Annotated in this window: 118 protein-coding genes and 3 pseudogenes (2 of these 121 only partly in view); 89 read left to right on the top strand and 32 right to left on the bottom strand. The window is 68.5% G+C overall.

Translation table 11 applies throughout. From position 1 onward, the window contains the following. From ACWFRU_RS17710 to ACWFRU_RS17700, 3 genes are all read right to left on the bottom strand, one after another. Positions 1–507, bottom strand: the beginning of a protein-coding gene (locus ACWFRU_RS17710) for a N,N-dimethylformamidase beta subunit family domain-containing protein (RefSeq protein WP_453687907.1). It extends 810 nt beyond the left edge of the window; only the first 507 of its 1,317 coding nucleotides appear in the window; its start codon is at positions 505–507; the stop codon falls past the left edge of the window. Then, entirely contained in the window at positions 504–1,181 is a 678-nt protein-coding gene (locus tag ACWFRU_RS17705) for a class I SAM-dependent methyltransferase (protein ID WP_453687905.1), read from the bottom strand. Before ACWFRU_RS17705 ends, ACWFRU_RS17710 begins: the two co-directional genes overlap by 4 nt. A gap of 171 nt (positions 1,182–1,352) precedes the next feature. Then, positions 1,353–1,892, bottom strand: coding sequence for a helix-turn-helix domain-containing protein (locus ACWFRU_RS17700; protein WP_453687904.1), 540 nt, complete (start codon positions 1,890–1,892; stop codon positions 1,353–1,355). Positions 1,893–2,106: 214 nt separating this feature from the next. On the opposite strand from ACWFRU_RS17700, the gene ACWFRU_RS17695 reads away from it, so the two are divergent. The 10 genes from ACWFRU_RS17695 to ACWFRU_RS17650 all read left to right on the top strand — a co-directional run bounded on the left by ACWFRU_RS17695 (position 2,107) and on the right by ACWFRU_RS17650 (position 13,612). Then, positions 2,107–3,303: a hypothetical protein gene (locus tag ACWFRU_RS17695; RefSeq protein WP_453687902.1), complete on the top strand. Its 1,197-nt coding sequence runs from the start codon at positions 2,107–2,109 to the stop codon at positions 3,301–3,303. Between the two features lie 17 nt (positions 3,304–3,320). Beyond that, positions 3,321–4,034, top strand: coding sequence for a creatininase family protein (locus ACWFRU_RS17690; RefSeq protein ID WP_453687900.1), 714 nt, complete (start codon positions 3,321–3,323; stop codon positions 4,032–4,034). 1,543 nt (positions 4,035–5,577) lie between these two features. Continuing rightward, positions 5,578–5,772 (top strand): hypothetical protein, encoded by a 195-nt coding sequence (locus tag ACWFRU_RS17685; protein WP_453687898.1) that lies wholly within the window; start codon positions 5,578–5,580, stop codon positions 5,770–5,772. A 339-nt stretch (positions 5,773–6,111) separates the two neighbouring features. Beyond that, positions 6,112–7,056 carry a hypothetical protein gene (locus tag ACWFRU_RS17680; RefSeq protein WP_453687896.1) on the top strand — a complete coding sequence of 315 codons (945 nt, stop codon included), beginning with the start codon at positions 6,112–6,114 and terminating at the stop codon, positions 7,054–7,056. 78 nt (positions 7,057–7,134) lie between these two features. Then, positions 7,135–8,673: an amino acid permease gene (locus ACWFRU_RS17675; RefSeq protein ID WP_453687895.1), complete on the top strand. Its 1,539-nt coding sequence runs from the start codon at positions 7,135–7,137 to the stop codon at positions 8,671–8,673. A 343-nt stretch (positions 8,674–9,016) separates the two neighbouring features. Continuing rightward, positions 9,017–10,057 carry a phosphotransferase enzyme family protein gene (locus ACWFRU_RS17670; protein ID WP_453687893.1) on the top strand — a complete coding sequence of 347 codons (1,041 nt, stop codon included), beginning with the start codon at positions 9,017–9,019 and terminating at the stop codon, positions 10,055–10,057. Between the two features lie 196 nt (positions 10,058–10,253). Then, positions 10,254–11,153 carry a hypothetical protein gene (locus tag ACWFRU_RS17665; protein ID WP_453687891.1) on the top strand — a complete coding sequence of 300 codons (900 nt, stop codon included), beginning with the start codon at positions 10,254–10,256 and terminating at the stop codon, positions 11,151–11,153. A 123-nt stretch (positions 11,154–11,276) separates the two neighbouring features. After that, the gene (locus ACWFRU_RS17660) at positions 11,277–12,113 is read left to right on the top strand and encodes an endonuclease/exonuclease/phosphatase family protein (RefSeq protein WP_453687890.1); all 837 of its coding nucleotides are present in this window, start codon (positions 11,277–11,279) and stop codon (positions 12,111–12,113) included. Between the two features lie 153 nt (positions 12,114–12,266). Further along, a complete protein-coding gene (locus tag ACWFRU_RS17655) occupies positions 12,267–12,950 on the top strand; it encodes a 2'-5' RNA ligase family protein (RefSeq protein WP_453687888.1) in 684 nt (227 codons plus the stop codon). Between the two features lie 83 nt (positions 12,951–13,033). After that, positions 13,034–13,612: a hypothetical protein gene (locus ACWFRU_RS17650; RefSeq protein ID WP_453687886.1), complete on the top strand. Its 579-nt coding sequence runs from the start codon at positions 13,034–13,036 to the stop codon at positions 13,610–13,612. 36 nt (positions 13,613–13,648) lie between these two features. On the opposite strand, the gene ACWFRU_RS17645 is transcribed toward ACWFRU_RS17650, so the two are convergent. Further along, a complete protein-coding gene (locus tag ACWFRU_RS17645) occupies positions 13,649–15,655 on the bottom strand; it encodes a hypothetical protein (RefSeq protein ID WP_453687885.1) in 2,007 nt (668 codons plus the stop codon). A gap of 155 nt (positions 15,656–15,810) precedes the next feature. On the opposite strand from ACWFRU_RS17645, the gene ACWFRU_RS17640 reads away from it, so the two are divergent. The 9 genes and pseudogenes from ACWFRU_RS17640 (at position 15,811) to ACWFRU_RS17600 (ending at position 25,001) form a co-directional block, all read left to right on the top strand. Continuing rightward, positions 15,811–16,737 (top strand): hypothetical protein, encoded by a 927-nt coding sequence (locus ACWFRU_RS17640; protein WP_453687883.1) that lies wholly within the window; start codon positions 15,811–15,813, stop codon positions 16,735–16,737. 243 nt (positions 16,738–16,980) lie between these two features. Next, positions 16,981–17,145, top strand: coding sequence for a hypothetical protein (locus tag ACWFRU_RS17635; RefSeq protein WP_367046169.1), 165 nt, complete (start codon positions 16,981–16,983; stop codon positions 17,143–17,145). Positions 17,146–17,203: 58 nt separating this feature from the next. Then, on the top strand, positions 17,204–17,833 hold the full coding sequence (locus tag ACWFRU_RS17630; RefSeq protein WP_453687881.1) for a DUF6879 family protein: 630 nt from the start codon (positions 17,204–17,206) through the stop codon (positions 17,831–17,833). Continuing rightward, on the top strand, positions 17,830–18,570 hold the full coding sequence (locus tag ACWFRU_RS17625) for a DUF6082 family protein (protein ID WP_453687879.1): 741 nt from the start codon (positions 17,830–17,832) through the stop codon (positions 18,568–18,570). The genes ACWFRU_RS17630 and ACWFRU_RS17625 overlap by 4 nt, the downstream gene beginning before the upstream one ends. Before the next feature lie 39 nt (positions 18,571–18,609). After that, positions 18,610–18,842 (top strand): annotated as a pseudogene (locus ACWFRU_RS17620) (transposase); the annotation flags it as partial. Between the two features lie 56 nt (positions 18,843–18,898). Next, on the top strand, positions 18,899–21,427 hold the full coding sequence (locus tag ACWFRU_RS17615; RefSeq protein ID WP_453687877.1) for an AbiJ-related protein: 2,529 nt from the start codon (positions 18,899–18,901) through the stop codon (positions 21,425–21,427). 42 nt (positions 21,428–21,469) lie between these two features. Continuing rightward, a pseudogene (locus ACWFRU_RS17610) lies at positions 21,470–21,675 on the top strand (IS5/IS1182 family transposase); the annotation flags it as partial. Positions 21,676–22,141: 466 nt separating this feature from the next. Beyond that, positions 22,142–24,307, top strand: a complete 2,166-nt coding sequence (locus ACWFRU_RS17605; RefSeq protein WP_453687875.1) for an RNase A-like domain-containing protein — start codon at positions 22,142–22,144, stop codon at positions 24,305–24,307. Between the two features lie 22 nt (positions 24,308–24,329). Further along, the gene (locus tag ACWFRU_RS17600) at positions 24,330–25,001 is read left to right on the top strand and encodes a contact-dependent growth inhibition system immunity protein (RefSeq protein ID WP_453687873.1); all 672 of its coding nucleotides are present in this window, start codon (positions 24,330–24,332) and stop codon (positions 24,999–25,001) included. 367 nt (positions 25,002–25,368) lie between these two features. Here ACWFRU_RS17600 and ACWFRU_RS17595 read toward each other — a convergent pair whose 3' ends face one another. Next, a complete protein-coding gene (locus ACWFRU_RS17595) occupies positions 25,369–25,623 on the bottom strand; it encodes a hypothetical protein (protein WP_453687872.1) in 255 nt (84 codons plus the stop codon). Positions 25,624–26,127: 504 nt separating this feature from the next. Here ACWFRU_RS17595 and ACWFRU_RS17590 point away from each other — a divergent pair. From ACWFRU_RS17590 to ACWFRU_RS17555, 8 genes are all read left to right on the top strand, one after another. After that, positions 26,128–28,065: an SMI1/KNR4 family protein gene (locus tag ACWFRU_RS17590; RefSeq protein ID WP_453687870.1), complete on the top strand. Its 1,938-nt coding sequence runs from the start codon at positions 26,128–26,130 to the stop codon at positions 28,063–28,065. A gap of 247 nt (positions 28,066–28,312) precedes the next feature. Then, complete coding sequence (locus ACWFRU_RS17585) at positions 28,313–28,711, top strand: hypothetical protein (protein WP_453687868.1); 399 nt, start codon at positions 28,313–28,315, stop codon at positions 28,709–28,711. A 68-nt stretch (positions 28,712–28,779) separates the two neighbouring features. After that, entirely contained in the window at positions 28,780–29,322 is a 543-nt protein-coding gene (locus ACWFRU_RS17580) for a hypothetical protein (protein ID WP_453687866.1), read from the top strand. Between the two features lie 79 nt (positions 29,323–29,401). Then, positions 29,402–29,770, top strand: coding sequence for a hypothetical protein (locus ACWFRU_RS17575; protein ID WP_453687864.1), 369 nt, complete (start codon positions 29,402–29,404; stop codon positions 29,768–29,770). Then, positions 29,763–30,185 (top strand): DUF6093 family protein, encoded by a 423-nt coding sequence (locus ACWFRU_RS17570; RefSeq protein ID WP_453687863.1) that lies wholly within the window; start codon positions 29,763–29,765, stop codon positions 30,183–30,185. The genes ACWFRU_RS17575 and ACWFRU_RS17570 overlap by 8 nt, the downstream gene beginning before the upstream one ends. Then, positions 30,146–30,583 (top strand): HK97 gp10 family phage protein, encoded by a 438-nt coding sequence (locus ACWFRU_RS17565; RefSeq protein WP_453687861.1) that lies wholly within the window; start codon positions 30,146–30,148, stop codon positions 30,581–30,583. Before ACWFRU_RS17570 ends, ACWFRU_RS17565 begins: the two co-directional genes overlap by 40 nt. Positions 30,584–30,588: 5 nt before the next feature. Further along, entirely contained in the window at positions 30,589–30,819 is a 231-nt protein-coding gene (locus ACWFRU_RS17560) for a hypothetical protein (protein WP_453687859.1), read from the top strand. After that, on the top strand, positions 30,816–31,247 hold the full coding sequence (locus tag ACWFRU_RS17555; protein ID WP_453687857.1) for a hypothetical protein: 432 nt from the start codon (positions 30,816–30,818) through the stop codon (positions 31,245–31,247). Before ACWFRU_RS17560 ends, ACWFRU_RS17555 begins: the two co-directional genes overlap by 4 nt. Here the strand turns inward: ACWFRU_RS17555 and ACWFRU_RS17550 are convergent. Then, positions 31,241–31,870, bottom strand: a complete 630-nt coding sequence (locus ACWFRU_RS17550; RefSeq protein ID WP_453687856.1) for a HEPN domain-containing protein — start codon at positions 31,868–31,870, stop codon at positions 31,241–31,243. The two genes, ACWFRU_RS17555 and ACWFRU_RS17550, sit on opposite strands and share 7 nt — an antisense overlap. 310 nt (positions 31,871–32,180) lie before the next feature. Here ACWFRU_RS17550 and ACWFRU_RS17545 point away from each other — a divergent pair, with 310 nt between their 5' ends. From ACWFRU_RS17545 to ACWFRU_RS17515, 7 genes are all read left to right on the top strand, one after another. Next, positions 32,181–32,678 carry a phage tail tube protein gene (locus ACWFRU_RS17545; protein WP_453687854.1) on the top strand — a complete coding sequence of 166 codons (498 nt, stop codon included), beginning with the start codon at positions 32,181–32,183 and terminating at the stop codon, positions 32,676–32,678. Between the two features lie 5 nt (positions 32,679–32,683). Next, positions 32,684–33,271, top strand: a complete 588-nt coding sequence (locus tag ACWFRU_RS17540) for a hypothetical protein (protein ID WP_453687852.1) — start codon at positions 32,684–32,686, stop codon at positions 33,269–33,271. A 388-nt stretch (positions 33,272–33,659) separates the two neighbouring features. Next, a complete protein-coding gene (locus ACWFRU_RS17535; RefSeq protein ID WP_453687851.1) occupies positions 33,660–38,624 on the top strand; it encodes a phage tail tape measure protein in 4,965 nt (1,654 codons plus the stop codon). After that, complete coding sequence (locus tag ACWFRU_RS17530) at positions 38,621–39,532, top strand: hypothetical protein (RefSeq protein WP_453687849.1); 912 nt, start codon at positions 38,621–38,623, stop codon at positions 39,530–39,532. The genes ACWFRU_RS17535 and ACWFRU_RS17530 overlap by 4 nt, the downstream gene beginning before the upstream one ends. 62 nt (positions 39,533–39,594) lie before the next feature. After that, positions 39,595–40,461 carry a hypothetical protein gene (locus ACWFRU_RS17525; protein ID WP_453687847.1) on the top strand — a complete coding sequence of 289 codons (867 nt, stop codon included), beginning with the start codon at positions 39,595–39,597 and terminating at the stop codon, positions 40,459–40,461. A gap of 21 nt (positions 40,462–40,482) precedes the next feature. Then, positions 40,483–41,559, top strand: a complete 1,077-nt coding sequence (locus ACWFRU_RS17520; protein WP_453687845.1) for a hypothetical protein — start codon at positions 40,483–40,485, stop codon at positions 41,557–41,559. Between the two features lie 16 nt (positions 41,560–41,575). Then, the gene (locus tag ACWFRU_RS17515) at positions 41,576–42,886 is read left to right on the top strand and encodes a hypothetical protein (RefSeq protein ID WP_453687844.1); all 1,311 of its coding nucleotides are present in this window, start codon (positions 41,576–41,578) and stop codon (positions 42,884–42,886) included. Between the two features lie 211 nt (positions 42,887–43,097). Here ACWFRU_RS17515 and ACWFRU_RS17510 read toward each other — a convergent pair whose 3' ends face one another. Continuing rightward, positions 43,098–43,958, bottom strand: coding sequence for a hypothetical protein (locus ACWFRU_RS17510; protein WP_453687842.1), 861 nt, complete (start codon positions 43,956–43,958; stop codon positions 43,098–43,100). A gap of 270 nt (positions 43,959–44,228) precedes the next feature. Here ACWFRU_RS17510 and ACWFRU_RS17505 point away from each other — a divergent pair, with 270 nt between their 5' ends. The 5 genes from ACWFRU_RS17505 to ACWFRU_RS17485 all read left to right on the top strand — a co-directional run bounded on the left by ACWFRU_RS17505 (position 44,229) and on the right by ACWFRU_RS17485 (position 46,982). Then, on the top strand, positions 44,229–44,354 hold the full coding sequence (locus ACWFRU_RS17505) for a hypothetical protein (RefSeq protein WP_453687840.1): 126 nt from the start codon (positions 44,229–44,231) through the stop codon (positions 44,352–44,354). A gap of 488 nt (positions 44,355–44,842) precedes the next feature. Then, on the top strand, positions 44,843–45,202 hold the full coding sequence (locus tag ACWFRU_RS17500) for a hypothetical protein (RefSeq protein ID WP_453687839.1): 360 nt from the start codon (positions 44,843–44,845) through the stop codon (positions 45,200–45,202). A gap of 57 nt (positions 45,203–45,259) precedes the next feature. Further along, positions 45,260–46,312: an N-acetylmuramoyl-L-alanine amidase gene (locus tag ACWFRU_RS17495; protein WP_453687838.1), complete on the top strand. Its 1,053-nt coding sequence runs from the start codon at positions 45,260–45,262 to the stop codon at positions 46,310–46,312. A gap of 5 nt (positions 46,313–46,317) precedes the next feature. After that, positions 46,318–46,533, top strand: coding sequence for a hypothetical protein (locus ACWFRU_RS17490; protein ID WP_365834439.1), 216 nt, complete (start codon positions 46,318–46,320; stop codon positions 46,531–46,533). A gap of 107 nt (positions 46,534–46,640) precedes the next feature. After that, entirely contained in the window at positions 46,641–46,982 is a 342-nt protein-coding gene (locus ACWFRU_RS17485; RefSeq protein ID WP_453687836.1) for a histone-like nucleoid-structuring protein Lsr2, read from the top strand. 91 nt (positions 46,983–47,073) lie between these two features. On the opposite strand, the gene ACWFRU_RS17480 is transcribed toward ACWFRU_RS17485, so the two are convergent. After that, complete coding sequence (locus ACWFRU_RS17480) at positions 47,074–47,544, bottom strand: NUDIX hydrolase (protein WP_453687834.1); 471 nt, start codon at positions 47,542–47,544, stop codon at positions 47,074–47,076. Between the two features lie 51 nt (positions 47,545–47,595). Between ACWFRU_RS17480 and ACWFRU_RS17475 the strand changes: the two genes are divergently transcribed. The 33 genes and pseudogenes from ACWFRU_RS17475 (at position 47,596) to ACWFRU_RS17315 (ending at position 69,462) form a co-directional block, all read left to right on the top strand. Further along, positions 47,596–48,018, top strand: coding sequence for a flavoprotein (locus ACWFRU_RS17475; protein WP_453687832.1), 423 nt, complete (start codon positions 47,596–47,598; stop codon positions 48,016–48,018). Between the two features lie 65 nt (positions 48,019–48,083). Beyond that, positions 48,084–48,269: pseudogene (locus tag ACWFRU_RS17470) on the top strand (non-canonical purine NTP pyrophosphatase); the annotation flags it as partial. Positions 48,270–48,406: 137 nt separating this feature from the next. Next, entirely contained in the window at positions 48,407–48,658 is a 252-nt protein-coding gene (locus ACWFRU_RS17465; protein WP_453687830.1) for a hypothetical protein, read from the top strand. Between the two features lie 182 nt (positions 48,659–48,840). After that, on the top strand, positions 48,841–49,326 hold the full coding sequence (locus ACWFRU_RS17460) for an ATP-binding protein (protein ID WP_453687828.1): 486 nt from the start codon (positions 48,841–48,843) through the stop codon (positions 49,324–49,326). 180 nt (positions 49,327–49,506) lie between these two features. Continuing rightward, on the top strand, positions 49,507–50,073 hold the full coding sequence (locus tag ACWFRU_RS17455; RefSeq protein ID WP_453687826.1) for a hypothetical protein: 567 nt from the start codon (positions 49,507–49,509) through the stop codon (positions 50,071–50,073). A gap of 159 nt (positions 50,074–50,232) precedes the next feature. Continuing rightward, positions 50,233–50,571, top strand: a complete 339-nt coding sequence (locus ACWFRU_RS17450; protein WP_453687824.1) for a hypothetical protein — start codon at positions 50,233–50,235, stop codon at positions 50,569–50,571. A gap of 55 nt (positions 50,572–50,626) precedes the next feature. After that, positions 50,627–51,730, top strand: a complete 1,104-nt coding sequence (locus tag ACWFRU_RS17445; RefSeq protein ID WP_453687822.1) for an AAA family ATPase — start codon at positions 50,627–50,629, stop codon at positions 51,728–51,730. A 70-nt stretch (positions 51,731–51,800) separates the two neighbouring features. Beyond that, positions 51,801–52,946, top strand: a complete 1,146-nt coding sequence (locus ACWFRU_RS17440; RefSeq protein WP_453687820.1) for a PD-(D/E)XK nuclease family protein — start codon at positions 51,801–51,803, stop codon at positions 52,944–52,946. A gap of 90 nt (positions 52,947–53,036) precedes the next feature. Next, on the top strand, positions 53,037–53,912 hold the full coding sequence (locus tag ACWFRU_RS17435; RefSeq protein ID WP_453687819.1) for a hypothetical protein: 876 nt from the start codon (positions 53,037–53,039) through the stop codon (positions 53,910–53,912). A gap of 137 nt (positions 53,913–54,049) precedes the next feature. Next, positions 54,050–54,358: a hypothetical protein gene (locus ACWFRU_RS17430; protein WP_453687817.1), complete on the top strand. Its 309-nt coding sequence runs from the start codon at positions 54,050–54,052 to the stop codon at positions 54,356–54,358. A 66-nt stretch (positions 54,359–54,424) separates the two neighbouring features. Beyond that, complete coding sequence (locus tag ACWFRU_RS17425) at positions 54,425–54,853, top strand: hypothetical protein (RefSeq protein ID WP_453687815.1); 429 nt, start codon at positions 54,425–54,427, stop codon at positions 54,851–54,853. Beyond that, on the top strand, positions 54,850–55,374 hold the full coding sequence (locus ACWFRU_RS17420) for a hypothetical protein (RefSeq protein WP_453687813.1): 525 nt from the start codon (positions 54,850–54,852) through the stop codon (positions 55,372–55,374). Before ACWFRU_RS17425 ends, ACWFRU_RS17420 begins: the two co-directional genes overlap by 4 nt. A 114-nt stretch (positions 55,375–55,488) precedes the next feature. Next, positions 55,489–55,869: a hypothetical protein gene (locus tag ACWFRU_RS17415; RefSeq protein WP_453687811.1), complete on the top strand. Its 381-nt coding sequence runs from the start codon at positions 55,489–55,491 to the stop codon at positions 55,867–55,869. 148 nt (positions 55,870–56,017) lie between these two features. Further along, positions 56,018–56,365 (top strand): hypothetical protein, encoded by a 348-nt coding sequence (locus ACWFRU_RS17410; RefSeq protein WP_453687809.1) that lies wholly within the window; start codon positions 56,018–56,020, stop codon positions 56,363–56,365. 78 nt (positions 56,366–56,443) lie between these two features. Beyond that, complete coding sequence (locus ACWFRU_RS17405) at positions 56,444–56,755, top strand: hypothetical protein (RefSeq protein WP_453687807.1); 312 nt, start codon at positions 56,444–56,446, stop codon at positions 56,753–56,755. A 69-nt stretch (positions 56,756–56,824) separates the two neighbouring features. Continuing rightward, positions 56,825–57,142: a hypothetical protein gene (locus tag ACWFRU_RS17400; protein WP_453687805.1), complete on the top strand. Its 318-nt coding sequence runs from the start codon at positions 56,825–56,827 to the stop codon at positions 57,140–57,142. Beyond that, positions 57,139–57,321, top strand: a complete 183-nt coding sequence (locus ACWFRU_RS17395; protein WP_453687803.1) for a hypothetical protein — start codon at positions 57,139–57,141, stop codon at positions 57,319–57,321. Before ACWFRU_RS17400 ends, ACWFRU_RS17395 begins: the two co-directional genes overlap by 4 nt. Before the next feature lie 11 nt (positions 57,322–57,332). Continuing rightward, a complete protein-coding gene (locus tag ACWFRU_RS17390) occupies positions 57,333–58,010 on the top strand; it encodes a hypothetical protein (RefSeq protein ID WP_453687801.1) in 678 nt (225 codons plus the stop codon). A 229-nt stretch (positions 58,011–58,239) separates the two neighbouring features. Further along, positions 58,240–59,244: a DUF3560 domain-containing protein gene (locus ACWFRU_RS17385; protein WP_453687799.1), complete on the top strand. Its 1,005-nt coding sequence runs from the start codon at positions 58,240–58,242 to the stop codon at positions 59,242–59,244. A gap of 172 nt (positions 59,245–59,416) precedes the next feature. Then, positions 59,417–60,208, top strand: coding sequence for a hypothetical protein (locus ACWFRU_RS17380; protein WP_453687797.1), 792 nt, complete (start codon positions 59,417–59,419; stop codon positions 60,206–60,208). Between the two features lie 14 nt (positions 60,209–60,222). Continuing rightward, positions 60,223–60,720 carry a hypothetical protein gene (locus ACWFRU_RS17375; protein WP_453687795.1) on the top strand — a complete coding sequence of 166 codons (498 nt, stop codon included), beginning with the start codon at positions 60,223–60,225 and terminating at the stop codon, positions 60,718–60,720. A 25-nt stretch (positions 60,721–60,745) separates the two neighbouring features. Then, positions 60,746–61,216, top strand: coding sequence for a hypothetical protein (locus ACWFRU_RS17370; RefSeq protein ID WP_453687793.1), 471 nt, complete (start codon positions 60,746–60,748; stop codon positions 61,214–61,216). 62 nt (positions 61,217–61,278) lie between these two features. Then, positions 61,279–61,848: a hypothetical protein gene (locus tag ACWFRU_RS17365; RefSeq protein WP_453687791.1), complete on the top strand. Its 570-nt coding sequence runs from the start codon at positions 61,279–61,281 to the stop codon at positions 61,846–61,848. A 178-nt stretch (positions 61,849–62,026) separates the two neighbouring features. After that, positions 62,027–63,085, top strand: coding sequence for an N-6 DNA methylase (locus tag ACWFRU_RS17360; RefSeq protein WP_453687789.1), 1,059 nt, complete (start codon positions 62,027–62,029; stop codon positions 63,083–63,085). Positions 63,086–63,191: 106 nt separating this feature from the next. Then, complete coding sequence (locus tag ACWFRU_RS17355; protein WP_453687787.1) at positions 63,192–63,563, top strand: hypothetical protein; 372 nt, start codon at positions 63,192–63,194, stop codon at positions 63,561–63,563. A gap of 63 nt (positions 63,564–63,626) precedes the next feature. After that, positions 63,627–63,791, top strand: a complete 165-nt coding sequence (locus ACWFRU_RS17350) for a hypothetical protein (protein ID WP_453687785.1) — start codon at positions 63,627–63,629, stop codon at positions 63,789–63,791. 97 nt (positions 63,792–63,888) lie between these two features. Beyond that, on the top strand, positions 63,889–64,257 hold the full coding sequence (locus tag ACWFRU_RS17345) for a hypothetical protein (protein WP_453687784.1): 369 nt from the start codon (positions 63,889–63,891) through the stop codon (positions 64,255–64,257). A 72-nt stretch (positions 64,258–64,329) separates the two neighbouring features. Further along, positions 64,330–65,934 (top strand): ParB/RepB/Spo0J family partition protein, encoded by a 1,605-nt coding sequence (locus ACWFRU_RS17340; protein WP_453687782.1) that lies wholly within the window; start codon positions 64,330–64,332, stop codon positions 65,932–65,934. Positions 65,935–66,010: 76 nt separating this feature from the next. Beyond that, the gene (locus tag ACWFRU_RS17335) at positions 66,011–66,613 is read left to right on the top strand and encodes a hypothetical protein (RefSeq protein WP_453687780.1); all 603 of its coding nucleotides are present in this window, start codon (positions 66,011–66,013) and stop codon (positions 66,611–66,613) included. A gap of 16 nt (positions 66,614–66,629) precedes the next feature. Then, the gene (locus tag ACWFRU_RS17330) at positions 66,630–67,445 is read left to right on the top strand and encodes a hypothetical protein (RefSeq protein WP_453687778.1); all 816 of its coding nucleotides are present in this window, start codon (positions 66,630–66,632) and stop codon (positions 67,443–67,445) included. A gap of 101 nt (positions 67,446–67,546) precedes the next feature. Next, on the top strand, positions 67,547–67,882 hold the full coding sequence (locus ACWFRU_RS17325; protein WP_453687776.1) for a hypothetical protein: 336 nt from the start codon (positions 67,547–67,549) through the stop codon (positions 67,880–67,882). Between the two features lie 32 nt (positions 67,883–67,914). After that, the gene (locus ACWFRU_RS17320) at positions 67,915–68,958 is read left to right on the top strand and encodes a YgjP-like metallopeptidase domain-containing protein (RefSeq protein ID WP_453687774.1); all 1,044 of its coding nucleotides are present in this window, start codon (positions 67,915–67,917) and stop codon (positions 68,956–68,958) included. 33 nt (positions 68,959–68,991) lie between these two features. Further along, positions 68,992–69,462, top strand: a complete 471-nt coding sequence (locus ACWFRU_RS17315; RefSeq protein WP_453687772.1) for a hypothetical protein — start codon at positions 68,992–68,994, stop codon at positions 69,460–69,462. Positions 69,463–69,584: 122 nt separating this feature from the next. On the opposite strand, the gene ACWFRU_RS17310 is transcribed toward ACWFRU_RS17315, so the two are convergent. Next, positions 69,585–70,157 (bottom strand): hypothetical protein, encoded by a 573-nt coding sequence (locus tag ACWFRU_RS17310; RefSeq protein WP_453687771.1) that lies wholly within the window; start codon positions 70,155–70,157, stop codon positions 69,585–69,587. A gap of 147 nt (positions 70,158–70,304) precedes the next feature. Here ACWFRU_RS17310 and ACWFRU_RS17305 point away from each other — a divergent pair, with 147 nt between their 5' ends. Further along, entirely contained in the window at positions 70,305–70,880 is a 576-nt protein-coding gene (locus ACWFRU_RS17305; protein ID WP_453687769.1) for a hypothetical protein, read from the top strand. Positions 70,881–71,352: 472 nt separating this feature from the next. On the opposite strand, the gene ACWFRU_RS17300 is transcribed toward ACWFRU_RS17305, so the two are convergent. The 3 genes from ACWFRU_RS17300 to ACWFRU_RS17290 form a co-directional block, all read right to left on the bottom strand. Further along, the gene (locus ACWFRU_RS17300) at positions 71,353–74,442 is read right to left on the bottom strand and encodes an AAA family ATPase (protein ID WP_453687767.1); all 3,090 of its coding nucleotides are present in this window, start codon (positions 74,440–74,442) and stop codon (positions 71,353–71,355) included. Then, on the bottom strand, positions 74,439–75,602 hold the full coding sequence (locus tag ACWFRU_RS17295; RefSeq protein ID WP_453687766.1) for an exonuclease SbcCD subunit D: 1,164 nt from the start codon (positions 75,600–75,602) through the stop codon (positions 74,439–74,441). Before ACWFRU_RS17295 ends, ACWFRU_RS17300 begins: the two co-directional genes overlap by 4 nt. 134 nt (positions 75,603–75,736) lie before the next feature. After that, positions 75,737–76,864 (bottom strand): DUF6777 domain-containing protein, encoded by a 1,128-nt coding sequence (locus ACWFRU_RS17290; protein WP_453687764.1) that lies wholly within the window; start codon positions 76,862–76,864, stop codon positions 75,737–75,739. A 227-nt stretch (positions 76,865–77,091) separates the two neighbouring features. Between ACWFRU_RS17290 and ACWFRU_RS17285 the strand changes: the two genes are divergently transcribed. Next, positions 77,092–78,381, top strand: a complete 1,290-nt coding sequence (locus ACWFRU_RS17285; protein WP_453687762.1) for a streptophobe family protein — start codon at positions 77,092–77,094, stop codon at positions 78,379–78,381. A 7-nt stretch (positions 78,382–78,388) separates the two neighbouring features. Here the strand turns inward: ACWFRU_RS17285 and ACWFRU_RS17280 are convergent, their stop codons facing one another. The 4 genes from ACWFRU_RS17280 to ACWFRU_RS17265 all read right to left on the bottom strand — a co-directional run bounded on the left by ACWFRU_RS17280 (position 78,389) and on the right by ACWFRU_RS17265 (position 83,520). Continuing rightward, a complete protein-coding gene (locus tag ACWFRU_RS17280; protein WP_453687760.1) occupies positions 78,389–79,402 on the bottom strand; it encodes a serine/threonine-protein kinase in 1,014 nt (337 codons plus the stop codon). A gap of 8 nt (positions 79,403–79,410) precedes the next feature. Next, positions 79,411–80,409 carry a hypothetical protein gene (locus ACWFRU_RS17275; protein WP_453687758.1) on the bottom strand — a complete coding sequence of 333 codons (999 nt, stop codon included), beginning with the start codon at positions 80,407–80,409 and terminating at the stop codon, positions 79,411–79,413. Positions 80,410–80,478: 69 nt separating this feature from the next. Then, positions 80,479–82,836 carry an FHA domain-containing protein gene (locus ACWFRU_RS17270; RefSeq protein WP_453687756.1) on the bottom strand — a complete coding sequence of 786 codons (2,358 nt, stop codon included), beginning with the start codon at positions 82,834–82,836 and terminating at the stop codon, positions 80,479–80,481. Positions 82,837–82,893: 57 nt separating this feature from the next. Beyond that, on the bottom strand, positions 82,894–83,520 hold the full coding sequence (locus ACWFRU_RS17265; RefSeq protein WP_453687754.1) for a YigZ family protein: 627 nt from the start codon (positions 83,518–83,520) through the stop codon (positions 82,894–82,896). A 113-nt stretch (positions 83,521–83,633) separates the two neighbouring features. Here ACWFRU_RS17265 and ACWFRU_RS17260 point away from each other — a divergent pair, with 113 nt between their 5' ends. Continuing rightward, entirely contained in the window at positions 83,634–84,314 is a 681-nt protein-coding gene (locus ACWFRU_RS17260) for a 4'-phosphopantetheinyl transferase family protein (protein WP_453688300.1), read from the top strand. On the opposite strand, the gene ACWFRU_RS17255 is transcribed toward ACWFRU_RS17260, so the two are convergent. Together ACWFRU_RS17255 and ACWFRU_RS17250 are read right to left on the bottom strand one after the other, a co-directional pair. Continuing rightward, positions 84,289–85,917, bottom strand: coding sequence for an amidohydrolase (locus ACWFRU_RS17255; RefSeq protein ID WP_453687752.1), 1,629 nt, complete (start codon positions 85,915–85,917; stop codon positions 84,289–84,291). The two genes, ACWFRU_RS17260 and ACWFRU_RS17255, sit on opposite strands and share 26 nt — an antisense overlap. A gap of 17 nt (positions 85,918–85,934) precedes the next feature. After that, positions 85,935–87,383 (bottom strand): APC family permease, encoded by a 1,449-nt coding sequence (locus ACWFRU_RS17250; protein WP_453687750.1) that lies wholly within the window; start codon positions 87,381–87,383, stop codon positions 85,935–85,937. Between the two features lie 173 nt (positions 87,384–87,556). Here ACWFRU_RS17250 and ACWFRU_RS17245 point away from each other — a divergent pair, with 173 nt between their 5' ends. Next, complete coding sequence (locus ACWFRU_RS17245) at positions 87,557–88,201, top strand: TetR/AcrR family transcriptional regulator C-terminal domain-containing protein (protein WP_453687748.1); 645 nt, start codon at positions 87,557–87,559, stop codon at positions 88,199–88,201. 14 nt (positions 88,202–88,215) lie between these two features. On the opposite strand, the gene ACWFRU_RS17240 is transcribed toward ACWFRU_RS17245, so the two are convergent. Next, a complete protein-coding gene (locus ACWFRU_RS17240; protein ID WP_453687747.1) occupies positions 88,216–88,893 on the bottom strand; it encodes a thiaminase II/PqqC family protein in 678 nt (225 codons plus the stop codon). A gap of 185 nt (positions 88,894–89,078) precedes the next feature. Between ACWFRU_RS17240 and ACWFRU_RS17235 the strand changes: the two genes are divergently transcribed. Then, positions 89,079–89,654 (top strand): TerD family protein, encoded by a 576-nt coding sequence (locus tag ACWFRU_RS17235; RefSeq protein WP_363206712.1) that lies wholly within the window; start codon positions 89,079–89,081, stop codon positions 89,652–89,654. A gap of 38 nt (positions 89,655–89,692) precedes the next feature. Continuing rightward, positions 89,693–90,097, top strand: a complete 405-nt coding sequence (locus tag ACWFRU_RS17230; protein WP_453687745.1) for a CoA-binding protein — start codon at positions 89,693–89,695, stop codon at positions 90,095–90,097. 45 nt (positions 90,098–90,142) lie between these two features. On the opposite strand, the gene ACWFRU_RS17225 is transcribed toward ACWFRU_RS17230, so the two are convergent. After that, a complete protein-coding gene (locus ACWFRU_RS17225; protein WP_453687744.1) occupies positions 90,143–91,009 on the bottom strand; it encodes an ABC transporter permease in 867 nt (288 codons plus the stop codon). Next, a complete protein-coding gene (locus tag ACWFRU_RS17220) occupies positions 91,006–91,869 on the bottom strand; it encodes an ABC transporter ATP-binding protein (RefSeq protein WP_453688298.1) in 864 nt (287 codons plus the stop codon). Before ACWFRU_RS17220 ends, ACWFRU_RS17225 begins: the two co-directional genes overlap by 4 nt. A 235-nt stretch (positions 91,870–92,104) precedes the next feature. Between ACWFRU_RS17220 and ACWFRU_RS17215 the strand changes: the two genes are divergently transcribed. Beyond that, positions 92,105–92,974, top strand: coding sequence for a helix-turn-helix domain-containing protein (locus tag ACWFRU_RS17215; protein ID WP_453687742.1), 870 nt, complete (start codon positions 92,105–92,107; stop codon positions 92,972–92,974). A gap of 39 nt (positions 92,975–93,013) precedes the next feature. Here ACWFRU_RS17215 and ACWFRU_RS17210 read toward each other — a convergent pair whose 3' ends face one another. The 3 genes from ACWFRU_RS17210 to ACWFRU_RS17200 all read right to left on the bottom strand — a co-directional run bounded on the left by ACWFRU_RS17210 (position 93,014) and on the right by ACWFRU_RS17200 (position 94,879). Then, positions 93,014–93,607 carry a sigma-70 family RNA polymerase sigma factor gene (locus tag ACWFRU_RS17210; RefSeq protein WP_361843367.1) on the bottom strand — a complete coding sequence of 198 codons (594 nt, stop codon included), beginning with the start codon at positions 93,605–93,607 and terminating at the stop codon, positions 93,014–93,016. 185 nt (positions 93,608–93,792) lie between these two features. Then, positions 93,793–94,560 carry a hypothetical protein gene (locus tag ACWFRU_RS17205; protein WP_453687740.1) on the bottom strand — a complete coding sequence of 256 codons (768 nt, stop codon included), beginning with the start codon at positions 94,558–94,560 and terminating at the stop codon, positions 93,793–93,795. 67 nt (positions 94,561–94,627) lie between these two features. Beyond that, a complete protein-coding gene (locus ACWFRU_RS17200; protein ID WP_453687738.1) occupies positions 94,628–94,879 on the bottom strand; it encodes a hypothetical protein in 252 nt (83 codons plus the stop codon). Positions 94,880–95,046: 167 nt separating this feature from the next. Between ACWFRU_RS17200 and ACWFRU_RS17195 the strand changes: the two genes are divergently transcribed. Further along, on the top strand, positions 95,047–96,045 hold the full coding sequence (locus ACWFRU_RS17195; RefSeq protein ID WP_453687737.1) for an erythromycin esterase family protein: 999 nt from the start codon (positions 95,047–95,049) through the stop codon (positions 96,043–96,045). On the opposite strand, the gene ACWFRU_RS17190 is transcribed toward ACWFRU_RS17195, so the two are convergent. Then, positions 96,011–96,802: a lysophospholipid acyltransferase family protein gene (locus ACWFRU_RS17190; protein WP_453687735.1), complete on the bottom strand. Its 792-nt coding sequence runs from the start codon at positions 96,800–96,802 to the stop codon at positions 96,011–96,013. The genes ACWFRU_RS17195 and ACWFRU_RS17190 overlap by 35 nt on opposite strands. Beyond that, complete coding sequence (locus ACWFRU_RS17185; RefSeq protein WP_453687733.1) at positions 96,799–97,566, bottom strand: GNAT family N-acetyltransferase; 768 nt, start codon at positions 97,564–97,566, stop codon at positions 96,799–96,801. The genes ACWFRU_RS17190 and ACWFRU_RS17185 overlap by 4 nt, the downstream gene beginning before the upstream one ends. 200 nt (positions 97,567–97,766) lie before the next feature. Here ACWFRU_RS17185 and ACWFRU_RS17180 point away from each other — a divergent pair, with 200 nt between their 5' ends. From ACWFRU_RS17180 to ACWFRU_RS17170, 3 genes are all read left to right on the top strand, one after another. Then, positions 97,767–98,423 (top strand): response regulator, encoded by a 657-nt coding sequence (locus tag ACWFRU_RS17180; protein WP_453687731.1) that lies wholly within the window; start codon positions 97,767–97,769, stop codon positions 98,421–98,423. 38 nt (positions 98,424–98,461) lie between these two features. After that, on the top strand, positions 98,462–100,075 hold the full coding sequence (locus ACWFRU_RS17175; protein WP_453687730.1) for a sensor histidine kinase: 1,614 nt from the start codon (positions 98,462–98,464) through the stop codon (positions 100,073–100,075). Between the two features lie 71 nt (positions 100,076–100,146). Beyond that, positions 100,147–101,364 (top strand): CaiB/BaiF CoA transferase family protein, encoded by a 1,218-nt coding sequence (locus tag ACWFRU_RS17170; protein ID WP_453687728.1) that lies wholly within the window; start codon positions 100,147–100,149, stop codon positions 101,362–101,364. 50 nt (positions 101,365–101,414) lie between these two features. Here the strand turns inward: ACWFRU_RS17170 and ACWFRU_RS17165 are convergent, their stop codons facing one another. Continuing rightward, the gene (locus ACWFRU_RS17165; RefSeq protein WP_453687726.1) at positions 101,415–101,972 is read right to left on the bottom strand and encodes a YbaK/EbsC family protein; all 558 of its coding nucleotides are present in this window, start codon (positions 101,970–101,972) and stop codon (positions 101,415–101,417) included. 43 nt (positions 101,973–102,015) lie between these two features. Continuing rightward, complete coding sequence (locus ACWFRU_RS17160) at positions 102,016–102,600, bottom strand: XRE family transcriptional regulator (protein WP_453687725.1); 585 nt, start codon at positions 102,598–102,600, stop codon at positions 102,016–102,018. Between the two features lie 94 nt (positions 102,601–102,694). On the opposite strand from ACWFRU_RS17160, the gene ACWFRU_RS17155 reads away from it, so the two are divergent. Then, positions 102,695–103,558 (top strand): EamA family transporter, encoded by an 864-nt coding sequence (locus ACWFRU_RS17155; RefSeq protein ID WP_453687723.1) that lies wholly within the window; start codon positions 102,695–102,697, stop codon positions 103,556–103,558. Positions 103,559–103,629: 71 nt separating this feature from the next. Here the strand turns inward: ACWFRU_RS17155 and ACWFRU_RS17150 are convergent, their stop codons facing one another. Next, the gene (locus ACWFRU_RS17150) at positions 103,630–104,367 is read right to left on the bottom strand and encodes an acyltransferase (protein WP_453687721.1); all 738 of its coding nucleotides are present in this window, start codon (positions 104,365–104,367) and stop codon (positions 103,630–103,632) included. A gap of 133 nt (positions 104,368–104,500) precedes the next feature. Here ACWFRU_RS17150 and ACWFRU_RS17145 point away from each other — a divergent pair, with 133 nt between their 5' ends. Then, positions 104,501–105,031 carry a gamma carbonic anhydrase family protein gene (locus ACWFRU_RS17145; protein ID WP_453687719.1) on the top strand — a complete coding sequence of 177 codons (531 nt, stop codon included), beginning with the start codon at positions 104,501–104,503 and terminating at the stop codon, positions 105,029–105,031. Positions 105,032–105,034: 3 nt separating this feature from the next. Here the strand turns inward: ACWFRU_RS17145 and ACWFRU_RS17140 are convergent, their stop codons facing one another. The 3 genes from ACWFRU_RS17140 to ACWFRU_RS17130 all read right to left on the bottom strand — a co-directional run bounded on the left by ACWFRU_RS17140 (position 105,035) and on the right by ACWFRU_RS17130 (position 108,100). Then, entirely contained in the window at positions 105,035–105,715 is a 681-nt protein-coding gene (locus ACWFRU_RS17140) for a DedA family protein (protein WP_453687718.1), read from the bottom strand. Positions 105,716–105,797: 82 nt separating this feature from the next. Then, positions 105,798–107,456: a carboxylesterase/lipase family protein gene (locus ACWFRU_RS17135; RefSeq protein ID WP_453687717.1), complete on the bottom strand. Its 1,659-nt coding sequence runs from the start codon at positions 107,454–107,456 to the stop codon at positions 105,798–105,800. Between the two features lie 206 nt (positions 107,457–107,662). After that, on the bottom strand, positions 107,663–108,100 hold the full coding sequence (locus ACWFRU_RS17130; protein WP_453688296.1) for a DUF4442 domain-containing protein: 438 nt from the start codon (positions 108,098–108,100) through the stop codon (positions 107,663–107,665). Positions 108,101–108,197: 97 nt separating this feature from the next. On the opposite strand from ACWFRU_RS17130, the gene ACWFRU_RS17125 reads away from it, so the two are divergent. The 4 genes from ACWFRU_RS17125 to ACWFRU_RS17110 form a co-directional block, all read left to right on the top strand. After that, positions 108,198–109,187: a hypothetical protein gene (locus ACWFRU_RS17125; protein WP_453687715.1), complete on the top strand. Its 990-nt coding sequence runs from the start codon at positions 108,198–108,200 to the stop codon at positions 109,185–109,187. A gap of 79 nt (positions 109,188–109,266) precedes the next feature. Further along, complete coding sequence (locus ACWFRU_RS17120) at positions 109,267–110,313, top strand: hypothetical protein (protein ID WP_453687713.1); 1,047 nt, start codon at positions 109,267–109,269, stop codon at positions 110,311–110,313. 99 nt (positions 110,314–110,412) lie between these two features. Then, the gene (locus tag ACWFRU_RS17115) at positions 110,413–111,453 is read left to right on the top strand and encodes a hypothetical protein (RefSeq protein ID WP_453687711.1); all 1,041 of its coding nucleotides are present in this window, start codon (positions 110,413–110,415) and stop codon (positions 111,451–111,453) included. A gap of 77 nt (positions 111,454–111,530) precedes the next feature. Further along, positions 111,531–112,803, top strand: the 5' portion of a protein-coding gene (locus ACWFRU_RS17110; RefSeq protein ID WP_453688294.1) for an MFS transporter. The gene runs 59 nt beyond the window's last position; 1,273 of the gene's 1,332 nt are visible here — the first part of the coding sequence; the start codon lies at positions 111,531–111,533; its stop codon lies beyond the right edge, outside the window.

The raw sequence follows: 112,803 nt of genomic DNA, 5'->3' as shown, positions 1-112,803 counted from the left end.
GCGAGGGGAGGAGGTGTCGTACGGGTCGGGCAGGCCCTTGACGGGGCCTCCTACACCGCCTCCGGGGCGGCGTAACGTCACTCTGGAGGCGGTGTACAGGCTGCCTCCGCCCGAAGTGTTGTACGCGTGGTAGGTGAAGGTCGGGATCTTGTAGAGGATCCTTCGGGCCGAGGGAGCGGCCGGTGTGACGACTAGCAGCATCCTGGCGTCCCGCGAGTCCATGGACGGTGTGCCGGATGTCGGCTCCGCGCTCAGAACCGCGATGTAGACCCCGGACTTCCAGTCGTGCGGTACACGGAACTCGTATGCGGGCCATTGCCAGTCCTCGTCGAACCGGCCCTGGGCGGCGGCTCGTCCCGGCCACTCGACGTGCCCCGTGTGCCGTGGAGTAGTCCCCCAGCGGTAGAAGTCGACGTGGAACCGGGGAGCTTCTGTGGCGACATGCAGTCGGACTACGTCGCCGGCGCGCACGCTTGGACGCGCGGGATAGCCGTTGACGCTGATCACTTGTGGCTCCGGGGCCGGGCGATGCCGCCGACGTGGTACGGGTCGAACTGCTCGACGTGGGCCTCCCACCCGAGGTCGTTCAGCTGCCGGGTGAGTCCCGCCGAGTCGTGCAACACCTTGACGGCGAGGTGCTGGGTGCCGTCGGCGAGGGTGCGGAGCACGGTCGGTACCTGCTCCTCGGGCACCTGCTCTTCGATCTCCGCCTTCGCCCGCGAGTCGTCGAGGAAGACCACGCGGCCACCGGGCTTCAGGGCCAGCCGCAGCATGTCCCAGAAGCTGGCCATCTCCGCGGGCGGTACGTGGCTGAGCCAGAAGGCGAAGAAGACGGTGTCGTATTGGCGGTCGGGCTCCCATCGGAAGATGTCCGCCTCGATGAAGCGTGTGGCCGTGTTCTGCATCTGGCCTCGGGCGACATCCAGCATCTCGGGGGCGGCGTCAAGCGCCGTCAGGTTGTTCGTGCGACGTGAGAGCAGCTGGGTCCACTGGCCCGTACCGCACGCCAGTTCCAGAACGTCGCCGCCTATCGGCCACGTGTCGAGGGCCTTCTTGAGCTGGGGCATGCGCATCCGTTCGGCGTACGAGGCGTCGTATTCGGAGGCTCGTGCGCGGTAGTAGGCGATCTGGCGCTGCGACCACTCGCCGAACGGGTGCTTTTCGTGTGTGGTGGTGTGCATGGTGATCCCTCTCTGTACGCATGGCGGTGCTGCCGCGCTGGCTGCGCAAGCGGCTGGGGAGATGGGGGAATCGGTGAGCTGCTGCTCGATGAGCCACCGGGTCGTGCCGACGCATAACGTTCTTCGGGAATCGGGCTAGCCGAGCTGCGGGCCTCGGCATCGCGACAGTCCTCAACGGTGCTGGATGCTATGCGGAGACGCACATCTCGGCGGTGATATCACAGGCGTCATGTAGCAGCGGTTGGTGTCGAGTAGTCGTATCGACGCCGACTCGGTGGGAAGAGAGGCATCACGGTGCCCGCGCGACCGCAGCATGGGTCCGGTGAGCTCCTGCGGAGCTTGCAAGCCCTCGAGGAGTTGGACGATCTTGTCGATGTTGGTCAGCTTGCGGTTTCCGGATTCGAGCATCGACAGGAACGCCTGACTCAGGCCCGTAAACGCGGCTACATCTTCTTGCCGGAGCTGGCCGAGCTTGCGAATGAGACGGCAGAGTTCACCGAACTCTCGATTGAACAAGGCCTGTTGGATGACCGGTAAGCACCAGAGGCGTGCGGGTACGGCGGGGTGTACGGGCTGCCGAGTGAACACGCTACGAACGCAGGCGGTGCAGTGGTCCTCTCGGTTGTACCTGCTCAGGCGGAACCCGCACCCCTGGCAGCGTCGAGACCCCTTTCCGGTCGTGGATGCCTGGGTGGCGTTCAGCGCCGACATGACGATCGTCTCCTTCGCGGGGCAGCCAGAACCTCAAGGGATGGGCACCGGCTCGCGCCGCCAGCCTCATCGACGCCAAGTAAGCCTGATTCCAAGCCAACTCGTCAGTGGACAGGGTTAACAGACCCCCCGGTTAACTGTTAACTTCCCACGTCAGGCGAGGCTTTGACCGCATGATGGTGGGTGCCGGCGGCGACTTCTCTGGGGGTGAGCGATGAAGGCGAAGAACAAACTGCAGGGGGTGCGGCAGAACCTCGGGTGGGCGCAGGCTGATCTGATCGACGCCCTGCTGGATACCGCGGAACGGCTCGGCGTCGAGTCGCCCAGTCGTACCAGTTGGAAAACCCTCATCTCGATGTACGAGAACAGTCGACGCCCGGTGAGCGCCGACCATCGGCTGCTGTTTCGCGAGGTGTATCAGACGACGGACGAGGAGCTCGGCTTCCCCGCGAGTGAGGGGATACCAGAGCGGTCGACACCACCCGACTTGCCTGGCCTTCGCAGCAAACTGCCTGTTCCGGTGAACCCGGAGATGCTGAAGTACTTGACCTCCGTCCTGGAGCAGCATGCCCAGGCTGAGCCACTCGTGGGCCCACGGTTCCTCGTAGCACCCGTGCAGAGCCAGATGCCGCTCATCGAGCAGATGTGCCTCGAAGCCTACGGACCGTTACGGGAGAGAGTGCTGCGGCTGGGAGCGCGGTACGCCGAGTTCCTGGGCTGGTTGTATCAGGACACGGGCGACTCATCCGCGGCCATGCGGTGGACAAGCCAAGCCATGGACTACGCGCAGGAGCTGGGGGACGCGTCACTCATCGCGTACATCTTTCAGCGGCGCAGCAACATCGCCACCGAAGCCGGACACGCCGGGCATGGCGCTGGGCTCGCCAGTGCGGCCCTTCGATATGCCTCAGAACTGTCACCGCGAGTGCACGCCGTTGTACTGCGCCAACTCGCCAACAGCAAAGCCAGTCTGGGGGAACAGGCCGAAACCGCGCGCGCCATCGATGAGGCCCTTTCGGCTGCGGGCAGTGGCGACGACTCTGATCCGATGGCCGGGTACTGCTCGGTGGCGTACGTCGAGATGGAGAGCGCGAACTGCGCTGTCCGGCTGGAGCAGCCGGACAGCGCAGTGGAAATCTTCCGGGCGAGTCTGACGCACTGGCCGGCGGTGCAAGAACGTGACCGCGGCCTGTGCCTTGCCCGCCTCGCAACGGCGGACGCCATTCTGGGCGATGTGGCGGGCGCCCATACGGCCGCCGAGCAGGCACTCGGTATCATGGAGCGAACGGGGTCGGCCCGCATCCGGAGCGAGTTGCACAGGCTGCAGCCTCGCCTTGCGCCGTGGCGCAAGCTCGTGGAAGTTTCAGAGCTGAACCAGGCGCTGGATAGGACAAAGGGCGCCGATACCTAACCGCTCAGGGGAGTGCTGTGAACCTGCTGCCGATCGCTACGAGCACGGATGTCGAAGAGAAGCAGCCGCGCGTGGCCGTACTCCCGGTGGGCTCCTTTGAACAGCACGGGCGCTACCTGCCGCTCATCACCGATACGGCGATTGCCTGCATCATCGCTCGGGAGATCGCCGACGCGTACCCTGTTCATCTCCTTCCGCCCATCACGATGTCGTGCAGCCACGAGCACGGCTCGTGGCCGGGCACCGTGAGCATCAGCGCCAAGACCCTGTTCGCGGTCATTGATGACATCCGGGAGTCGCTGGCGCGGTCCGGCATTGAGAAGCTGGTGATCGTTAACGGCCATGGCGGGAACTATGTCCTCTCGAACGTCGTCCAGGAGGCCAACGTCGATCGGCCCCAGGCGTCTCTCTTTCCTCTCGGCGGAGACTGGGATCAGGCCAGGGAACATGGTGGCCTGGTGTCGGACCGGCACGGCGACATGCACGCGGGGGAAATCGAGACTTCCATCCTCTTGGATGCCGCTCCGGACCTGGTGCGGCCTGGCTATGCAGACGCCGATCACGATGGCGGGGCTCGCCGTTTCCTTCTCACTCTCGGTATGGGTGCGTACAGCGAGTCAGGCGTCATCGGCTACCCGTCTTACGCCACGGCCGCCAAGGGGAAAGCAGTCCTCTTGAGCCTTGTCGACAGCTTTGCTGCCCATCTCGAAGCCCTCGGTGAGCGCCCATGAGGAGTTCGGGCGATTCAGGGACGGCACCGATAGCAACTTGGCACTCCCTGCGCGATGAGGGCCATCGGAGGTGCTGCCGAGGCCATCCGCCCCGTGCTCGATCGCTCACCCGCACAACGTAGTCACGGCGTTATCGTCGTTGTCGAGGAAGAGTGGCGCGCAGCGTTGTGATGCGGCATGCGCCGAAGCGCGGAGACTGGCCGCAGGGCCCCGTGCCGGCGTTCAGTCTTCCCGGTAGTGCCACTCTTCCCAGAGGATGCGCCGCCACTCTCGCTGTTCATGTTCGAGGCGCACAGCTCGCCGACTCTGTACCGCGGCTCCCCCGGCTGCCGCACCGGCTAGGACAGCGATGATGCTGAACGCAATCCAGACTCCGAACAGCAAGTTGAGAAGCAGTGCCCCGCCACCGACAAGCAGGAGGCCGATAGCGATCGCCGCAGGATCGTTAGCCCGCTGCGGCGTCATCCGTCGTGACGGTGCGGCCTGTGGTGCACGTTAGGTGTCGAACTGCGGCGTATGGGGCCTGACATGGCCTTCTCCCTCCGGGGTGGAGTCAACTGTGCGGGGACGTGACGGGAGCGATTGCGTCCATCATCGGCTGCACGTCTTTTTCCAGACTGTCGAGAACAACATCAGCCCCTGCTTCCTTGAGCGCCACGCCACTCACCGTGAGGGATTGACGGCGGTCCATCGCGCTACCTCCAACCGCAGCGCCTAGGACACCATACGAGTCGCGGTCCAAGGCAGAAGCGGATCGAGGCCGCCAGCCAGCAGGTCCGTGGAAAGCTGGGACCGCACGGGCGTAGGGCGGGAAAGCGGGGGCCGGACGAGATCGACAGGTACGCCGAGGCCATTGAGGAACTCGACAATCTTGTCGATGTTGATGAGGCTTCGGCTTCCCGAATCGGGCATGGACAAGAACGCCTAGCTGAGCTCGGTGAGTTGCGCAACGTCCTCTTGCCGTAGGGAGCCACGTTGGCGGATCAGGCGGCTGGCCGGGCCAAAGTCTCATGCAGCGAGGGCCTGTCGAACATCCGGGTCACGCCACACCCGCTCCGGCACGGTAGGGATGCGGCACTTCAGAGCCTGTGAGCGGAGGCAGGCGGAGCACAGCGCGCCGGAGTTGTATTGGCTCAGCTGACAGCCACACCGATCGCAGCGTCTCGACGACTGCTGGAGCACCCCTTGCCTCCCCGTTGAGCGAGAGCGTGCGGACTCAACTACCGCTAGCGAAACTGAAATCACTCCAGTGATATCACCCAGGGAATGTGTGCACTGGAGGTTTGACCATCAGTCTGGAAGTCCCGCAGCAAGCAGCTCGGACGAACTATCTGGGAGCGTGATCATTCGGTCGCGCCTGAGCACACCTAGCCGTGGGGTACGCGTACTAGTCGCTGATCTCTTCCACCGGAGTCAAAGGTGTCCTCGGCCTTACACACAGGTTTGGCAGGCAATCCGCTGCCGTCACTGATCAGTCCACTCGCCACGGCCTCACCGCGGGCGCCTCAGACGGTCGGAGTACACGTCACTGGACAGGTGTGCCGTGGCCGTTAGCGTCTCCGCCGTCGTCTTGCTGTCCGTCCTCGTCTTTCTCTTCATCAAGAAGGGCGGGCTAAAGGCAGGACACGCAATTGTCGCGGTTCTTCTGGGCTTCTACTTGGCCAGTTCCTCGATCGCGCCAACGATCAGCAAGGCGACGAAGAACGCCGCTGACATGCTCTCCCAGCTCAAGTTCTAGGTCGACCGCCGGCACAGCTGAGGCTGATGCTCCCCTTCTCTGCCTCATGTCCGGCGGTCTCCCTCGCTCTGCCCCATTCGTAACCCTCCAAGGACTGTTGATGATGCCGATACCGACTCTGTCACCGAGCCTGACTGTGGGTACGGCTACCGCTGCTGGTGCGCCGCAGCACATGCGTCTCGAACTGGCCGCGATGCGTGGCGGACCCACCGTGTCAGAGCGGTTAGCGGCTCGCTGCCCGCGACCTCTGCGAGATCGGAAGAAGCGGGTTTACCCACCATCTGGGCTGGGCGTGACGATCGCCGGGTCCTCTCCGGCGCCCTGGCGGGTGAGGCGGCCGTGAGCAGCCGTAAGCCAGCTCTCGACAGACATCCCGCGCACGACGACGCGCAGTTACGGGTCGTGGTCGAGGATGCGGCCATGGGCCGCTGGGAGGGCGCCCGTGAGCTGCTTACTTCGACGGGTACGAACTGGGACAGGCGCATCTTCCGCCTGCAAGTTCTTGCTCGTATGGGAGTGCGGCTGACGTTCGCGGACACCTGGGCGCAGGCCGAGCCGCGCTCCCCGCACGCTCTGGCCCTCCTGGCCCACGTGCAGGCCCTGCGGTCGATGGCTACTGGTCGGGGGCAGGGCCGCAACCAGGAGATGGAACGGGCCTGGGAAGCCTGTGATGCCGCCTGCGAGGCACTGCCGAACGACCCAGCACCGTATGTTGTCATGCTCGCATTAATTCGGTTTCACTCTCCTGCCCGCGACCGCCGGTGGCGCGCGACAGTTCGGGAGGTGTGGAAGCAGGTGGAGCAGCGCGACCCGTGGAACCGGGAGGCGCACCACGAGCTCCTCACCTACCTGTTCCCCTCTTGGCACGGCATGGGAGGCGAGGTGTTCCACTGGTGCCAGGAACGCTGTTCCCAGGCCCCGCGCGGTCTGCCCGTACACGTCCTTCCCCTCGTTGCCCTTGCCGAGTCTCACCGCCAACGCATGGAAGTCGACGGGCACCGCTACGGGCTGACGGTTCACCCCTGGACGGACAATCCGTCGACCTGGCAGACCTGGGACAACTGGTGGGCCTATCGCGCCCCGAACACCCCGCATGCCGCGTTCTGTGAGGACGCCAATTACCTCGCCCATGCCTTGTCGTTCGCGAACCGGCACCGCGAGGCCGCGGAGATCTTCGACGCCATCGGCCCGTACGCCACCGACGTGCCATGGAGCTACTGCGGAGACGCCCCGGCGCTGTTCAACCGGCACCGCACGTGGGCGGTCAAAGCCTCCGCCCCGTAGGCCCATCACACCTGCAGAGCCTCAATTCCTGCTGCTGTCCGAGCAGTTATCCATGACCAAGCCAAAGGAAGCCCGCACATGCCCTTGGACATACCGAGTGTCACGCCTTCCGAGGAAGAACGTCTCGCCGAACTCGGCATCACTCAGACCCTGGACCGCTCCATGTCCGGGCGCCAGAACTTCGCCGTCAGCTTCACGATCATCAGTATCCTGTCCGGCTGCCTGACGATGTACGCGTACGGGATGAACACCGGCGGCCCGGCGCTGATCATGTGGGGCTGGGTGGCCGTCGGGCTCATGACGCTCTTCGTGGGTCTGGCCATGGCGGAGGTGTGCTCCTCCTACCCCACGAGCGCAGGCCTGTACTTCTGGGCCCACCAGCTAGCACCTCGCAAGTCCGCGCCGGCTTGGGCCTGGTTCACAGGCTGGTTCAACACGCTCGGCCAGGTCGCTGTCACCGCCGGCATCGACTTCGGCGCCGCATCCTTCCTGAACGCGTACCTGAGCCTGCAGTTCGGCTTCTCCGCCACCCCCGGCCACACCATCATCCTGTTCGGCGTCATCCTGCTGGCGCACGCCTTGGTGAACACCTTCCGTGTGCGGATCGTGGGTGCTCTCAACACCGTCTCGGTGTGGTGGCACCTGATCGGCGTCGTGGTGATCGTCGGCGCACTCCTGGCCATCCCGGATAGACACCAGTCCCCCGGGTTCGTGTTCGGGGAGTTCGTCAACAACACCGGCTGGGGCTCGGCCGTCTACGTCGCGCTCATCGGCCTATTGATGGCCCAGTACACCTTCACCGGCTATGACGCCTCCGCCCACATGACTGAGGAGACGAAGAACGCCTCCGTCGAAGGCCCCAAAGGCATCGTCCGTTCCATCCTCGTCTCCTGGGCCGCGGGCTTCGTGCTCCTCTTCGGACTGACCACTGCAATCCAGTCCTACAGCGGCTCCCTCAACTCGGAGACCGGGGTGCCGCCCGCGCAGATCTTCCTCGACGCTCTGGGCGAGAGCACCGGCAAGATGATGCTCCTCATCGTCATCGGCGCCCAGTTGTTCTGCGGCATGGCCTCCGTGACCGCTAACTCCCGCATGATCTATGCCTTTTCCCGTGACGGCGCCCTGCCCTTCTCCAAGGTGTGGCACAAGCTGCACCCGGGAACCCGCACCCCCACGAACGCCGTCTGGCTCGCCGCCGGGAGTGCCTTCATCCTCGGCCTGCCCTACCTGTTCAACACCACCGCGTACGCGGCCGTCACGTCGATTGCGACGATCGGCCTCTACATCGCCTACGTCATCCCGACGCTCCTGCGTCTGCGTCAGGGCGACGGTTTCCAGCGTGGCCCGTGGCACCTGGGCCGCTGGTCCAAGCCCGTCGGCATCATCGCCGTGATGTGGGTCGGTCTGATCACCGTGCTGTTCATGATGCCCCAGGCCGCCCCGGTGACCATCGAGACCTTCAACTACGCCCCCATCGCGGTCGGTGTGGTGCTGGCCTTCTCCGGAACCTGGTGGCTCGTCTCCGCGAGGAAGTGGTTCCTGAACTCAACCCATCCGAAGAACAGCACTCCGGCGCTTCCCGCCTCGGAGGGAGTGCCTCGGCAGCCGACGCGCTGATCCCGCCTCTTCGGCGGCCAGCCGGGGCGGCGGGAGTGCGGCGCCGCTGCCCCGGCGACGATCCTGGTCCGACCCGTTCCCGGAAGCAGTCGCCTGCGACTGCTGGCTGCGGCCAGCTGTCGGGCACCTGCAATCCTTCCCACCCAGATGACCCTGAGTTCTGAATCGATCACGCAGAGTCCAAGTGTGAGTAGAAAGGTGCGTCATCGTGAAGACCCTCCCCCACCGCGTATCGCAGCCTGCTGTCCACGGTGACCGACGCCTACGGCCTCATCGACGAAGCGCACACGCTGTTCGCAGACTTGCGGGCCGCGCACACCCTTCAGATGGTCGGGGATAAGCCATGAAACAGGAGACCGCGCGCGGCGACGAGGTCCTTCCCAAGGTGCTCTCCGACCGTTACGGCGTCGACCTGGTCGCCGCCGAACTGGTACCGATCGGCACCGAGACGATCAACCGGCGCGTCACCCTGGCGGACTCGCGACGCATCTTCGTCAAGCAGTACCGGACGACCGCTGATCTGGAACGGGCCCAGGCCGCGGGAGCCATGGCAGAGTTCTGCCGCACGGCCCGCGTGCCCACCCCGCGGGTGTGGCGCAACAGGGACCGGGAGACCCTCACCTGCGTTGACGGCACGGGCTGGGTGGTGACCGACGAGGCTCCCGGCAGGGTTGCCACCGAGCCACTGACCGTGCCGCGCGCCCAGCACATTGGTCTACTCCTCGGCCGCACGCATCTGGCCCTGGCCTCATACCCAGCGCCGGCGCGCGTCCGCCAGACCAGGTGGCGCACAGCACGCATCGACCGAGTGCTCACCGAAACGGACGCGGTCCTGGAGCGTGCCGTCGCGCAAGGCGATCCGTGGCTCGACCAGCTCCGTGGTCAACTCGAGCAGCGCCGAGTCGACCTACAAACGCACACTCCGCGTCTCCGCGCCGGATTGCCGAAGCGCCTTGTCATCCAAGCAGGGCACGCTGACTTCACCCGCACGAATCTCCTGGCCCAAGGTGATCTGATCACCACGGTTCTGGGATTTCAGGCCGAGACCTGCCTGCCGGCCTGGGAGTTGGGACGCGCCGCGTTCGACCCGCGCACCATCGCGCATAGCCCGTCATGGCGACAACGCGCCCTGCGCATGATCGAGTCCTACCGTGTGGAGAACCCGCACCTGCCGCCCACCGACATCCGTGCCAGCGCGCGCATCGCCCTGCTGTACATGCTGTTCAGCCTGCACGGCGCCACCGCTGCCGAGTACGGGCTTCCCGCCGATGCAGAGGCCGATCTGCGCAGGCACTGGGCCGAGCGTCAGGTCGCCATCCGTCGTCTTCTTGATGAACTCGACGATCTCGAAGCCGCTCTCGCGGACCTCGGGCAGCGGAAGTGAGGAGGGGCGTGGCCAGCGCACCAGCGCGTCCCGCACGGCTTACGCCTCGTCGGCATCACCCCCGGGCTGCCCACCCCATACAGCTCGAACTCCCGCACACACCAACGACCTTGAGGACTGCTATGCCCGACACCCCTTCCTCTCCTACTCCCTCATGAGCCCCTACTCCCCTTCTCGCACCCGCCGACCTCCGCCCGTGCCCTCACTCCCCCTCCCAACCCAGGTCTCCGAATGGGCCAAGGCCCACCTCGGGGCCATCACGCCCTGGCCCCTCCCTGCGGGTCTCAGCGGGGCACGGGCCTGGCGCGTCTCGGCACCCCAGGGACTCATCGACATACGCATCACCCGCAACCATCTGGACTTCCGCAGCGAAGTCCACGCCCACCGGACGGCAATCCACCACCTCGGCCCCACTCAGGGGCCGCGGCTGACCGCCTTCGAACCGCGGATACGCACCCTGCTGGTCACGCATCCGCGCGGCAGACCGGTCGACAACGAGACTGCCCTGCACCTGCTCCCGCGCATCCACCAAGACGCCGGCCACCTGCTCGCCGTCCTCCACGACAGCGTCGAACAAGTTCCCGATGCCCGCGCGCAGAGCGCCCGGCACCTGGCCCAGTACACCCAACGCATCCTGTACCTCCTTGACCGGATCGGTGCGTGGCTCAGCGTGGAGGAAGCCGAGAGCGTTCGCCGCAGTGCCGCCCGGCTTCAACAGGGGGGCAATGAACTACCGGTCGCGTTCTGCCACGGCACATTCGGAACCGGCTCCTGGCGGTGGAACATCCAAAGCCAGACCCTGTCACTGAGCAACGTGGAGCGCGCTCAAGTCCTCCCTGCTATCTGCGACTTCGCGCGTAGCGCCTCTCTGTGGGCCGCACACAAGCACCTGGCCGAATCCTTCCTCACGGCGTACGGACGCCAACTCGATGACACCGAGCAGCTTCTCCTCTCCGATGCTGCTCTCCTCGCCTCGGTCGAGGACGTCCACCACGCGCTCGTCTTACGCGATGGCGATGCTCTCTCTGCTGCTGGAGCGGCCCTCCGCGACACGGTTCGCCGGCGGTCATCCACTGACCGCCGGGAGTGGAGCTGATGCGAAGTAGCAGCGCGTGGGCCTCGGAGCAGACCGAGGATTCGTGGGGCAGCAGGCTTCTACCAGAACGAACTCCAGCCTCCGAACTATCTCGTACCTATCACTTCGCAAGGAGGCACCATCGTGTTGACCGTGGTGAGCCAGAACGTCCAGTACGGAGCCGACAAGGACGGTAGATGGGACGGCATCATCGCGAAGCTCCGCGCCAACAAGCCGCAGATCGCTCTTCTTCAGGAAGTCGACTTCCTCGCCGACCCCGAGAAGGCCAAGGCCGCAGCGGATGCCCTCGGCCTACAAGTGCAGGTCGCCCCCAGTCGAAATCGAAATACAGCGGTCGCCTGGGACCCGGCACATCTGGAACTGCTCGGCGTCGAGACCAAGCTCAGCGTGACCGAGATGCACCACGGCTACTGCGCGGCACGGTTCCGTCCGCTGGGCCTGGAGCGCGAACTGCCTGTGCCGTTGGTCGCCGTCAGCACACATCTCACCCCGTACTCAGCGGAGGTCGCCGCTCAGGAAGCACAGCTGCTGTGCGCGAGGGCTCGCCGTTACGGCGGGATCGCGCTGGTGGGCGGGGACATCAATCACGTGCCGATTGGCGACGAGGAGATCGACTGGACGCTCGTTAAGCCCTACAACCGCACCTCGCGCTGCCACCGCCGGAAGAGTCCCGATGAGCCGTGGATCGGGAATCGGGTCGTCGGCGAGACCTTCCGTGATGGGGAGTTCACCGATGTCGCCGCGCATCTCGCCGACAAGCTCGAAGATTCCTCCCTGCGGGAGTGCACCGGCAAGGGCGGTCTGCTGCGTGTCGACCAGGTCCATGTCACAGACTCGCTCGTGCCTGCAATCGGGGACTACTGGCGGGTGGATCCCGGCGAAGACTCCGACCACTACGGAGTCGGAGTCACGCTCGACCTGGACCGCACCGATCGCTCCCAGGCCCACGACTGGACGTGAAGATCGTGCGCGGATCGTTGCCGCCTGCGCATGGTCGGCACGGAACACGCCTCGACGAAGGTCGTAGCCCCCGGAGCCACAAGCTTCGACGACCGCTTACATCCGACTACGACGGGCCGGCGCAGACGACGCCGACATCGAAGGGACCCATCGGTGAAGAAGTGGACCCCCTCCTTCCAGTCCCAGCCGTGGCAGCACGCAATGCGGGCCAGGCACGTGTACGCCCTTCCGGAGTCGACCGACCATGAACTGTTGGCGCTGGCAGCGGCCTGTCGTTCCGCGATGTCCTCGTACCCGATCGACCCACAGCCCGACGATCTGCTGCACATCACGATCGCGATGGACACCTCGATGCCGTCGGACCAGATGAGCCCGCAGGACACCGAAGACTTCGTGTCCGCGCTCGAACAGCGCCTGGTCGACACTCCGGCCTTCACTGTCATGTGCGGCCCACCCATCGCCAACGGAGCCGGGGCTCTGCTGGACGCGTTCCCTAACGAGGAGTTCGACGAGCTCCAAACCCGCGTGCACAAGACCCTGCTGGACGCCCGCGGCCCCTCATCTGCGCAGTACGAACCGGGGCGGCCGCATGCGTCGCTCGGCTACTCATTTGACTCCGCCGACAGTGATCCACTTCAAAGCGCGCTGCGGAAGATCACGCCGCGCCATGCCCCATGGACCGTCTCGCGTGTGCACGTTCTCGACGTCGCGTACCACCACGTAGAGGCCGGAAGCAGCCAGATGGCCTGGCGCATGTCTTGGGAACCCGTCGCCGAGATCCCACTGCTCCCCGTACAGAGTAGGGACGTTGCGCCTGTTTCCGCAGAGGCCACATGACACGCGGCTGAAGGGTGCAACTGCACCCACCGACATCACACCTGCTTTGGCACTGTGCAGCTCAGCAACGAAGGAGACAGAAGATGGAACACGTCGAAATCATTCCTGGCCTCATCGTGGATGAGGAGATGTACGAGCACGCGGTTCGTGGCCTGGAGCACCATGCGCCGGACGAGAAGCTCACCTGGGAAGCCTTCATCGATGAGCACAGCTGGCTCCTGATACCGGATCCGGATGGCGCCGGGTACAAGGGAGAGCTCGTTGTTCACCGCGGAGAAGACCGCACCATCAAGATCAACCTGTGGATGGCGCCGGACCTGAGGGCCGGCGCGAGCCCCGCCCCCCATAACCATCCGTGGGCGTTCCGCGCGCATGTGCTCATGGGCGGCTACACCGAGCAGCGGTACCAGGTTCTTGACGGCAGGGTTCATACGGAGACGCGGTCGCATATGGCTGGTGGAGAGAACGACGTGCCGCTGGACGTCTTCCACGAGGTCACTCACATTCATGCCCCTGCCCGAACTCTGACACTGATGGTCTGCGGTGAGGGCAGGACGGGGCACTGGGGCTACCTGGACGTAGCCACCGGCACCTTCGAGGAGAACGCACCCGATCCGACGTTCAAGGCCCGACTGCTGGCTCTCAATCCGCGGCTTCGGTGACAGGTCCGCTGCGGGCAGTACGAGTGCCGTTGATCTTCAGAGCCGGAGGTCGGTGATATCTCCGCTGGCGGGAGGCTGTGTAGGCACGACGGCCCGGGTGATCACGCCGAGGGTGGCCCAGTCGCACAGGACTGGCACCCTTGTGGACAGGAGGTCAGCCACCCTGTGGATCTCTATCGCCTTGAGCAGAGCCGTATCACCGGGCGCTCCCTGTCGGGTCTTGAGGCCGTCGAGTTCTTCCTCTGACAGGTCCAGGTAGACGGCGCTGCGCTGTGTGGCGAGCAAGTTCGACTCCGGACGGGAGCCCATGCCGCGGAGCTGGTCCTCGTGAATGGTGAGGCCAAGGTCTGAAGTCAGCTTCTGTAGCGCCTGCGTACGCTTGCCTTCGTCTCGGAAGAAGGCAATGTCCCAGTCTGCGGTCGGCAGTTGCAGTGGAAACAGCGTAGGCGCGGTGGTTTTGGGTTGAGCGTCGTGGCTGTTGGGACTGCGGAGGAGGACGACTTCACTGTCGGACCAGACTTGGCGTCGCCGGCAGATGATGAGGCTGAGCGTGTTGGTCCGGCCGACGACCAGCTCGTCGGTGACGTGTTGGTCGGGGTGGCGGATGTGAGCATTCAGTGCCCACCACTGGGCGTGCTCGTCGTCGGGGTCGCGGGGAGCCCACTGAGTCGCCGCAGCATCGAGGGTTCGGTCGGCGTCACGCAAGGCGTCCCTCCAGTACAGGAAGCCGGTATTGCGCGCGACCGGGAGTGGCACTTGGCGCTGGCCGCCTCCACGGTTCATGCCGCGGTCGAGGCGCTTCAATACGGCAGCGGCAGCCTCCGTGGGTGTGCGGACGAGCGGGACCGCGTTCTGGGCAGCCCAGGTACGCGTGGGCTCATCAGGTGTGATCGTCTGCAGGATGAGACGGGCACATGCGTCCTCGACGTCTACGGCTCCTCCCGACTTCAGTGACGACGGAACGCCAGTGCTCGAGGTGGAGTTGAGAACGATCTCGTCGGCCCACTCATACGCGTCGTTCAGCCATGCAGACTTCTCATCGGACGCGGGAGTGCCGTCTGGCTGGTGCGGGATGAGGACGACGAGCCGCCCGGTCGCGCTCTTCCATCCGTCCTTGAGTGCTGCGATGGCGTCCTGCTGCCAAGTCCCACCAGGTTCCGCGCCAGCAAGCAGCACGGAGGCGCTCCAGGAGAGGGGCATCGGCTGGCCTGCGTAGACGACGGCGAAGAACTGGTCCCACTCTGGCTGCGGCTCCAGATCCTCGGGAGCAAGGTCCGCAGCGTCGCGGCGATCATCGAAGCTGACCTTGAACGATGCGGGTGGTTCGGCGCACAGGTGCTGGCTGTCGTGGACGGTCCAGGTGACGGAGCTCAGCCGTCCGCTGCGTCCTCGGTGTCCGGTGCCGGTGACGAGGACTTTGGTGCCCAAGAGCGGGGCTCCGCTGGCGGGTAGAAGTAGCCTGTCGAGGGTTTGTGTGAGGTCCTGCACGCTGTGTTCGAAGACGGTCTTGCCTGACGCGACGTGGGCGCGGTCGCCGCCTGATGCGTCGTAGGCCGCAAGCTCGTCCGAGGTCAGGGTGTCATCGAAGGGGATGCCGTGCGGTGCTTGGAGAGCGGCCCACCGCCGCCAGATCCGCCCTTCCAGTGGAGCTCGGCCTGGGAATCCGTGGCGTTCGCTGACGACGGCATCGAGGCCGCTCTTGAGGAGTTCCTCCAGGCCGGGTGTTCCTGTGTAATGGCCGCTGTCATCTACGAGTTCATCAAGTCGGCTTCTGTACAGCTCGGCGATCCCGCCCTCGATGGTGGTCGCGCCTTGGTCGAGAGGTCCGGGCAGCAGGGCCGACAGGTCTTGGTGTAGCTGTTGGGTATCGAGCAGCCGGTAGCGCACCGCCCAGTGGGAAATGGCGTCGATCGCGGTGCCGTCATCAGCTGCGATGAGTGCATAGATCAACGCGAGTACGTCGCGCTGTGCTCCGTCCAGACCGCGGAGTTGCCCGGAGCGGGCGCGGGCGGCTTCCCAGTGCGGTACGACGCTGTTCGGCATGTCGGGATCCTAGCCAGCGGGCTGCCTGGGCAAGCGTGCTGCAACGGAACGGGCAGAGAGGGTTATGGGCAATGCCCGTGTCTTGATGGACTGTCGCTTCGCAGTGTGCCGAAGGTGGTCCCTCGCGCGGACGTGCCGTGGCATCCTCACAGTTCATGACCATCACGGAGCCCATAGGTCGGTGGCGGCGCAACCGGGTACGGCGTGTGGCCGACAAGCAGATAGCCGATTTGCGAACTTCTCTGGACCGCCTTCATTTTGACTGGTGGCCGCTCCCCCTCGCTGTTCGTGCCACCCTTCGCCAACGTGTAGGTACTGCCCTCTGGGCGTCCCTTCATGTAATCGCGGTGGCCTTCCTGATAGATACGGTCCTGGTGTATCTGGCGGGGGCGGTCCTCAGCGGCAATGCCAGCCCTAGGCCCTTTGCCGTAGCCGCTTTCATCGTCTGGGCCGCCTTCCTGTCATTCATCGCAGGTGCCACTCGTGAGGCGTATGTCAGGACGCGGAGATGCATCGTGGTGATGCACTGTGCAGAGGCAATCAAGGCATGCGCCAGGGCGCACCGGGCGGGAGGTTCACGGCGCACGGAGGAGTTGCGGACGGTGTCGGCTTCGCTGCGGATCGTGGAGGAGTGCGTCCAGCGTGCCTACCTCTTACGCGGGACTGTTGCTCGCAAGTCCCCGCGACGCGGCGAACTGCGTCGGCATGCCGGCCAGGTTGTGGCGAAACTTCGCGCTGCGGAGTCTCAACTCGACACGGGCGCGCCGGGCGATGCACTCGAGGAGCTGGCGGGCCACATGGCCACCATTGCCGAGCAGTATGCGGCGGGGCATGTTGGCGCGCTACTTCCCGCTGCTTCGTTGGCTGGGCTCTCTCCGGTTCGGGATCGTGAGCTGCTGCGTGTCGGGGTAACCGTAGTGGTCATCGCTGGCGTCGCCGTCTCGGTATCACTCCTGCATTTGCCCGAGTTGGCAGCGGCGACGGTGGTTTCTGCTGCCGGGATACTTACTCTCCTGGTGGTGTTCAGGCAGCGATGGCACCACTATCTGCTTGTGGCCGAATTCTTCAAGCCCGGCCCATGACCAGCAGCGTGCTCGATTGGAGCTGTGGTCTCGCGTGGTGGCTGGGCTGGCGGCCCATTGCGAGTGGGCGGGGTGATTGTTAGCCTCGCTTCGATCTTCACTTGCTGTAGGCGTACCGTTACAAGTTCGGGGTGGGTTATGGGGCGGCCGTGGGAAGCGGATCCGGATGCTGGTTTTACTCGCCGACTGGGGCGTTCGCCCGCCGAGTTGGGGTTGACGAGTTCCACGGAGACGTGTCCGGATATGTGGGAACTGTCGAATGGTGATGTGGCGGTGATCGGCCGCGAGGCTCCATCGGAGCTTGTTGCGCGCCTTCCTGAGGATGCGTCAATCGGGCCGGATGAGCGGCTGGTGATTCTTCCGCGGAGTCTGGTAGTTGCGGCCAAGCCGGATATTCCCGATGCGTGATGCGGGTGACGTGGGCCAGCCCTGCGATGCCGAGGCTGGTCCAGACGGGATCCGTCGCGTGGTGGAGCTGTCCGAGGCTGAGCGTGGCACGCTCCTTCCCGTCTCGGACTATCTGGCGGCGTTCCGGGAGGACTATGCGCACGAGAGTGTGTCGGTGGTCGACAAGGTGGAGTGCGGTCAGCATTTTCAGGAGCCGGGGTTCGCTTCATGGGACGCTTTCGATCGTGGCGAGTGGCGCGAGTCGATGGCTCTCCTGATGGACGAACGGCCAAAGATGGCGGAGCAGTTCACTGCTGCTGAGCAGCGTGGGCTCCGCTTGCGTCGTGTCCGGTATGTCGAGCTTCCCGTATCGGACTATGTGGTGTGGGAGATGGCTGTGCTGCGGCAGCGTGTTGATCTTGGGGAGCAGGTTCGTATCGTTGTCGGCCAGGGCCGACCCGGCTTTCAAGCACCCCCCCCCCGCTGGTTTTCCGAACTTGTCATTCTCGGGACGTACTCGCTCTTTGAGCTGAGGTACAAGCCAGATGGTGCTGTGGCTGGCGCCTATCGGCACACTGATCCACAACTGATCGAGGCGTGCCGCAAGGACTTTGAGGGCTTGTACGCCGCAGGCGAGGACTTGGCGTCCTTCCATGCTCGGGAGATAGAGCATGTGCTGCTGGCTCGATGCTCGGGGGATGCGCGATGACGGCTGCACCGCGCCCGCCGGTGTTGAACCAACGTCCGGGTGTGAATCGGCCCTGGTATCGGTCCCGAGCTGCCGTTCTGGCGATGTCGGTCGTGGCGATTGTCGGTGCTCTGAGTCTCGTGGTGTTGTCGCCGTTCGCGTTGCGGGCTTTCGATCCCGGCAAGGACGAGGAGTGGCAGGACGTCAGCGAGATCGCCCAAGCGTATGGGGCGGTGTCGGCGCTGTTGTCCGCGCTGGCGGTTGTTGGTGTGACGGTGTCCTTGGTGCTTCAGGCCCGGGAGGCGAAGGCGACACGGCTGCAGGGCTCCAGGATGATGCACATCGACTTGACCAAGATGGCCATGGAGAATCCCGAGTACCTGGACTGCTGGGGCGGCCCCGATTCCACCCGTACTGTGCTGCTGCGCCGTCAGCACATGTATGTGAATCTCGCGATCTCGCACTGGTCCATGGAGTACGAGGTCGGGGACCTTACCGATGAGTGGGTTGCCGCTGCAGCCGACGAGATCTTCGCCGGCGAGATCGGCCGTTCCTTTTGGGCCCGCGCCCGCGCGAGCCGCATAGCGACGGCCAAGACCCGGCGCTCACGCCGCCTGCATCAGATCATGGACGCACACTACGAGCACGCGCTCCTCACCCCGCCACGCACGGCTCCGGCCCTGCCCGATCTAGGGGTTCCGGGAGTGACTCCACCGCGTGTGAGCGATCCGGAAGGCTCTTCTCGCAGGGACTCCTAAGGCCGTGTCCTACGAGGTGAGGCGGTCATAGACTCCGTTATGGGGCCGGGCACTTGGAGTTGGATCTTTCCGGACGAGCTGTGGGAGATCGCGAAGCCGCTGTCCCACCATCGAAAGTGCGCCCGCAGGGCGGCGGAACGCAGGACACGCCTGACGAGACGCTGCTCGCGGCGATCGGCTACGTGCCTCGTCAGCGACGCGCCCGGCGGGCGCTGCCGACGCGCTTCGGCATCTCGAAGTCGACCGCGCACTCACCCGCTAGGACATGGTCAAGTCCCCTGATCTCGGCGGATAGTGAGCGGTGCGCCTGGTCGTCTAATGTGCCTTCATGGCTGCTGATCGCCCCATTATTTCCCGTGCTACGCGCAACGCTGTGCGCCGACTGGTGACCAATCTCTACGTCGCGGCGATTGCGGAGTACTGGGAGAGCGAGAACTTCGCGCGGAGCGAGATAGCTGCACCTCGCCAAGGAGGAGCCCGCCAGCAGACTTTCGACGCGTATGAGGCTTCAGTCGACTGGGACAACGAGGAGCACACGCACAGGGCCTTGCGCGTGTTCGAGACGTTGCTGCGTCGTCTCGATCGCGAGAGCCGGAAGCTCGGTGCCAACGGTATCGACCCCTCTGAGCTGGAGGAGCTTCGCGAGGTACTGAACCGTGACGGCTATCTGTTGGACGAGGACCTTCGTGTGCAGCCCGCACCCACCGCCGCCGATCCAGGTCGGCGGGCAACGTCCATCCCTGCCGACGCACAGCACATCTCCCAGGTCACGCGCAAGCGGCTCTTCAAGTACCTGAAGAACAGGGAAGTGCAGTGGTTCGGCGATCTCGACGAGATTGCCTTCCTCAGCCGGCTCTATGCCCTTGAGGAGCTCCCCAGCTCAGACGTCAGGTTTGATGACGCAGAAGACGACATCACGCAGCACCGGTACAACAACTACGACTGGGAAAACGATTGGATCTTCATCGATGACCGGTTCGGGCTGCGCAACGGTCCGGATGTTGTACTCCTGCGGTTCCTGTCGGAGATGGTTCATCCCGAAGTGCGCTCTGATGATGCTGAGGCTGCCCTTCTGGCCGAACTCGTGGACAGCATGGTGCGCCGTGACGGCTATGCCTTTGTGCCCGTGGCCGACATCAGCGGCTACCCCGTCTACGGGGCGCGCCGCCTAACCGAGGCAGCAGCTGACGTCGCGCCTAGTGGCGGGCCTTCGCGGTATACGCCCCGCCCAGGGGCCTCCGAGTTCGAGCGGATGGCCACTGCGATCTGGGGCAGGCCGGGCGCGGACAGCGAGCCTGATCAATCAGATCCCGATCACCAAGAGACCGAAGTCGACGCCGCGCCTTCGCGGTATACGCCCCGGCCAGGGGCCTCCGAGCTTGAGAGAATGCTCACCGCCGCCTGGGGCAGGCCGGGCGCGAACAGCGAGCCTGATCAATCAAGCCCGGATGACCAAGAGACCGAGGCTGCTGTGCCTGGCCAGGACACTCGAGCGGGTGACCTACCGGGTCCGTTGGGGGTCTACGCGGCGGTGCAAGGCGTCGCCCGTGGGCAGCGTAAAGACTATGCCCTGGAGAGGCTTCCGATGAAGGTAGGCGGCCAGGCAGAGGTCTTCGAGGCCACCCACAAGGCCACAGGTGTCCGTGTCGCCTTCAAGCGCCGCCTCTCCTGGCGGGAGACGCCTGCAGCACGTATGCGGCGTGAGATCGAAGTCGCCCGGGACCTCAACTCGCACCCGAACTACGTGCCGATCCTTGACGCCAACCCTGTGGAGGGCTGGCTGGTCATGCCGCTGGCTGAATGTACTGCCGAGGACCGTCGCGAGCAGCTCAAGGACCCCCCAAAGCTGAGGGAGTTGGTGGACGCGCTCCTCAACGTGCTTGAGGTCGCGCACGACGCCCAGACGGATGGCTGGATGCACCGCGACGTGAAGCCCTCCAACATTCTCTTGCTCGACGGACGGTGGAGACTAGGCGACTGGGGTGTCGTGCGGCGGCCTCGCGGACAGACAACTTCCGACCGCACCCGCGCGGAGGTCGGCACCGACGGCTTTGCCGCGCCGGAGTTGTTCATCAACGCTCACGATGCCACCCCAGCTGCGGATATTTATGGCGTCGGTCGTGTCATTGCTTGGGCGCTGACGGGGGTCGTCCCTGTGATGACCCAGCGGCTGCTGCCCGCGGCAGGGCCGTGGAGGGAGATCGTCCGGGCGGCGACCGTGCGCGACCCCCACAGCCGCCCCCAGACGACTGCTGCCCTCCGCCGACTGATTCAGGAGAAGCTCGCCGGCCCGGTGCTGACTCCAGCAGAACGAGGCGAGTCCTTGCTATCCAATGCCCACAGCGGCGACCCAGAGCTCTTGGATTCTTTCCTCTCCTTCACCGCCGACCATCCAGAGGACCAGGACCTGTACATCGGAGTGCTGACTCAGCTCAAGCCCGAGACGGCGGCTGAGGGACTGATGCGTCTGCCAGCTGAGGCGGAGCTGCTCGTCGAGGCGCTGAGCTCTCATGCTTCGGCCCAACAGCGTCGTATCCAGTTCACGGAGGCCCACCGTGCCATCCTCTGGCTTCAGCGTGTCTCCGCCTTTGCCGCTTCCGCCGGCTCCTGGGACCTGATGGACGAGACGGCGCGCGCGATGTGCGTATGGGACAGCACCTGGGACCAGTACCGGCCTCGGGACGTGATCGCCGCATGGCTGCTCACCCTGCGGGGCGAGGCCGCGGTCCTCATGGCGTCAGCCCTCGAAGACCACCCCATTAGCGCGTTCCACTTCCGGACCCTACTCGACCAGCAAGCATTGGCGCCTCAGATCCGTGCAGCCATCGGCAAGGGAGCCCGCACACAGAGAACGTGAGAAAACCCGGGCGCAAAACGAGACAGGAACCGGAGGCTGTGGGGCAACTTCATCGGAGTCCGGATCGCCCGCAGGGACACCGAGTCCAGCGAACGATCGGGTCGCCGAAGATGAGTGATCGAGAGGACGATGTCGTGGCTGTCAGGCTGTGCCCTCGATACGAGCACAATGCTCGCAGCTGCCGGGCACTTCTCGGTCTCGCCGCAGCTCTGTGCTGCTGCAAGAGACTCGTCCACCTGACCACGTAGGACACGGTCTAAGCGGGTGCACGTCTGGTCCGCAGGGGGTGAGCATGCTCTGCCCCGGTCTCACGAAGTCGGGGCGGAGCATGCTCCGAGAAGCAGCCAGCAGCTCGGATAGGACACGTTTCACGGTAGTGCAGTGAAGCTCCGGCAAATGAATGGCGGGTTCAACTCCCCCGGACCCTGCGCCATCTGCGGCGTGCGTTTTTTCACCCACTCTTCACGGCGCCATCTCATCTGCTACTGAGGCGAGTGATCGTATCCAATATCTCTTCAGATGTGAGGCATGGGCGGAATTTCCCTGCATGCTCTGCAACAGCGCGCCTTGTAGTGCGAGTTAGGCCCCAGAAGGAATACGCCCTGCGCCATCCAGCGTCTTCTCGGCGGTCCAGGGGCCAGCCATTCGCGGCTGCAAGGCGTGCTGTTAGCCTCCTGGGGCTTGTGCTGGTTGTTGGCTATCGGGGGTTTGTGCGTGACGCTCATTATGGCGGCCGCGGCGATATACGGTGTTCTGCAATTGGCTTTGCTGGCCTCGCCGGTGCGGTCCTTGAAGCTCACCACTGTGCTGGTGACGGTTGCGGTCGGCGTGTACGGCAGTGGTGTGATGGCGGTGCTCATCGAGTACTTCTACGCGCGCGCCGCCGTCTCCCATCCGGGCCAGTCGCTGACCGAGGCGATGGGGAACGGCACCTACACCCTCGTCCCAGTCGTCGAGGAACTCGCGCAGATCGCGCCACTGGTGCTGGCCGGAGTGAACCTGAAGATCCGCTCGCAGCTGGGCTTCGCCGACTTCGTCGTTCTGGGTGCGGCGACCGGTGCTGGGCTCGGCCTGCTGGAGGTCCTGCTCTCGCACATGCTGGACGCCCAGCGGGCCTTCCCACTGCCGGGCGGCGGGGGCTGGATGCTGTCGGGCGGGATCGGCAGCATCGGCAAGGGCTCCCCCTACATTCCCGACTGGTCGACCGTGCTGAGCACTTGGCTGCCGAACTCATTGGGCACCCTGGACTTCAGCTTCACGGAGACGAGCCTGGGCATCAACCTGCACCTGGTCTGGGGAGCCATCGACGGGCTGGGCGTGGCGCTGTTGCTGCGAGCCCCTGGGTGGCGTCGACTGCTGGGCCTGCTGCCGCTGGTGTACGCGATCGGGCACCACGCGCTGTTCAACTACACCGGCGGCGGGTCGGCCGGAGCCGGGTGGGCCAAGACTCTGTTCAAGTTCCCCGACGCCGTCCTGGAGTGGGCGCCCTTGGCCTGTCTGGTGCTCGCCATGGCACTGGACTACACGGCGATACGCCGGGGTCGACAAGCCATGCCCGCCATCCTGCTGGACGCCGAGCGCGAGGGCCGCACCGGACTGGCCGCGTTGGGCGGGTTCGCGGCTTGGCGCGTGCCGTGGAGTCTGCTGATCGCGCTGCGCTTCGCCCGCATGCGCAGGTCCCTTTGCTATGCCGCCGGGCGCGTCCCGCCTGACCGCTTGCAGAGCCTGCACTCCGCGGTGGCTGACACCGCGGCGCGGATGAACGCCTCCAACCACCAGGGTGCCTGGGAGACGGCCCGGGTGCGCAGCCTGCTCAAGTCGGCACACCACCTGCGGCCCTGGCGGCGCCGCTGGCCAATGCTGGTCATCCCGCTCATCCTGATGACGCCGTCGCTGCTCTTCCTCGGCGTGGGCTCATTTACGTCCACGAAGGATCTTCAGAAGTGGTTCACCACCGGTAACGGCCCACGGATCCTGCTGTGGTTCGGCATTGCGGCCCTGGCCTGGACGCTGCTGCAGCTGATTCTCCTACTGCGCGCCTGGCGGAAGACGAGGCAGCAGCCACTCGCTGAGATCGTCGCGCTGATACGGCTGCGTTTGTGGGCGGCAGCCGGATCACTTCTCACTGGGGGCCTGCTGCTGTTCGTCCACTACCGCCAGGGCGAGCCGCTGGACGGAGATGCAACCGGACCGGCGGCGATGCTTCTGTCGTTCTTGGAGGACCTCGAACTGTATGCGGGCATCGCTCTGACGATCCTCTCGCTCATCGCGCTGATCATGCTGTTCCCGCCCGGAGGGCTGGCTCTCGCGGGCGGTGGAGTCCTCGCCGGTGCAGCCGCTACTGAAGCTGCGGTTCATGCGGGGGCCCTCGGCGTAGCAGGCATCGCCCTCATGGGTCACGGTGCATCCGGGGGCTCAGGGGGCGGTTCGAATGCCTGGCCCAGGAGTAAGCGCAAGGGACGGACCAAGCCAGAGCACCGTGCGGACGTTCGTGGCGATGAGGGAAAGAATGGCTCCCATACCATCGATCGGCACGTCGACAAGACCATCAGCGGCATGCGCAGGCGCCTACGCGAAAATCCAGGACTGAAGGCGGACTCACGCTTCACCGGAGAAGCCAAGGCCCAGCACTTCACCGAAGAAACATTGGCACGCCCCAAGAATCAGCGAAAGATATCAAACTGGCTCGGCAAAGGGCCGAAGGGAAAGCTGGAACTGGATGCCGATTTCCCTGGGCAACAAACCGGTCTCCATCTGACCCGCTACAACTTCACACATGGGGAGCCAACGAGCTGGGTGAGCAGAGTACGCGTCGTCCTCAAGGCAGACCCGTCAACTCCGTCCGGGTACCGTGTTCTCACCTCGTATCCACAGCCGTAACCCCCGTCCCGATGGAGCCGCTATGACCAGTCACTTTAAGCCCGGAGAACGCTTCTACGAATTGGACAGTCTCCTCGAAGCCTATGCCCAGAACGGTTTCGCCTTCTCCGACACACCGGATACCCCTGGCCCCGGCCTGGCCTCATACCTCAGAATTGCCGCACGAAATCCTGAGCGAGCCGCGACTGCAGTCCGGCAGATCGACGACCTCCTGGCCACAGGGCTCTTCTCCGAGGAAATCGCAGATGAAGTGGAGTACCTTCCGCGGGTTCAACCCCCCATCGGCATGAGCGTGGAGGACTGCTTGCGGATCGCGCGGGACCACATCCAGGCTGTTGCGCAGCATCCAGGGCAAGACCTCTGGAGCAAGCCTGAGACCAGGTGGGAATGGAGGGAAAGGTTCCCAGGGATCTCTGAACTGCTGGGCGCCTACTTCAACCAGGATCATCCGGACGAGTACGCCTCACACGATGAGGCTCTCAACGACTACCTCTCCGCCACCCCCGGCGACGACCTCGATCGTGTCATGCGTGAGGTACCTGAACTGCTCTCGCTTGTGCAATCCGAGAGCGAACTGGACCAGGTCACTGAGACGTTGGGGCTCGAAATTCTGCCGCCAAACGGTGCCACACTCCGACAGTGGTTCGACTATCTCGGGTCCGCGATCGCCACCTATCGTCAGAGTCATCCATAAACCAGGGCTGCTCCAAAGTCCTTTGATCTTGGTGTCGTTGCTGGTCGCGGCGTCAGGCCGAGGAGATCGAGTGGACAGGTGAAGGGCCGTAGGGCATCTCCCGGAGGCTGACGGCGATGCTGGTGCGAAGCATGCCGTCGATGCCGTTGAGGGTGTCCGAAATGCTGATGATGTCGATCCAGCAGTGTCCGACGTGGCCGTCCTGGCAGATGCTGTCGGGGTGTTCGACGGTGACGGCGAAGATGAAGACGCGAGTGACTTGGCCCCGGTCATCCAGGCGGCCGTTGTGGCCGAGGCAGCGGCCGACAGCGCCCCCACCACGCCAAACTTCGGTGCGGGGGCGCCGCGTGTTCGACTTGGGATTCGCCTACAGCCCGTCGGTGTTCAGCTCAGCCAGGTGCTCCCGCAGGAACCGGTGCGTCTGCTCGTCGGTGGCAAGGTCTTCGTTGTCGAAGCGGCTGTCTGCCCATGACGTCTTGCCGCTGGAGCGGATGCGCAACTCCCCTCCCGTGATCCGGTACCGCCGGTACTCGCGGAAGTTCTTTCCCTCGTAGCTGGTCTCCAGCTCGAAGCCCTCGTTCTGGGCCAGCAGTTGCTGCCGCACTTCCCTCGTCAAGCGCATGATCCCCCACGATTCATAACGGTGGGGGGGATCATGCCACGTCTAAGCCACAACCTGCCCCCTGCTCGGCGGGAAGCAGTGCGAACCTTCTGGCCATCCACGGCTCAGGCGGCCGCGCCGTTCTCGCTCCACACCCGTCCGCACCCCCGGCAGTGCGCGAGCGGCATCCGGCCCTCCCCGCCATGCCATCTATCTGCCCGCCGCACGCGCACCGCTGCTCCAGCGTGCGGCGCTGCGATGTCCAGCGCACGCTCGACCCGGTCGGCGGCCCCTCCCGAGTGGCATCCGACCGCAGGCCAGCGCGGCCGTGGGTGGGGAGACGAGGTGAGCAGGTCTGGGGATACCTTGAGCGCCGGGTGGGGAAATTCAAGGGTCTGGGCGACATCTCATGACGGTCACGATCGCAACAGCACGCGGGTGCGGAGAAGTTGGAATGATCCGTCACACTCTGGGCCCGCGCCTCGTGGGTGGGTGTTGTCAGTGCCGGGTGCGACGATCGCACGCATGACTGAGACGGCTGGCGCGAGTTACGACTGGCGGGGTTTCCTCACGCGGTGGAGCGAGGAGTGGGCGGACGCATGTGATCCCGATGAAGTGCGGGACTCGGGCGATGAGGAGGCCCGTCGCACCCGCTGGCTCGGCTTCGAACCCGCGACGCCCGCGCGTGTCACGGCCCTCGAAGAGCGGCTCGGGCACCGGCTGCCGCCGTCGTACCGGACGTTCCTGGCGGTCACCGACGGCTGGCGGCACGCGGGCGGGTTCGTGTGGCTGCTCGCGGGCACGGAAGAGGCCCGCTGGCACGAGGACGACGCGGGACTCGCCGAGATCTTCCAGGAGGACCTGGGCGAGGATGCGACGCGGGAGGAGGTCCTGGAGGCCACGATCTGGACCCGGGGGCTCGATCTGGCCGTGGAATCCGACGCCATGACCGTCATGCTGGACCCGGAAGACGTGGACGCGCACGGCGAATGGGCGGTGTACACGTGGGCGCCATGGCGGGCCAGCCCTCCGGAACGGCACGCGTCCTTCTGGGAGTTCATGCAGGATGCCTACCGAGAATTCCACAGCCTGCGGGCCCGGGCAGACGACGCGCCGGAATTCGTGAACGCCACGACCGAGTCGCTGGACGCCATGGTGGAGGAGGCGCGGCGTGACGCGCTGCGCGGCGCCTACGAACGGGCCGAAGCGGTCTTCGCGCAGGCGCAGAAGTTCGGCAGGCCCCGCGCCGGGGCGCTGCGGGACCAGATCGTGTGGCTGCTCGGCGACCGCCACGCCAAGCACTTCGACGGGCTCGCTGCCGACCCGGTGTACGCACCGGAGCTGCTGCCCGCCCTGATCGCCGACCGAGGGGAGCGGTCCTGGCGTGACGAAGGGGCATATGAGGGCCACGTGCGTGGCAGGTCCGACGAGGTGCGCGCGCTGGAGCGGGTGGTGCTGCGGCAACTGCGGGAGGGCACCTACGCGTACACCGCGCCAGGCCCGTTTGGCGACGCCGTCGAGACAGCCCGGGAACAGGCACGGTGGGGCGAGACGGACGCGGCCTGGCAGACTCTGCTGACCGCACTGCCCCAGTGGCAGCCGCTGGGCGTTGACCACCTCGCGCCAGTGGGCCTCGTCGCCGACCCGCTGCTTGGGCCGCTGCTCACGCAGGAGCGGGGCCGGGCGCTACTGGCCACTTCCAGAGGTGAGGAGGCGACCGGCAGTTGGGGCGTTCCAGTCGACGAGGACCCCCAGGGCACGGCGTGGCTCGCGGAACGGCCTTCGAACGGCCAGCGCCAAGGTTACCGATTCCTCCTCGTCGAGGGCGTAGAGCCCGACGCGCTGCCCGCCCTCATCGGCGCCGAGGACGGCGCGGAGCTGCTCGAGCCGATGACTCTGTGGGATGCGCGCTCGAAACTGCGGTCGAGTGGGACGTCCTCCTCGTACGACGACAAGGCACTGGTCGCCGTCGGTCGTGCCGGGCACGGCTGGAGCTTCGCATTCGACGGTAAGCCACACCCGTTCAACGAGGCGCGGTTCACCTCCCCGGCCGTCGCCGCCTCACGACATGGCCGTGCCGTGGTGGTCTGGGCCTCGTCCGACCAGTTCGACAGGGGCACCCCCCTGTTCCACCTCTCCGTGGCCGAGCGCGGCACAGAACGTTACGCGTTCACGGTCCTGGGCGATCGGTGCGACCGTTCCGGCGAGATTCCGCAGGCTCTGGACCCGGACCGCCTCTTCCCCGAGGTTCGAAGCGGCGGCGAGAACCGGGAACTGCCGGGCGAGGCCGCCGCCCTGACTGCGATCGCCACGACGTTCGGAGCCACACTGCCCCGATTCGCCCTCGACCACGGCCGACTGCACACCTTTGTCACCCGCTCCTGGACGCGCCCGCCGGGACCCGGCGAGACGTACACAGTCATCACCTTTGGCCCACCTCGGCCAAATACCTCAGACGCGTGAACTCCCTTCTACTGCCCGGCAATTCCCTGGTTCCCGCCCAGCATCGCGATCGCTATAGGCAGTCGATCGTGACCGTCCCGAGATGTCGGCCAGACCCAAACTCAAAGAACGAATGGCTGCGCGACCTCGATGCCGCTAACCGCTGCCACGCCTGCTCGGAACCTATATCCGCGTTTCAAAGTCGGGGCTACCGTTGCGTGGAGCCTCTGCGGTCTGCGGTGGCGGGCAGAGGGGGGCGACCGAGTCCATGAGGAACTGGCTGTACATCCTGGACCCGAAGAAGAATCGGATGGACGGTGGGCCGTCGACGCCAGGCCACGTGCTGGCGCTCGCCCAAGCTGAGCCCCGGCGGGACTGGTGGCTGTCCAGGCGCCGCTACATGCAGCGCGGAGACCGCATCTGGATCTACTTCGCCACCCCAGAGAAGAAGGTCGCGGCGATGGGCTGCGTCGAGGGCGAGCCCTATGGGGTGACCTGGGACGCCGAGTACCCGTGGAGATTTCCCGCGACGCTGCACGAGCGGGCAACGCGCGCACTGAACAACTCCCCTGTGGACCTCATAGAGCTGACCAACCAGCACCCGCAGGGCGTCACCCTCGTCAAGAGCCAGGATCTTCCACTGTTGTTGAAGCGTGCGGGACTGTAACGACGACACCTCCCTAGCGTTCGCGAGATGTGTACCCTACGTCTAGCGAACGCTAGGGAAGGGGCATCATGCCAACGCGTATCAAGTTCAACTTCGGCGACGACGCCACGGAATTCGCCACGAAGCACAGGTCCGACGACGTGGCCCGCGCCCTGTACGACGCCCTCTGTGAGGATCGGACCGCCTCGGCGCCCAAAGCGACAGAGTTCATGGATCTGCTGCGAGATATCGCGCACATCAGCCATCTCATCCAGCACCTGGAAGGCTGGCGTGAGTTGGCGATGGTCAAGGCGGATGAGACCAGCGAGGACGCCGACCGATCCGCGCTGGGCATCGCAGCGAGCATGCCCCCCTCTCGGGTCTACCGAATCTTGGAGCGGAACGGCCGCCCGAGAAAGCGGCAGAAGGGCACTCAGTCCGGCTGTCTGGAGAACGCCGTGCTGGACGAGGGTGGCATCTGGACCCCCTCACGTGCCGTTGAGGTACTGGAGACACTGGGGCACAGCCTCGACGAGAAGCAAGCGCGCAAGCTGCTTCGCGACCTCGCCCACGAGGAAGTACTAGTGAAGGAAGAAGGCCGTCGCGCCCGCTACCGCAAAGCTGGCGAGTGACTACGAGTTCGGACCCAACGGGCAGCAACTCCGTCGCCGACCCGTAACCGCTGAGCTTCGCGCACCTAGGGTCGGCTTCATGAGCACGTACCTGGAGCCCCGCCGCGTTCGGATCGCTGCCCGCCCGGAGGAGTCCGCGGTCATCGAGATCGACGGGCACGATGTCGCATCGGCTGTTGAGGCGTATCGGATCACGCAGACCGTCGACGAGGGCCCCGAGGTCACCTTGTACGTTCAGCAGGGATGGCGTGGCGTGGAGTACGACGGCCTGGCCGAGGTGGTTGTGGAGCCCGCGGACGTGCGGCATGTCGTGATCGGCTTCCTTGAGGCGGTGGACTGGCAGAAGCTCGATGAGGCTGTTCTCGACCGGGATGACCTGGATGGGCGGCCGGGTGAGCTGACCCGCGGGATGCTGGCGCAGCTGAGGGAGTGGGCTGCGGGTGCTTGATCAGTCCGGGCTCGTCCGGTTTGCGGAGCGCCATCTGATGCCGGACAAGGTGCAGGTCAGTCGGGGCAGTGGTGTCGACATGCTCGACCCGGCGACGGGTGACCTTGTGGCGCCACCGCCAGTGACTGTGTACGAGGGCAAGGCGGGGCTTTACGCGCACCAGGAGCGGATCCGCAGCAAGGGTTCGGGGCAGGACGGTGCGTATGTCCAGGAGGTGCGTGCCGGTTACCGGCTGTTGTTGCCGCTTGAGGCTCCGGAGGTCTGGGAGAACGACACTGTCCTCATCGTTGAGGCCCGCGACGAGCAGGCCGTTGGCCGTACGTACCGGGTATCGACGTTGGGTGAAGTGTCGTCATTCCCGGTGCTGCGCACCGTGTGGTTGGAAGAACACAACCAAACGCTGACGGCGCAGTGAGCGGCGGCACATTTCAGAATCCATCCCAGCTGGCGGCAGCGTTGAACCGTGGTGGGAAGGCGGCGGTGTCCGAGGCTGAGACCGCGATGCGGCACGGCGCGAAGGCAATGGTGGTGCAGGTGCAGCGCAATGCCTCCAGCCGCCCGGGCCCAAGGGTGGTCACCGGCAAGTACCGAGCGTCGTGGCAGTCCGGCGTGCACCGGGCCGGGCCCGTGATCGTGGGCGAGGCCGGCACGAATGCTCCGCAGGGCAGGCGGCTGGAGTTCGGGTTCGTCGGCGTTGATTCCTTGGGCCGTCACTACAACCAGCCCCCGTTCCCGCACCTGGGGCCGGCAGTCAATGCCTTCGGACCGCTCCTCGTACGGGAGCTTCGCAACGCGGTCTCGGGAGCGTTGTGAGCGACATGAGCAACAACCTCGAGGACGCCCTGGCTGGTGTGCTCGCCGAGCAGGAGCGGGGACTGCTGGCCCGGGCCGTCGTGGTCGCCGAAGCCTTCGATGAGGACGGTGAGCGGAGTCTGTCGATCCTCACCACGCCCGGGGTAATGGAGTGGGACGCGCTCGGCCTATGCCGGTACGGCGTGCTCAGCATCGAAGGTCCCGCGGCCGCGTACTTCGCCGGAGGCGACCTGTGATCGACCGAGCCCGGGTGACCGAAGGTCTCCAAGAAGTGCTTGGCGTGGCGACGGGTAGGCCGTGCGGCCGTGGTCGGCTGCCGCTCCTCGACGGGCGTCCGGCGCCGTTGCCGTACACGGTTCTGTACCCGCAGGGCGGCTTGGTCGGCGGAGCACCGCTCGCGGACAGGGCTGAGGATGCTGGTCTCGTCTACCAGGTGACGATCGTGGCTGCCCGTACTGATCAGGCCGAGTGGCTCGCGGATCGGGTACGGCAGGCGCTGCTCGGCCGGACGGCGACAGGCGAGTGGTCGAGCCCGATCCCGGCTGCGGGTGTGGATGTGTGGGCGCGGGAGCTGCTGGTCGATGATGGCGTGGAGCCGTCCGGGGCAGACGATGGTGTTGTGACAGCTGCGCAGCGATACGAACTCTCGGCTACGGCCTACTGAGGAGCCTCGGCTCCCAGCGTGAGCTGATAGCGGTCTTGCAGGTGCATGTTGATCAGGGTGTCGAGCCTGTCAGCGAGTCGCGTAAACCACTGCTGCCAGCTGAGTGCACCCGTGATGTTCAAGTCTCCTGGTGTTGTGCCGCGGTGGACGGCCTCGCCTCGGATGCACACAAAATCGTCCAAGTTCGCGATCAACCGATCCGAAGACACGCCTTGCCACGCGCACTGCTCTATGGCCTTCGAAAGATCGAGGGTCTGCTCCAGCAGCTTGTTCACGTTGTCGGTCTTGGGAGTGTTCAGTGCGTCGACCAGGCCGTCCACGCATTGCAGCGTGTAGGTCTTCCAGCCGTCACCAGCCAGGACCCACGGGTTCTTGTTCTTGGCCTGGGTGGTGACGCGGTGGCGAAGCGCGTCCGGAAGGCTGTCGGGCGTAACGTCCGGCGTTTCGATGATGGCGTGCACCGCTTCACGGATTACATCCTCGACGTAGGTCTCCCACGCGGTACACAGCAGGATCAACGATGCCCGTACGGCAGGTCCGTTGGGAATTCCCCGGCCGGCGTTGGCGAGAGTCTCAACGTCGGTCAGGGCCGTTGTCATGTTCTGGCGTGCTATGGATGCCATTGTGTCTCCCTGTGTTGATCTCCCGTCCGGCACACAGTCATAGCGGGACCAGGCCAGTCGTGTGGCACTTCTTCCGATCTTTGGCCGGATGCCGGAACTGACGGCGGTAGCGTTGGCGGCAGTATGGTGATCTACATGCAGATCATGCAGCCTGCCGTTCCTGGTTGAGCTGTGGCCTGAATCCTTACCGCGGAGGCCCCGCGCGGACGCCCACCCGATACCGGGATGGGCCGGTTCCCCGACACGTCGTCGAGGGACGGGGCCCCCAACTCGCGTGACTGGCTGCCGTCCCGGAATCGGACAGCAGACCTTGCAGGTTAAGAAGTTCTCCCGGCGCGGAGTGACGCGCGTCCTGTGGCTTAAGAGCGTCACCGACGCAGGCCACGTCCCGACCCGCGCCGAGCTCACGGCCGGCACTGACCTGACCGACACGATCGCGGCGATCGACGGTTGGACGCTCCAGAACCAAGCCATCGAAACCCCCGACCTCGGCAGCACCTTTGAGTCGAAGATCCCCGGTACCGATCAGGCCGACGACTCCTCCCTCGGGTTCTACGAGGACAAGGTGTCGGACGAGATCGAGCAGCTGCTGAAGAAGGACGACACCGGCTGGGTCGTCTTCCTCCGCAAGGGCGACGTGGCGGGCTCCCGGTCCATGGATGTGTTCCCGGTGCGGATCGGTTCGCGCTCGCCGAACTATTCGACGGACAACGAGGCCGCGAAGTTCACGGTGAACTTCTCGATCACGGAGAAGCCGACTCAGGACGCGGCCGTACCGGCTGCCGTGCCGCCGAAGGTCGAGAAGTGATGCCGGTGTCCACGGAGACCAAGACCACTCCTGCCCCGTCGGCCAAGGCTGCTCCCCGGGATGCGCATTGGGCGAGCAAGCTGGCCCGGCTGCGTGCCCGCCAGCTGCCTGAGTACACGCTGGTGATCTGTGACGACCAGGACGCCAAGCAGCACCTGGACGAGATGCTGCGGGACCTTGCCCGCTGTCGCATGGCGGATGCGGAGAACGGCCGCGCGCACAGCGACGCGACTGCGAAGGCGGAGGAGGAGGTCGAGGTTGCGCAGGAGTTCTTCGACAATCTCTCGATCGAGCTGACCTTCAAGGCGCTGCCGCGGCCCATCCTGGATGGGCTGATCAAGAGGTTCCCTCCGACCGAGGCGCAGGCCGAGGACGGGGACGCGTGGAACCCGGAGACGTTCCCCGCGGCCCTGGTCGCCGCCGCGCATATCGAGCGGGACGACGAACGCAACGCCGTTGAGGGCATGAGCGAGGACGATGCTCAGGACCTGCTCGACTCGTGGCCAGTTGCCGAGTCCAACGCGCTGTTCGCAGCGGCGTGGCAGGCGCAGCAGATCGTCCGTACGTCGACGGTGGAGCTGGGAAAAGGCTGATCACGGATGTACAGCTCCGCACTGAGTTGGAGCTGTGTGACCGTTGGGGTATCCCGCACTCGCGGTTTCTTGGTGCAGGCGATGGCCGTTGGACTGAGCTGGACAGGGCGAAGGCCCTGTCGTTCGTGGCGTTTCAGCGGACGGTGTGTGATCAGTGCGGGATCCGGTCGGCTGAGTGGGATGAGCAGCAAGGTGGTGACCGGTTCGCGTATGTCACCACGAGTGTGCGCTGCACCGGCTGTGAGCTGATCGCGCACGAGCAGGACCAGGTGCCTGACGGCCCAGACGGGTACGGGGTGCGCATCGGCCTGGTGCCACGCGCCGTACGGTAGCGGGTGGTTGAGGGTTGGGGGCTAGGAGAGGCGCGGGGAGGTAGGGGCACCGGTAGGTGTCGTCGTACACGCTCAGCGTTCAGGCGCGAGCGGACTTCTCCCATCTCCTGTCGGAGATCCGGCAGGCCTCCCGCGCCATGCGCGGCCTGGGCCGAGACACCGCCACCCTCAACCGGCACCTCAACCAGATCGGGACCGGTGCTCGCGGATCTTCTGCCGGGTTGCGGGGCCTTACGCGTGACTCCGATCGTGCCCGTGCTGGGCTGCGCCGTGTCGGTGCGGACGGGCACGCGTCGATGCGGGAGCTCCGCCACGGGCTGCTCGGCGCCCGGCAAGAGGCCCACCACCTGCGTGGTCTCCTGGTCGGTGGCGGCATCGTCGCCGGCATCGCGGAGATCGCGAAGGAAGGCAACGAGTACCAGCGGGCCATCAACAAGTGGGGCGCGGTCACCAACGCGTCCGGCCTGGAGATGGTGCAGGCCGCAGCGAAGGCCCGTGAGCTCGGCGCCGACCTCAAGATCCCCGGCACATCCGCGGCGAAGGCCGCGGACTCGATGCTGGAGCTGGCCAAGGCCGGCCAGACCAGTACGTCGTCCATCGCGAACGCGCGGGCTGCGATGCAGCTCGCCGCTGCGGACAATCTCTCGGCCGCGGACGCCGCCCGGTATTTGGGCGACGTCATGGACCAGTTCGGGCTCAGCTCGAACAACGCAGGCCAGGCTGCCGACGTACTCGCAGCGTCGGCGAACGCCGCCTCGGGTGGGCTCAAGGACATCTACTACGCGATGTCCTACACGGGCCCGGTCGCCGCCCAGCTCGGCATCTCGATCGAGGACACGTCGGCGGCGGTAGCGATGCTGGCTCGCTCCGGCATCCTCGGGTCCAAAGCAGGAACGTCCCTGCGCGGGATGCTCACCAACCTGTCCCGTCCGACCGCGCGGATGAAGCAGGGCCTGGCCGAGCTCGGTATCGAGGCATGGGATACGCAGGGCAACTTCAAGGGCCTGCGCACGGTAATCGAGGGCTTCGAGAAGGCCCAGAACCGCATGTCCCAGAAGGACTTCCTGGGTTCCCTCGCCGATGTTGTCGGCAAACCGGCGCTGGCGGGTGCGTCCGCTCTGGCGCATCAGGGTGTCGAGTCTTTCGACCAGATGCACACGGCCATCGCCCGCACCGGAGCCGCCGGGGAGATCGCCGCCTCGCAGACCAAGGGCCTGGCCGGCGCAGTCGCACAGCTCAAGACCCAAGCCTCGAACACGGGACAAGTTCTCTACACGGAGGCGGCACCGGGACTGGAGAAGGTCACTCGGCTGCTGACCTCAGGCATGGCTGCGGCCACCCCCGGAATGGCTGCGGCCATCGATTACATGCACGACCTGTACACGTTGGCCGGGCCGTCCGTTTCCAAGGCCATCTCGGCAGGTTGGGACGAGGTCGGTGAATCGCTCGGGGGTCTGGGCGGGCCGCTGAAGGACCTCGCCTTCGACACCGCGGCTGCGGGGGTGAACATCCTTGTCAATGGCGGCCGGGCCCTCATCGACATCCTGCGCAACGTTGGTTCGGCCGCCTCCCCTGTCGCCGACGCCATCGGGGATGTGGCGGAGGAAGCGGATGCGGGCGGGACGGCGCTCGACATCATCGTCACCGCCCTGAACCTGGTGTCCTCGACCGCTGGCACCGTGTCGGGCGCGCTGCTCCCTATCGGGCACGTCGTGGCTGGGCTGGTGCGCGGCTTCGGGGCTCTTCCGGGCCCGGTGCAGACTGCGATCGTCGCGATGCTCCTCGCCCGCCGCGTCACGCCGGTGTTCCAGCGGTTGGGCAGCACCATCGCGGGTCCGGTCACGGGCGCGTACCGATCCCTCGGGGACCAGATGCGGGTCCAGCAGCGACTCGCGGCGGCGGAGGGGCAGTCCATTGGCCGGATCGGTCAGGCCCTCGCAGTGGTGCAGACCCGCATCCCGGTGGTGGGGCAGATGTCCAGCGCGTTCCGTAACGCCTCCGGCCCGATCACGGGGGTGGCTCGTGCGATCGGCACTGGAGTTGGTGGTGCGGCCCGCGGTCTGATGGGGGCGCTGGGCGGTCCGTGGGGTGTGGCGATCGCTGCTGCCGGTGTCGGGCTGTCGATGCTCGCCTCCCACCAGCAGAAGGCCGCCCAGGCGGCGGCCGAGCATCAGTCGCGGATCAGCAGCCTCACCCAAGCTCTGCGCGAGTCGAACGGTGCCGTAACGGACAGCGTCCGTACTGCGGCTGCTCAGTCGCTGATGGACACCAAGGTCCTCGACGGCAAGGAGCGCCTGGTCGACGTCATGTCGAAGGCTGGGGCGCCGGTCAAGGGCCTGACTGACGCCTATCTCAGCCAGGACGACGGGCTAGGAAGGCTCCAGAAGCGCATGGAGGATGTTGCCGCGATCAACCTGGAGCCGGTGCGTGGCGGCGGTGTCGCGTACACCGACGTGGGCGAACGTGCACACAAGGCGGCTGAAGCACTCGGTTCGGTCAAGGGCGAGATGTCCCAGGCAGTCAAGGACGCCAGGGACCTCGCCGACGTGAATGGCACCGCGGGCCGTTCCGCGGCGGATGCGGTAGGGCCGTTTGGGAAGTTCTCTGACGCGATGCGCCGCCTGTCGGATACGACGGCAGACGCCGACTCCCGTGCGCGTGGCCTGCATGACGCTCTGGACATCCTCGCGGGCGGTTCAGTGAACCTCTCCGCTGCCGAGGCCCGGCTGAATCGGTCGGTGTCGGATGCAGCCGAGTCGCTGAAAGGGGGTACCGACCACGCGCAGGGGTACGGCAAGTCCCTGCTCAACATGGACGGTTCGCTGTCGACGGTCACCCGCAACGGGCAGAAGTTGTACGACCTGCTGCAGGGCCTGTCGGCGAACTCCGCGGATGCTGCGCTGGCCGCCTACCAGTACGCGGAGGCCAACGGGAAGACGGTTCCGGAGGCGTTGAAGGCCGCGCAGGCGCAGATGGCTACCGCCCGCGACTCGGCGATCTCTACTGCCGAGGGCTTCGGTCTGTCCGCGGAGGCGGCGGCGAAGCTCGCGGACAACGCAGGCCTGGTGCCGGAGCAGGTGTCGATCCTCCTGCAGACGGCTGGCATGGATGAGTCGATGGCTGAACTGCTCGCTGTGCAACAGGCGTTGAAGGCGACACCTGGTCAGAAGACGGTCACCATCTCCACGCTGTCGAACGAGGCCCGCGAGGAGCTGGAGAAGCTCGGCTTCAAGATCAAGGATCTCAAGGACCGAAGGGTCGAGGTCACGGCCCCGACCGATCTGGCGCGCACGGATCTGGACGCGCTGATTTCGAAGATCGCGCAGACTCCCGGCGGCAAACACGTCAGCGTCACCGCGGCGACGGCGGCGACGATCAGCAGCCTGGAGGCTGTCAAGCAGAAGATCTCTGGTGTGCCTGGCGGCAAGACGGTCACCATGCGCGCGCCCACCGGGGAAGCTCGCAAGGAGCTGGAGGATCTCGGTTTCAAGATCAGTGCGGTTCCGGGCAGCAAGAACGTCACGATCGCTGTGCCCACTGGGACCGCTACGAGCAACGTGGCAACGATCCAGGGCGCCATCAACGGGCTGCGCGGCAAGACCATCGGCATCGGTGTCTACAAGACCGAGTACCTCAACACTGTCCGGCAGGGCGGTAATTACGGGCCCTACAAGGACGGGTACCGGCTGGGGAAGGCGGACGGCGGCATCGTCACCTTCGCGGACGGTGGTGTCCGTAAGGAGAACCATGTCGCGCAGATCGCGCGCGGCGGCACGTGGCGGGTGTGGGCGGAGGACGAGACTCAGGGCGAGGCGTATCTCCCTTTGGCCCCCAGTAAGCGGGCGCGGTCGAAGAGCATCCTGAACGAGGTGGCACGGCGCTTCGGCGGGCAGGTCGTCTACAACGCCTCGGGCGGACTGTCCGACTGGTCCTATCAACCTTTGGGCTCGTCCAGCCTGACGATCTCCGATGCCATCTCCAAGTCGCAGCGCAAGGGCAAGGGCGGCAACGAGCACTTCGACCTGCACCTTTTCGAGAAGAATCTGCGCCGCTCGGTGCGCACCGCCCAGGGATGGCGCAACGACCTGTCGACAGTGGTCCGCAGGGCGGGCACGGATGTCGCCAAGGCACTGGAGGAGATGGGCGAAGACGGTATCGCGCTGACGCGGAAGATGGCTCGCGGCTCGAACCGGTACGTGCGCGACATGGCCGCCCAGCTCACCAAGCTCGCCGGTACTGCCCGGGCGACGCTGAATGACTACACCGGCCAGTTGAACAACGCCGTCAAGAACAACAGCGCGTTCCAGAAGAACCTGGCGACGCTCGCCTCGCGCGGGCACACGCCGCTCGCGCAGCGTCTTGCCGAGCAGGGCGATGAGAACGCGGAGGCGCTGGCCGCTCAGGCGGTCAAGGATCGCAAGAAGGCGCAGAAAGCCAACACGGCCGCGAAGAAGGCCGCGACGACCCTCGATGGCGACCAGCTCCCGGACCTGGTGAAGCTCATCGGAGCGTTGTCGAAGAACAAGGGCATCCACTCTGTCGCTGAGGCGACGGGGCTGGCCGAGGACCGGATCATCGAGGTCGGAAACCTCGCAAAGAGTCACATCAGGAAAACGGGCAAGGCGGACCGGTTTCTGTCCGACCTGGTGAAGGCGAACGCGGGGAAGGCGTACGCGAACGGTGGCATCTGGGAGCCGGGCGTGTACTCCTCGTCGCGCGGGCTGATCAAGTTCGCTGAGCCGGAGACTGGCTCCGAGTCCTACATCCCGCATGCCGGTGCCAAGCGTGGCCGGGCGACGGCTGTGCTGGCTGAGACTGCGGACCGGTTCGGGTACGGGCTTGCTCCGCGTCGCCTGGTGGACGCTCATGCGGGGCGCGGCCGGGTGACGGTGGTGCACCAGGCCCCGGCGATCGGACAGCAGACGATCCACGTTTCCGGTTCTGCCGCGACGGCCGATGACATTGCAGCGACGGTCTCGTACCAGATGCGGCGTGCCCGCCGAGGCGGTGTCCTGCGATGAGCGACCTCACGGATTTCCAGCTGGAGATCGCCGGAGTCCGGCTCGGTCACGGTACGAGCGTGCCGGTCGCGCAGGTCGAGGGCTTGGCCCGTCCGGCTGTGCGTGGCGAGCTGGTGGAGCAGCCGAACGCGGACGGTGCCTGGCTTGGCGCGGATTGGTATGAGGCGCGCACGCTGCGCATCGACTGCGCGGTGAAGACTCCGGGCGATCCCGCTGCAGCGGCCCGTATCGTCGCCCAGCTTGAGGAAGCCGCCGACGATCCGCGGGTCCGCACGGTGAGCGGCGCGGTGACCGCCCTGCGGATCAAGTGGCCCGGTGCGCCGGTCCGTGTCCTGTTCGGGCGGCTGCGCAAGGTGGAGGCGTCATGGGAGCGGGCAGCGTTGGGCTGGGTGCCTCTCGACCTTGAGTTCACCGCTCCCGACTCGCGGTATTACGCCGACGTCGAGCAGTCGGTGGGGCTGCGGCTGGGCTGGCTGTCCGGTGGCGGCTTCACCGCGCCCGTGCAGGCTCCGATCCGGGTGAGCGATGGGGACCGGTCAGGGCAGAACCGGCCGGGCTGGGTGACCAACAACGGCACCATCGACGCCTACCCGGTGCTGACGGTGCACGGTCCGTGTGCGAACCCGGTGATCACTCATGTGGTGACGGGCCGGCGCATCGACTTGGGGATCACCGTGCCGGTGGGCGAGTACGTGAGCGTCGATACCCGGCCCGGGCGTCGCACGGTGACGCGGCAGGGCGGCGGCACCGTCGCGAGCACCTCGCCGCTGGGCAGCTTCAGGCTGCCGAAGGGCCGTTCCGAAGTGCGCTGGACCGCTTCCGATCCCACTGCGTCCGCCCGCCTGACGGTGGCGTGGCGTGACGCGTTCAAGACTCTCGTGAACCCGAAGGAGAACCTCGTTCGATGACGCTCGCCCAGGCCCCGCTGCTGGTTAACGGCGCCACTCACAGTGCTCAAACGTTCCGGCAGATGATCAAGGATCTGTCGCACGGCTCGGAGGGTGTGACCGAGGCCGCCGACCTCAAGGTGACGCCGCTGCCGGTGCCTGGCGGTGGCGTGCAGATCGCGGACGGGTCTGCGGTGATCCGCGGGAAGGCGTCGGCGTGGCAGGGCTCGTACACGGCGTACAACATCGGCGCGGCCACGGTGGATATCGCGCCGACGGGGGCTGCGCCGCGTTCGGATCTGATCGTTTTGCGGGTGCAGGACCCGGAGTTCGAGGGCGGGCTCGATCCGTCGAAGGACGCGATCAACTTCTTCGACGTCATCCCCAACGTGTCGTCCACTGCGGCTGCGGTGCCGAAGGGGGTGACGGGGGTTCCGCTGGCCCGTGTCGATCTGCCCGCGAGCACCGGGACCGTCACCGCGGGGATGATCCGCGATCTGCGGCGGGTGGCGAATCCTCGCAGGGAACGCACCCTGTACACGGCGTATCCGACGAAGTTGACCAAGGCGTGGAAGGACGACGACACGTGGCATGACTGGCCGCCCGAGGCGCGCTGGCAGGTGCCGGTGCCGGAGTGGGCGACGAAGCTGATCGTGACCATCACGGTCGCGGGTCTGCGGATGGACTTCGACTCGCTGTACGGGAAGTTGCAGCTGGTGTTCGGCACGGTTCACGGTCAGGACACGGTCGTGGACGACAACCAGGGCAAGGTCGTGCGCCGGCAGACGACGGTGGTCGCCGACACTCTCACGCTGCCCGCCTCTTACCGGGGCACTACGCGGGTGCTGTCCATGCAGGCGAAGATGGCGAAGGACTGGAAGGGCGACCTGAGTGTCGACGGCGGTACGTCGATCATCGCCGATGTCGAGTTCACCGAGGGCCCGGTGTAGCTGGCGGTGGCGTACAGGTATTTGACGCAGCACGCTCTGACCGGGGAGTGGCTGTCGCACGATCTCCCCCTTCGGGGAGTTGAGTTCGGCCCTGATTTGAACGGACCCGGCCATCTGCGGGGCGCTCTGTCTCCTCGCCTTGCGTGGTCGCATCCGGGGCTGACGGACCCGGGCAACACGCTGCTGTACGCCGAGGCGGGCGGGCGGATCCGGTGGGGCGGCATCATCTGGCAGACCGAGCCCGACGGCGGCACGATGCAGGTCGAGGCCGCGGGGTGGTCCTCCTACCTTCAGTACCGGCATGACCTGGACGGTGAGCTCGGCGGCCGTGGGCCGTACGTGAATTCGGACCCATGCCGGGTGATGCGCGACATCGTCACCTACGCGCAGTCCATCCCGGACGGCAGCCTCGGCATCACCGTGGACAACACAACGTCGACGGCCAAGGTGGGCAGCCCAGCAGAGCCGTGGCATTCACGCTGGTGGGAGACACCGGTGCTCGGCGACCTCTTCGACGATCTGATCAAGGCCCCCGATTCGCCGGACTACACGTGCGCCACCTGGTGGGGGAAGGACCGGCGTCCGGTGCGGCGAATCCAGATCGGCTACCCGCGTCTGGGGGCGCGCCGCAGCGACATCGCGTTCAGCTCGGACACCAACATCGTCGGCCATACGCCGGTCACCTACAGCGCGGACGAGTACGCGCAGGTCGTGATCGCCACCGGGTCGGGCGAGGGGCGCTCGCAGCAGCGGGCCGTCGACGCGGTGCGCAACAAGCGGCTACGCCTGGAGCACGTACTGGAACTGCCGGAGGTGCGCGGCCGTGACGCGCTCGCGCAGCGGGCCAGGCGGGAGCGGGCCTGGCGGCAGAGCCTCGGACACGTGGAGGAGATCACCGTCCGCAACCACCCTGCGGCGCCGATCGGATCGTGGCAGGTCGGTGACGACGTGCAGGTGTCGGTGCGCGACGAGTGGGCGAACTGGTCGGGCTGGTGCCGGATCACCGGCTTCACGGTCCGCCCCGACACCGACTCCGGGGAGACCGCCCAGCTTCAGCTCGAACCGGCTGGCGCCCACCAGTACGCCACCGCCGCCTGACTCTCGAAGGAACCTTGTGCGTAACGACATCGGTGCCCGCCTGGCCCGCCTGGAAAAGCTCGTGCAGACCATGATCCGCTCGCCCAAGTTGGTCAACGCCAGCCTGGAGGACGGCGCGGTCGACGTGTACGACGAGAACGGCTCGCTGCGCGCGGTCATCGGCCAGCAGCCGGATGGCACCAGCGGCGTCACTGCCATCAACGGCCCCCGACCTGCCATGCCGTCGCCAGCCGTTGTGGAGCCGGTCCTCGGAGGTATGCGCATCACCTGGGACGGGGCTTTCACCGACGGGCAGCCAGCGCCGTTGGATCTCTCCCGTGTGCAAGTGCACGTGCTGTCATCACCAACCGGGCAGCCAGATTTGCGGTGGCCGACCACGACGATCGAGGCCGCGTCGGGGGCCTCGGTGACGGTCGCGGTGAATCACTACGGGCCCGTGTGGGTGCGCTTGATCGCGGTGAACACGTCCGGCATATCCAGCCCGCCGTCTGCGCCGGTGGAGGTCTCGGCACGCCGGGCCGCTTCCGAGGACCTGGGGCAAGGGGTCGTGCGGCGTGATCACGTTGCCGCTGGGGCGATCACCGCGGACCTGCTGGACGCGGACGCGATCAACGGCAAGATCATCACCGGCGCCACTATTCAGACCGCCGCCGAGGGGCCGCGCGTCGTCCTCAACGCGGCCCGGCTGCGGGCCATCGGCGCGAACGGCTCGGCAATCGGCATGGAACCCAACGATGTCTACCCGTACATCTATTGGTCGTCCGTCGACGGTTCGAACCAGGCGTACATCAACGTCAGCGGTACCAGCTCTTCGGACGCCAACATCGGCATCAACTCCGGAACGTTCACCGACACGGACGACAGCGGAACCTACCGGTGGCGAACGTTCTTCGGCAACGACTTCTTCGCCGCGGAACGCATCACCGCCAAGGGAGCCAAGCCCGTTGGCGGACGCCTCTTCCTCAGCAAGAACTCCGCCCATCTGGGGTCCGGAGAGGACGGCGGCAGCCTGTCGCTGAGGCAGGGCGCCGCAACCCTGTCCGCAGCCTCGATCCGGGCGGCCGGCGTGCTGCGATCGGACAACGTCTCCCTCGGCACGGCCGCCATCAACCCAGTTGCCAACAAGCCCACTTCCATCACTTTGAGCGGAGGAAGCATCAAGGGGAAGACCTTCCGCGCGTTCGTCACCCCCGTCACCGCGGTGCCCGGCAAAACCGTTGTGGGCGTCGGGGTCACGGCTGTTTCATCGAGCGGTCTGACCATCTGGGTGCACCGCACCAACACCACACAGACCCTCGTGCACTGGATGATCATTGGAGAGGACTGAACCACCCATGGACGACCCGATCCCGGTCACCATGACCGCCACCTGCCGCACGCCGGGGTGCCCTGTGGCGGGGCAGCCGTTCACGGCGATCTTCTACGCGAACCCGGAGCCGCCCACGTACCGCGGGGCTTGCATGCGGTGCGGCCAGGCTCTCACCGATCTCGTACCCGTTCACGCTTCCACGGCGTAGAGCCCGCCAGTAAGCATCGGTTCATCGTCGTGCTGTTCTGGTGGCGGGCTGGCGTCGTGGGAGCAGGCGCATCCTTCGCAGCCAGCGCCATCGGGTCCCGCCCCGGAGGTCCGCATAGCGGGTGGTCGCCTCCGGGTGCAGGGTTCGTACCCATAGCGGTCTGCCCACGATGATCCGTTCGGTACCAGCAAGTGGGTCCCCTTGCTGGAAGTGCCACCGGTCGGGCTCCAGGACGATGTCGGTGTAGACCTTCGCGAGTACGGTGCAGTCGCCGTTGTGGCCGACGCTGTAGCCGCGGGTCTCGGGGCGGCCAGCGTGCTCCTCATCGGTACCGGTGCTTCCTTGGTGTAGGGCGATCTTCAGTGCCTCGACGGAGAGGGCCTCCGTATCGTCTTCGATCGGGGGCCTGTCTCCGTCGCCGGCGCGGAGGAGCTTGTCGATCGCGGGTGCCTCGGAGGAGACCCAGCCGCCCTCGAAGTCATCCCAGGGCCCGAAGCCGCTCACGTTGTCCTGGCTCCCGAACAGGCAGATATCGACCCGTTGGCCTGCGGGGCTATGAGTCTGGAGGTAGAGCAGTGCCCCCGGATTCTTGGCGTAGATGCCTTCGAACTGAGCGAACGCGACCCGCCCAGCGGCCTGGACGAACATGGCGGGTGGCGGCGTGGTGAAGTCCTCGACCACCGCTTTGGCCAGCGCCCGCCGCACGCGCCGGGCCTCCTGCACCCGGCTTCGGGTAAGGCGCTCCCGGCCTGCGAGGCCTGCTTGAAAGCCCCCGGCGCCGACGCCTACCGTCCAGCGCGCCCGTCCCGTCAGTTCGATGCCGTTGTCCTCCGCGAGCCTTTGGATGGCGCGGTCCGACCAATACAAGAAGCTCCCGACCACGGGTGCCCTTCCGCCGTTGGGTCGACTGAGACACCACTCTGACGGATTGGGCGACGTCCGGGGTCGAACGGCGAAAGGCTTGCCGTCGTTCTGCGGCGGCGTCCGGCCCGCCACGTTCTCAGACGCCAGCTGTAGCAGCCCGGTTTTCACCAAATGCCGTCGCGCGACACGGTGTTCGGCATACCCTCAACTCGTGCGCACGCACTGCCCCTCCTGCTCCATCTCATGTCCCGGGCTACCGGGCTCGGGACAGCGCACAGGAGGTTCTGCATGCGTAGGTACAGGGAGTGGCTTCGGCGGCTCGGTCGCCGTGAGCTGGCGCTGATCGTCATCGGTGCGGTCGTGTCCGCGGTCGCGTCCGCGGCGGCTACCAAGGTCGTTGAGGCCATGCCGTAGAAGCCGACCCCGATGTTTACGCCATCGGGGTCGGCGGCTCTGCGGCCGCTCCCACAGGACCCCTGTCCTGCACCAGCCATGGTGCGGGCAGGGGCTCTCTGCTGTGTGCAGGACGAGTCCAGGCTTGTTGGCGGTCAAGCCCGATACGACATCTCATCTGTTTCACAGAAGGTGATGTCTGAGTTCTCATCACTTGGCGGGTGCTCCCGAGCCTAGTTGATTGCAGTAACCCGCGTCCTGAACTCTGAGAAGCAACCACCACTGACATTCCAATAGGTGTCACATCCCAACTACTTTGTCACTTAAGTTCAGCTAATGAGTCAATTATTTGACCGTTAAGACTTAATACGGCGTCTTCGGCAGTCCACGGAGGGGTCGCCAGTCGCACTTTGCGCCGTAATCACGCGGGAAGAGCAGGTCAGAGCTACCTGTGCCCTTCACCCCCGTACGATCAAGGTAGGGCTCGGGGCTGCTCAGGAGTGATCGCGGTGTCCATGCCTCCCAGCGCCGAGCCGACGCTCTGGGAGCTGCACCGTGCCGTCTCGCAGCTACGCGAGGACCTTCGAGGCGACCTCGCGCGCCTGGCAGCCCGTCTTGATCAGGTCGTGACCGAGGACGTGTATCGGGCGGATCAGCGCGGGGTGGAGCAGCGGATCACGCATCTCGAGTCGGGCCTTGGTGCCTTGCGGATCGAGGTAGATCAGAGCCTGGAGCGTACGGAGCAGCAGCGCCGTGAGGATCAGGCGCAGGCGATGGCGACGCGTCGGCTGGTGTTCAGCTCGTTCGTCTCGCCGGTGCTGCTGATGGCCCTCCAGCTGTGGCTCGCCTCGCGAGGTACCGCCCCGTAGCAGGCGCGGGCAGCAGGGATTTCAGTTGGGGCGCGGGGAGAACAGTGAGCGCCGATCGTGGCGACACCTATCAGTGCCGACCGACTCGTTGCCGCGCTGCGCGCCGAAGGCGTGCACGTGGTGGAGCGACCGGGGTGGAGAACCCACAACAGGAACCACAAGGGACCATTCGGGCCGGTGAACGGTGTGGTGATCCACCACACCGTGACCTCCGGTACCAGCAATACCGTCAGCATCGTCGAGCGCGGCTACGCGGGCCTGCCAGGCCCGCTGTGCCACGGCATGATCGGTAAGAACGGGACCGTGTACCTCGTCGGACACGGCCGCACCAACCACGCCGGCCGCGGCGATGGTGATGTGCTGCGGGCTGTCATCGCCGAGCACGGGCTCCCCGCTGCCAACGAGGCGAACACAGACGGCAACACGCACTTCTACGGTTTCGAGTGCGAGAACCGCGGCGATGGCACGGATCCGTGGCCGAAGGCGCAGCTTGAGGCGATCGAGCGAGCGGCGGCGGCACTGTGTCGCGCGCACGGCTGGAGCGCGGCGAGCGTGATCGGCCACAAGGAGTGGCAGCCCGGCAAGGTTGACCCCAAGGGCTTCACCATGGGGTGGCTGCGCGAGCGTGTTTCTGCCCGTCTGAAGTCCAAGCCCTCCGGCAGAGGTTCGGGCGGTGGTTCAGCGGGCGGCTCGTCGACCTACGTGGTCAAGAGCGGCGACACGCTGTCCGGGATCGGCAAGAAGCTCGGCATCCGTTGGGAGCTCCTCGCCCAGGCCAACAAGATCAAAAAGCCGTTCGTGATCACACCGGGGCAGAAGCTCACCGCCCCAAGGAAGACGGGCAGCGGCACGTATACGCCGCCTCCGTTTCCGAACGGTCTTGCTCCGGGTCACTCGTCACCGTCAGCGAAGGGTCTTCAGCAGGCGCTGAAGGACACCGGCTGGCTGGACCGCCCCGTGCCGCTCTCCGACAACTACGGCCCGCAGACTCAGAAGGCCACGGCCGGCTTCAACCGCAAGCACAACCTCTTCACCACCGGCCACTCCAACGATCCTTCGATCGGACGCCGCGGCTGGAACCTCCTGCACCGACTCGCCTACGGGAACTGATCTCCTTGATCGACTTCATTCACGCCCACAGCACCCGCCTGTACGCCATCGCCGCCGCGGCGCTGTCTCTGATCGCCTACTACGTTCAGGACCTGCCGACGGGACTGATCCTCGCCCTAGTCGCCGCGGTCCTTGGCACCGGGGAAGCCATTCAGCGAGTGGAGGATCGCAAGACCCGCCAAGCTCTGCTGCTCGATCCTCCCTATGCCGACAAGGGCTGAAGGCTGAGCGCCTCGATGCATTCGTGACGGGACGGAGAGTTTGCAGTGCCGGATCCCGGCGGCTTGCGATTGCCCGATGTGCCTGAACGTGTTCTACGATCCCTCTCATGGCCCAGAAGGTAGTCACAACATATGTGGATGACTTGACCGGCGAGGAATCGTCGGAAATCGCCACACACAGCATCCTCATCGACGGAGCTGGGGTCGAGATCGACCTCACGGATGAGAACTACGAGAAGCTCCTTGCGATCTTGAACCCCTATCTCCATGCTGACGGTGCCCGCAGGATTCGCGGTGCAGCGAAGGCAAAGGGGAAGTCCAAGGCACAGGCTGGCGGCGAGGCCGATTCGTCGGCAATCCGGGCTTGGGCGAAGGACAACGGCTTCGAGGTAAACGATCGCGGTCGTGTGCCGGCCGCGGTCCGTGAGGCTTACGAAAAGGCTCGCTGATACTTTCCGAATAGCTGGTGACCCCCGCGTTTGCGGGGGTCACTGCGCATTCCACGGTCGTTGACTGCACCTGGACTGTCCGGCCATACGCTTAGTCCACGTGCGGGTAGCCACCATCGAGGTAGTGGCCGATCTGGCGGCGCATGGAGGGGTGGATGTCGAAGGTGTCGAGCTTGTCGGGCAGCACCCATTCGACTCCATCTGCTTCGTCGTTGATCGTTGGTTCGCCGCCAACTGGTCTGCCGATGACGGTGACTTCGTAGGCCTGCCTGATCTCTCCGTCGTCGTAGGCAACAACATGTTGAGGCGGCGAATAGACACCCAGCAGACCGGTTACCTCGGCGGTGATACCTGTCTCCTCGAAACACTCCCTGACGGCACACTCGGCTGGGGACTCGCCAATGTCCTGTGCCCCTCCGGGTAGAGCCCACTGACCGGTATCCCGTCGCCGTTGAAGAAGGACCGCACCGTCTTCTTCACGGACGACCAGCATGTTGGACGCCGGGATGAGCGTGTTGGGTGTCGGGGCGTTGCGGTCGTTCCAGTACTCGGTGCGCGGCACTTCGAGGTCCAATGCGGTCGGGGCTCGGGTCCCGATGATGCTATGGCCCTTATGGGCAAGCAGCCCCCGGCCGCCCGGTTCCTTGATCCTGCCCGTGCCGCAGAACAGTCGGGGCATGCGGTGCACTGGGATTTCGAACCCGACGCTTCTGTGGAACTACCGCAAGCCCACGGCGTGGTGGTAGCACCGGCGACGTTCAACACCGTCACCAAGCTCGCTGTCGGAGCGGCGGACACCCTGGCCCTGGCCGTCGCTGCCGAAGCGATCGGTGCTGGGCGCCCGGTGGTTGTCGCGCCATGGGCCAACGCTAGCCTGAAAAGCCATCCGGTGTATGCGGGCGCAGTGCGGTCTTTGGAGCAGTGGGGTGTCCACGTGCTGCCCGCGGATCAGGCTGAGCCGTTCCCCTGGGTGGCCGTGCGCGAGCGTCTCACGCTGATCCGAGCGAGCATCGGCGCAAGCGCCGGCTCTGCCTGAGTCCGTTCGTCAGTGCCGTTTCGACAAAGAGGACTATTGCTCTGGTGTCTGGCACCACGGTTGTGATGTGCACCGGGAACTCGGGGAAGTTCCATACGGCGCAGGAGCACCTCGCCCCCTGGGGCATCGAGGTCACACAGATGCCGCTGGATCTCGACGAGATCCAGTCGACTTCCGCTGCCGAGATCGCGCAGCACAAGGCCCGCCAAGCCTTCGAGATCCTTCGGCGTCCGCTTTTCGTGGAGGACTCAGGGTTCGCCATCGACGAGTTCAACGGGTGGCCAGGGCCCATGGTGAAGCACGCGCTTGAAGCGTTCGGGCCCCCGAGGGCATCGTTCATCTCGCTGACCTCACGAAGCACCGGGTCTGCCGCTTCGCCAGCGCCGCCGTGTACGCAGATGGGGATGGCGAGCTGCACACCTTCGCCGACGACACCCGAAGCCCCGGAACTATTGCCTCAGCGCCTGACCGTGGGGACGGTCCTCGTTCGTGGTCGGACCTGTGGTCGATCTTTGTTCCGGAAGGCTCCACCACCACGCTTGCGGCCATGCCGATCCCCGATCAGGAGAAGGTGTTCGCCCAGTGGCGCGGTAAGTCCGTGGTGGCTGCGCTAGGGGCGTGGCTCTCTACAGGCGAGTGATCACAGCTGGTCCTGACTGTCCCGGTCCCGCGTGGATCACGGCAGTGATATCACCGACGAAATGGTGCACCGTCGCTCAGGCTGCCAGGTTGAGGTCCCGCCATCGGCTGTCCACGCTCGGCCGGTCACGGAGCCCGTGCGGCCTGCCTCCAGGAAGGTTGCGGCCACTCCGAGGAGGTCTCATGACGCTGTGCCTCACCCTTCGTAAGTTGCCCTACGGGTTCAAGGTCGCTGCCGATGCCGAGGCTGTGGGATCGGCACGTCGCCTCATACGCGAGGTTGTGGAGAGCCTGGACCTGGGTCAGTTGGCCCCGTCATCGGACGACCTGCAGTTGCTCGCTGCGGAGCTGATCACCAACGCTGTGGTTCACACGGAGGCAGCATGCGTCGTGTGCATCCGCTGGACAGGCCGACGCATCCGTATCGAGGTGACCGACACGGACACGAGGGACGTGGAGGCAAAGGACCCGCATTCGAGCGACGAGCACGGCCGCGGTCTCCTCCTGGTTGGCGCACTGGCGGCAGCCTGGGGCAACTACCGGGGGTCGGCGGGGAAGACGACGTGGTTCGAGTTGGATCCGGTCAGCCCGGGGGCGACGACAGCACCCGGTACGGCGTTGTCCGGCCTCCAGGGACCGGAGGCCAGCCCGAGGTCACAAGTGGCATGAGCAACTCGGGCTCGACCGCGTGATCAGCCTGCTCGAAGCGCCGCGATGACCAGTCCCGTGACGCGGTGTGCGGGCAGCACGGGCCTGCAGTGGAGGCGGTACGCCTCTCGGGTGCGGAGTTCGCACCTGCTGGAAGTATTCTGCTATGCCCAGGCTGTGGACAGAGGAAAGGAGGCCGTCGTGGCGAAGCCGCTGATCGTGGGCCGCAAGGAGTTCGCGAAGATCTATAACGTTGCGCCGACGGCGGTCAGCGACCGGTGGATCCCGGCCGGGATCGTCTCCTACGAGGATGCCGTGATCGTCTCGGGTAAGCCGTATTGGCCGGGCGGTCTGGCGGTGGATTTCGCGCTGCCGCCGGGTAGTCGTGGCCGGCAGCTGGATGAGGCGCTCCTTGCCCAGTTGGAGGAGGAGCAACAGGCGACGGTCCGTCCGATGAAGAAGGGTGAACTGCCGCCGCTGGTGGGGCTGCAGGAGTACGCGGCGCTGTTCGGTGTCAGTCAGCACGTGGCGTCGAACACCCGCAATCGCGGTGGCGGGATGCTGCCGGCCGAGGACTACGTGCTGGGCGGCTCCCCCGTGTGGTTGTTGTCGACTGTCCTCGAGGGCGCGGAGCACACGATGACGCAGAGCCGTGGTGGCGTGTGGCAGCTGCAGGAGGATGTTGCTGCGGCTTTGCGGGAGGGCCGCTACGACGGACCCGGGTCGGCGATCTCCGCGCGAGGCAAGGCCGCCGCAGGCGGATCCTGACGTCGTCGCGTCCGCCGGATTCACTGCCTTGGGGTGGTTCGGCGGAGTTGCCTCCCCTCCATTTCATAGTAGAATTAACCTCATCCACTAAGGGTGCATGCACAGGTCACGGCGATCGCATGCAAAATAGGCTGCGACACATTGAGCAAGGAGGGGCAAGTGACCGTGCAGCTAGAGCTGCCCATCGCAGCCATACAGCAGCCCGAGAATCCAGGCGGCAAGCTGACGATCCAGGAACGGTTCGACGCATTCGACCAGCTCAACCCCTGGATTCTCAAGCACCTGGAGAACCTCACCACCGACTGTGTCGAGCGCGGACTCAGGCGCATCGGCATTGGAATGCTGTTCGAGGTCCTGCGCTGGCAGTACGGCATCGCCACCCGCGGGGAACCGTGGAAGCTCAACAATGACTTCCGAAGCCGCTACGCGAGGCGCCTTATCGACCTGCACCCCGAGTGGTCACCCCTGTTCGAGATCAGGAAGATCCACACGGCTTAAAAATAGGTCAGTGTCCATCTTTCTGTGAGTCTCTTGGAGATGTTCTGTGTCCAGCATGACCGCGCCAAGCCTGCGTACCCGCAAGCCCACCGGCGTCACCCCTTGGCCGATCGTCCTGATCGAGGGCGAGGAGAAGAGCGGGAAGAGCCATCAGGCTGCGGCGTTCACCGGCTCGGAGCAGACCGGCCAGGCGTACTGGCTGGAGCTCGGCGAAGACACGGCCGATGAGTACGCGAACGTGCCGGGTGCGGACTACCTGCTGATCGAGCACAACGGCAGCTACCGCGACATCCTCGGCCAGATCGAGGCCGTGCACGCCGAGGCCAGGCGCGCGGCCGCCGCGAAGGAGAAGCCGGTCGTCCTGGTCATCGACTCGGTGTCGATGCTGTGGCGGATGCTCGTGAACTGGACCAATGAGCGCGCCCGCCGCACGGACAAGAACCAGGACAAGCTGCGTCACGACCCGGATGCCGAGATCAAGCCCTCCATGAACCTGTGGAACGACGCATCCGAACGGTGGCAGCGGGTCATGTACCTGGTGCGCACCATGCCGGGCATCGTGATCCTGCTCGCACGCGGCAAGGAAGTGGCCGCCGTGGACGGCAACGGCGATCCGATCCCGAAGACGAAGGACTGGCGGGTGGAGGGCCACAAGTCCCTCGCCTACGACGCGACGGTGTGGGTGCGCCTGCAGCGTGACAGCAACCCGAAGGTCATCGGTGCCCGGTCGCTGAAGTTCGAGGTGCCGCGCAGCGGCAAGCCCAAGACACTGCCGGGCTTCACCATCGAGAAGCTGGTATTCGGCCTGATGGGCTGCTCGATCCACAACCAGCCCAAGGTCACCCCCGAGCTGACCGGGGATCTGGCGCAGCAGTGGATGCCGAAGGTCCACAAGGCGGCCGAGCAGGGCGTCGACGGCTTGAAGAAGCTGTGGCGCCAGATCGAAGCGGACGAAGACCTCAGCCGCAACGAGGTGCTCGTGGTGCGCGCTGCCATCGAGCGCAAGGCCGCCGAAGTCAAGAACCCGAAGAAGTTCAGCGACCCCACGAGCGACGACGTATCGCGGCTGCGGGCAGCTGCGGCTGAACAGCAGGACCAAGCCGCCGAGGGCCCGGGCGACTTCGAGGAGTTGCCGTCCGACGAGTTCACCGCCGCCTGACCTTCGCACCCGTCACTGCCGGGGCCCGCTGTGACGGGCCGGGCCCCGGCGTGCCTTCTTGGAGACTGCTGTGACCGCCACAACCTTTAGTGCTCCCGCTTCCCTGTCGATCTGGGATGCCGCGCACGCTGCTGACGCCCGCCGCCCCCGTTCTGTGCAGACCCAGTTGGGTGCGTCGGACACGATCTGCTCACGCCGGGCCGGGTACATCCTGGCCGGCACGGAGCGTACGAATGCCGGAGCCAAGCGCGCCGCAATCCTCGGCACGTACATCCACCAGGGGCTACTTGAAGATGCCCGCCGTGAGTACGGGTGGCTCATCGAGCGCACCGTCGCAGACGGGACCTTGCGCGGGCACATCGACGTCGTACAGCTCGATGCTGCCACCGCGGCGCGGCTGCCCAAGCGGCACCGTCCGGCCGAGCCTGCCGCGCATCTGACGGTGGAGGACGTGAAGACGAAGTCGAGCCGGGTCTGGGACCGGGTCGTGAGGTTCGGGCCGACAGCAGCAGAGATGCGGCAAGTCCTGCTGTACGCCGATCTGTTGCGCACTGTCGGGTTCGCGGATGCTCCCGGCCAGCGGTACCTGCACAGGCTCGGTCCGATCGACGTGCAGCGCATCCGGTTCCGCTTCGTGTGCCGGGATACGGGTGAGGAGCACATCGAGGAGTTCGTCTTCGACGAGTGGCTGGCCGCGGAGGCTCGTTGGTGGGTGGACCGTGTCGTAGAGGCGGACTGTCCGGAGGAACTGCGGCGCGACCATGACGGGCCGGGCTTGTCGGTGATCTGCGACAACTGCCCGTTCGTCTCGGCCTGCTGGCCGGGGGTGGCTCCGGGGCAGCCTGCTCAGACGATTCTCGTTCACGACGACGAGGACCGCGCAAAGGCGCTCGCCGACTACGTCCGCGCTCATGAGCGGCACCGGGAGGCGAAGCGGGTCAAGGAGATGGCGCGGGCGATGCTCGACAACTCCCCGGAGGGCAACTACGGGGACAACCACCTGGGGTGGGGCGGCGGCAACGACAAGGAAGAGACGGATGTCGCTGCGATGGTCGAGCAGTTCGAGGACGCGGACCTGGTCGTGCCGATGGTCCCGGACGAGAAGGCCATGATCCAGATTCTGCGTCGGGCCGGCATGGTCGTGCCCCGCCGTAAGGCGGCCGGCCAGAAGACTGCCCGCACCATCAAGGTCAGCCGGGCCCGCAAAGCCCCCTGATGACCTCTGTGGCGGCCCCGCGCGGACGGTGCGGGGTTCGCCTCCCTTTTTGATCTTTCGAAGTCCTGTTACGCCTTGGAGGCATGCTCCGTGTCGATTCTGCGCCGCCATCTCAGCACCGGGTTCACCGTGCTGCCGACGGCCACTCTCGAGGATTCCCGCCTGTCGTTTCGGGCTCGGGGCGTGCTGGCGTTCCTGATCTCGAAACCGGACGCGTGGAGGGTGCGGGCCGAGTCGATCGCGAGCGCGGGCAAGGAGGGAAAGGAGGCGATCAAGACGGCGCTACGCGAGCTGAAGGACTTTGGGTACTACCGGGTGGTGACCGAGCGGCTGGCGGACGGGACGTTGAGCCGGATCACCGAGGTGTACGACACGGCTCAGGAGTGGGCGGCCGAGGAGTACCGCAAGTTGGAGGCTCGACGGGTGGCGCGCAGGCTCAAGAAGCAACTGGATCAGGGGGATTCTGCCGCCGAAGTGGACCGGGGCGACGATGGCGACGGAGAGGCAGGCGACGGGACCGAAGACGGGTTTTCGGGTGGCGGTTTTCCGGACGCCGGTTCACCGGACGCCGGGTCTTCGGGCGTTCTAGTTAGTAACCAGAGCCAATATCCAGAGAAGAACCCCCCTACCCCCACAGCTGACGCTGCAGGGCAGCCAGTTGACGCTCTGCCCGACGAGGCAGGGACGGGTGCATGCCCGGCGCATCCGGATGAGCCGGGCCGTTCGTGCCGGGGCTGCGGTACGAGTCCGAGGCAGCAGCGGGTGTCGCAGCAACGGGCAGAGAAGGAGCGGTTCAAGGCCCGTGAGCGGGAGGCGAACGAACGGGTGTTGGCGCAGGTGCGGCGTAAGCCGGGGGTTGAGGGGTTGTCGGAGGTGGCGCGGCAGCAGCTTGCTGCCATGCGGGGTGGGAGGGGGGAGACTGCGGCTGGTGGCGGGGAGGTAAAGTCACCCCCAGAAATAGGCTGATGTATAACTGTGCAGCAGTTCACGCTCGGGCGATTTGCCACCCTCACCACAGATAGTAGAATTAACCATACGAGAGGGGCCCGCTCACTTGGGAGGCGCACATGACGTACGGCTCAATCTGCCGCGGGATCACTTACATGCCCGACGATGAACTCATTGACGCATTCACCAGGGCGAAGATGTTCCAGGTGGCCTCCCGTGGTGATGAAGTGCGGGTGATCGCTTATCACGGCGAGAGCTTCGTTGAGGCCCGGCACCAACCGGGCGGCGAGGGGTGGGAGGCGCTGGCACTGACACAGCAACCCAAGGGCGACCCGCCGTTGACAGGGGTGCTGTTCACAGACATTCCGCGGAGCGCATGGGGCACGCTGGACCTGGCAGTCAGTGTGCCGCGGAGCCGATTTGGCGACCACTTCACCAAGCGCGTGGCACTGAAGGTCAAGTAACTGCAGCTGGTTGCGCACTGGCCAAAACTAGGCCAGTGCACAACTTGTCACGGAGGTTGGATAGACATGCTTGATGTGACTGCCGAGGTGGCCGGGATCCGCGCCACCTACGGGCCGGACGAGCACCGCGCTCTCGCCGTGTACAGCGACGTGCACGTTGCCCTCGAAGAGGCCGGACTGCACCCGTACGTCGAGACCCGCGGCGGCCTGGCAATCTGCGCCTATGCCGACGACGGCACCCTGTTCGTGGTCGCCAGCGAAGACGCCCTGCCGTTCAACCGCTGGGCCCCCGGGGTGCTCGCGGGCTGGCACCTGAGCCATGTACCCGAGGACGGGCCGGCGCCTGCCTGGCGGTGCGTGGTCTACGACAGCCTGCCGCCGCACCCGTGCCCTCATGAAGTGGGCGACTTGCGCCTGGAGCCCCTCGTCGAGGCCGCGACAGCACACTCAGATATCTGCTCGCACCACGTCGCAGGCACCGGGAGCAGGGCGTGAACCTCACCGACGACGACCTCCAGATGGCCGTGCGGGACTTCTTCACCCCGGCGCTACTCCTGGAGTTCATCGACCTGCCGGACTTCCACGCCCGCATCCGGTGGGGCGAGAAGCAATTCGACGAGGGTGAGCGCGAACGCAGCGTCCGTCGCCTCGACGGAGAACCGGACGCCGGATGCCTGACGCGCTGGTCGGCCACGGCGGGCGGCGGCGGGTTTCGCTACGAAGTCGACGCCCGCGGGGGCACGCGGTCCGGACTCGTGTACTGGCATGAGGCACACCGGACAGTGGACTCCCGCCTGACCCCTGTCCGTTACGGGTCTCTGCGCGCGGCCGTGGAGGCTGCGGCAGCGCACGACGCCGCGTACATCCCGGGCCCGATCCCGCACCGCACACCCGAGTTGTGGTCGACGTTCTTCTACCCGCCGTGGGCCCGCCGCGCCAGCGACCTGGAGCTGAAGGCCTCGGCCACCCTGGACGCGATCTGTCCGGCCGCCAAGGCGCAGCCCGCCCTTTTCTGATTCCACGTGACAACGAGAAAGCCCTGCCCCGTGATCACCTCCACTTCGTCCGCAGCCTGGACCACCGCCGCACCGTGCGCTGGCCTGGATGGGTACATACCAAGCGAGCACCTGATGCGCAGCACGCCAAGCGCCGTCATGAAGGCGTGCAGTCCGCTCATGGCGGACTGCGCGGAACTGTGCCCGTTCGTGCTGCAGTGCTACGAGCTGGTGAGACCGAAGGAGAACCGGTTCGACGGGGTGTGCGCGGCGCGCACATGGGTCAACGGCCGGGAGGTCGCGGTCGCTGCGGGTGCGCCTGCACTGCGGAAGCTCCCCTCGCGGGCGGGTACCTGCGGGACGAGCAGCGGGGTGAAAGCGCACAACCGGCTCGGGGAGCCGCTGTGCGGGCTGTGCCGGGTGACGTCACAGCGGGCCGAGGTGCGGCGTGCTGGCGCGGCGAGCATCCGCAAGCGCGCCTCCCGCACCGGCCGCGATGCGCGGACGGCAGCTTAGCGGCGCGCGAGACCAGGCAGCTCCGCATGCCTCTGACCTGGGCAAACGCAGTTGACACCCCCTCTAGCCGTAGTAGAATTAACCTCAGTTGGAAGGGGGAAAATACGCCCAACTCCCCCATGAAATACGAGAAAGGGAAGCACCGCCCATGCGCACGATGACGCCGGATCCGCTCACCGTTCTGCAGGTCGCCACCATGCACAACATCAGCGAGGAGCAGGCCGCGACCGCGATCAACTGGGCCGCGCACATGGCCGTGCACGCCTGGGAGGCCTACGCGGACACACTCGGCCTGATGAAGAAGGACGGCGACGCAATGGCTGCGTGGTACAGCACGCTCGGCCCGGACCTGCGCAGCTCGGTCCTCGAGGACGCGGTCACCGCGGTGGTCGGCGCGGACAACGTGCTCGCCGAGATCTACCGCAAGCAGGACGGCCAGGACCTTGCCCGTGCCCGGGTCATGCGCACCAACCGGCCCCGCGTACGCATCCACTGACACACCGCGACTTCGGCCCGCCCTGCATCCGGGGCGGGCCGCGCCATGCCGTCACCTCAACTCACGGGAAGGACACGCATGATGGGCGCCCTCGACTTCTACAACGCCGCCACCGGAACTGACATGCAGTCGGCCTTCCATACCGCCCGCGATCACGCCGAGTGGGAGTACGGGACCTCCGGCTTCACCGGCACCATCGCCGAGAAGGACGAGGTGACGCTGCTCGACGAGCCGAAGCGCAGCGAACAGGAAGCCATGGCGCGCGCAAAGGAACTGCTCGACGGCGAGGACCCGCGGGTCAGCACCAAGTACGGGCCCGCCGGCGCGCTGCCGATCACCACCGACGACGGCGCGGACGGCTGGCTGTTCTTCGGCGTGGCCGCCCACTGATGCCCGCTGAAGGGGTGCGCTGCGGCGCGGCTCCGGCACTGCCGTCCACCTCCGGATACCCGAAAGACGATGACCACCGTGCTCGACAAGCACCTACCGCTTGAGGCGGCCGCCGAGATCATCAGCAGCCTCGGTCTCCACAGCTCCCAGACCCGCCGGGCCAATCGCACGATGCAGTGCATCGTCTACCGCGCCTGGACCCGGCGCGGCCGGGCCAAACAAGCCGTGACGTTCGAGGAGTTCGCCGATGCGGTGCCCGAGTGTCACTGGTCGCTGATGTTCGAAGTGCGCGGGCTGGTTCTGCTCGACCGCGACACGGAGGCCTGCACGCTGATCACCGCAGCCCGGCATCTGGAAGCCGCGCGCACCGCAGGGGGCGCGGTGTGATCCTCACTCCGCGAGAGATCGCCCGCATCGGACTCGGTCATCACTACGCCGACGAGTTCTACAACGCCGCCGCGACCCGGCTGGCCCGTCGCGCCTTCCGGCAGCGCGACAAGCGCCGCACCCGCCAAGAGATCAACGCATATCTCGCCTCCCGCATCGGCGAATCGCAGCGCCCGTGACCACGCATCCGTTGCCAGTCGGCACCCGGGTGAGCCACATCAACCAGCAGTGGGCCCGCAGTCTGCCGGACGGTACCGCAACGGTCATCGACTGCAAGGGCCCTTGGCCGGACGGCTCGTGGGAGTACCAGGTGCTTGTGGCCCGCGACTTCTCCCGCCGGCCCGGCCCTGACAATCCCGAGTCCCGCACCACGTGGTGGCCGTCCTGGGCCGCCACACCATCACCGACGAAAGAGATATCCGTGAACGACAACAGCTCTGACAGCGAGACCGCGGACACCGAGCAGGAGGTGCTCTCGCTCCATCGACTCTTCGCCCGGGCCATAGCCGCTGTGGACAACAACATGGAGGAGGCCTTCGTCGTCTTCGGCCTGCCCAGCCTCTGGTCCCTCACCCGCCCGGAAGCACGACGGCAAGTACTGCTTCTTGCCGCGTGGGAAGCGCGCTCCGCCACGGCGGCCGAGCTCGAATCTCCGACGTCCGCAGGCCAGTACGCGTGGGCGTTCGTCCAGTACGCGTCCTCGTGGGCCGAGCAGCAACCGGAAGGGGACGCGGAAGGGTTCTGTGCCGGACCGCACTCGGCACGCCATGCCGCGTCGTCTCTCGCTTTCGACCACGACGACTTCTTGGTGTCGCTGGAGACGGCGCTGCTCCTGTGCTCGCGTGCGGCGGCCCCGGAGGAGTCGTGAGGCCCAGCGGTTACGTGTGGCTGCGTGGGCGCGGCGACCAGCCGTTGCGCGACACGAACGGTGAGGCGATCACGTTCCGTATCGCTGCCTCCAAAACCCTGACTGATCACGGCACTTGGTATCAGCTGCGCACCGCTCACCGAGCGGCGCAGGACATCTTCGGGGGCTGGCATACCGGTCTGGCCCTCATCCCCATCACCCTGTCTGAACTCACAGAAGGACCCCGACAGTGACCATCGAGATCATCCATACGCGCAGCGAAGGAACCCTCATCGAGGGCAGCGCGAAGGGGGATGGCGTCTACGAGATCGTCCGCCGTCACGGCTTCCGCTACTTCCCCTCCATCGGTCAGCTCGGCATCCGGCAGTCCCGCGACCGTGCCGCCAAGACCTGGTACATCAACGCGGCCGCGTCCGCCCTGCGCGAGGCCGGCTTCGAGGTCGACGTGCAGATCAACGAGAGTGACCGGCGTAGCTTCGCTGACGCCGAGGCGGACCGTGTCGAGCGGGCCGAGGGGCGGGCCGAGCGGTTCAGCGGCTACGCCGACAATGCTGCCTCCCGCTCCGAGTCCGCGCACCAGCATGGCCACCAGATCTCCGACAACATCCCCCTGGGCCAGCCAATTTTGGTCGGACATCACTCCGAGCGCCGCGCCCGCCGTGACTCCGAACGCATCGACAACGCGATTCGAACCAGCGTCAGCGAGAGCAAGAAGGCGTCCTACTGGTCCGGGCGCCAGAAGGCGGCTGAGGGGTACGAGCAGTTCCGCAAGGCGCCCCGGCGGACCCTGCGCCGCATCGAGAAGTTGCAGGCCGACTTGCGGCGCGTTCAGAAGTGGCAGCGAGGCGAGTCGGCCGGGGGCTTCCACCGGGATATCACCAACCCGGACACCGTGCAGGAGCTCACGATCCGGCACGAGGAGCTCACCGAGGAAATCACCTACTGGGAGGAGGTCATCGCCGAGGCCGAGAAGAACGGCTTCAAGGTGTGGTCCAAGGCCGACTTCAAGAAGGGGGACTTCGCCCGCCGAGGCAATACCTGGTTCGAAGTCCTTCGCGTGAACGCCAAGTCGGTGACGATCCCGCACATCCACAACGGCGTCGGCGAGGCAGTCGTGCGCGCCTCGGACAACAAGCTCGTCGACTGGACGTGGCTGCTCACCTACGACGAGGTGTTCGGGCGCCGTAGCGCCGAGGAGATGGAAGCCGCACTCGCGGCTGCTGCCGACCAGTAACCCCATTCTGACCTGGGGTTTCGCGTTTGACCCCACCCTCAACCATAGTAGAATTACTCATACAGAGGGGGTGCTGGACAGCTTGTCACCGGCACCCCCTCACCACACCCAAGCCCGCCGCGTCGCACAGCTCAACACCCGGATGCGGCACCACACTTCCAGAAAGCACCCCATGCCCTACGACACTCAACTCATCGCCCCGGATCTTCTCGCGCTCGCCGAGGAAACCACCACTGCACTCGGGCCCGAATGGACCGTGACCGGACTGCTCGGCACGGCAATCCTGACCCACCCTCTCGGCCTGCGCTGCAGCCTCCAGACCCGCAACGGTCTGCTCAGCGTGAGCGCCTTCGTCGCGGGTGGCGATCCGAGCCGGTCCGCCAAGCCGTTCACCGAGACGATCGCGGTGAAGACCGCGACCGGCGGGACGGTCGCAGAGCTGATCCACGGCCGCGTCCTGCCGCGCTTCGGGCGCCGAGACGCGATCGCGGCCCTGCGGCTGCTGAGTCTGCCGCTACGTGACGCTCGCCTGCCTGCCATGGCACAGGGGACGCCGGAACGCTCCGAGTTGGTGCTGCACGCCGATGGCAGCACAACCCCTGTCCTCACTGTTCGGATGCGCTCGCCGCGGCTTGGTGCCGTGAGCGTCTTTGTTCGCCTGACCCAGCTCACAGCCGATCGCGTCATCCGGTGCGAGCGCGCCTCGCGGCTGCCTGCACCCCGTTCCGCAGAGGACAGGTCGCGTTTCGCGCCGGACGTGCTGGCGGTCATGGATGCGATCCCCGAGCTGGGCGGCGCCGCTCTGCCCCTGGCCGGGTTCACCACCCTCTACCGGTCCGAAAGCGGCGCCGTGATCACCCACGACGAGAACGCCATCAATGCGGGCGCGCGCTTCAGTGTCGAAGTCGGCGGCTCCTCGCCCGCCAAGGCGTACGCCGTCCTGCGCGCCTACGCTGCCGAGTGATCGGCGCCGAGATCGTGAACAGTGAAGCCTCTCGGGCAGAGGATCTCGGCACCTATCTGTCCGGGTTGAAGCCGACCCTGCGCAACGTCACCTCCGCGGCGCTGGCCGTCGCCCGGATCGACGAACTCGGCTGGGCTCCCTTGGCCGGGTACCCGGGCAGCGACGTGCTGTGGCCCGTCGCTTGCCTGATGTGCGGCAAGTCCGTTCTCCGCTTCTACAGCCATCTGCGCAGAGCGCGACCAGCGATGCGTCACCGCGGCTGCGTGCCGCAGTCCCAGCATCCACATCTGCTCAAGGCGCTGTCCGCGTACATGGCAGACACCTGCCCGTGCCGGCGGGCGCACCCCACCTCCGTGAACGGCGTACTGCAGGTCATCGAGAACTTGCAGTACGCCGTCCGCAAGGACAACCACGGCCAAGTCGTCGCGTCCGTGCGGGCGCTCACCGGCCCCTGCCCTGCCACGGCCGCCCGAGCCGAGGCTGTCCGCACTCTCCAGGCCGCATCAAAGTGACCGCTACAGAACGGGAGTTGCCCACGTGACTGAGTACGAGCGCGGTGATCGCGTCGCCGTCCTCTACCTGTCGAAGACGAACGGAACGTGCCTGGCCTACAACCGCACCGTCATCGACGTCGAACCGCACGCCGAGCACGGTCAGCGTGTGTGGGTGAACATGCCGCCCGACGCAGCGGCGGGAAGTCCGCACGACTTCTTCGCCGACGACGGCGAGGGCATGTGGCCCATGGAGGACGCACCGGTCGAAGAGCAGCTGCCCGTGCGGCTGGCCGCGAACCTCGACTGGTACATCGAGGCTGCCGCACCCGACTCCAGCCGCCTGACGTGGCCGTCCAGCCGGGGGCACCTGCCAGTGCGAACTCCGTTCACCGACAAGGCCCGCGCTCTGCACGCCCGCATAGCCGGGCTCTACGTCCAGCAGCTGCGCGCCGTCGACCCGCGCGCCTTCGAGGACTGGGTGGTCCAGCACAGGGCCACGCCGGTGCCCCAGTAGACGTGCCACCCGAACACCGGCACCAGCCAGAACAGCACGACCAGCAAGGAGAAGGAACGCACATGCGGGGCCTATGGGAAGTGACGTACACGCACCCGGAGCACACCCGAACGACGTGGAACTATCTGATTCCCGTGTGGGACGCTCGGACGGAAGTCGCAGCTCGGGAGCGCGCCCAGGCGAAGCACGATGCGAATGCGGCCCAGTTCGGAGCGCGGATACGGGCGGACGACACCTCTGAACTTGAGGTGCTGAACGTGATGTTCAAGCCCGCGGTACTTTCGCGCGAGCGGGCGGCGGCCTGGATCGCACTGCAGCAGAACGGGGCGATCACGGAGCGGGGATGGCCGCTGTCGTACGAGCGCCAGGAGCGCCGTCGTGACGAGTTCTGGCGTACCGAGGTTGCCGAGCTGCACGTGAGTCTGCGTGAACGTGTCCATGGTTTCGGTGAGTCGGTCGCCGAGATCCTGCAGGCGCCGGAGGCGGCAGCGTCGGCCGCCTGGGCCATCGAGGCGCACACCGACCGCTTCGGGCGGGTGTGGTGGGACAGGGCCCGGGCGGAGATCCACAAGGCGGGCTTGTCCTGGCTGTGGCAGACCCCATACGGCATGGCCTGGGTCGATCAGGCCTAACCCCCCTCCCGAGCTGAGCGTTCGCAGTTGACTCCACCCCTAACCATAGTAGAATTAACTACCGAAGGGTGAGGGGGAGGCCGCCCCCCCCGCTCGAAACACCCCCAGCACCGCGACCCGCCCCATCCGGGGCGGGTCGCCTTTTGCCCAACTCCACTCACGGAAGGCGGATTCCGCCGTGACCCAGCAACTCGATCTGTTCGCAGAGATCGCCGCCGACCCCGAGCCGATACCCGCCACGTTCACCGCGCCACCAAAGCCCGCACACTCCGCACCCTCGACACCGCCGAAGCTGGCACAGCCGGCCGTACCTTCTGTTTCGCGCGCCCGGCATCCACACCCTGTGCGCGATCCGCATCGGCGCGCCATGGAGATCGGAGAGGCAGTTGCCGAGCGGTGGCACAACCGGCATGGTGGCACGGCCATCGAGGTGCCGGTCGGTGTCGTCGCCGCCCTCACGCTGATCCGAGAGAAGGACCGGAACGGGCCGGACCTCAAGGCGCAGATCCTCGCCCAGGACGGCCCACAGATGATCGAGATGCTGCGCGAGATCTGGTCGACACACTGGATGCACCGACCCGACCTGATCGACCGGGCACGGATTCTCCATGAGTGGCTGAACGACGACGTCGACGAGTACCGCGTGCAGGCGGTGCGCGCCATCGCTGAAACGGCCCTGAATCGCGGCTTGTTCGGCCTGACCGCGCACGAGGACCCGTTCCTGCGCTCGGCAACGGACGTCCTGTCGCCCGTGATGACGTTCCTGCGCTCCCACGGGGCCCGGCAGGGGCTCGGCGAGTACCACACCCCCGATCCTGTGGCTGAGGCGCTGGCTCACGGCACCATCATCGACATCACCGATGAGAACTTGCGCACCCTCAAGGGTGGGGAACACATCCACGACCCTGCGGCCGGCAGCGGGGGCCTCCTGCGTGCGGCCGCGCAACGGATGCGCGAGTTCGGCATGGACCCGGCCGATCACCGGTGGTCCATGGTCGACATTGACGAGATCGCCGCAGCCTGCGCTGCTGTCAACGCGATCGTGTTTGGGCTCGGCCAGCGGGTGACCGTGGCGTGCGCGAACTCCCTGGCCAATCCGAACGCCGTCGAGGATGCCATGAAGGAGGCGCGCGCCGTCTTCGAGCACCGCGACGAGGTGCTGGGCAAGGCGCGGATCATCGCCGCCCTGCGCCAGGCCGAGCACCTGATGGGGCAGGCTCTCTCGCCTGCGGCGTAGCCCCCCCTCTGACCTACATGGGCGCAGTTGACCCACCCTCTGACCATAGTAGAATTAACTTAGAAGTTGGGGGGTCACCTCACCGACTACAGACAGAAAGGCCGACATGCCCGACACCGTTCACGCCCTGCTCGTCGCCACCGACGGCACGATCACCGACCTGCGCCTGAGCACCAACGACACCGCCCAGCACACACAGATCCATCAGGCACTCGGCGACTACGCCGAGGCCCTGCGCTACATACGCCAACCGGACGGCTCGCACACCGTCGCCCTCGCCGCCGAAACCCGCGACGGCCAGCCCCCGAACCTGTACGCGGCCATCGCCCTGCACTTCCTCCTGGACGAGAGCCTGATCACCGACATTCAGGGTCCCGTGATCTTCGCGGGCTTCAACCGGCAAGACGCGCTCACCAGCCTGACCGAGGACGCCGTGCGCACCATCCGCACCGCCTCCGTCATCTCCGCCGTCCGCTGAGTCCCCACCTGCCAGTCCTCAACCCTCCGTTATCCGCACGCCTCTTGGAACGGGAGCACTCTCTTGAGCAGCACGACCACCGCCGAGCCCGACGCCGCTGACCTCACCGACCCCGAGGCGGGGGGCACCGAAGCACCGGAGCCCGCCATCCTCAGCGAGGTCGACCTCTACCTGCTGGGCAAGCCCATCGCCGAGGCCCTCGCCGAACGGATGGAGCGAGGACCTTGAGGACAGCCCGGCAGGCTTCGCGGATGACAGGTCGATCCGCCTCATCCACCCCGACGGCCGGTCCATCGGCATCCGGCATCTGTGGCAGGGCAGGGCCGTGCAGACCTTCGCCGTCGGCGGCCCCGCCCCCGAGCAGGCGGCAGGCTCCGACGGTGCGGCCGGTGAGAGCACCCGGCTGCCCAAGGGGGTGCGGTACAGCACCGGGGTTCGCTTCACCACGGCCTCACCGCTTCAGGAGATCCTCACCGCGATCCGCACCGTACTGCTGCCCGCCTTCGACGGGACTCGGCTGCGCCTGCGCGCCAACGGCACGCCGATCCCTCCCTCTATCCAGCCTCCGGCCGAGGACAGCACCGACACCCCGGGCGCCCCCGCCACGAAGGCGAAGGCCAAGCCGACGACCGCAGCGCGCCGCGCCACCACGGCCAAACGCACGACCAGGCGCCTCACCGCAGCAGCCGCCTGAGCCCGGACCTGCACGACACCGGCGGGCGCGCTCCGTCTCGCGCCCGCCCCTCTCACTCGAAGGACAACCACGATGAGCACCACCACCGACGCACGCCCGGATGCCGTCGAAGGATTCGCCGGCCGCTTCGTCTGGGTCGATCCTCACGACCTTGTTGTCGACCCGTACAACCACCGCAAAGACCGCGCCGAGTCGGACGGCGAGGACACCACCCAGCCCGACCCTGAACTCCAGGCCAGTGTCGACGAACTCGGCATTCTCACACCGCTCGTACTGCGCCCGCAGGAAGGCGAGATGGAGGGGAAGCTCGGGATCATCTTCGGGCAGCGCCGCAACAACGCGGCCCTGGTCTCCGCGAAGAAGGCCAAGGCGAAGAAGAAGCCCTTCCGGCTCGTTCCGGCGATCGTCCGAGACGACCTCGCCGGAGTCGACGACGCGGCCTTGACGGTGTCGTTCATCGAGAACAAGCACCGCCGACAGGCCACCATCCGCGACGACATCGACGCCGCGAAGCAGCTGGCCCTCATGGACATCCCCAAGACCCGCAAGAACCGGCATGCCCGCGCGATGGGCTTCAAGCCCGCCGAGCTGGCCGCCGCGACGAACGCGTCCAAGCTGTCCGACGACAACCTTGCCGAAGCGGTCGACGAGGGCTTCAACCTCGTGGAGTTGGCCGAGTTCCAGGAAGTCGAAGGCGTCGATGACGCCCTGTGGACCCTGCGACGTGCCAAAGCCCGTGACATACGGGAGGGCAACACCAAGCGTGGCCACTGGAACCACGCCCTCGCCGATCTGCGCGCCGAGAAGGAACTCACCGACAAGTGCGCCCAGCAGGCCGCCGAGTTGACCGCCGCGGAGGTTACGGTCGCCGACTGGCGCTGGAACTGGTCCGACACCAGCACGAGGCCGCTCACCGACCTCCTCACCGACGACGGCGCCCCACAGACCTCGCAGACCCACCACGCCTGCCCCGGTCACGCGGCGTGCGTCTCCCCGAACGACGCCGAGGTCATCTGGCTGTGCACCGCCTGGCACCGCCACGGCCACCCACTCACCACCGAAGCAGCCAAGAAGGACACCGCCCAGGCAGGCCCGGACAAGGAGGCAGCCAAAGCGGAGCGGCGCCTGGTCATCGCGAACAACAAGGCATGGAGGCAGGCCCGCGAGGTCCGCGCGGACTTCATCAAGGACCTGTGCCAACAGCCCGAGCCCAGCACCCGCGTATGGCCGCTGATCCTCTCGATGATCACCGGCACCAGCTACGCGTACGAGAACTACATCAGCCGCAAGAGGACCGACCTGACCGCACACTTCCTCGGCATCGAGGACCCCAACGAAGGCAACAGCCAGTGGACTCGGGTGGCCAACCCGTTCGGCACGGTCATCTCACGCACCAGCCCGGCGCGCTCTTGGAGGGTCCTACTCGCCCATGTCGCCGCCGCCTACGAGAGCGAGCACATGGACGACGCCGCCTGGCGCAACCACATCAATGGGCAGACCGTCGCGTGGCTGACGTTCCTGCAGGCCGAGGGCTACGCGCTGAGCACCGTCGAAGCGGAGACCGCCGCCAAGGGCCGCGCCCAGCAGGACGAGGGTGCTGGCGCGGACGACGAGCCGGAGCAGAACGAGGACTCCGAGGACGGCCAGGAGGACGCCCCGCTGGCGGCCGCAGCCTGACCTCGCTCAGCGGGAGGCCCACCCCTCTTCGGGCCTCCCGCTGCCCTTCTCACCACTGCACCGAAGGAGCCCCTCCGTGCGCACTGCTCGCTCCGCCCTCGACTACGCCCGCATCCTTGCCGCCCTGCTGGGACCCGACTGGACAGCAGACAGCTGCGGGCACAGCGACCTCGCCCTGCTCATCGGCCCTGCCCTGTCGCTGGAAGTTGCCACCCCGATGCCGGTCTGCGCGTCCGGCACGGTCAAGGTGTCCCTGTCGCTGACGCACGCCTTCGTCTGGCCTCGCCGCGGCGACCACCGTCATGAAGTGATCGGCACGATCGGGAATCCGCAGGCCGTCGCCGACGCCATCCTCACCACGGGCCTGCCCGCGTGGACCGGGCTCCTCGCCGACCTCAGCGTGCGCACTGACCGAATGCTCAGCGCACTCAAGGCATTCATGACCAGGGCCGAGCAACTGGCCGGCCCCGAAGCACAGGTGGCCTACGGATCCGTGCCCGGCGTCGCAGATCTGCGCTGGCCCGGCGGCAGGGCCACCATCCGCGCCGACGACGAAGGCGGCATCCGCATCACCCATCTCGACCTGTCCGGCCTGAGCGCCAAGACCTTCGTGAACGTGCTCCACACCGTGACCGCCGCCGAAGTCCCCGCCCCCTCTGCCAGCACCACCGCTTCCTGAACGGCACACGACACCCATGAAGATCAACCGCCGCAAGGCCACCTGGTACGCGAAAGTCTCCAAGCATGTCTCGCAGGCCGTCACGACCAGCGGGGCCTGGACCGAACGCACCGAGGAGGGCGACCTGGTTCCCACCGAATTCGCCCAGCGCAACCCGCACATCGTCGACCCCCTGCCCGACGAGCAGGAGTATGTGCGCTACCTCCGTCTGCACACCGTCCACGACGGCCGTGAACTGATCACCGAAATGACTCCCGGCTATGCCGAGGACCTGGGGTACGCGCTCATCGACAAGGGTGCACGGACCCGGGTCACCAACTACGCGCAGCAGGACGGCTTCACCACCGACCGAGAGCCGTGGGAGGCGGCGGTCGCCTCGCACAAGAGGGCACAGGCAGCTGCCGTCGACCGGTCGGTGGAACTGATCCAGATGGTGTGGCCCGCGCTGCAATCCCGCTACGGGAACATCCTCAGCTTCGACAGCGAGGTACTCGGCCACTGGTACATCGTGGTCGGCAACGAGGGGGCGACCGCGAGGGTCGAAGCCGCACACGTGCCTGCTCGGGCGTGGGGCACGTTCGTCGAGGCGGCCATGGATCGCGCCTGGTTCCACAAGGGACGCTTTCGCGGCGCGGAGGACTGGGCGCGGGCGAGGCCGGGCCACTACGAGGCGCAGTCCCACCGAGCCCAGCACCGCGACCGGCTCCACGTCGGCGCTGGCGGTGAAGCCGTTGAGCTGGTTCTCTACAGCTCCGAAATACGCAAAGTCGCGCGTGGCCTTGCTCTGATGCTCGCCACTATCGAGCGCCACTCCGGTAGCGCAAGGCCCTGAGTAGAGACCTCCATACTCTCCCTGAGCTGGGCTAACGGCTTTGACGCCCCCTCTATTGATAGTAGAATTAACTCAACAAGCAAGAGGAGAAAACGACCCACATGAGCACCACCACACCCAACGGCTTCATCGTCACCGTCGGACAGATCCCGACCATCCCCGCCACCGCCCTGAAAGAAGGCGACACGTTCACCCTCGTCGGCGACGACGGCCCGCTGACCGTTCTCGCGAAACGGCGTCACCTTCAGCTGCTATGGCTCCTCGACCTCGAAGGCCACAACTCGCCGATCACGCTTCGCGACGACGAGCCGGTACGGCCACTGCGCATGCTGCGCGCCTTCGACCTCACCTGCCAGCTCTGCACTCGTACCCACCGACGCGTGCTCGACCTCCCCGTCCACGGCATCCCGCACGTCTGGGTCTGCGAGCAGCACTAGCCACACGACCCCCACCCCAAGGACCCACAGACATGCCCAGCAGCGACCGCACCATACGCGTCGGCACCATAGACATCACCGTTCGCACCAGCAACAGAACCACGCTCGCAACCGCCGCCACCCGGACCGGCACCATCGTCGTCCACGGCCCGCACACCACTACCGACGAAGACGCCACCGCCCTCGTCGAACGACGACGGACCTGGATCTACAGTCAGCTCGCACGCGTCTCCCAGACCGCGCCCGAAAACCCGCTCAAGGAACTCATCCCCTGGGCAGGGTTCGACGTTCTCGGCCGCCCGCACCGTCTGCGAATCGTCCCCGACGACGAACAGGACGAGCCGCTCACCCGGGAGCGCAGCACCCCAACTGGCGGCTGGCTCCACCTACGACGCAGCACAATGCTGAAAGTGGATGAAACACGACAAACCTTCATCAAGTTCTATGTGGAGACCGGTCGCGAATGGCTGAAAATCAACCAGCCCCAGATCGCCAGATACGCACCAAACAGCGACGTACGGCTCACCTTTTCCGCCCGCATGCGCACCACCTGGGCGCACCGCCACCCCAAGCGCGGAGTCATCCTCCACTGGGCCACCGCCCAACTCCCGCCCACACTCCTGCGCGAACTCATCCACCGCACCCTGGGTCTCCACACCGTCGCCAGCAGTCGCGACCTCAGCAACGCCCTCCGCACACTCTGGCTTGGCCGACTCGCCACCCCCACCAGCACCATCGACCCGCGAATCCACCTCAACCCGGCACCCGCAGAACGCTGCCCAGACTGCTCCGCCCCACCAGGCACCCTGCACGCCGACCGATGCGACATCGCCCGCTGCGCCATCACCGGCTTCCAACGTGCCCACTGCCACCCGGACAACACCTGCAACACCGTCTGGACCGGCCACATACCCGGCGAACCCGAATGCACGGAGTACGGCTTCTACTGCCGCCCCACCCCTGACGGCTACGAACCGTGCAACGCCGACGACCCAGGCGCCATGCACGACTTCAACCGCCTCTACCGCGAATGCCACTGGGACCCCTCAGCCCAGCGCATGACGCTGCTGGCCTGACCACCCACTCCAAGACAAGGACAAACTCCCACAGTGACAACAACAACCCCGCGCACGACGGCGATGCGACCGGGCCTCTCCAACGACATGCGGGCGGTGTGGCAGATCACCTACTACGAGGCGGCCGAGGACGGCATCAGCCGAAAGCCGAACGGCCGCTACTGGACCACTGAGATCGACGCACACCCCCACACCTCCAACCGCACGATCGGCCATCAGGTCTGGCTCTACATCAACCAACAACGCCCGGACATACCCGAGGTGGACGTGACCAGCGGACAAGCCCAGCTCCAGGGCTACGCCGCCGGCGAGCCCGGCGAGGACGGGAAGCTCCCCCTCATACACGGGGTGCGCTGCACCGCGTGCGGCTCAGACCATGTGGCGTTCGCCACGAGAGCGTGGGCGACCTGCCGAACCTGCGGTGAAGGCCAGACGCAGGGCGAAGCGATGTTGTGCTCCGAGCACTGCGAGGACTGCTACGGCGCTGGCCTCACAACGGACTGACGCGATCGGCAGAGCCGTGGCAGTGGGGGATCCCGCCATCCGGTGTCCCCGCGACAGATCGCATGGGATCCGGCGACAGGGCCTTTTCCCCTCAATGCCGGAACCTCTTGGGAGGGCAAACCTCACTCCGCCATAGCGGTGGCCTCGCCAGTCAGCACTTGTCGAGCCACGTTGATGAAATTCGCGCGTGCCGTGTAAACCTCGTTCATCTTGTCCGAGGCCAGGTCCAGCTCAACCCGCTCCACCGGACGCTGCATCAGTTGCTGGCTGACCCGCTGCACGGCCAAGCAGAAGCTGGAGATCGCGTCATCAGTCGCTACAGCACATGCAATCACCGCACCCGGCGACAGCATCAAGATCCGGTTCAAGGGTTGCCGGACGGCATCGTACAAACGCCATGCCTCATCCATCGAAACAGGGTCGCCTTGCCCAATCTCGATCTCTTGGCGCACGAGACGAGCATGGAGATCATCCGCTTGCTCTCGGCACTGATGAACGGCCTCCGTCGCCCGCTCGCATGCGCCAAGGAAGTCAACGTATGCCTGCTCACGCTGACCGCGGACCCACTGCTCATGCTCCACGGCAGCCTGATCACGTACCTGCCGCCGGCCAGCCTTGTAGGCGATGGCAGCGCCCAGCAGCGTCACGCTCGCAGCAAGGCCTGCGGCGTAGATCGTTGCCTGCCCCCCGTCCATCCCTCAATGATCGCGAAAACCCGGCCTCGGGGAGGGGCTTCTCTCGAAGTGACAGCAGGGCGCAGTCTGTCTGCGGATTCACCAGTCGTCGGTGCTCAGAGTCCGGCATCGTTGGATCGGGTAGGTCACTCACGGAGCGGAGAAGCCATGGAGTGGATGACCGAGGAGTTCGGGGCGTCTCATGAGGGCTGGGTGGGCGCAGTCTTGGACGACGGCAGCGAGCCAAAGGAGGCCGTGCTCGATGCCGGTAGTGGCACCAACTTCCATAGGACGCGTGAGTGGTGGGCGTACAGCGGGAAACTGAACCGGCCGCGTGCCACCGCGGCGCGAGGAGCGTGCTCATGTGGCTGGCGTGGTGAAGAGCAGTACCCAATCGACTGGGACGAAGTCGACGCCTTCACCGACGAGTTCCCCATGAAGGAGCCGTACGACGAGTGGCGGCAGCATATTCGGGGCGTCGAGGCGCAGACGATTCCGCTGCCGCCGGAGCTTGAGGAGCTGCTGGGGCGGGTGGAAGAGCAGTTGTACGCCCTTGTCGAAGACGCGCCGCTAGCCGCGCTGAAGGCTGTTGCGGCCTTGGAGCGTACTGCCAAGAGCATCAGCCATCGTGCCGCTCAGTACGCCGCGGCAGACGACCTCTCGATGGAATCGATCAGCCAGGCTCTCGGCCTGTCGCAGGAGGATGCCCGGTCGCGTCTTCTGCACTACAGCCTCATGCGCTGACTGGTTCTTGAGGTACGGCTGGTGTTCTGGCACGGCGATGCTCCCGAGGGCAGTGGCCACCTCCAGCACTCGTGGCGTGACTTGCTCTGCCCAAGCTCGGGAGAAGTTCAGTCCCGTTTGGATGGAGGTAGCAGACTCGGCGTCGTGGTTAAGCGAGTTGAGCGCGTGTGGACATAGCGGCGGTAGTTGATGCCCAGACAGGACTCAACAAGGAACAGGGGCGCATCCGCCGGGAGGCCGACGAGCGTGACGCCCAGGTACTGGATGCCGCGAACTTGGAGCGGTAGTCACTCAAACCAATCGGGGCCCGCTACCTGCAACGACGGACGGGCCATTGATTCGACCGCGGCGGCAGGTAGGCCCTGAGGACGGTTCGGGGGACGGCCGGGGGACATAAGGACGAAGACGATCCAGGCCAGCGAGGGTAAAACAGGGAAAGAACCCATCCTGATAGGTGCCCCTCACCGGCAAATCAGTCGGTGGTCCCCCGCTGCCGTACAACCGATCCCGACCGCCCCTTCACCACTTCCAGCTGCGCGTGGATGCGTCGTCGCAGGTCAGCGACATGCGAGACGATGCCGACGCTGCGGTCCCGCTCGCGCAGGGAGTCCAGGACGTCGAGCACCTCGTCGAGCGTCTGGTCGTCGAGGCTGCCGAAGCCCTCGTCGATGAAGAGCGTGTCGAGCCGTACGCCACCGGCCTCGTCGGTGACGACGTCCGCGAGGCCGAGCGCGAGGGCGAGCGAGGCGAAGAAGGTCTCACCGCCCGAGAGCGTGGACGTGTCGCGTTCACGGCCCGTCCACGCGTCGACCACGTGCAGCCCGAGGCCCGAACGGCCGCGCCCCGTACGGTCGTCGGAGTGCACGAGGGTGTAGCGGCCCGACGACATGCGCCGCAGCCGCGCGGTCGCCGCGGCGGCGACCTGTTCGAGCCGCGCCGCGAGGACGTAGGACTCCAGGCGCATCTTGCGTTCGTTGTCCGCCGACGTGCCCGCGGCGAGGCCCGCGAGGCGCGCCACGCGGTCGTGATCGGCGCGCAGGGGCGCGAGCCGCCGGGCTCCGGCGGCCGACCGCTCGGAGAGCCGGTCGAGTTCGGCGCACCGCCGGGTGGCCGCGTCGAGCGCTGAGGCCGCCGCCCGGGCCCGCTGGTCGGCGTGCTCGGCGGCTTCCTGTGCGGCCCGGAGGTCGGCCGGCGGCTTCTCGGCGGCGGCGGCCGCGTCCGGTTCGGCGAGCAGGGAACGTACGGCCGCCTCTTCGTTCTGCCACGCGTCGATGCGGCGCTGCAGCTCGCGGTGGCCCTCGTCGTCGAGCAGGGCTTCGGCCGCGTCCCCCGGCGTGTCGAACCCGGCGCGGAAGGCCGCGTCGGCGAGTCGCGCGTCGGCGTCCTTGAGGCGCTGGGCGGTGTCGTCGGCGATGCGTGCGGCCTCGGAGGCCTCGGTCAGGAGCGCGGCCTGCCGCTCCAGCTGGGCGGCCCGCGCGGCGACGCTGCCGCTGGCTCCCCGCGCGCGGGTCAACTCGGCGTCGAGCCCGGCCTGTTCGCGCTCCAGGGAGTCGCGCAGGGTGGCGCGGGACGCGGCCCGCACGACGGCATCCTGCCGCGCGGCGACCCTGCGGTCGTGCTCGCGCTCGGCCTGGGCGAGGGCTTCCCTCGCGGCGTGCAGTCCGGAGGCGCGGTCGCGCGCTTCGGCGTGTTCCCTCCGCAACTCCTCGACTGCTGCGGCGAGTTCGTCGACGGACGGCCCTTGGGGGGCTGCCTCCGGATCGTCGGTGCCGGACTCCGCGCCGGTCTCCCTGCCGGACGACCCGAGGGCCGCGGCAGCGGCCGCCGCCAACGACTCGCGCACCTCGCCGAGTTGCCGCTCCTCCTGCGTGCGCGCCTCCTCCGCCTGCCGGTAGGCGGCGAGCGCCGACTCCTCCGTGGCGCGGTCGACGTGCCCCGCGCTCCGCGGTGCGGGCGCCGGGTGTTCGGTGGCTCCGCAGACCGCGCAGGGGGCACCATCGGTCAGACCGGCGGCCAGTTCCGCCGCGATGCCGGTGAGGCGCTGTTCCTTGAGGGCGAGCCAGTGCTCGTGGGCCCCGGTGGCGCGCTCACGGGCCGCGAGGGTCCGTTCGTGCGCGGCGGTCGCTTCCCCGGTGAGCCGGTCGCGGCGGCGCGCCGCGTCCAACCTGGCTTGGGTGGGATCCAGTTGACCCGCGAGATGCTCCGCGCGCGTCGCCGCCTCCTGGGCGGATTCGATGCGCTCCTGGAGGGCGGTCCTGGTCGCCTCCCAGCCGTCGAGCCAGCCCGCGGCCTCACGCAGAAGCTCGTCGTCGGCACGCTCCTCGCGCTCCAGGGACGTGCGCTCCGCGCCGAGTTCGGAAAGGCGCCGCTCGGCGCGCCGGGCGGATTCGAGGCCGCCGAGTTCTTCGGCGGCCTTGCGTGCGGCGGCGGCGAGTCCCGCCGCGCCGGACTCCGCGAACGTGGCGGGCAGTTGCGCCCGCGCCCGCGTCTCGTCGGCGCTCGCGCGGCGGTGTTCCTCCTCGGTCGCGCGGCGCAGGCCGAGCGCGGGGGCGACCCGCTCGGCCTTGCGGGCGCGCTCCATCCGGTCCAGTCGCTCCCGGTGTTCCCCGGCCCGCTCCTGAAGCAGCTCGGAGCGCTCCCGCGCCTGGGCGAACCGCGTCTGCAGCCGGTCGAGTTCGCGTACGTCGTCCAGCCGGCGCCCCGCGGCGGCCTGCGCGGACTCGGCGGCCACGAGCGCGCACTCGGCGACCGTACGCCGCTCGCGGGCGCTGGTGCGGGCGACGGCGGCCCAGGTCAGCACGGCCTCGGCGAGCCCCGGGTCGCCGGGTGAGAACTCGGGCAGCGGCGACTCGGCGTCATCAAGGCCGCCCCCGGCGGCCTGCTGCATCCGGTGCGCGTCGGCGAGGAGTTCCCTGTCGCCTTCGCGGACCGCGCCCTCGGCCTCGCGCCGCTGCTCGGCGAGGCGCTGCTCGACCGCGGCGAACCTGCGCGTGTCGAAGAGCCGCCCGAGGAGTTTGCCGCGGGCCTCGGCGTCGGCGCGCAGGAAGCGCGCGAAGTCGCCCTGCGGCAGCAGCACCACCTGGCAGAACTGTTCCTTGCTCATGCCGAGAAGCTGCGTGATCTCCTCGCCGATCTCCTGGTGGGAGCGGCTGAGGTCCTTCCACGCGCCACCGCTTTCGGCTTCCCCGGCTGCGTACTCCCGGAGCCAGCTCTGCGCCTTCTCCATGGTGGTGCCGGTGCCGCGCTTCTTCGGGCGCTCCCACGGCGGCTGCCGGGTGATCTCCAACCGGCGTCCGGCGACGGTGAGTTCGAGGCACACCTCCGTCCGTACGCCGGGCTGCGCGTGGTCGCTGCGCAGCGTCACGCCCTGGCCGCTGCCCTGCCGGGGCCCCGGCACCGAGCCGTACAGGCCGTAGCAGACGGCGTCCAGGACGGACGTCTTGCCCGCGCCGGTCGGTCCGTGCAGCAGGAAGAGCCCGGCGGCGGACAGGTCGTCGAAGTCGATGTCCTGGGTGGTGCCGAAGGGGCCGAACGCGGTGATCCTCAGCCGGTGCAGCCTCATCGGGCCACCTCGCGCAGCGTGTCGTCGCCGCGGACGGTGTCGAACGCCGCCCGCAGCACCGCCTGTTCGGGTACGTCGGGTCCCGCGCCCCGCACATGGGTCACGAAGTCCTCCGCGATCTGCTGGTCGCTGCGGCCCTTCAGGCGCTGGGCGTACGAGACGTCCGGGTCCTCGGGGGCGCGTTCGGGGTCGAAGACGAGACTGAGGGTGTGCGGGAAACGCTCGCTGACACGGGCCATGGGGTCGTCGGGGCGCACCGGGTCGGTGAGTGTCGCCTCGACCCAGGCGTCCTCGTGGCGGGCGAGCCCCGGGTCGGCGAGCAGCGTCTCGATGTCGCCGCGGATGCGGGCGAGCGGGCGCGGCACCGGGCAGTCGATGCGCTCGGCCGCGATCTCCCCCGCGGGTCCGAGGTCGACGAGCCACATGCTCTTGCGGTGCGTGGACTCGGAGAACGAGTACGGCAGCGGGGAGCCGGAGTAGCGCACGCGCTCGCTGATGGCCTGGCTGCCGTGCAGGTGGCCGAGCGCCACGTAGTCGACGCCGTCGAAGACGCCGGACGGCACGGCGGCGACTCCGCCGATGGTGATGTCCCGCTCGCTGTCGCTGGCCTCTCCGCCGGTCACGAAGGCGTGGGCGAGGACGACGGAACGGGTGCCGGGCGTCCGGGCGGCCAGGTCGGCGCGGACGCGGTCCATGGCGGCGCCGAGCACCGCCTCGTGCCCGGCCCGCGGTACCGCGAACTCGTCCTTGACCAGGGCCGGTTCGAGGTAGGGAAGGCCGTAGAACGCCACGTCCCCGTGCTCGTCGGCAAGGACCACCGGGTCCGCGCAGGCGGCGGGCGCGGTGCGCAGGTGTATGCCGGCGCGGCCGATGAGCCCGGCACCGACACCCAGGCGGCGCGCCGAGTCGTGGTTGCCGGAGATCATCACCGTCGGGACGCCCAGGTCCGCGAGCCGGTGCAGCGCGTCGTCGAAGAGCTCGACGGCCGCGAGCGGCGGTACGGCCCTGTCGTAGACGTCGCCGGACACGACGACGGCGTCCACCTCGCGCTCACGCGCCGTGGTGATGAGGTGGCCGATGAAGTCGGCCTGGGCGCCGAGCATGTTCACGCGGTGGAACGACCGGCCCAGATGCCAGTCGGACGTGTGCAGAATTCTCAAGACGCCGCTCCGGCCCGCATGCTCGCTTTCCCCTCCTACGCCCCGGAACCAGCACCGCCCCAGCACGGGCCTCGCCGACAGCACCCACCACGCTAGCGCCTGTCGGCACCTGCTCCATCACGAACGTCGATCTGTCACGGAGAGGACGGCGGCTGCGCGGGCTGCGACGCGGGCGGCTGCTCCTGCTCCGAGGAGGGCGTCAGCGGGGCGGACGGCGAGGAGGATTCACCGGAGGAAGGGGGAACAGAAGAGGGCGAAGAGGATGAAGGAGACGAAGAGGGCGAGTTCGACGGGGAAGACGAGGACTCGGACGGCGACGGGGACGGCTGGTTCACCGGCGGCTCCGTCTTCGTGTCACCCGCACCCGTGTCGCCCTTGTCACGTTCGAACCAGTCCCCGCTCTGCGGGTCGTACATGACGAAGGCGTTCACGACCTGGGTGGCCGGTGCCACGACCACGACGTTCGACGACCGGTAGCCGGGCCACGCATCACCTGTCGGCTTCGGGGTGCTCTTCTGCGCGACGGGGGGCAGCAGGGGGTTTCCGCAGGCGCAGCGCACGCGGGGCACGCCCCGGTCGTCGACGAGCACGGCGGTCCCGGCCTGGAGAACCGCCTGATAGGCGGTCGGGGCGCCGTCGCGGTAACCGTGATTGGTCACGCGGGTGTCCATGCGCAGCTGCACGGGTGTCAGGGCCCGCAAGTACGCGGGGACGGCCGACGCGTCGATGTCGAGGACCGAGGCGAACGCCTTGTTCTTCGCCGGGTCCTTCCCCAGGGCGTCCACCTGTTTCTCCACGTCGCAGGCGCCGACCTTCCGCGTCCCTCCGTAGAGACCGGGAGCGGCGCCGTCGACGCCGCGCGTCACGTTGGCCGACGCCGAGGAGCTCGGCAGGGCGCTCGGGGACGGCGGCGTGTCGTCGTCCCGGGCCGTGGACTCGGTGAAGGGATCAGGGCCTTGCTTCCCCGCGGGCTGAAGGGCGACCTCGCCGCCGGACTCCGAGGTGCCGTCCGGCCGCGTGAGGACGACGGTCAGCACCACGGCGGCCACGAGGACCAGGGAGATCGCCGCCACGCGCGGCGCCGACTTCCACCAGGGGCGGTCCGGCGCCGGGCCCCCGCCGGGTCCCGGTTCGGGGCTCGCGCCACCCGGCGGCGGGCCCGGAAGCTCAGGGGGTCCGCTCGGCGGGCCGCTTGAAGGGCCCGAGAGAGGGCCGGACGGGGGTCCTGTGGGGCGTCCTGACGACGGCGGTTCGGCGCTCACGAGCACTTCTTCCCTGCGTAGGGGATGCACGGCGCTCAGACCCGTTAAGACTTGCTTTCGCTCGATCCGTACGCCTTATTCCGTTACGCTCCTATTGTGTGTCCCGCTTCCCGGGGGGCCGCAAGCCGACGCGGTGGGCGCGCGGTGGGCGCGCGGTGGGCGCGCGGTGGGCGCGCGGTCGGCCCTCCCGAGGGGCGGACCGCGTCGGTGCTGCTTAGCGTGACAACGTGAGCGACCAGACACCGCCCGGGCAGGCAGGCGCGCAGCGCACGTCCGAGAACCGGCGGGCCCCCCACGGCTGGATCCACGCCCTCCTCGCGGTGCTCGCCGCGCTGGTGGCCATGGCCGTCGTCGCCACGCTCGGCCTGTGGGCCGCCGGGGCCGCGGATCTGCCCGACGGCGCGTTCCCCCGGGTCGTCGCGGCCGTCGTCGTGATGGCGGTCGGCGGTTCCGTCGGGCTCTCCGGTGACGCGGGGGCGATCGCCGAGACGAACGCGGGGCTCTCCGTGCTGCCCCTCTCGGTCACTCTCGCCGGGGCTCTGGTGATCGCCGCCGGGTTCCTCAGGCCGCTGCGGCACCGGGCCGTCGCCCACACCGCGGAACTGGCCGGCTGGGCGGCGCGGTTCGCCGTGCTGTGGGTGCTGCTCCTCGTCGGACTCGCCCTGCTGGCGCGCCACCGGTTCACGATCACGCTCGGGGAGGGACCCGCGGCCGACATCGGCGATCTGCTGGACGCCTCGCCGAAGGTCGGCTTCGAGACGGATGTGCCGCTGACCATCCTCTTCGGGCTGCTGTGGCTCGCGGGTGTCCTCCTGGTGGCGCTGCTGGTCTCGCGCGGGGCGCCGCTCCCGGCCCGCCTGGTGCGCTTCCAGGAGTCGGTGCGTCCGGCGGCGTACGCCATGGTGGTCCTGCTGCTCGCGTACGTCGCCCTGGGGCTCGTGGCCGGCCTGGTCGTGGCCGTGACCAAGGGGCACACGACAGAGACGTTCGCGGTGCTGCTGCTCGGCCTTCCCAACCTCGTCTGGCTCGCCTTCACCATCGGGCTCGGCGCGTCCTGGGAGGGGCGCGTGGAGGGTCCGTTCGGGTTGCCGATGCCGAAGGCCCTGGACGACGTACTACGCACTCCGGCCGACTCGACGCTCAGCCTGCGGACGCTCGCCGAGCACGACGGGCGGGTGTGGTGGCTGCTGGTGGTCGCGGCGGTGTCGGTGCTCGGCGCCGCGTTCCTCATGGCGGCGCGTTCACCGGCCCGGATGCGGGCCTGGCAGCACGCCGTGCACATGGCGGTGGCGCTGACCCTGACGGTGCTCGCCGTCTGTCTCCTCGCCCGCGTGTCCGCCCACTACGGCCTGTCGCTCCTGGGCATCGGCGATCTGGGCGGCGGCCTGTCGGGCCTGGTGAAGCTGGACCCGAATCTGGGGACCGCGCTGATCCTTGCCGTGGCGTGGGGTCTGGTGTCCGGTTTCATCGGCGGCCTGCTGGCGCGCGGGGTGCACCGGCGCGGTGAGGTGAAGTGAGTACGCGCTAGTCGGGCAGCCGCCGGAAGATTGGGCGCGCCCAGCTGGGCGGTTCCGGGGGCGCTCCTGGATCGACCGGGGCTCCGACGACTTCAAGAGCCACCTGTGTGGGGGCATGGCCCTGCGCGCTTCCGGTGGCCGCGGCGCGCAGTGCGGCCGCGAATTCCAGGCAGGAGCCGTACCTGTCCTCCGGGCGCTTGGCCAGCGCCTTCGCGAGGACGCCGTCGAGTGCGGCGGGAATCGCGGGGCGCTGCTCCGTCAGGCGGGGCGGCTGGTCGTACTGGTGGGCCCAGAGCAGCGCCATGTCGTCATCCCGCTGGAAGGGCGGCCCGCCGGCCATGGTCTCGTGGACGACGCAGGCGAGGCTGTAGACGTCGCACCTGCCGTCCACGGGGCGGCCGGAGATCTGCTCCGGCGCCACGTAGTCGAGGGTTCCCACGAACTGGCCGACGGTCGTGAAGCCGGTCAGCGACAGCGATTTCTTCGTCAGGCCGAAGTCCGTGAGGTAGACGTGCTCCGGGTGGTCGCTGTCCGTGCCCTTGGCCACGAGGATGTTGCCGGGTTTGACGTCGCGGTGGACCAGGCCGTGGTCGTGGGCCGCGTCGAGCGCGGAGGCGACCTGCGCGGCGATGCGGAGGGCCGCGCCGACGGGGAGGGGGCCGGAACCGTCGAGCAGATGCCGCAGGTCGAGGCCGGGGACGTACCGCATGGCGATGTACAGCACGCCGTCCGTCTCCCCCGCCTCGAAGACCGGCACGATGTGCGGATGCTCGATCGCGGCGGCCACGCGTGACTCGTGCGTGAAGCGCTGCCGGAAGGTGTCGTTGCGCGCGAGCTCGGGCGCGAGCAGCTTCAGGGCGACGGTCCGGTCAAGGCGCAGATCCTTGGCCCGGTAGACAACAGCCATCCCGCCACGCCCGATCTCACCCTCGACCCGATACCCGGCGATCTGCCGCCCGACCAGCTCGGAGGGCCGCCCGGAGTGAGAACTCGACCCCGCCGCCAGGCCACCACGCGACACGCCCTCCATCACCCATCACCGACCCGACCCGCCCCACCGGGGCCGGCCACGACGGGAGGGATACGACGGGTGGGTCCCTCGGCGGAGGGGCCTGGGGCGGAGGCAGGGCCGGGGGACGCCCCGGGGGCGACCGCGGGTTCTTCGCGGTACGTCTCGGGGGTACGCCGGGCATCTTCACCGTGCGAGGCAGATGCGAGCCCTTCGCTGCCCTCACCGCCACGGGCCGTCCCCGCGCTGGGCACCGCCTCGACCACCTGCGTCGGCTCCGGAGAGCCGGCGCCACCGCCACTCGCGACCCCATCAGGATCACCGGTCTCGCCATACCTCCCGGAAACCCGGTCCGCGTCACCAGCACCTTCGACCACCAGCGTCGGCTCCGGACCCACCGGCCCACCCGCGTCTTGGGACCCCCCGACCACCTGCGTCGGCTCCGGACGCACCGTCCCGCCGCCCCCACCCGCGTCCCGTTCACGCGCGAGCGCCCCGTCGCTGCCGTCCGGCTCCCCAGGGGTTCCGTGGGCGCTCGGAGGCTCCTCCACCGCGTAGGTGCTGAGCCGGGTTCCGTCGCAGTACACCCAGCGCTCGTGTTCGGCGTCGTAGAGCCACATCGCGTCGCCGTCCACGACCACGCCCACCCGCAGTCCACGGGTCCGCTGCCGGAAGGTGTCGGCGTCGGTTTCGCCGGCCGCCAGGTCCCGCGTCGCGCGGCGGAAGTCGGCCAGTGCCGCCTCGGTGCGTGCGAGGAGCGGGGCCGGGTCCGCCGTGCGGGTCAGGGGGTGGCCTGCGGCGGGCGGGTCCGCCGGTACGGCGACGAGGAGGCGGCCGTCGACCCACGCCGACCAGTCGTTCGCGCAGACGATCCGGGCCCAGTCACCGAGCCGGTCGACCAGTTGGACGGGCAGGAGCGCGTCGAGCGGCGTCGTCGGGCGGTTCACGTCCGGCGCCTCCCAGGCGGGAAGGCCGTCCTGGGGGACGACGTGAGTGGGGCGGAAGTCCGCTGTGGTCATGTCGTCCACTCCTGCTCCCTCGCCCGAATCCGCTCCCGCTCCCGCTCGCAGCTCACCGCGCACCCCTCGCTACTTCCGCATCACCGCGGGTTCGTGCCGTCTCAGCAGCCTCGCCACCAGGTAGCCGAACACCACCGAGAGGGCGACCAACATGCCCATGTTGAGCAGCCAGGTGCCCGCCGAGTGCCGGAAGAGGGGATCGGCGGTCAGCTCCCCCGGCACGATCCTGCCGAGCCCGATCGTGCCCGCCATCGCGCCCAGCGCCCACCGCGACGGCACGAGCCAGGCAAGCTGCTCCACGCCGGGCACCCCGTGGAGTTTCAGGAGGGCGCCGCAGAACACCACCTGCACGATGGCGAGCAGCACCAGCAGCGGCATCGTCACTTCTTCCTTGCGCACGAGCGCCGAGACCAGGAGCCCCAGCATCATCGCCGTGAACGCCAGCATCGCCACCGCCACGGTGATCTCGACCAGGGGCGGCAGCAGCACGCCCTCGCCGCCGGGTGCGTTGAGGTCGACGCCGAGCAGCGCCACCAGGGTCAGCACGACCGCCTGGAGGACGGTGATCGTCCCCAGTACGACGACCTTGGACATCAGGTACGCCGATCTGGAGAGCCCGACGGCCCGTTCGCGCCGGTAGATGACACGCTCCTTGACCAGTTCCCGCACGGCGTTGGCCGCGCCGGTCAGGACTCCGCCCACGCAGAGGATGAGCAGCGCGTTCATCGCCGTCTCCTGCGTCAGCCTGCTCCCGGCAAGAGCGCGGGCCATGGCGCCCATCACGAACGGCAGCGCGATCATGATCGCGAGGAAGGTCCGGTCGGCGCCGAGCGCGGCCGCGTACCGCCGCACCAGTGTCCGGAGTTGGGAGCCCCAGCTCTGCGCCTTGGGCGGCGGCGCGAACGCGGCGACCGGCCCCGCGCCGCCCTGCGGCATCGGCGGCTGCGCCGAGGAGTTGACGATGTACCGCTGGTGGAAGGGCGAACGCCGGTACTCCCCCGCCCAGTCCCGGTCGCGGTCCCCCTCGAAGGCCTCGAACGCCTCGGGCCACTCCTCGAAGCCGAAGAACGGGAGTGCGTCCTTCGGAGGCCCGTAGTAGGCGATCCTGCCGCCCGCGGCGAGCACCAGGAGCCGGTCGCAGCCGTCGAGGCTGAGCACGCTGTGCGTGACGACGATGACCGTCCGGCCGTCGTCGGCGAGGCCGCGCAGCATGTGCATCACCGAGCGGTCCATGCCCGGGTCGAGCCCGGACGTCGGCTCGTCGAGGAAGAGCAGGGACGGTTTCGTCAGGAGTTCGAGGGCGACGCTCACGCGCTTGCGCTGTCCGCCGGAGAGGCTGTGGATGGGCTGGTCGACGCGCTGTTCGAGGCCGAGTTCGCGGATGACCTCGTCGACCCTGGCCCGGCGTTCCGCCTTCTCGGTGTCCTGGGGGAAGCGCAGTTCGGCGGCGTATCCGAGGGCCCGGCGCACGGTGAGCTGCGCGTGCAGGATGTCGTCCTGCGGCACGAGACCGATGCGCTGGCGCAGTTCGGCGTAGTCGCGGTAGAGGTCGCGGCCGTCGTAGAGGACCGTGCCGTCGTCGGCGGGGCGCAGGCCGGTGAGGGCGTTGAGGAGGGTGGACTTTCCGGCGCCGCTCGGCCCGACGACGGCGAGCAGGCATTTCTCGCCGACGGGGAAGGAGATCTTGTCGAGGAGCGTCTTGCGGCCACGGTCGACGGCGACGGTCAGCTCCTGGACGTCGAGCGAGACCTCGCCGGTGTCGACGTACTCCTGGAGCTGGTCGCCGACGAGGCAGTACGCGCGGTGGCCGACGCCGACGATGTCGCCGGGGGCGACCGGGGCGCGGCCGACCGGCTGGCCGTTGAGGTAGGTGCCGTTGTGGCTGCCGAGGTCGACGATCTCGTAGCTGCCGTCCGCGAGGACCCGCAGTTCGGCGTGGCGGCGCGAGACGACCAGGTCGTCGATGACCAGGTCGTTGTCGGCGGCGCGGCCGATGCGGACGGTGCGGGCGGGCAGCGGGCGCACGGACGTCGGCTGCCGGAAGGTGCCGGTGGCCGAGGGCGTGCGGACGGCGGAGGGGCGTTCGGGGGCGGCTGGCGGGGGCGGCGTACGGCCGACGAGGACCGCGCGCGGGCCGTCGGTGACGCTGCCGAAGCGCAGGACGCTGCCGGCCCCGACGTCCCCTGCCCGGACGCGCCGGCCGTCGGCGTAGGTGCCGTTCGTGCTGTGCTCGTCCTCGATCGTCCAGTGGTCGCGCTCGGCGTGCAGGACGGCGTGGTGCCAGGAGACGCGGGCGTCGTCGATGACGACATCACTCAACGGATCGCGTCCGACGTGATAGTCCCGGCTCGGACTCATCACCGTGGAGCCGGTGTCGGTCTCCAGGACGAGTTCGGGCGCAGTCGGTGTTGCAGACCGCTCTCCCATGCCCGAATTCTACCCATTCGCACGCATCCACGCCTGGGCTCGGGGACCCGCCGGGCGTCAGGCGTCCCCGTACGCCTCTCCCCCGGGCTCGAAGACCGCGGCGCCCGCGGTCGCGTCCGCCAGCCAGGCCCTGAACGCCTCGACGTCGGCGTCGGGGAGGCCGATCTCGATGGTCACCGCGTCCCCGTACCGCACGTCACGCACCTCGCGCCCCGCCGACCGCAGATCGTTCTGGATCTTGCCCGCGCGCTGGTGGTCGACCGTGACGGTGGCGAGCCTGAAGCGCCTGCGGGTCAGCGTGCCGACCGCGTCGAGCGCCTCGCCGACCGCTCCTCCGTAGGCCCTGATCAGACCGCCGGCGCCGAGCTTGACCCCGCCGTAGTAGCGGGTCACGACGGCCACGACGTACCGCATGTCGCGACGCAGCAGCATCTGGAGCATCGGCACCCCCGCGGTGCCGCCGGGCTCCCCGTCGTCGCTCGCCTTCTGCACCCCGGCGTCGGCCCCGATGACGTACGCGAAGCAGTTGTGCGAGGCGGACGGGTGCTCCTTGCGGATACGCGCGACGAACGCCTGGGCCTCCTCCTCGGTGGCGGCGGGCGCGAGGGCGCACAGGAAGCGCGAGCGGTTGATCTCGATCTCGTGCACGGCCTCGCGGGCCACTGTGCGGTACTCGTCGTGCATCCCGCCAGAGTAGGCCCTGCCCTCACACCCCCGCGCAGGTCACGACCCCGGTACCGTGACCCGTTGTGACGTCACCTTCTGATCGCGTACGCCAAGTCTCCGGCGCCACTGACGTGTTGGGGGCGCTGCTCGCCGCCGCGCCCGTCACCGTCGTGGAGACCCGCGACGATCCGGCCGATCCCTTCCTGTTTCCCGAGGAGGCGGACGTCGTGGCGCGGGCCGTGGACAAGCGGCGCCGCGAGTTCGCCACGGTCCGGCAGTGCGCCCGCACCGCACTGGCCGGGCTCGGCGTGCCGCCCGCGCCGATACTGCCGGGCCCCAAAGGCGCCCCGCGCTGGCCCGACGGCATCGTCGGCAGCATGACGCACTGCGCGGGCTACCGGGCCGCCGCCGTGGCCCGCGCCTCCGAGGTCACCTCCGTCGGCATCGACGCGGAACCGGCTGCTCCGCTCGCCGACCCCGATGTCCTGAAGCTGGTCTCGGACGAGTCGGAGCGCGCGGCCCTCGCCGAGCTGGCCGTCCGGCACCCCGATGTCCCCTGGGACCGGCTGCTCTTCAGTGCCAAGGAATCCGTCTACAAGACGTGGTTCCCGCTCACCGGCCGCTGGCTCGGCTTCGAGGACGCGCGCCTCGACCTGGCCCCGGACGGCACGTTCACCGCGGCGCTCCTCGTCCCCGGGCCGACCGTGGCGGGGCGTGAGCTGACGGGCTTCGCGGGCAACTGGCTGATGCGCGACGGCGTGGCCGTCACCGCCATCGTCCTGCCCCTCACTCCTGCCCCGCCCGGAAGGTAGGCACCCCGGCGAGCCAGGTGCCGAGCACCCGCACCTGCCGGACGGCCATCGGGTCGACGGCGCGCGGATCGGCGGAGAGCCTGACCAGGTCCGCGGGCGCACCGGGCACGAGGGCGCCGCGGTCGTCCGCACCGGCCTGATGTGCGACGCCGCTGGTGGCCGCGGCGAGCGCCTGCTCCACGGTGAGCCGCTGATCCGGGATCCAGCCGCCCTCGGGCACGCCGTCGAACGTGCGCCTGGTCACCGCGACTTGGATGCCCTCCAGCGGCTCGTACGAACTGACGGGCCAGTCGCTGCCGAAGGAGAGCCGCACCCCGTCGCGGGCCAACTCCCCCATCGGGTACTGCCGCCCGGAGCGTTCGGCGCCGATCCTCGGCATGGACAGATCGGTCTGGAGCGGGTCGGGCTGCGCCCACAGCGGCTCGAAGTTCGCGATGACGCCGAGCGCGGCGAAGCGCGGCAGGTCGGCCGGGTCGACGAGCTGGACGTGGGTGATCACGGGCCGCCGGTCCCAGGCGGGATTGGCGTGGACCGCGGCCTCCACCGCGTCGAGCGCGGCCCGTACGCCCGCGTCGCCGATGGCGTGGATGTGCGTCTGGAATCCGTCGGCGTCGAACGCGCACACCGCCTCGGTGAGCGCGCCCGGCTCCCATACGGGCATGCCGCAGCTGTGCGGCGCGTCCAGATAGGGGTCGAGCAGGGCGGCCGTACCGCCCTCGATCACGCCGTCGCTGAAGTACTTCACCGTGCGCGCGGACAGCATCGGGCCTCCCTCGACGTTCACCCGCGCACGCGCCGCGTCGAACTGCTTGCGCTGCGCGCGCCAGCGGTCAGGGTCCGCGCGCTGCGCCAGGTCCACGCGGACGCTCAGCGCGCCGAGCCGGGCAGCCGCGAGATAGGCCTCCACCATCTCCGGCTCCACCCAGGCGTCCTGCACCCAGGTGATGCCCGCGCGCGCGTACGCCCGGCCCGCGCGACGCACGGCTTCGACCAGTTCGGCCTCCTCGCGCGCGGGCACCTGGTCGAGCACCAGGTCGCAGGCGTGCCACTCGCGCAGGGTGCCCATCGGCGAGCCGTCGGGGCGCCGGACGATCCAGCCGAGCCGCGGGTCCGGCGTCGAGTCCCGTACACCGGCCCTGCGCAGCGCCTCCGAGTTGCACCACACCGTGTGGTAGTCGTGGGCCCGCAGCACGACGGGCCGATCGCTCACCGCCGCGTCGAGCCACCGGGCGTCGAACTCGCCGTCGGGCGCGAGGGCGGGGTCGTAGGACGCGCCGACGATCCACGCCGCGTCCGGGTGCGCGGCGGCCCACCGCCCGACCTCCGCGACGATCGCGGCGACCGAGGTGAGGTCCTTGATCTGCGGGCCGAAGCTCTCCAGACCGCCGAAGAGAGGATGGGCGTGACCGTCCCCGAAGGCGGGCATGAGCAGCCCTTCCCCCAACTCGACGACCTCGTCCGCCACTTCGGCCAGGCCGCGCGCCTCGTCCCCGAGCGCGACGACGCGTCCGTCGCGTACGGCGAGTGCCGTGGTGTCCGCGTGACCATCGCTTCCGGTGCGGACCGCCCCCAGGAAGACCCACGTCAGCTTCTCGTCCGCCATGCTGTTCCGCTCCTCCGTCACACGCTTTCCGCGTCCACTGTCGTCAGCCGTTCGTACGCCCGTGGATCGCGGCGTCTGATCCGCAGGGCCAGTGCCGTGCCCGCCACGAACAGCACGGGCAGCGGCGCGATCAGCGCCGCGTTGACGCCGCCCGAAGCGCCCGTCAGGAGATCGAGGTGGGCGCACACCAGGGCGATGAGCACCGCGAGGCCCGCGCACGCGACCAGCGGGGCCACGAGAACCCGCCAGGCGGACATGCCCCTGCGGTCGCGCCGGAAGAAGCCGTACACGGCGAGCGCGGCGAGCGCCTGCAGCAGCATCACGCCGAGGATGCCGGAGCCGTTGCTCCACAGGAAGGTGACGGTGTAGGGATCGGCGCCGCTGACGGCGGTCACGGCGACCACGGCCAGCGCGATCCCCGACTGCGCCACGACCGCCGCGACCGGTGCCCGCGTCTTCGGGGACACGGTGGCGAGGCTGCGCGGCAACAGCCCTTCGCGGCCCAGGGCGTAGAAGTAGCGGGCGGCGCCGTTGTGGAAGGCGAGGGTCGCGGCGAAGGCGCTGGTGATGATCAGCACGTGCATGGAGTCGGCGGCCCAGGCCCCCGCGAACCGTTCGGTGGCCGCGAAGACCATGTCGGCGCCGCCCTCGCCGTTGGCGACGGCCTGGGCGCGGTCGGAGCCGTACGCGTTGATGATCGTCCACACGGTGAAGGTGTAGAAGAGCGCGAGGAAGGCCACGGCGATGTAGGTGGCGCGCGGCACCGTGCGTTCGGGCTCCCGCGCCTCCTCCGCGTAGATGGCCGTCGCCTCGAACCCGACGAACGCGCCGACGGCGAGCACGAACATGCCGCCGACGCCCGGCCCGCCCAGGTGTTCGGGCGAGAGCGTGCCGAGGTCGAAGCCCCGCGGGCCACCGCCGTGCGCGAACAGACCGGCTTCGAGGACGAGCAGTACGAGGACTTCGAGGATCAGGGCGGCACCGAGGACCTTGGCGCTGAACGTGACCTTCAGGTAGCCGAGTACACCGATCGCGGCGAGCCCGGCGAGCGCCCAGATCCACCAGGCCACGCGGACCCCGGTCAGGTCGTCGAACCCGGACTCGGTGAACCACCCGAAGGCGACGAGCAGTCCGACCTCGATGGCGTTGTACGAGAACAGCGCCACGTACGCGGACCCGGCGCCCGCGGGACGCCCGAGCCCGCGCCCGATGTAGGCGTAGAAGGCGCCCGCGTTGCGCACGAAGCGGCTCATCGCCGTGAACCCGGCCGCGAAGACGATGAGCAGCAGCCCCGACATCAGGTACCCGAGGGGCGCCGCCCGGCCCGCCATGCCGATCGCCAGCGGGGCCACTCCGGCCATCACGGTCAGCGGCGCCGCGGCGGCCACGACGAAGAAGACGAGATCGCCGGTGCCGACGGCGCCGCCGCCGAGGCCCTTGGCGGCGTGGGAGGGGGGTGCGGTCACGCGGGTGCTCCCGGGCAGCAAGAGGGGGAAAACTAAAGCCTTTAGTCGCGGCTGGGCAGGACCGTACTCTGCACACGGGCGGCTGTGAAGACCCCGCCCACAGGAAGACTCAGGGGAAGGCCCCGGGGATCGGCCCGGAGAACACCCCACACGGAAATGGGAGTTGACGGGTCATGGGCAGAGGAAGACCGCGCATACCGATGCTCGACGCGGATCTGATAGCGCGGGAGGCCCTCTCGCTGATCGACGCCGAGGGGGCCGACGCCTTCAGCCTGCCCCGCCTCGCGGCACGCCTCGGGGTGCGGACCGCCTCGCTCTACAACCATCTGGACGGCCGCGCCGAGGTCATCGAGGGCGTACGACGCCTGATCGTCGAGGAGATGGACGTCTCCGCCTTCGACACGCTGCCGTGGCCCGACGCCCTTGCCGCGTGGGCCCGTTCGTACCGCGACGCCTTCGCCAGGCACCCGCACTCCATCGACCTGCTCGCCACCACCACGATCAGCTCACCGGCCACGCTCGGCATGTACGAGGCCGTCGTGGCGGCCCTGGCCCGTGGCGGGTGGCCGCAGGGGCGGCTGATCGCGGCGCTGACCAGCGTCGAGTCCTTCCTCCTCGGCTCGGCGCTCGACCTCGTGGCGCCGCCGATGATGATCGACGCTGCCGGGCACGCGCCCCGCGTACCCGTCCTGGCGGCCGCCCTGGAGAGTGCCGCCGACGGCGACAAGGCGAGGCGGGCCGAGGACGCGTTCGCGTCGGGGCTGGACGCGTTGATCCGAGGCCTCGTGGCCCAACTGGCGGAATTGCGCGGGGAGTAGGCGGACTCAGACGCTCAGAGGCCGCGTGCCGGGTCGGCGAGGGTCTCCCAGAACATCGCCTCGTAGCGCTGGAGCAACTGCCCGTGACGCAAGGCGAAACCGGTCGCGTCAAGCCCATGACCCATGCCCGCACGCACCGCGGCAAGCGCCTGCCGCTCCAGGTCGGGAGCGGGCTCGGCGAAGAAGGCGAAGAACCCGCAGGCCTCCTCGCTGAAGCCGTAGTGCGCCGGCAGGGCATCGGCCAGCGTCGCGCAATAGGCGCCCCAGGAGACGAAGTTGGCGGTCAGGGCGAGGACCACGTCGACGGGGGTGCCGTTCAGGGCGAGCCAGGCCACGTACGCCGGGTAGGCCTGGCAGCCCGCCCGCGGCTCGTACGCGTCGGCGTCGGCCTTGTCCACCCCGCACGCGGCGACCAGGGCGCCGAGGCGGTCGAAGGCGAGCGTCTCGCCCTCGGCGAGGGTGCGGAAGAACGCCTCGCACTCGGATTCGCCCGCGTCGGCCGAGCGTGCGGCCAGGTGCAGGAAGGAGCGGCGGTCGGCGGGGATAACGGAGCGCTGCTCCAGCGCGAGAGCGGTGATCGCGGAACGATTCGCGGTGCCGTCCGCGAGGCGTGGGACGAGCGGGTTGGCCGCCGGATCGGGCGCGAGCCGCGCCACCACGTCGTCGAGCAGTTCCTGTGCGGTCCGTGTCATCGTCCGTCCTTCCCGCCTTCGGCAGAACCGGCTCTCTTGACGGCCCCTCAAGGAGCGCCACATCGTAACGGGACGCGGTACGAGGGGGCAGGCCATCCCGCCTCTTTCTACAGTGTTGTAGTTTTTAGTTCCCGGCCCTGACCACGGCCGGTACGCACTTCATCTCAGGACTTCAGGAGGACATCGTGGGAGTTTCCCTGGCCAAGGGCGGCAATGTCTCGCTCAGCAAGGAGGCCCCCGGCCTCACCGCCGTCCTGGTCGGCCTGGGCTGGGACGTCCGCACGACCACCGGCACGGACTACGACCTGGACGCCAGCGCCCTGCTCTGCGACGACTCGGGGAAGGTCGTCTCCGACCAGCACTTCATCTTCTACAACCAGCTCAAGAGCCCCGACGGCTCGGTCGAGCACACCGGCGACAACCTCACCGGCGAGGGCGAGGGCGACGACGAGGCGGTGAAGGTGAACCTCGCTCAGGTGCCCGCCGAGATCACGAAGATCGTCTTCCCGGTGTCCATCCACGACGCCGAGAACCGCGGCCAGAGCTTCGGCCAGGTCCGCAACGCCTTCATCCGCGTCGTCAACCAGGCCGACAACGTGGAGATCGCCCGCTACGACCTCTCCGAGGACGCGTCGACGGAGACCGCCATGGTCTTCGGCGAGCTCTACCGCCATGGCGCGGAGTGGAAATTCCGCGCGGTCGGCCAGGGTTATGCCAGTGGGCTGCGCGGCATCGCGTCGGACTTCGGCGTGAATGTCTGACGTGCGCGTCTGACGAACGGCAACAGAAGGAGCGGGACGTGTACGGCGATCCGGCAACAGTGCGCAAGATCCTGACGGAACTCGGGGACACCTGGGCGGTCGTGGGCCTGTCCACGAACGAGGAGCGGGCGGCGTACGGGGTCGCCGGCGTCCTGCAGCGGTACGGGAAGCGGGTCGTCCCGATCCACCCCAAGGCCGAGACGGTGCACGGCGAGAAGGGCTATCCGTCCCTCTCCGCGGTGCCCTTCAAGATCGACGTCGTCGACGTCTTCCTCAACAGCGCCCTCGCGGGCCAGGCCGCCGAGGAAGCCGTCGCGATCGGCGCCCGGGCGGTCTGGTTCCAACTGGGCGTCATCGACGAGGCGGCGTACGAGCGGACCCGGGCCGCGGGCCTCGAGATGGTGATGGACCGGTGCCCGGCGATCGAACTGCCGATGCTCTGACGCTCCGCCGGCCGTGCGGGGACGGTGCTGCGACGGGTGGGTTCCTCAACCCACCCGTCGCAGCGCCTTCTCCCGGCGCCGCGCCACGCTGGAGCCCGACTCCTTGCGGGCCATCCGGCGCAGCACGACCGGGGCCACCAGCAGGCCGGCCACGGCCCACAACCCCAGCACTCCGGCCGTCTCCCAGTGCCGCCAGGAGTCGGCGATCTCGATGCCGACCGCACTGTCCGGCAGCAGGGCCGAGCGCATGCCGAGCCCGAGCCAGTAGATGGGGAAAACCTGGGCGACACCCTGCAGCCAGTCCGGCATCGCGGTGATCGGGTAGAAGATCCCGGAAATCGCGATCAGGCCCAGGATCGGGAGCTGGATGAGCCCTTGGCTGCGCGCGCTGGTGAACACCGACCCGAGCACCGCGCCGATGGGCAGGGTCGCGAGCATCCCCAGGACGAGGACCCAGGCCAGCGTCAGCCAGGAGCCGGCGCCGCCGAACGCGAGGCCCTCCACGAGCAGGATTCCCGGGATCAGCAGGATCGCGAGGTCGGCGAGCAGGCCGCCGGACACGGAGACGACCTTGCCGATGAGGTAGCCCGGCATCCCGTTCGGTGTCGCCTTGGCGCGCAGCAGGGTGCCGTCCTCCCGTTCGGCGGTGAGCGCCTGGCTCATGCTGACCATGCCCATCGCGGCGTTCATGCCGAGGATGCTGGGCAGGGCCAGGGTGCCGAGCAGGAGCCCGCTCGCACCGAAGGCCGTGTCCCTCATGAAGAAGAGGACGGTCAGCATCAGGACCGGCCAGAGCAGGTGGGACAGCACGTCGCCGCCGTTGGTGAAGGACTGCCGCAGTTCGATCAGGCCACGCGCCAAGCCCGCGCGCACGGACGCACGCGTCACGGACGTCGCACGCGTCGCGTTCACAGCGTCGTCACCGCCTTGCCGGTCTCGCCCTCGCCTCGCACCAACGCCAGGTACGTGTCCTGCAACGAGGCCCGGCGGACCTCCAGTTCACCTACGGCCTCGCCGTACTCCCGGAACAACCCACGGACGAACGCCGTCGACGCGGCCGTCGTCCTGACGAAGCGCCGCCCGCCACACGTCCAGCGCACCTCGTCCTGCCCCGCGATCCGCCGCGCCAGCTCGTCGGGCGAACCGTCCGCGATGATCCGTCCCCCGGCGAGGATCACGATGCGGTCGGCGAGTCTGGCCGCCTCGTCCAGGTCGTGCGTCGTGAGCAGGACCGTGGTCTCGTGGTCGTCGGCGAGGCGGCGGACCAGCCCGTGGAACTCCTGCCGCGCCTCCGGATCGAAGCCAGCCGTGGGCTCGTCCAGAAACAGCACTTCGGGGCGGCCCACGATGCCGATCGCCACGTCCAGCCTGCGCCGCTGCCCGCCGGACAGTGTCTTGACCTTCTTGTCGGCGTGCGAGGACAGGCCAACCGCGGCCATGAGTTCGTCGGTGTCCCATGGGCGCCGGATCGTGCCGGTCGAGTACGGCGCGTAATACCTCCCGAGGTGCGCGAGCAGCTCACGCACCCGCCACTTGCCGTGGTCGCGCCAGGACTGCAGGACGACCCCGATGCGCGCACGCCATGCCTCGGTGCCGTGCGCCGGGTCCGTGCCGAGCACCTGGACCCGGCCCGCCGAACGCATCCGGAACCCTTCCATGATCTCGATCGTGGTGGTCTTGCCCGCCCCGTTCGGCCCGAGCAGCGCGAGCACTTCGCCGTGCCGCGCCCGGAACGTCACCTCACGCAGGACGTCGGCCGTGCCGTAGCGCATGCGCAGCCCCTCGACATCGAGCACCACGTCCTCGCTCGTCTTCGTCACCTCGACTCCTCCCCGTATCCGTGCGGACAGCGGATATCGGCGAAGCTACGTTGCGTTCAACACGTCTTCAATGAATAACTGGACGAACAGCGGCTCCACACAGGGAATTTCGTGGATTCATTGCAATGGACTTGCCGTTGAACGCAAGACCGCGAAACCCTCACCACGATCAGAGGGAAGGGGGCCGATGCCCGTGCCGGGTGGCAGGCTGACCCATCAGGACCGCCGGGACATCGGCGCGGGCCTGGCCGAAGGGCTCGGGTACGCCGAGATCGCCCGGCGCATCGACAGGCCCACCTCGACCGTCAGCCGCGAGGTGGCCCGCAACGGCGGCCCGCGGGGTTACCGCGTCGACCACGCCCACCTGGCCACCGAGCGGCGCGCCCGGCGGCGCAAGCGAATCCCGCGCCGCGATCCGGCCGCTCCCCCCGACGCGTACGGCCGCGACCCCGACGCCGTACGTGACTTCGCCGAGCACCTCGCGGCCCTGATGGTCAGGACCGGGGTGCCCCGCATGGCCGCCCGGGTCCTCGCTCGGCTCATCACCGACGACTCCGGCAGCCTCACCGCCGCGGACCTGGTCCAGCGGCTGCGGGTCAGCCCCGCCTCGGTGTCCCTGGCCGTCCGCTACCTGGAGGGCCTTGAGGTGATCCGACGCGAACAGGAGCCCGGGCAGCGTCGCCGGCGGTACGTCATCGACGACGACGTCTGGCTCCGGGCCTGGACGACCAGCGCCCAGAAGCACGCGATGTGGGCGGAGACCGCCCAGCGGGGAGTGGAACTCCTCGACGCGGCTACGCCCGCCGGGGCCAGGCTCGCCCACATGAGCCAGTTCTTCGCGACCCTCAGCGACGACATGAGCGGTGGCTCCGGAGTCGTCGAGGACGCGCTGACCGTCCTGGCCGCACAGCGGCACGCGGGCACAGCGCTCCCGGTGGCCCAACTGGCCACCGCACTGGGGTGGCCGCAGGACCGCGTGACCGAGGCCCTGAGCTGCGCTGGAGCGGACCGTCTCACTCCGGCGCAGCTCCGGGCCTTGGGGGGTGGCCGCGCCTAGGTTGCCTGGGCACGGCCACCCCCCGGCGGCCGGGGGGCGTCAGGCCGCCGCGCCCACCAGAGCGGGGCGCTCGGCTTCCCGCAGGCGCTCCATCAGGGCGATCCGGGCCCGCGCCACGCGCGAGCGGACCGTGCCCACCGGGCAGCCGGTGAGCAGCGCGGCCTCGGCGTAGGGCAGGCCGAGGAGCTGGGTGAGGACGAAGGCCTCACGCCGTTCGTCGGGCAGTGTCGCGAGCAGGTCGGCGAGGACCACGCCGTCGTCGAAGCCCGGCAGGCCCCTCGGCTGGGCCCGCTCCGCGGCGGACTGCCAGTCGTCCGTGTCGCAGAGGCGGGGCCTGGCCGCGGCGTGCCGCAGGCTGTCGATCACCGCGCGCCGGGCGATGGAGAGCAGCCACGTACGGGCTGAAGAGCGCCCTTCGAACCGGTGCAGGCTGCCGAGGGCGCGCAGGAACGTGTCCTGCGTCAGGTCGTCGGCGGCCTGCGGGTCGCCGCCGAGGTACGTCACGTACCGGCGGACGTCCCGGTGGAGGGCGCGTACGAAGTGCTCGACCGCTTCGGGGTCTCCGGCGCGGGCGGCGAGCGCCCAGGCCGTTATCGACTCGTCGGGTGAGCTGGGCAGGGCAGGAATGATCACCTGGTGTCCTTCTCGGGATTCCGGGACCCGGACACGCCGTGCGTACGTGCGTACGTGCGTACGTGCGTAGAGCGTCCGGCGGGTCCGGTGAGGGGGGTACGGCCGCGCGAGAGTGCGCGGAACCGATGCCCGAGCCGTCAGGCCGCGCGCGATGGCGCGCGGGAACGGCGTCGGGGAGCCGGCTGTCAGGCGACAGCGGTCCCCGCGGGCGGACCCCGAGAAGTGATGGCGTGGACAAGGAGCAACTGCCGCGGCCGGCCCGCCGAACGGTGGCGGTGGAACCGGATACGGGGCCGGTGTGCGGGCGTGGGCAGTGCGAGAGGCACCCGCAGCGGGGCGACGAGCCACGCGGCGAAGGCACGCGCGACACGGAAGGCCGCGCGTTCGCCGTGCGCGAGCCAGAGGCCGCAGAGGAGCGCGGCGAGCAGGTGGGCGGCGAGCATGCCGGTCGGCGACATGCCGCTCATGTCGTGGCCGCCGCCCATGTGATCCATGTGCTCCATGTGCTCCATGGCGGAGCCCATCGAGGACGCGGGCATGGCGGGCATGGGCGCCGTGCTCGCGTCGGGCATCGGCGCGGACATGGCCGAGCCCTGCCCCCGCCCCATGCTGCCCATCGAGTCGGCGCCCATCGGCGCGGCGCAGAGCATGTGCTGCACCCAGCGCCGCAGGAGCGGCACTCCGGCCGATGGCTGCGCGGCGGCCTGGGCCAGGGAGAACCCGGAGTGCAGCGCGGCCTGAGCGGCCACCGCCGCGGAGACGACCAGGGGCAGCCCCCGTTCGCGCCCGGCGAGCAGCCACGCCGTGCCGCCGACCCCGACGGCTCCGGCTCCCAGCGTCCACCAGGGCACCGAGGTCCCCGACATCATGACGTGCCCCAGGGCAGCGAGCAGCACACAGACGGCCGCGAACACCGCGGCCCGTACCGCGCGAGAACACCCTCCAGCAGTCATGGCGGGGACATCCTTGCATTCGCGCCCCTCCTTTCACGGATGGGTACGCGAATTGACCCCGCCGTGCTCATCGGCCGGGGGCGCCGGAGTGCATGTCCCCCATGTCGTCGCCGGAGTGCATGCCGCCCATGTCCCCCTCATGCGTCCCGGACTCGGTCTCTCTCCCGGTCTCGGTCTCTGTCCCGGTCTCGGTCTCGGTCCGCTGTGTGGCGGGGGCGCCCGGCCCGACGGCCGACCCCACGGCGTACGACACCGCGAAGATCACCGCGAGCAGCACGAGGAAACCGCCGAGCAGGGGCAGGGGGGACCGGTCGCTCATCCCTGACACTCGCTCATCCCTGACACTCGTCCTCCTGACACTCGTGACGCGACAGCGCGGTACCGTCGCGGCCGCGCCTGTTCAGGAGTCGGCCGCGCGGGGACTTGAGTTCCCGCGACCTACCGCCCACTTGACCTCAATCGAGCTTCAGGTATGAGCCTGGCCGCATGAATCCGACCTCAGAGGCAACCACCGAAGCCGTGGCCGACTGGCTGGGCCGGCACGCCCGCCCCCTCGACGCCCATGACCCGTCTGCCGCGGCGGACGACCTGCGCCCGCTGGGCGATGCGCTGGCGGGGGCCGAGATCGTCGCGCTCGGCGTGGGGTCCCGAGCCACTCATGAACTGTCCGTCGTCCAGCACCGGATGCTGCGTCATCTGGTCGAGGAGCGGGGTTTTCGCTCACTCGTCCTCGAAGGGGACGATCCGGCACGGCTCGGCCTCGACGCGTACGTCCTGACCGGCGCCGGCGATCCGCGGGTGCTGCTCTCCGAGGCCCGCTCCTTCCTGCGGACCGGCGAGATTCTCGACGTACTGCGCTGGATGCGCGCCCACAACGAACGCAACCCGCACGACCCCGTGCGACTGGCCACGTCGCCGTCGCTGTCGGCGATGCCCGTCGGCGGTCTCGCGGGGATCGAGCGGGCCGTGGCCGAGAGCGTGATCCGGTGGTACAAGCGCACCCGTCAGAAGACCGTCTACTGGGGCGGTATCGTCCACACGGCTGTAGGCGCCCCCCGGACGGTGTCCTCACCCGCTCCGCATCCCCACCGCAACGCGGGCGGATACCTGCGCGAGCACTTCGGCAAGGGGTACGCCTCCGTCGCGCTGACCTTCCACCACGGCGCCGGCCATCCCGTACCGCCCGCGGACTTCGCCGATGCGGTGCTCGGTGCCGTCGACCTGCCCGCGTACTTCCTCGACCTGCGGGCCCCGCGCCCCGCGCCCGTCGACGCCTGGCTCGGCGCTCCCGCGAGGACCCGCCTGGTCGGCCCCACCTACGACGCGCGCGAGGACGCCGACCACCACCTCTCCGGCAGCTCCCTCGCGCAGTGGTTCGACGCCGTGGCGCATGTCCGCGAGGTGACTCCGGCCAGGGCTCTCGGGGATGCGGTTCGGCCTTCGGGGCAGCTCACGCATGAGCGGGCAGCTCATGGCCGCCGATGACCGCCTGGGCCTCGGCGGCCAGCTCCCGGCGGTCGGACCCGCGCAGCGGGGCGTGCGCGGTGACCCGTACGGCCAGGCCGCGGGCACGGGCCACGCGGTGCAGTGAGGCCCCGAAGGACTCGTCGCCGAGGAAGGCCGCCGTGGTGCTGCGCGTGCCGTGCCGGTAGTAGCGGATGGTGACCGGCCGTACGGGCGCGCCCGCGTCGGCGGCCGCCTGGAAGGTGGCGCGGCGGAAGCGGCCACCGACCACGGAGCACCAGGTGGTGGCCTGCGGGAAGACCAGGACGGAGCGGCCCGAGCGCAAGGTCGACGCCAACTCGGCCACCACGTGGGGAAGTTGGCGTATTCCGTCGCGGTCGATGAACTGGGACCCGGCCCGCCGCGCGAGGGAGCCGATCACCGGCCATCGGCCCACCTCCCGCTTGGCCAGGACCGTCACCGGCTCCACGGCGAGCAGGCTGACGACGTCGAGCCAGGAGATGTGGTTGGCGACGATGAGGGTGCCGGGCCCGGAACCGGTCACCGTCAGCCGCTCCGGCCCCGCGTCGAGGCGTACGCCCAGGGCCCCCAGGATTCCCCGGGCCCGCGCCCGCAGCGCCCCCGGCTCCGCCAGCCGCGCGCCCTGCGTCACGCCGACGCCGATCTCGTACGTCAACGCCGCGTACCGGCGGGCCAGTTCGGCCGGGGGGACCTCCGGCGCCGAGCGGGTCACGCAGGCCGGGGTGCACAGCGCCGCCGGGGTGCCCGCGGGGTTCATTGCGTCTCCCCCAGGAAGTAGCGGCGGTAGCGGTCGCCGAGCCGGTCCATGTCCAGGAGGACGAAGAAGTCGGCGACGTCGAACTCGGGGTCGTGCGTGGGCGCCCCGCACATCCACGCCCCCAGGCGGAGGTAGCCCCTCAGCAGCGGCGGCAGGTCGGTGTAGGCGGGCCGCTCCACCGGCGGCGCGGTGGGCACCCAGGGGCGCCGGGGCTGCACCCGGAGCTCGGGCGGCGAGGCGTGCCGGGACGTGCCGAGCAGCCAGGCGCTCGACGCCGCCCTGCCGCCGTCGGACAGCGGCACCGAGGCGCAGCCCGCCAGATAGCGGTGGCCGGAGAGCAGGACGTAACGGGCGAGGGCCGACCACATCAGGTTGATCACCGCGCCGGAGCGGTGGTCGGGGTGCACACAGGAGCGGCCCGCCTCGATCGTGGAGGACCGCAGCCCCTCCAGCGCGCGCAGGTCGAACTCGCTGTCGGAGTAGGACGTCTCGGCCCGGCCGGGCGGCATCAGACGGTAGGTGCCGACGACCTCGCCGGTGGCGGTGTCGGTGACGATCAGGTGGTCCGCGAGGTCGTCGAAGGGGTCCACGTCGTGGCCGGGCAGGGAAGTGTGGAGGGTGGCACCCATCTCCTCGCCGAAGACGCGGTACCGCAGCCGCTGCGCGGCCCGGATCTGCTCTTCGGAGTCGGCGACGGAGGTGACGTACGCACGGGTGACGGCGGGAGCGGAGGGCGTCAGAGGGGTAGCGGATGTCGAGGGCATGACAGATCCGGTCTCCGTTCGGGGAGGGTCGTCTGCCGGATGAGGAGCAGCACGTACAGCACGGTGATGGCCCCGGCTGAACTGCGCACGATGGCCGCGAGGCCGATGGTCAGGACACGCGTGAGCATCAGGTGAACGGCGCTCGCAAACACCTGTCGGCACTTTCGCCGGGTCATCAACGGCCGGGGTAGCGTGCGCACATGATCAGAGTGCTGCTCGCCGACGACGAGGCGATGATCAGGGCCGGGATACGGGCGATCCTCGGCACCGCCGACGACATCGAGGTCGTCGCCGAGGCGGCCGACGGGCGCGAGGCGGTCGACCTCGCCCTCAGGCACCGGCCGGACGTCTGTCTCCTCGACATCCGGATGCCGCGGTTCGACGGCCTTCAGGCGGCCGCCGAACTGCACAAGCTCGCACCGGAGACGGTGGTGGCGATGCTCACGACGTTCTCCGAGGACGAGTACATCGCGAGTGCGCTGGGCTCCGGGGCCGCCGGTTTCCTTCTCAAGTCCGGGGCTCCGCGCGACCTGATCGCCGGGGTCCAGGCTGTCGCCGACGGCGGCGCGTATCTCTCCCCGTCGATCGCGCGGCGGGTCATCTCCCACCTCGGTGCGGGCACGCTCGGCAAGCAGGCCACCGCGCGGGCCCGCATCGAGGAGCTGACGGAACGCGAGCGTGAGGTGCTCGCCCTGGTCGGGGCCGGTCTGTCGAACGCGGAGATCGCCGGGCGACTGCACGTCGTCGAGGGCACGGTGAAGGCGTACGTCAGTCAGGTCCTGGCCCGCCTCGGCTTCAAGAACCGGGTGCAGGCCGCGATCCTGGCGTACGAGGCGGGGCTCGTCGGCGAAAAATGAGGGCCCCGGCGTCCGGAGTGATCGGCGATCCTTGGCGGATGCGCGGCGCAAACGGCTGGCTCTCCCGGCTCCCTCCCCGGTCCTCCCGGCTCCCTCCCCGGTCCTCCCGGCTTCCTCCACGGTTCTCCCGGTTCCTTCCCCGGCTCTTCGACATCGCACTGTGGCTCGTGGTGTGCGCGCCGCCGTTCTCCGCCGCCCTCGGTCCGGGCGGCCGTGACGCCGTCGTCGCGGCCGTGGGAATCCCGCTGCTCGGGGGCGCTGTCGCCCTCGGCAGGCGGTGGCCGCTCGCCGCGCTGGCCGTGCCCGTCGCGCTGAGTCTGCTGACGGACCCGGAGATGCTGACGCCCGTGTACTGGGCGGCGCTCGCCGTGTTCGGGTACCTCGCCGGCAGCCGTACGGCCGTGACGCGTCCGGCGCTGTGGTTCTTCGGGGCGGTCGCCGTGGCCGGACTCGTCATGAACGGGTTCGTGGCGAGCGATCTGTGGGGCTGGCCCACGATGCTCCTGACCTTCCTGCCCGGCGTGGTGCTGCCCTGGCTTCTGGGCCGGTACCGCCGTCAGTACGCCGAGTTGACGGCCACCGGCTGGCGGCTCGCCGAGCGCATGGAACGCGAGCAGCAGGCAGTCGCGGACCGCACCCGTATCCGCGAACGGGCCAGGATCGCGGGCGACATGCACGACTCGCTCGGCCACGACCTGACGCTCATCGCCGTCCGGGCGGGCGTCCTCGAGGTCGATCCCACCCTCGACGCCCGCCAGCAAGCGGCCGTCGCGGAGCTGCGCGAGGCCGCGGGCGCGGCGACCGAACGGCTTCGGGAGATCATCGGCGTGCTCCGGGCCGACGACGAGGCGCCGCCCAGGGTGCCGTCGGAGGAGAGCCCGGAAGCCGTGGTCGAGCGCGCGCGGGCCTCCGGGGTCGAGGTCACGCTCGAACGGTCGGGGGCCACCGATGACCTGCCGCCGATGGTCGCCCTCGCCGTCCACCGCGTGCTCCAGGAGTCCCTGACGAACGCGGCCAAGCACGCGCCCGGCGCCGCGGTCCGGGTCAGCATCGCGCGGGACGGCGACGCGCTGCGCCTGACGGTGGTGAACGACCCGGCCCCGGCGGGCCGCCTGCCCGGAGTGGCGTCGGGCGGCAGCGGACTCGTCGGCCTCGACGAGCGCGTGCGCCTGGCGGGCGGCACGCTCCGCGCGGACCCCACGGCCGGCGGCGGCTTCGAGGTGACCGCCGAGCTGCCCGCGGCCGGCGCCGCCCCCCGCACCGCGGACACTCCCCGGCCCACCACCTCCGCCAGGGAACTGGAGCTGGCCAGGCGGCGGATCAGACGGCGGCTGACCCAGGCGGTCCTGACCCCGCTCGCGGTGCTTGCCGGAATCCTGCTGCTCATGCTCCCCCTCAGCCTGATCAGCTCCGCCTTCTCGGTCCTGGACCGAGAGGTGTACGACGGCCTGCGGACCGGGCAGCCGCGCGCTGAAGTCGAGTCCCGCCTTCCGGACTTCACCATGGACGGACCGCCCGACGGCGCGCCCGCGACACCGCGCGGCCAGGACTGCGCGTACTACAGCACCCGCTTCATGTCGGGCGACGGCTACCGCCTCTGCTTCGACGACGGGCGGCTCGTGTCCAAGTCGGTGGTGGGCGGGGGCGACTGAAGCGGCGTGCCGTGTGACCGTACAGACTCAGGCAGCACCCTCGAACCCAAGACAAGAGAAGTAGGGCAGTGATGGCGACGACGCACCACGAACCGGCAGGTCACCTCCCCTTGGAGGGCATCACCGTCGTCAGCCTGGAGCAGGCCGTCGCCGCCCCCTTCGCCACCCGCCAGCTCGCCGACCTCGGCGCCCGCGTGATCAAGGTCGAGCGCCCGGGAGGCGGTGACTTCGCCCGGCGTTACGACACCACGGTGCACGGCCAGGCCAGCTACTTCGTCTGGCTCAACCGCTCCAAGGAGTCCCTCACCCTGGACCTCAAGTCCGAGGAGGGCAGGGCGATCCTGCATGAACTCCTCGCGGGCGCCGATGTGTTCGTGCAGAACCTCGCCCCGGGCGCCGCGGACCGCCTCGGCCTCGGCGCGGACGAACTCCAGGCCCTTTACCCCTCGTTGATCCCCTGCACGGTCAGCGGGTACGGCACCAGCGGCTCCTGGTCCCAGAGGAAGGCGTACGACCTGCTGGTGCAGTGCCAGACCGGGCTGCTCTCGCTGACCGGCACGCCCGAAGAGGCGGTGCGGGCGGGGATCTCGGTCGCGGACATCGCGGGCGGAATGTACGCCTACAGCGGCATCCTGACCTCGCTCTTCACCCGGGCCACCACAGGTCGCGCACGGGCCGTCGAGGTCTCCCTCTTCGACGCGCTCGGCGAGTGGATGGGCCAGCCCGCCTACTACACGCGGTATGGCGGCACTCAGCCGCCACGGGTCGGCGCACGGCACGCGACGGTGGCGCCCTACGGCCCGTTCACCGCGTCCGACGGCAAGGACGTGCTGCTGTCCGTGCAGAACGAGCGCGAGTGGGCAGCCCTGTGCGAACAGGTCATCGGGCAGCCCGAATTGACCGACGACCCGCGGTTCGCCACCGGCTCCGACCGGGTCGCGCACCGCGACGCGCTCGACGCGATCATCTCCGCGCGGTTCGCCCAACTCGGCAGCGACGAGGCGATGGAGCTCCTGGACCGTGCCAACATCGCCAACGCGGGAGTGAATTCGGTCGCCGAGTTCCTGGACCACCCGGCGCTCGTCGAGCGCGACCGCTGGCGCGAGGTCGCCATTCCGGGCAGCTCTTCCCCGGTGCGGGCGCTGGTGCCGCCCGCGGACCTGAAGGGCGTGGCCCCGCGCATGGACCCGGTACCGGCGGCGGGCGAGCACACCGAGCTGATTCTCGGCGAGCTGGGGCGCGGCCCTGACGACATCGCGCGGCTGCGCGAGGAGGGGGTCTGCGGGTGAGCGGGGCCAAGTAACCCCACCCGCGCGGGGCGACGTGGCCCCGGCCCGTGTCAGGCGACGCCGAGCCCTTCGAGCACCACCGCGTTGGGCAGCTCGGCGAACGCCTTGCCGGGCACGATGAGCTTGCCCCGGCGGCTGCCGCTGCCGATCAGGACGTACGGAAGGTCGACGACGGCGGCGTCCACGAGCAGCGGCCAGCCTGAGGGCAGGCCGATCGGGGTGATGCCGCCGTACTCCATGCCGGTCTCGCCGGTCGCCGTGTCCATCGGCGCGAACGAGGCCTTGCGCGCGCCGAGTTGGCGGCGCACGACGCCGTTCACGTCGACGCGGGTCGTGGAGAGGACCAGGCACGCGGCGAGCGAGGCCTCGCCGCCGCGCTTGCCCGCGACGACGACGCAGTTCGCCGACTGCTCCAGGATGTCCTGGCCGTAGTGCTCCACGAAGGTGGCGGTGTCGGCCCACCGCGGGTCGGTGTCGACGTGGATGACCTGCTCGGCGGGGACGCTCCCGCTCCATCCGCGCACGGCGCCCGCGACGGGTGCGACAAGGAGGTCGAGGGCCTCGGGCGCGGGTCGGACGTCGTCGAAATCTCCCATGGGTGCACGCATGGCCGCACGCTAACAGGCCGCCCCGACGGCTCGGCCCCGCGGTTCAGTACGACGAGGCGTGCGCCGGGGGCACCGACACCGACATGGTCATCTCGACCGGCTCGGCACCCTTGTTGTGATAGCCGTGCGCCACGTTCGCCTCGAAGGACGCGGCCGACCCGGCGGGCACGAGATGCTCCACGCCGTCCACGACGAGGGTCAGTTCGCCCGCGGCCACGTGCAGGAGCTCCATCGTCCCCGGCGGGTGCGCGTCGGAGTCGCTGCCGTCACCGGGCATCAGCTTCCACGCCCACAGCTCGAAGGGCCCGCGCGCCTCGGTCCCGACCAGGAGTGTCGTGCTGCTGCCCGCCTCCGTGGACCACATGCGCACCGCCTGCTCCGGCGGCACGAGCCGTACGTGCGAGCCCTGTTCGTAGTCGAGGAGCGTGGTGATGCTGACGCCCAGGGCGTCGGCGAGCTTCACCGTGATGCCGACGCTGGGGTTGGTCCTGGCCTGCTCGATCTGGATGATCATGCCGCGGCTGACGCCCGCGCGGGCCGCGAGCGCATCGAGCGTGAAGCCCCGTTCCGAGCGCCAGCGCTTGAGGTTGCGGGCGAGCGACTGGGTGAGCTGATCGAGGTCCGACACATTCCGTCCAATATATTGGATGACAGAGTTTAGAATAGTGAACTACGGTGTGGTGCACCTGAAGGTTCACCACACTGTACTGCGAGGATTTCCGATGACGGCACTGTTCGCCCTGGCCACCAGCCTCCTGTGGGGCCTGGCCGACTTCGGCGGCGGGCTGCTGACCCGGCGCCTCCCCGCGCTCACGGTGGTCGTCGTCTCGCAGGCCATCGCGGTGGTCGTCCTCGGGGCGATCGTGGTCGCCACGGGTGGCTGGACGGAGTGGGGGCCGCAGCTGTGGTTCGCGGTCGGCGCGGGGCTCGTCGGCCCCGCCGCGATGCTCGCCTTCTACAAGGCGCTGGCGCTCGGCCCGATGGGCGTCGTCTCGCCGCTCGGCTCGCTGGGCGTCGTCGTACCGGTGGGCGTCGGGCTCCTCCTCGGCGAGCGGCCGGGAGTCCCGCAGTTCGCCGGGATCGCCGTCGCCGTGGTCGGCATCGTCCTCGCGGGCGGGCCCGAGCTGCGCGGCGCCCCCGTACAGCGCCAAGCGGTCCTGCTCACGCTGGTCGCGGCCTTCGGGTTCGGCGGGGTGATGGCGCTCATCTCCGAGGCGTCGAGCAACCTCACGGGTCTGTTCCTCGCCCTGTTCGTGCAGCGCGTGACGAACGTGGCCACCGGCGGCGCGGCCTTGTTCGTCTCGGTGAAGCGGGGCGGCAGGGCGCTCCCCGAGGGCAGCGGAATGCGCGTCGTCTGGGTAGCGGTCCCGGCGCTGGCCTTCGTCGGCCTCGCGGACGTCGCGGCCAACGGCACGTACTCGGTGGCCGCCCAGAACGGCCCGGTCACCGTGGCCGCCGTGCTCGCCTCCGTCTACCCGGTGGTCACCGCACTCGCCGCGCGCCTGGTGCTCAAGGAACGGCTGCGCGGGGTGCAGGCGGCGGGCGCGGGCCTCGCTCTGGTGGGCACGGTGCTCCTGGCGAGCTGAAACGGGCCGCTTTAGGGGCGCGGGGAACTGCGCGAACAGCCACGACGCGCCCGCAGACGACAAGGCCCCGACTATCCCTCCAAATCCCCCAGCGCAAGCAGCTGCTCCGGCGTGACCCCGTCAGGAATCGGCACAGGCGCAGGCGTACGCAGCGGCGGCTGCCACCCCGCTTCGGGGTCCCAGGTCCGCACCACGCGGGCCGGCGCTCCCGCGACCACCGCGTGGTCAGGGACATCGCCCCGGACAACCGCCCCCGCGGCCACCACGACATTCCGGCCGATCCTGGCGCCCGGCAGGATCACCGCGTTCGTGCCGATCCAGCAGCCGGGCCCGATCTCGACCGGCTCCATGCGCGGCCACTGCTTGCCGATGGGCGTGTGCGGATCGTCGTACGAGTGGTTCGTGGACGTCACGTACACCGTGGGCCCGAAGTAGCAGTCGTCGCCGATCGTCACCGTGGTGTCGGCGATGACGTGGCTGCCGCGGCCGAGCACGACGCCGTTGCCGATGCGCAGGATCGGGTCGGGGCCGAGGTCCAGGTCGGGCATCATCCCGGCGGTGAGGGTGACCTGCTCGCCGATGATGCAGTGGTCACCGATGCGGATCCACGGCTCACCGAAGACGGTCCCCTGCGGGAAGGACAGCTTCGTGCCGTGGCCGATCGCGCCGAACCGCAGCCTGCCCGGCCGCTGCGCGGTGACGGCGCCCGTCCGCTGCACCCAGGCCCAGCCCGCGTGGACGGCGCGCTGGGTCGCGCGGCGCCGCCAGTCGGCGACCGCGGATGAGAACGTGTTCCTGTTCTTCGGCACGCGCTCACGTTACTCAGCCACGCGGGGCTGAGTGAGCCCGGACCCCTGTGATCTTCACCCCACGGGGCGGCGGACCCCACCCCGTCCCGTACGGTTCCGCCAGGCGCGAGACACGTACGAATGGAGAGTTCCGATGAGCCACGAGGCACTCATCACCGGGTTCGGCGGCAAGCACCCGCAGATCGACCAGGACGCCTTCACCGCGCCCACCTCGGTCATCATCGGCGAGGTGACGCTGCACGCCGGTGCGAGCGCCTGGTACGGGGCGGTGCTGCGCGCGGACGGCGGGCCCATCGTCGTAGGCGCCGACAGCAACATCCAGGACAACTGCAGCCTCCACGTCGACCTGGGCTTCCCCATGACGATCGGCGAGCGGGTCTCGGTCGGCCACAACGCCGTCCTGCACGGCTGCACCGTCGAGGACGACTGCCTCATCGGCATGGGGGCGACGGTCCTCAACGGCGCGGTGATCGGCGCCGGTTCACTGGTCGCGGCGCAGGCCCTCGTCCCGCAGGGGATGGTCGTGCCGCCCGGCTCACTGGTCGCGGGCGTTCCCGCCAAGGTGCGCCGCCCGCTCACCGACGAGGAGCGCGCGGGCGTCACCCTCAACGGCACGATGTACGTCGAGCTGGCCAAGGCCCACCGGGACGCCCACGCCGGGTGAGGTTCAGTCGGCGGCCGGAACGGGGACCGGCTCGGCCGCCGCCTTCGCACCGCTGTCGGCCTCCACGGCCGAGCGCGCCTGCGCCGACTTCTTGGCGCGGCGCTTGACCAGCAGCATGGAGCCGACGCCGATCAGGACGGCGATGGCCAGGCCGAAGTACGAGAACCGCTTGAGCCAGTCCTCGGCGACGACGCCGATGTAGTAGATGACGGCGGTGGTGCCGCCCGCCCAGACGATGCCGCCCAGGACGTTGGCGATCAGGAACTTCCAGTACGGCATGCGAAGGACGCCGGCCAGAGGGCCCGCGAAGATCCGCAGCAGGGCGACGAAGCGGCCGAAGAAGACCGCCCACATGCCCCACTTCTGGAAGGACTGCTCGGCGCTGCCGACGTTCGCGGCACTGAAGTGTTTGGGGAATTTGCGTTCGAGCCAGGCAAGGAGTGGCCGGCCGCCCTTGCGTCCGATCGCGTACCCGGTGGAGTCGCCGATGATGGCACCCGCGGTGGCGCAGATCCCCAGGATCACGGGGTTCAGCTCGCCGTGCTGCGAGGAGAGCAGCGCGGCGGAGACGAGGACGATCTCACCCGGCAGCGGAATGCCCAGGCTCTCCAGACCGATGACCACGCCCACCAGCGCGTAGATACTGACGGCCGGTACGGTCTCCAGCCATTCCTGGACGTGCAACGCCGGTTCCTCCTGTGCTGATGTGCGTGTACCCGGCGTGCGCGCTCCCCCCAAGATCGCGCACGCCGGGCAGCCTACCCGCTCACCCGGCGTCGGCCGGGGCGGCGTCCCAGAGGTCACACCTGTGCTCACGGGCCACGGAGGTGCTCAGCTCGTTGCCGCCCGCGGAGGCGGTGCGCAGCGAGAGCACCTGGCCCGGCCGCGTCCGCTGGTCGGGGGCGGCGGGCTGGCCGTCGGCGCGCGGCACGCCGCCGTGGAGGAACGAGCCCCAGTACTGGACCATCTGCCGGGCGAGAACCCGCTGCTCCGCGTCGAGCGGCGAGGCGAGCCCGAAGTGCTTGAAGAGGTACTGCACTTCGTTGACGTGGGTCGCCCCGAAGTCGAACGTCTTGCCCGCCTCCCGGATCGAGGCGAAGGGCGGCGAGGTGCGGTCGGCGAACTCATAGGCGTAGACCGGGCCCCGGCCCGCGAGCGACCTGTCCATGCGCAGTGCCGGGCACGCGAACATCTGGTCGCCTTGGGCGGCCGCGTACGCGTGGGTCGGCGAGGCGTGCTCCGCGAGCGGATAGCGCTCGAGGACCTTGGCGCCCAGCTCCGCGCCGTACGTCCGGGTGAGCGCGCCCGGATACTGCTCCGCGGTGAGCGGCTTGCCCTGGCCGTCGAACTGGCCGTAGGCGAAGAGGCGCCCCTCGTCGCTGTTCGCGCCGTTCAGGACCGGTACGCGCGAGGCGCTTCCGTTCCCGTACGCCTCCATAGGCTGGACCGGCAGGAAGTCACCGCCGGCCACCGGGCCCCAGTCGAACCCGCCCTGCGCCGCGAGGATCTCCTCGGCGGGCTTGGCGCGCAGACACGCGAGGGCGGTCGCCGGGTCGGGGCAGCCCGCCTTCTTCGCGAACGCCGCGCCCTGCGTGCGGGCCTCGTCGCGCTCGCGGGCGGCGCAGTCCCCGTAGGCGCCGCTCTGCACGATGCCCGCGCGGAAGAGGCCCCTGGCGGTGGGCGAGGCGAGCTGCGTGCAGACGGAGCGGCCGCCCGCGGACTCGCCGGCGATGGTGACGCGCTGCCGGTCACCGCCGAACGAGCCGATGTTGGCGCGCACCCAGCGCAGCGCGGCCTGCTGGTCGAGCAGGCCGTAGTTGCCCGAGACCTGGTCGGACGCCTCCGAGTCGAGGTCCTTGCCCGCGAGGAAACCCATCGCGCCCAGGCGGTAGTTGACGGTCACCACCACCGTGCCGGTACGCCGGGCGAAGGTGTCGGGCACGATGTCCTCGCCCGCGCCGGCGGTGAGCCCGCCGCCGTGCAGCCAGACCATGACGGGCCGGGGCTTGTGCTGCCCCTTGGGTGCGTAGACGTTGAGGTCGAGGCAGTCCTCCGTGTGGCTGGGGTTCTCGTATCCGGGGTCCCAACTCGCGCTCTGTACGCAGCGGTTGCCGAAGGAGGTCGCCTCGCGCACGCCCTGCCAGGACTTGGCGGGACGCGGCTCCTTCCACCGGAGGTCGCCGACGGGCTGCCGGGCGTACGGGATGCCGAGGAACTGCCGTCCCTCGGCGGTTGCTTCTCCGCGCAGCCACCCCGCGTCCGTGCGGACGAGGGTGCCGCCGCCGGTCCGGTCCGGGGCCTCGGGGGTGGTCTGGGCCTGTGCGGTGTGCGGGGTGAGCAGGGCCGCGGCGGCGGCGATGACCGTGAGGATGGTTCGGGTGGTTCGCTTGCGTCCCGTGCGTGCCGTGCGTCCCGTGCGTCTCATGTGGCGACTCCTCTGACGACGTCAACCCTGGCGGCCGGAAACTATGACCACTGCTGACTCGTGTCAATGAGTTGAACAGAAGGCGGGCCAGAACGGCTCGATGGAGTCATGACGAACGGCGCCGCTCCGGTCGGGACCCCCGTGGCCCGGCCGACGCGACGCCGCTGTGTTCAAAGAACGTACGGAAGCGAACGCCCGCACGCGACTCAGTTATTGGGTCGCAGCGTCCATACGACGGTCATCTCGCCGGTCACGGCGCCGTCCTCGCGCTGGATCGCGATCGCCACCGGGAACTCGGGACGCTGCCCCGCGTCCAGTTCGGCGACGACCTCGGCGGCCGGGCGGCCGAGGGTCGCGGTGGCGGTCACCGGCCCCATGGCGAGCTTCTTGTACGCGATGTCGGCGCTGACGGCGAGCGGCACCGCGCGCGAGAGCTGGTCGCCGAACGCGGCGAGCACGATGGCGCCGCTGGCGGACTCCCCCAGCGTGAACATGGCTCCGGCGTGCGGCCCGCCGACGTGGTTGTGGTAGTCGGCCTGGTCGGGCAGGGCGACGACGGCCTTCTCGGGCGTGGTCTCGCGGAACTCGAGGTTCAGCGTCCGGGCCATCGGCACGGTGGCGGCGAGCATCTCGCCTATCGACATCTGGTCAGTGCTCATGGCCGGGATGTTACCCACGAGTAGCGTTCTTTGGCCAGGGAGCCCGCCGGGGGTGGATCACGCTCACCTATCGTTGCTGCGCATGTGGCCAGGAGAGCAGCAGCCCGGGGGCGGGCCGAACCAGCCGAATCCGTACCACCAGCCCGGATATCAGCAGTCGGGACACCACCAGCCCGGATATCAGCAATCGGGACACCAGCAGCCGGCTCCGTGGAACGCGCCCACCGTTCCCGGTGGCACACCCCAGGCGCCGCAGGGCGGAGGGGGTGGCGGGGGCGGCAACAGGACCAAGGTCATCGCCGTCGTCGCCGCGGCGGCGGTCGTGGTGGCCGCGGGCGTCACCGGCTTCCTCGTCCTCGGCGGCGACAAGGACGACCGCGCGCAGCCGGACCCCACGAAGTCCTCGGCCACGGCGCCGAGTACGGCGGGGTCCGGGGGCTCCGACTCCCGCGGCAAGGGCGGCAACCCCGAGCCGACGATCCCGGGCTGGCAGACCGTCGTGAACCCCAAGCGCGGCATCGCCTTCGACGTGCCCGCGGGGTGGGACCTGAAGTCGACGGACTGGGTCGGATGGGTCGCGGAGGCGGACGATCCGGAGGACAAGCCCATCGTCGCCTTCGCCGCTCCCGCGTACCTCAAGGAGAAGTGGTGCGGGGCTGACGAGGACAGGGACGGCACCAAGGACTACACGCCCCTCGCGGCGGCGGGCACCAAGGGCAACAACGGCGCCAGGAGCACCGAGGAAGCCGCCGGCAAGGATGCCGAGCTGTGGGTCTACGGCGCCTTCACCCAGCCCGACAAGAAGAAGGTCGACGTCGGGGCCGCCGAGCCCTACACCACGAAATCGGGCCTCAAGGGCAGCGTGGTGACCGCCTCGTCCTCGGGCGTCGAGAAGAAGGGCAAGTGCGACTCGGACGGCACGGCCACGGTGTTCGCGTTCAAGGACTCCGAGGGCGCGTTCGCCTCGTGGTCCTTCCATGGCGCGACGGGCGTGAGCGACCAGGTCCCGGACGCCACGGTCAGGAAGATGCTCGGCACGGTGCGCGAGATCAAGTCACGACCGAAGTCCTGAACGACCCGCCCGTCACGGCCGCTTCACCACCCGGGCGGCCGTGACGTGTCCGCTCCAACACCCCGTATCGTTTCCCGCCATGTGGCCAGGACAGCAGCCGCCCGGGGGCGAGCAGAACCCGCAGGACCAGAATCCCAATCCGTACCAGCAGCCGGGGTACCAGCAGCCGAATCCGTACCAGCAGCCGGGGTACCAACAGCCCAACCCGTACCAGCAGCCGGGGCCGGGACAGCAGGGCCAGTGGAGCGTGCCGACCGCGCCGATGGGCGTGACGCAACAGCCCGGCGGTGACGGGGGCGGCGGCAACGGCAACAAGACCAAGCTGGTGGCCGTCATCGCGGCGACGGCGGTCGTGGTGGCCGCGGGCGTCACCGGATTCCTGGTGCTCGGCGGCGACAAGGACGACGAGGCGGACGCGAAACCGTCCAAGTCGCCCGCCACGTCCGGCGCGAAGAAGCCCGGCGCGGACCCGGCGACCGGCGGCGGCGAGGACGAACGCGGCACGGACAAGGGCCCCAAGCCGGTCGTCAAGGGCTGGCAGGTCGTGGTGAACCCCAAGTGGGGCACCGCCTTCGACGTCCCGGCGGACTGGGAGGTGCAGACCCCCGACACGCTCATCGGCTTCGAGGACGCGAGCAAGGAACCCGGGGCGAAGCCGCTCATCACCATGTCGGCGCCCGCGTACTACAAGTCCAAGTGGTGCTCCGCCGACGACGACAAGGACGGCACGAAGGACGACACCGCCCTGGGCGCGGTCGGCACCAAGGGTGCGAACGGCGCGAAGAGCACCGACGAGGTCGCCGTCAACCAGGTGCCGTGGTGGGTCTTCGGCGGGTACACGCAGCCGGACAAGAAGAGCCTCACCGTCGACAAGAAGGCGAAGCCCTACACCACGCAGTCGGGGATCAAGGGCAGCATCGCGCGGGCCTCTTCCACGAACACGCCCCAGAAGGGCAAGTGCGACTCGGACGGCAAGGCGATCACGTTCGGCTTCAAGAACTCCGAGGGTGGGTACGTCGCCTGGAGTCTCTACGGCGCCAAGGGCGTCAAGGAAGAGATCCCCGAGGCGACGATCATGAAGATCCTCAGTACGGTGCGTCTGCACGGAGACCCGACGGAGTCCTGAGCCGTTTCATGCGCCGGTGGGGCTTGTGACCCGATGTGCCGACCGCCCCGCGGGGGCAGCGATGACATCAGGCCACAAGCCCCTCTATGGTTACTGCCCATGTGGCCAGGACAGCAGCCGCCCGGGGGCGAGCAGAACCCGCAGAACCAGAATCCCAATCCGTACCAGCAGCCGGGGTACCAGCAGCCGAATCCGTACCAGCAGCCCGGGTACCAGCAGCAGCCGCACTCCGGCTCCTTCTCGCAGCCCGAGCAGCCGCAGTGGGCGGCGCCCACGCCACCGCCGATGCCGTCCCAGCCGGGCGGCGGTCAGGGCGGGGACGGAAACAAGACGAAGATCACCGCGATCGTCGCGGCGCTCGCCGTCCTGGTGGCCGCGGGTGTCACGGGCTTCCTGGTCCTCGGCGGCGACAAGGACGACGAGGCGGACGGCAAGCCGGACAAGAAGTCGCCGGCCAAGTCGGCCTCGCCGAAGCCGAGCCCCAGTGAGTCGGAGGGCGGCTCCGAGCGCGGCACGGACAATGGCCCGAAGCCGACGGTCAAGGGCTGGCAGGTCGTCGTGAATCCCAAGTGGGGCACGGCCTTCGACGTCCCCGCGGACTGGGAGGTCGACACCCCCGGCACCTTCATCGGCTTCGAGGACCGGGAGAAGGGCGACGGCAGCGCGCTCATCGGCATGTCCGCGCCCGCGCACTACAAGTCGAAGTGGTGCTCCTCCGACGACGACAAGGACGGCACCAAGGACGACGTCGCCCTCGGCGCGGTCGGCACCAAGGGCCAGAACGGCGCCAAGAACACCAAGGACGTCGCGCGCAACGACTCCGCGTGGTGGGTCTTCGCCGGGTACACGGGCCAGAAGAAGGCCGACAAGAAGAAGATCAAGGTCGGCAAGGTGGAGTCGTACACCACCACGTCCGGCGTCAAGGGCAGCGTGGCCACCTCCACGACGTCGGGCGTCGTCAAGCAGGACAAGTGCGACTCGGACGGCAAGGCCACGACGTTCTCCTTCAAGAACGGCGACGGTGAGTACGTCGCCTGGTCGCTGTACGGCGCCAAGGGCGTGAAGGACGAGATTCCCGACGCCACCGTGAAGAAGATCCTGAGCACGGTACGGCTGCACGGCGACCCCGAGGAGTCCTGAGCCGCTGAGCCGCCCGCGGGTTCCTGACCCCGAGCGGAAACGGTTTGGCAAGTCGGCGTCCCGGCGTGGATAGTCCCCTGGTGAACACTCCCCCCGCCGTGCGCCGCCCCTCCTGGGCCGGCCGCAACTACAGCCTGCTGACCGCCGCCGCGATCGTGACCAATCTGGGCAGCCACGGCGCCCTGATCGCGGCGGCGTTCGCGGTGCTCGACGCGGGCGGTGACGGCGGGGACGTGGGTCTGGTGGCGGCGGCGCGGACGCTGCCGCTCGTGTTGTTCCTGCTCATCGGCGGTGCTGTCGCCGACCGGCTGCCGCGCCACCACGTGATGGTCGCGGCCAACGCGCTCAACTGCGTCTCGCAGGCCGTCTTCGCGGTCCTCGTCATCTCCGGCACACCCCCGCTCTGGTCGATGATGCTGCTGACCGCGCTCGGCGGCACCGGCCAGGCCTTCTTCGGCCCGGCGGCCGAAGGCATGCTGATGTCGACCGTCAGCGGCGAACAGGCGAGCCGCGCCTTCGCTATGTACCGCATGGCGATGCAGGGCGCGGGCCTCGGCGGCGCGGCGCTCGGCGGTCTGATGGTCGCCGCGCTCGGGCCCGGCTGGGTGCTCGCGGTGGACGCGGCGGCGTTCGCGGTGGCCGCGGCCCTGCGCTCACTCCTCGACGTCAGTCATATCCCGGTGCGCGCGCCCGGCGGCGGGCTGCTCTCCGATCTGCGGGAGGGCTGGCGGGAGTTCACGGGACGGCCGTGGCTGTGGGCGATCGTCGCGCAGTTCTCCGTGGTGGTGGCGGTGGTCGGCGCGGCCGAGGCGGTCTTCGGGCCGCTGGTTGCCCAGGACGAGCTGGGCGGCGCGGGGCCCTGGGGTCTCGCGCTCGGCGCGTTCGGCGCGGGCACGGTCGGCGGCGCGTTCCTGATGATGCGCTGGAGGCCGCGGCGGCTGCTGCTCGCGGGCACCCTGTGCGTCTTCCCGCTGGCCGCACCGTCGGCGGCGCTCGCGGTGCCGCTGCCGGTGTGGGGGCTCGCGGCGGTGATGTTCGTCAGCGGCGTCGCGATCGAGGTGTTCGGCGTCTCGTGGATGACGGCGATGCATCAGGAGATCCCCGAGGAGAAACTGTCGCGGGTCGCCGCGTACGACTGGTTCGGCTCGGTCGCGATGGTCCCGCTCGCCACGGCGCTCGCGGGCCCTGCCGAATCCGCCTTCGGGCGCTCCGCGTCACTGTGGGGCTGCGCGGCCCTGGTGGTCCTGGTGACGGCGCTGGTGCTCTTCGTCCCGGACGTACGCAATCTGACGCGCCGGACGGCATCAAAGGAAATCACGATGGACCTCACCAAGGCGGCTGCACCCCTGG

This window comes from Streptomyces sp. NPDC055099, assembly GCF_053607685.1.
Note: the sequence above shows the minus strand (reverse complement) of the source record. Positions and strands in the feature narration are given on the sequence as shown.

Excerpts from the sequence above, each read along its gene's own strand:
- ACWFRU_RS17705 (WP_453687905.1), bottom strand. The coding sequence starts at position 1,181 with ATGCACACCACCACACACGAAAAGCACCCGTTCGGCGAGTGGTCGCAG.
- ACWFRU_RS17700 (WP_453687904.1), bottom strand. The coding sequence starts at position 1,892 with ATGTCGGCGCTGAACGCCACCCAGGCATCCACGACCGGAAAGGGGTCT.
- ACWFRU_RS17695 (WP_453687902.1), top strand. The coding sequence starts at position 2,107 with ATGAAGGCGAAGAACAAACTGCAGGGGGTGCGGCAGAACCTCGGGTGG.
- ACWFRU_RS17675 (WP_453687895.1), top strand. The coding sequence starts at position 7,135 with ATGCCCTTGGACATACCGAGTGTCACGCCTTCCGAGGAAGAACGTCTC.
- ACWFRU_RS17670 (WP_453687893.1), top strand. The coding sequence starts at position 9,017 with ATGAAACAGGAGACCGCGCGCGGCGACGAGGTCCTTCCCAAGGTGCTC.
- ACWFRU_RS17650 (WP_453687886.1), top strand. The coding sequence starts at position 13,034 with ATGGAACACGTCGAAATCATTCCTGGCCTCATCGTGGATGAGGAGATG.
- ACWFRU_RS17645 (WP_453687885.1), bottom strand. The coding sequence starts at position 15,655 with ATGCCGAACAGCGTCGTACCGCACTGGGAAGCCGCCCGCGCCCGCTCC.
- ACWFRU_RS17640 (WP_453687883.1), top strand. The coding sequence starts at position 15,811 with ATGACCATCACGGAGCCCATAGGTCGGTGGCGGCGCAACCGGGTACGG.
- ACWFRU_RS17635 (WP_367046169.1), top strand. The coding sequence starts at position 16,981 with ATGTGGGAACTGTCGAATGGTGATGTGGCGGTGATCGGCCGCGAGGCT.
- ACWFRU_RS17625 (WP_453687879.1), top strand. The coding sequence starts at position 17,830 with ATGACGGCTGCACCGCGCCCGCCGGTGTTGAACCAACGTCCGGGTGTG.
- ACWFRU_RS17615 (WP_453687877.1), top strand. The coding sequence starts at position 18,899 with ATGGCTGCTGATCGCCCCATTATTTCCCGTGCTACGCGCAACGCTGTG.
- ACWFRU_RS17600 (WP_453687873.1), top strand. The coding sequence starts at position 24,330 with ATGACCAGTCACTTTAAGCCCGGAGAACGCTTCTACGAATTGGACAGT.
- ACWFRU_RS17595 (WP_453687872.1), bottom strand. The coding sequence starts at position 25,623 with ATGCGCTTGACGAGGGAAGTGCGGCAGCAACTGCTGGCCCAGAACGAG.
- ACWFRU_RS17590 (WP_453687870.1), top strand. The coding sequence starts at position 26,128 with ATGACTGAGACGGCTGGCGCGAGTTACGACTGGCGGGGTTTCCTCACG.
- ACWFRU_RS17585 (WP_453687868.1), top strand. The coding sequence starts at position 28,313 with ATGAGGAACTGGCTGTACATCCTGGACCCGAAGAAGAATCGGATGGAC.
- ACWFRU_RS17580 (WP_453687866.1), top strand. The coding sequence starts at position 28,780 with ATGCCAACGCGTATCAAGTTCAACTTCGGCGACGACGCCACGGAATTC.
- ACWFRU_RS17575 (WP_453687864.1), top strand. The coding sequence starts at position 29,402 with ATGAGCACGTACCTGGAGCCCCGCCGCGTTCGGATCGCTGCCCGCCCG.
- ACWFRU_RS17560 (WP_453687859.1), top strand. The coding sequence starts at position 30,589 with ATGAGCAACAACCTCGAGGACGCCCTGGCTGGTGTGCTCGCCGAGCAG.
- ACWFRU_RS17550 (WP_453687856.1), bottom strand. The coding sequence starts at position 31,870 with ATGGCATCCATAGCACGCCAGAACATGACAACGGCCCTGACCGACGTT.
- ACWFRU_RS17530 (WP_453687849.1), top strand. The coding sequence starts at position 38,621 with ATGAGCGACCTCACGGATTTCCAGCTGGAGATCGCCGGAGTCCGGCTC.
- ACWFRU_RS17525 (WP_453687847.1), top strand. The coding sequence starts at position 39,595 with ATGATCAAGGATCTGTCGCACGGCTCGGAGGGTGTGACCGAGGCCGCC.
- ACWFRU_RS17505 (WP_453687840.1), top strand. The coding sequence starts at position 44,229 with ATGCGTAGGTACAGGGAGTGGCTTCGGCGGCTCGGTCGCCGTGAGCTG.
- ACWFRU_RS17485 (WP_453687836.1), top strand. The coding sequence starts at position 46,641 with ATGGCCCAGAAGGTAGTCACAACATATGTGGATGACTTGACCGGCGAG.
- ACWFRU_RS17475 (WP_453687832.1), top strand. The coding sequence starts at position 47,596 with ATGGGCAAGCAGCCCCCGGCCGCCCGGTTCCTTGATCCTGCCCGTGCC.
- ACWFRU_RS17460 (WP_453687828.1), top strand. The coding sequence starts at position 48,841 with ATGACGCTGTGCCTCACCCTTCGTAAGTTGCCCTACGGGTTCAAGGTC.
- ACWFRU_RS17445 (WP_453687822.1), top strand. The coding sequence starts at position 50,627 with ATGACCGCGCCAAGCCTGCGTACCCGCAAGCCCACCGGCGTCACCCCT.
- ACWFRU_RS17430 (WP_453687817.1), top strand. The coding sequence starts at position 54,050 with ATGCCCGACGATGAACTCATTGACGCATTCACCAGGGCGAAGATGTTC.
- ACWFRU_RS17425 (WP_453687815.1), top strand. The coding sequence starts at position 54,425 with ATGCTTGATGTGACTGCCGAGGTGGCCGGGATCCGCGCCACCTACGGG.
- ACWFRU_RS17415 (WP_453687811.1), top strand. The coding sequence starts at position 55,489 with ATGCGCAGCACGCCAAGCGCCGTCATGAAGGCGTGCAGTCCGCTCATG.
- ACWFRU_RS17410 (WP_453687809.1), top strand. The coding sequence starts at position 56,018 with ATGCGCACGATGACGCCGGATCCGCTCACCGTTCTGCAGGTCGCCACC.
- ACWFRU_RS17405 (WP_453687807.1), top strand. The coding sequence starts at position 56,444 with ATGATGGGCGCCCTCGACTTCTACAACGCCGCCACCGGAACTGACATG.
- ACWFRU_RS17400 (WP_453687805.1), top strand. The coding sequence starts at position 56,825 with ATGACCACCGTGCTCGACAAGCACCTACCGCTTGAGGCGGCCGCCGAG.
- ACWFRU_RS17380 (WP_453687797.1), top strand. The coding sequence starts at position 59,417 with ATGCCCTACGACACTCAACTCATCGCCCCGGATCTTCTCGCGCTCGCC.
- ACWFRU_RS17365 (WP_453687791.1), top strand. The coding sequence starts at position 61,279 with ATGCGGGGCCTATGGGAAGTGACGTACACGCACCCGGAGCACACCCGA.
- ACWFRU_RS17355 (WP_453687787.1), top strand. The coding sequence starts at position 63,192 with ATGCCCGACACCGTTCACGCCCTGCTCGTCGCCACCGACGGCACGATC.
- ACWFRU_RS17340 (WP_453687782.1), top strand. The coding sequence starts at position 64,330 with ATGAGCACCACCACCGACGCACGCCCGGATGCCGTCGAAGGATTCGCC.
- ACWFRU_RS17330 (WP_453687778.1), top strand. The coding sequence starts at position 66,630 with ATGAAGATCAACCGCCGCAAGGCCACCTGGTACGCGAAAGTCTCCAAG.
- ACWFRU_RS17325 (WP_453687776.1), top strand. The coding sequence starts at position 67,547 with ATGAGCACCACCACACCCAACGGCTTCATCGTCACCGTCGGACAGATC.
- ACWFRU_RS17320 (WP_453687774.1), top strand. The coding sequence starts at position 67,915 with ATGCCCAGCAGCGACCGCACCATACGCGTCGGCACCATAGACATCACC.
- ACWFRU_RS17310 (WP_453687771.1), bottom strand. The coding sequence starts at position 70,157 with ATGGACGGGGGGCAGGCAACGATCTACGCCGCAGGCCTTGCTGCGAGC.
- ACWFRU_RS17305 (WP_453687769.1), top strand. The coding sequence starts at position 70,305 with ATGGAGTGGATGACCGAGGAGTTCGGGGCGTCTCATGAGGGCTGGGTG.
- ACWFRU_RS17300 (WP_453687767.1), bottom strand. The coding sequence starts at position 74,442 with ATGAGGCTGCACCGGCTGAGGATCACCGCGTTCGGCCCCTTCGGCACC.
- ACWFRU_RS17275 (WP_453687758.1), bottom strand. The coding sequence starts at position 80,409 with ATGACCACAGCGGACTTCCGCCCCACTCACGTCGTCCCCCAGGACGGC.
- ACWFRU_RS17270 (WP_453687756.1), bottom strand. The coding sequence starts at position 82,836 with ATGGGAGAGCGGTCTGCAACACCGACTGCGCCCGAACTCGTCCTGGAG.
- ACWFRU_RS17265 (WP_453687754.1), bottom strand. The coding sequence starts at position 83,520 with ATGCACGACGAGTACCGCACAGTGGCCCGCGAGGCCGTGCACGAGATC.
- ACWFRU_RS17255 (WP_453687752.1), bottom strand. The coding sequence starts at position 85,917 with ATGGCGGACGAGAAGCTGACGTGGGTCTTCCTGGGGGCGGTCCGCACC.
- ACWFRU_RS17245 (WP_453687748.1), top strand. The coding sequence starts at position 87,557 with ATGGGCAGAGGAAGACCGCGCATACCGATGCTCGACGCGGATCTGATA.
- ACWFRU_RS17240 (WP_453687747.1), bottom strand. The coding sequence starts at position 88,893 with ATGACACGGACCGCACAGGAACTGCTCGACGACGTGGTGGCGCGGCTC.
- ACWFRU_RS17220 (WP_453688298.1), bottom strand. The coding sequence starts at position 91,869 with ATGCGCTACGGCACGGCCGACGTCCTGCGTGAGGTGACGTTCCGGGCG.
- ACWFRU_RS17215 (WP_453687742.1), top strand. The coding sequence starts at position 92,105 with ATGCCCGTGCCGGGTGGCAGGCTGACCCATCAGGACCGCCGGGACATC.
- ACWFRU_RS17205 (WP_453687740.1), bottom strand. The coding sequence starts at position 94,560 with ATGACTGCTGGAGGGTGTTCTCGCGCGGTACGGGCCGCGGTGTTCGCG.
- ACWFRU_RS17200 (WP_453687738.1), bottom strand. The coding sequence starts at position 94,879 with ATGAGCGACCGGTCCCCCCTGCCCCTGCTCGGCGGTTTCCTCGTGCTG.
- ACWFRU_RS17195 (WP_453687737.1), top strand. The coding sequence starts at position 95,047 with ATGAATCCGACCTCAGAGGCAACCACCGAAGCCGTGGCCGACTGGCTG.
- ACWFRU_RS17190 (WP_453687735.1), bottom strand. The coding sequence starts at position 96,802 with ATGAACCCCGCGGGCACCCCGGCGGCGCTGTGCACCCCGGCCTGCGTG.
- ACWFRU_RS17185 (WP_453687733.1), bottom strand. The coding sequence starts at position 97,566 with ATGCCCTCGACATCCGCTACCCCTCTGACGCCCTCCGCTCCCGCCGTC.
- ACWFRU_RS17180 (WP_453687731.1), top strand. The coding sequence starts at position 97,767 with ATGATCAGAGTGCTGCTCGCCGACGACGAGGCGATGATCAGGGCCGGG.
- ACWFRU_RS17175 (WP_453687730.1), top strand. The coding sequence starts at position 98,462 with ATGCGCGGCGCAAACGGCTGGCTCTCCCGGCTCCCTCCCCGGTCCTCC.
- ACWFRU_RS17170 (WP_453687728.1), top strand. The coding sequence starts at position 100,147 with ATGGCGACGACGCACCACGAACCGGCAGGTCACCTCCCCTTGGAGGGC.
- ACWFRU_RS17165 (WP_453687726.1), bottom strand. The coding sequence starts at position 101,972 with ATGCGTGCACCCATGGGAGATTTCGACGACGTCCGACCCGCGCCCGAG.
- ACWFRU_RS17155 (WP_453687723.1), top strand. The coding sequence starts at position 102,695 with ATGACGGCACTGTTCGCCCTGGCCACCAGCCTCCTGTGGGGCCTGGCC.
- ACWFRU_RS17145 (WP_453687719.1), top strand. The coding sequence starts at position 104,501 with ATGAGCCACGAGGCACTCATCACCGGGTTCGGCGGCAAGCACCCGCAG.
- ACWFRU_RS17135 (WP_453687717.1), bottom strand. The coding sequence starts at position 107,456 with ATGAGACGCACGGGACGCACGGCACGCACGGGACGCAAGCGAACCACC.
- ACWFRU_RS17130 (WP_453688296.1), bottom strand. The coding sequence starts at position 108,100 with ATGTCGATAGGCGAGATGCTCGCCGCCACCGTGCCGATGGCCCGGACG.
- ACWFRU_RS17125 (WP_453687715.1), top strand. The coding sequence starts at position 108,198 with ATGTGGCCAGGAGAGCAGCAGCCCGGGGGCGGGCCGAACCAGCCGAAT.
- ACWFRU_RS17120 (WP_453687713.1), top strand. The coding sequence starts at position 109,267 with ATGTGGCCAGGACAGCAGCCGCCCGGGGGCGAGCAGAACCCGCAGGAC.
- ACWFRU_RS17115 (WP_453687711.1), top strand. The coding sequence starts at position 110,413 with ATGTGGCCAGGACAGCAGCCGCCCGGGGGCGAGCAGAACCCGCAGAAC.